The sequence below is a fragment of the Mycobacterium sp. 852002-51152_SCH6134967 genome (assembly GCF_001667105.1).
GTDB classification, from domain to species: domain Bacteria; phylum Actinomycetota; class Actinomycetes; order Mycobacteriales; family Mycobacteriaceae; genus Mycobacterium; species Mycobacterium neumannii_A.
Genome location: NZ_LZIK01000063.1, coordinates 114,859 through 230,201 on the forward strand (window position 1 = coordinate 114,859; position 115,343 = coordinate 230,201).

At 65.9% G+C, this 115,343-nt stretch carries 97 protein-coding genes (1 of these 97 running past the window's edge); 59 read left to right on the plus strand and 38 right to left on the minus strand.

Going from position 1 to position 115,343, the window contains the following annotated elements; translation table 11 throughout:
- Positions 1-34 precede the first annotated feature (34 nt).
- From A5790_RS19505 to A5790_RS19515, 3 genes are all read left to right on the plus strand, one after another.
- Positions 35-667 carry a cysteine hydrolase gene (locus tag A5790_RS19505; protein WP_066847903.1) on the plus strand — a complete coding sequence of 211 codons (633 nt, stop codon included), beginning with the start codon at positions 35-37 and terminating at the stop codon, positions 665-667.
- 89 nt (positions 668-756) lie between these two features.
- Positions 757-1,953, plus strand: a complete 1,197-nt coding sequence (locus A5790_RS19510) for an amidohydrolase family protein (RefSeq protein WP_066847906.1) — start codon at positions 757-759, stop codon at positions 1,951-1,953.
- The gene (locus A5790_RS19515; protein ID WP_066847909.1) at positions 1,950-2,423 is read left to right on the plus strand and encodes a MaoC family dehydratase; all 474 of its coding nucleotides are present in this window, start codon (positions 1,950-1,952) and stop codon (positions 2,421-2,423) included. Before A5790_RS19510 ends, A5790_RS19515 begins: the two co-directional genes overlap by 4 nt.
- A 112-nt stretch (positions 2,424-2,535) precedes the next feature.
- Here the strand turns inward: A5790_RS19515 and A5790_RS19520 are convergent, their stop codons facing one another.
- Positions 2,536-4,902 (minus strand): CaiB/BaiF CoA-transferase family protein, encoded by a 2,367-nt coding sequence (locus A5790_RS19520; RefSeq protein ID WP_066847911.1) that lies wholly within the window; start codon positions 4,900-4,902, stop codon positions 2,536-2,538.
- Complete coding sequence (locus A5790_RS19525) at positions 4,899-6,356, minus strand: aldehyde dehydrogenase family protein (protein WP_066847914.1); 1,458 nt, start codon at positions 6,354-6,356, stop codon at positions 4,899-4,901. The genes A5790_RS19520 and A5790_RS19525 overlap by 4 nt, the downstream gene beginning before the upstream one ends.
- A gap of 279 nt (positions 6,357-6,635) precedes the next feature.
- Between A5790_RS19525 and A5790_RS19530 the strand changes: the two genes are divergently transcribed.
- The 9 genes from A5790_RS19530 (at position 6,636) to A5790_RS19570 (ending at position 14,023) form a co-directional block, all read left to right on the plus strand.
- On the plus strand, positions 6,636-7,808 hold the full coding sequence (locus A5790_RS19530; protein WP_066848345.1) for a cytochrome P450: 1,173 nt from the start codon (positions 6,636-6,638) through the stop codon (positions 7,806-7,808).
- Positions 7,808-8,989, plus strand: a complete 1,182-nt coding sequence (locus A5790_RS19535) for an acyl-CoA dehydrogenase family protein (protein ID WP_066847917.1) — start codon at positions 7,808-7,810, stop codon at positions 8,987-8,989. Before A5790_RS19530 ends, A5790_RS19535 begins: the two co-directional genes overlap by 1 nt.
- Before the next feature lie 15 nt (positions 8,990-9,004).
- Positions 9,005-9,562 carry a MaoC family dehydratase N-terminal domain-containing protein gene (locus A5790_RS19540; protein ID WP_066847920.1) on the plus strand — a complete coding sequence of 186 codons (558 nt, stop codon included), beginning with the start codon at positions 9,005-9,007 and terminating at the stop codon, positions 9,560-9,562.
- Positions 9,563-9,565: 3 nt separating this feature from the next.
- Positions 9,566-9,979, plus strand: a complete 414-nt coding sequence (locus tag A5790_RS19545) for a Zn-ribbon domain-containing OB-fold protein (RefSeq protein WP_066847922.1) — start codon at positions 9,566-9,568, stop codon at positions 9,977-9,979.
- Positions 9,980-9,996: 17 nt separating this feature from the next.
- Positions 9,997-11,109, plus strand: coding sequence for an acyl-CoA dehydrogenase family protein (locus A5790_RS19550; protein WP_066847924.1), 1,113 nt, complete (start codon positions 9,997-9,999; stop codon positions 11,107-11,109).
- Positions 11,106-11,555 carry a MaoC family dehydratase gene (locus A5790_RS19555; protein ID WP_064349368.1) on the plus strand — a complete coding sequence of 150 codons (450 nt, stop codon included), beginning with the start codon at positions 11,106-11,108 and terminating at the stop codon, positions 11,553-11,555. Before A5790_RS19550 ends, A5790_RS19555 begins: the two co-directional genes overlap by 4 nt.
- Positions 11,552-12,721 carry a lipid-transfer protein gene (locus tag A5790_RS19560; RefSeq protein WP_066847926.1) on the plus strand — a complete coding sequence of 390 codons (1,170 nt, stop codon included), beginning with the start codon at positions 11,552-11,554 and terminating at the stop codon, positions 12,719-12,721. The genes A5790_RS19555 and A5790_RS19560 overlap by 4 nt, the downstream gene beginning before the upstream one ends.
- 29 nt (positions 12,722-12,750) lie before the next feature.
- Complete coding sequence (locus A5790_RS19565; protein ID WP_066848347.1) at positions 12,751-13,353, plus strand: TetR/AcrR family transcriptional regulator; 603 nt, start codon at positions 12,751-12,753, stop codon at positions 13,351-13,353.
- A 115-nt stretch (positions 13,354-13,468) separates the two neighbouring features.
- On the plus strand, positions 13,469-14,023 hold the full coding sequence (locus tag A5790_RS19570) for a hypothetical protein (RefSeq protein ID WP_126315909.1): 555 nt from the start codon (positions 13,469-13,471) through the stop codon (positions 14,021-14,023).
- Between the two features lie 9 nt (positions 14,024-14,032).
- Here the strand turns inward: A5790_RS19570 and A5790_RS19575 are convergent, their stop codons facing one another.
- The 3 genes from A5790_RS19575 to A5790_RS19585 form a co-directional block, all read right to left on the minus strand.
- Entirely contained in the window at positions 14,033-15,262 is a 1,230-nt protein-coding gene (locus A5790_RS19575) for a cytochrome P450 (RefSeq protein WP_066847931.1), read from the minus strand.
- Positions 15,259-16,479, minus strand: coding sequence for a CaiB/BaiF CoA-transferase family protein (locus A5790_RS19580; RefSeq protein ID WP_066847934.1), 1,221 nt, complete (start codon positions 16,477-16,479; stop codon positions 15,259-15,261). Before A5790_RS19580 ends, A5790_RS19575 begins: the two co-directional genes overlap by 4 nt.
- A gap of 72 nt (positions 16,480-16,551) precedes the next feature.
- Positions 16,552-17,082, minus strand: coding sequence for a nuclear transport factor 2 family protein (locus A5790_RS19585; protein WP_082961811.1), 531 nt, complete (start codon positions 17,080-17,082; stop codon positions 16,552-16,554).
- A 136-nt stretch (positions 17,083-17,218) separates the two neighbouring features.
- Between A5790_RS19585 and A5790_RS19590 the strand changes: the two genes are divergently transcribed.
- The gene (locus A5790_RS19590) at positions 17,219-18,829 is read left to right on the plus strand and encodes a class I adenylate-forming enzyme family protein (RefSeq protein ID WP_066847940.1); all 1,611 of its coding nucleotides are present in this window, start codon (positions 17,219-17,221) and stop codon (positions 18,827-18,829) included.
- 27 nt (positions 18,830-18,856) lie between these two features.
- Here A5790_RS19590 and A5790_RS19595 read toward each other — a convergent pair whose 3' ends face one another.
- The 3 genes from A5790_RS19595 to A5790_RS19605 form a co-directional block, all read right to left on the minus strand.
- On the minus strand, positions 18,857-19,954 hold the full coding sequence (locus A5790_RS19595) for a dihydrodipicolinate reductase (protein WP_197696839.1): 1,098 nt from the start codon (positions 19,952-19,954) through the stop codon (positions 18,857-18,859).
- A gap of 71 nt (positions 19,955-20,025) precedes the next feature.
- The gene (locus A5790_RS19600; RefSeq protein WP_066847944.1) at positions 20,026-21,090 is read right to left on the minus strand and encodes a spirocyclase AveC family protein; all 1,065 of its coding nucleotides are present in this window, start codon (positions 21,088-21,090) and stop codon (positions 20,026-20,028) included.
- 1 nt (position 21,091) lies between these two features.
- A complete protein-coding gene (locus A5790_RS19605; protein ID WP_066847947.1) occupies positions 21,092-22,288 on the minus strand; it encodes a cytochrome P450 in 1,197 nt (398 codons plus the stop codon).
- Between the two features lie 187 nt (positions 22,289-22,475).
- Between A5790_RS19605 and A5790_RS19610 the strand changes: the two genes are divergently transcribed.
- Genes A5790_RS19610 through A5790_RS19620 form a run of 4 tightly spaced genes read left to right on the plus strand, consistent with a single transcriptional unit; the run spans position 22,476 to position 24,883 of the window.
- Positions 22,476-23,117, plus strand: coding sequence for a hypothetical protein (locus tag A5790_RS19610; RefSeq protein WP_066847951.1), 642 nt, complete (start codon positions 22,476-22,478; stop codon positions 23,115-23,117).
- Positions 23,117-23,311, plus strand: a complete 195-nt coding sequence (locus A5790_RS25560; RefSeq protein WP_082961797.1) for a bacterioferritin-associated ferredoxin — start codon at positions 23,117-23,119, stop codon at positions 23,309-23,311. Before A5790_RS19610 ends, A5790_RS25560 begins: the two co-directional genes overlap by 1 nt.
- On the plus strand, positions 23,308-24,066 hold the full coding sequence (locus A5790_RS19615) for an SDR family oxidoreductase (protein ID WP_066847954.1): 759 nt from the start codon (positions 23,308-23,310) through the stop codon (positions 24,064-24,066). The genes A5790_RS25560 and A5790_RS19615 overlap by 4 nt, the downstream gene beginning before the upstream one ends.
- Positions 24,067-24,079: 13 nt before the next feature.
- The gene (locus A5790_RS19620; protein WP_066847957.1) at positions 24,080-24,883 is read left to right on the plus strand and encodes an SDR family NAD(P)-dependent oxidoreductase; all 804 of its coding nucleotides are present in this window, start codon (positions 24,080-24,082) and stop codon (positions 24,881-24,883) included.
- A gap of 23 nt (positions 24,884-24,906) precedes the next feature.
- Here the strand turns inward: A5790_RS19620 and A5790_RS19625 are convergent, their stop codons facing one another.
- Positions 24,907-25,749: an SDR family oxidoreductase gene (locus A5790_RS19625; RefSeq protein ID WP_066847960.1), complete on the minus strand. Its 843-nt coding sequence runs from the start codon at positions 25,747-25,749 to the stop codon at positions 24,907-24,909.
- A gap of 97 nt (positions 25,750-25,846) precedes the next feature.
- On the opposite strand from A5790_RS19625, the gene A5790_RS19630 reads away from it, so the two are divergent.
- On the plus strand, positions 25,847-26,932 hold the full coding sequence (locus tag A5790_RS19630) for a dihydrodipicolinate reductase (RefSeq protein WP_066847962.1): 1,086 nt from the start codon (positions 25,847-25,849) through the stop codon (positions 26,930-26,932).
- A gap of 14 nt (positions 26,933-26,946) precedes the next feature.
- On the opposite strand, the gene A5790_RS19635 is transcribed toward A5790_RS19630, so the two are convergent.
- On the minus strand, positions 26,947-27,999 hold the full coding sequence (locus A5790_RS19635) for a dihydrodipicolinate reductase (protein WP_066847964.1): 1,053 nt from the start codon (positions 27,997-27,999) through the stop codon (positions 26,947-26,949).
- A gap of 12 nt (positions 28,000-28,011) precedes the next feature.
- Positions 28,012-29,250, minus strand: coding sequence for a cytochrome P450 (locus A5790_RS19640; protein ID WP_066847966.1), 1,239 nt, complete (start codon positions 29,248-29,250; stop codon positions 28,012-28,014).
- Positions 29,251-29,375: 125 nt separating this feature from the next.
- Here A5790_RS19640 and A5790_RS19645 point away from each other — a divergent pair, with 125 nt between their 5' ends.
- Complete coding sequence (locus A5790_RS19645) at positions 29,376-30,464, plus strand: dihydrodipicolinate synthase (RefSeq protein ID WP_066847969.1); 1,089 nt, start codon at positions 29,376-29,378, stop codon at positions 30,462-30,464.
- A 16-nt stretch (positions 30,465-30,480) separates the two neighbouring features.
- Here the strand turns inward: A5790_RS19645 and A5790_RS19650 are convergent, their stop codons facing one another.
- Entirely contained in the window at positions 30,481-31,647 is a 1,167-nt protein-coding gene (locus tag A5790_RS19650; protein WP_066847973.1) for an ABC transporter substrate-binding protein, read from the minus strand.
- A 39-nt stretch (positions 31,648-31,686) separates the two neighbouring features.
- On the opposite strand from A5790_RS19650, the gene A5790_RS19655 reads away from it, so the two are divergent.
- The 17 genes from A5790_RS19655 to A5790_RS19735 all read left to right on the plus strand — a co-directional run bounded on the left by A5790_RS19655 (position 31,687) and on the right by A5790_RS19735 (position 47,993).
- Positions 31,687-32,319: a TetR/AcrR family transcriptional regulator gene (locus tag A5790_RS19655; protein ID WP_066847976.1), complete on the plus strand. Its 633-nt coding sequence runs from the start codon at positions 31,687-31,689 to the stop codon at positions 32,317-32,319.
- A 121-nt stretch (positions 32,320-32,440) separates the two neighbouring features.
- A complete protein-coding gene (locus A5790_RS19660) occupies positions 32,441-33,229 on the plus strand; it encodes an SDR family oxidoreductase (RefSeq protein ID WP_066847977.1) in 789 nt (262 codons plus the stop codon).
- A gap of 27 nt (positions 33,230-33,256) precedes the next feature.
- A complete protein-coding gene (locus A5790_RS19665) occupies positions 33,257-34,711 on the plus strand; it encodes an aldehyde dehydrogenase family protein (RefSeq protein ID WP_066848353.1) in 1,455 nt (484 codons plus the stop codon).
- The gene (locus tag A5790_RS19670; RefSeq protein WP_066847979.1) at positions 34,712-35,872 is read left to right on the plus strand and encodes an NDMA-dependent alcohol dehydrogenase; all 1,161 of its coding nucleotides are present in this window, start codon (positions 34,712-34,714) and stop codon (positions 35,870-35,872) included.
- Positions 35,873-36,041: 169 nt separating this feature from the next.
- Positions 36,042-37,700: a PP2C family protein-serine/threonine phosphatase gene (locus A5790_RS19675; RefSeq protein ID WP_066847981.1), complete on the plus strand. Its 1,659-nt coding sequence runs from the start codon at positions 36,042-36,044 to the stop codon at positions 37,698-37,700.
- Entirely contained in the window at positions 37,697-38,782 is a 1,086-nt protein-coding gene (locus tag A5790_RS19680) for a B12-binding domain-containing protein (RefSeq protein WP_066847983.1), read from the plus strand. Before A5790_RS19675 ends, A5790_RS19680 begins: the two co-directional genes overlap by 4 nt.
- Entirely contained in the window at positions 38,779-39,135 is a 357-nt protein-coding gene (locus tag A5790_RS19685; protein ID WP_066847985.1) for an STAS domain-containing protein, read from the plus strand. The genes A5790_RS19680 and A5790_RS19685 overlap by 4 nt, the downstream gene beginning before the upstream one ends.
- A 5-nt stretch (positions 39,136-39,140) precedes the next feature.
- Entirely contained in the window at positions 39,141-39,947 is an 807-nt protein-coding gene (locus A5790_RS19690) for an MOSC domain-containing protein (RefSeq protein ID WP_066847988.1), read from the plus strand.
- A gap of 80 nt (positions 39,948-40,027) precedes the next feature.
- Positions 40,028-40,837 carry an SDR family oxidoreductase gene (locus A5790_RS19695; RefSeq protein WP_066847989.1) on the plus strand — a complete coding sequence of 270 codons (810 nt, stop codon included), beginning with the start codon at positions 40,028-40,030 and terminating at the stop codon, positions 40,835-40,837.
- A 168-nt stretch (positions 40,838-41,005) separates the two neighbouring features.
- Entirely contained in the window at positions 41,006-42,118 is a 1,113-nt protein-coding gene (locus tag A5790_RS19700) for a YeiH family protein (protein ID WP_066847993.1), read from the plus strand.
- Positions 42,119-42,131: 13 nt separating this feature from the next.
- A complete protein-coding gene (locus tag A5790_RS19705) occupies positions 42,132-43,049 on the plus strand; it encodes an ABC transporter substrate-binding protein (RefSeq protein ID WP_066847995.1) in 918 nt (305 codons plus the stop codon).
- A gap of 12 nt (positions 43,050-43,061) precedes the next feature.
- Complete coding sequence (locus tag A5790_RS19710) at positions 43,062-43,745, plus strand: queuosine precursor transporter (protein ID WP_066847998.1); 684 nt, start codon at positions 43,062-43,064, stop codon at positions 43,743-43,745.
- A 75-nt stretch (positions 43,746-43,820) separates the two neighbouring features.
- Positions 43,821-44,501 (plus strand): allophanate hydrolase subunit 1, encoded by a 681-nt coding sequence (locus A5790_RS19715; RefSeq protein WP_066848001.1) that lies wholly within the window; start codon positions 43,821-43,823, stop codon positions 44,499-44,501.
- Positions 44,498-45,385, plus strand: coding sequence for a 5-oxoprolinase/urea amidolyase family protein (locus A5790_RS19720; RefSeq protein ID WP_066848003.1), 888 nt, complete (start codon positions 44,498-44,500; stop codon positions 45,383-45,385). Before A5790_RS19715 ends, A5790_RS19720 begins: the two co-directional genes overlap by 4 nt.
- A gap of 26 nt (positions 45,386-45,411) precedes the next feature.
- A complete protein-coding gene (locus A5790_RS19725) occupies positions 45,412-45,981 on the plus strand; it encodes a GNAT family N-acetyltransferase (protein WP_066848005.1) in 570 nt (189 codons plus the stop codon).
- 186 nt (positions 45,982-46,167) lie between these two features.
- Positions 46,168-47,316, plus strand: a complete 1,149-nt coding sequence (locus tag A5790_RS19730; RefSeq protein ID WP_066848007.1) for a uroporphyrinogen-III synthase — start codon at positions 46,168-46,170, stop codon at positions 47,314-47,316.
- On the plus strand, positions 47,313-47,993 hold the full coding sequence (locus A5790_RS19735) for a sirohydrochlorin chelatase (RefSeq protein WP_066848010.1): 681 nt from the start codon (positions 47,313-47,315) through the stop codon (positions 47,991-47,993). The genes A5790_RS19730 and A5790_RS19735 overlap by 4 nt, the downstream gene beginning before the upstream one ends.
- A gap of 84 nt (positions 47,994-48,077) precedes the next feature.
- On the opposite strand, the gene nirD is transcribed toward A5790_RS19735, so the two are convergent.
- Positions 48,078-48,425 (minus strand): nitrite reductase small subunit NirD, encoded by a 348-nt coding sequence (nirD, locus tag A5790_RS19740; RefSeq protein WP_066848012.1) that lies wholly within the window; start codon positions 48,423-48,425, stop codon positions 48,078-48,080.
- A complete protein-coding gene (gene nirB / locus A5790_RS19745) occupies positions 48,422-50,977 on the minus strand; it encodes a nitrite reductase large subunit NirB (RefSeq protein ID WP_066848356.1) in 2,556 nt (851 codons plus the stop codon). Before nirB ends, nirD begins: the two co-directional genes overlap by 4 nt.
- A gap of 210 nt (positions 50,978-51,187) precedes the next feature.
- On the opposite strand from nirB, the gene A5790_RS19750 reads away from it, so the two are divergent.
- Complete coding sequence (locus tag A5790_RS19750) at positions 51,188-51,622, plus strand: Hsp20/alpha crystallin family protein (RefSeq protein WP_066848014.1); 435 nt, start codon at positions 51,188-51,190, stop codon at positions 51,620-51,622.
- Between the two features lie 51 nt (positions 51,623-51,673).
- Here A5790_RS19750 and A5790_RS19755 read toward each other — a convergent pair whose 3' ends face one another.
- Entirely contained in the window at positions 51,674-51,967 is a 294-nt protein-coding gene (locus A5790_RS19755) for a hypothetical protein (protein WP_066848017.1), read from the minus strand.
- A gap of 10 nt (positions 51,968-51,977) precedes the next feature.
- Positions 51,978-52,736 carry an isocitrate lyase/phosphoenolpyruvate mutase family protein gene (locus A5790_RS19760; RefSeq protein ID WP_066848020.1) on the minus strand — a complete coding sequence of 253 codons (759 nt, stop codon included), beginning with the start codon at positions 52,734-52,736 and terminating at the stop codon, positions 51,978-51,980.
- A 112-nt stretch (positions 52,737-52,848) separates the two neighbouring features.
- Here A5790_RS19760 and A5790_RS19765 point away from each other — a divergent pair, with 112 nt between their 5' ends.
- The 5 genes from A5790_RS19765 to A5790_RS26040 all read left to right on the plus strand — a co-directional run bounded on the left by A5790_RS19765 (position 52,849) and on the right by A5790_RS26040 (position 57,083).
- Entirely contained in the window at positions 52,849-53,142 is a 294-nt protein-coding gene (locus A5790_RS19765; RefSeq protein ID WP_066848023.1) for a hypothetical protein, read from the plus strand.
- Between the two features lie 45 nt (positions 53,143-53,187).
- Positions 53,188-54,027, plus strand: coding sequence for a hypothetical protein (locus A5790_RS19770; RefSeq protein ID WP_064399957.1), 840 nt, complete (start codon positions 53,188-53,190; stop codon positions 54,025-54,027).
- Between the two features lie 33 nt (positions 54,028-54,060).
- Positions 54,061-55,977: a fumarate reductase/succinate dehydrogenase flavoprotein subunit gene (locus A5790_RS19775; protein WP_066848025.1), complete on the plus strand. Its 1,917-nt coding sequence runs from the start codon at positions 54,061-54,063 to the stop codon at positions 55,975-55,977.
- Positions 55,974-56,726 (plus strand): succinate dehydrogenase/fumarate reductase iron-sulfur subunit, encoded by a 753-nt coding sequence (locus tag A5790_RS19780; protein ID WP_066848028.1) that lies wholly within the window; start codon positions 55,974-55,976, stop codon positions 56,724-56,726. Before A5790_RS19775 ends, A5790_RS19780 begins: the two co-directional genes overlap by 4 nt.
- Before the next feature lie 195 nt (positions 56,727-56,921).
- The gene (locus A5790_RS26040) at positions 56,922-57,083 is read left to right on the plus strand and encodes a hypothetical protein (protein WP_094292676.1); all 162 of its coding nucleotides are present in this window, start codon (positions 56,922-56,924) and stop codon (positions 57,081-57,083) included.
- 53 nt (positions 57,084-57,136) lie between these two features.
- Here A5790_RS26040 and A5790_RS19785 read toward each other — a convergent pair whose 3' ends face one another.
- Entirely contained in the window at positions 57,137-57,625 is a 489-nt protein-coding gene (locus A5790_RS19785) for a flavin reductase family protein (RefSeq protein ID WP_066848030.1), read from the minus strand.
- A gap of 182 nt (positions 57,626-57,807) precedes the next feature.
- Here A5790_RS19785 and A5790_RS19790 point away from each other — a divergent pair, with 182 nt between their 5' ends.
- Positions 57,808-58,482 carry a GAP family protein gene (locus tag A5790_RS19790; protein ID WP_066848032.1) on the plus strand — a complete coding sequence of 225 codons (675 nt, stop codon included), beginning with the start codon at positions 57,808-57,810 and terminating at the stop codon, positions 58,480-58,482.
- A gap of 12 nt (positions 58,483-58,494) precedes the next feature.
- On the opposite strand, the gene pe is transcribed toward A5790_RS19790, so the two are convergent.
- The 4 genes from pe to A5790_RS19810 form a co-directional block, all read right to left on the minus strand.
- A complete protein-coding gene (gene pe, locus A5790_RS19795; RefSeq protein WP_066848033.1) occupies positions 58,495-59,631 on the minus strand; it encodes an acyltransferase PE in 1,137 nt (378 codons plus the stop codon).
- A gap of 68 nt (positions 59,632-59,699) precedes the next feature.
- A complete protein-coding gene (locus tag A5790_RS19800; RefSeq protein WP_082961798.1) occupies positions 59,700-61,439 on the minus strand; it encodes an AMP-binding protein in 1,740 nt (579 codons plus the stop codon).
- Positions 61,440-61,499: 60 nt separating this feature from the next.
- Entirely contained in the window at positions 61,500-64,508 is a 3,009-nt protein-coding gene (locus A5790_RS19805) for an RND family transporter (RefSeq protein ID WP_066848037.1), read from the minus strand.
- Positions 64,509-64,515: 7 nt separating this feature from the next.
- Positions 64,516-65,958: a condensation domain-containing protein gene (locus A5790_RS19810; RefSeq protein WP_066848359.1), complete on the minus strand. Its 1,443-nt coding sequence runs from the start codon at positions 65,956-65,958 to the stop codon at positions 64,516-64,518.
- A 217-nt stretch (positions 65,959-66,175) separates the two neighbouring features.
- Between A5790_RS19810 and A5790_RS19815 the strand changes: the two genes are divergently transcribed.
- Complete coding sequence (locus A5790_RS19815) at positions 66,176-77,287, plus strand: type I polyketide synthase (protein ID WP_082961799.1); 11,112 nt, start codon at positions 66,176-66,178, stop codon at positions 77,285-77,287.
- 73 nt (positions 77,288-77,360) lie between these two features.
- On the opposite strand, the gene A5790_RS19820 is transcribed toward A5790_RS19815, so the two are convergent.
- The gene (locus A5790_RS19820; protein WP_066848039.1) at positions 77,361-78,440 is read right to left on the minus strand and encodes a dihydrodipicolinate reductase; all 1,080 of its coding nucleotides are present in this window, start codon (positions 78,438-78,440) and stop codon (positions 77,361-77,363) included.
- Between the two features lie 237 nt (positions 78,441-78,677).
- Here A5790_RS19820 and A5790_RS19825 point away from each other — a divergent pair, with 237 nt between their 5' ends.
- A complete protein-coding gene (locus tag A5790_RS19825; RefSeq protein ID WP_066848041.1) occupies positions 78,678-80,513 on the plus strand; it encodes an acyl-CoA dehydrogenase in 1,836 nt (611 codons plus the stop codon).
- Positions 80,514-80,749: 236 nt separating this feature from the next.
- Here the strand turns inward: A5790_RS19825 and A5790_RS19830 are convergent, their stop codons facing one another.
- The gene (locus A5790_RS19830; protein ID WP_369829805.1) at positions 80,750-81,652 is read right to left on the minus strand and encodes a TIGR03564 family F420-dependent LLM class oxidoreductase; all 903 of its coding nucleotides are present in this window, start codon (positions 81,650-81,652) and stop codon (positions 80,750-80,752) included.
- A gap of 233 nt (positions 81,653-81,885) precedes the next feature.
- A complete protein-coding gene (locus tag A5790_RS19835; protein ID WP_066848046.1) occupies positions 81,886-83,184 on the minus strand; it encodes an acetyl-CoA C-acetyltransferase in 1,299 nt (432 codons plus the stop codon).
- Positions 83,185-83,230: 46 nt separating this feature from the next.
- Here A5790_RS19835 and A5790_RS19840 point away from each other — a divergent pair, with 46 nt between their 5' ends.
- Together A5790_RS19840 and A5790_RS19845 are read left to right on the plus strand one after the other, a co-directional pair.
- Positions 83,231-84,583: a 3-oxoacyl-ACP reductase gene (locus A5790_RS19840; protein WP_066848048.1), complete on the plus strand. Its 1,353-nt coding sequence runs from the start codon at positions 83,231-83,233 to the stop codon at positions 84,581-84,583.
- A 1-nt stretch (position 84,584) separates the two neighbouring features.
- Positions 84,585-85,427, plus strand: a complete 843-nt coding sequence (locus tag A5790_RS19845; protein ID WP_066848050.1) for a MaoC/PaaZ C-terminal domain-containing protein — start codon at positions 84,585-84,587, stop codon at positions 85,425-85,427.
- A gap of 29 nt (positions 85,428-85,456) precedes the next feature.
- On the opposite strand, the gene A5790_RS19850 is transcribed toward A5790_RS19845, so the two are convergent.
- Positions 85,457-86,101: a TetR/AcrR family transcriptional regulator gene (locus A5790_RS19850; protein WP_066848052.1), complete on the minus strand. Its 645-nt coding sequence runs from the start codon at positions 86,099-86,101 to the stop codon at positions 85,457-85,459.
- A gap of 81 nt (positions 86,102-86,182) precedes the next feature.
- Positions 86,183-87,349 carry a glycoside hydrolase family 3 N-terminal domain-containing protein gene (locus A5790_RS19855; RefSeq protein ID WP_197696840.1) on the minus strand — a complete coding sequence of 389 codons (1,167 nt, stop codon included), beginning with the start codon at positions 87,347-87,349 and terminating at the stop codon, positions 86,183-86,185.
- A gap of 108 nt (positions 87,350-87,457) precedes the next feature.
- Here A5790_RS19855 and A5790_RS19860 point away from each other — a divergent pair, with 108 nt between their 5' ends.
- Together A5790_RS19860 and A5790_RS19865 are read left to right on the plus strand one after the other, a co-directional pair.
- On the plus strand, positions 87,458-87,631 hold the full coding sequence (locus A5790_RS19860) for a DUF2613 domain-containing protein (protein ID WP_066810839.1): 174 nt from the start codon (positions 87,458-87,460) through the stop codon (positions 87,629-87,631).
- Between the two features lie 43 nt (positions 87,632-87,674).
- Positions 87,675-91,862, plus strand: coding sequence for a DUF3367 domain-containing protein (locus A5790_RS19865; RefSeq protein WP_369829803.1), 4,188 nt, complete (start codon positions 87,675-87,677; stop codon positions 91,860-91,862).
- Here A5790_RS19865 and A5790_RS19870 read toward each other — a convergent pair.
- Complete coding sequence (locus tag A5790_RS19870) at positions 91,855-93,450, minus strand: MFS transporter (RefSeq protein WP_066848058.1); 1,596 nt, start codon at positions 93,448-93,450, stop codon at positions 91,855-91,857. The two genes, A5790_RS19865 and A5790_RS19870, sit on opposite strands and share 8 nt — an antisense overlap.
- 75 nt (positions 93,451-93,525) lie before the next feature.
- Here A5790_RS19870 and A5790_RS19875 point away from each other — a divergent pair, with 75 nt between their 5' ends.
- Positions 93,526-94,497: a phosphotriesterase gene (locus A5790_RS19875; RefSeq protein ID WP_066848060.1), complete on the plus strand. Its 972-nt coding sequence runs from the start codon at positions 93,526-93,528 to the stop codon at positions 94,495-94,497.
- A gap of 1 nt (position 94,498) precedes the next feature.
- Positions 94,499-95,968, plus strand: a complete 1,470-nt coding sequence (locus A5790_RS19880) for an AMP-binding protein (RefSeq protein ID WP_066848063.1) — start codon at positions 94,499-94,501, stop codon at positions 95,966-95,968.
- Here the strand turns inward: A5790_RS19880 and A5790_RS19885 are convergent.
- Complete coding sequence (locus tag A5790_RS19885; protein ID WP_066848362.1) at positions 95,937-97,049, minus strand: acyltransferase; 1,113 nt, start codon at positions 97,047-97,049, stop codon at positions 95,937-95,939. The two genes, A5790_RS19880 and A5790_RS19885, sit on opposite strands and share 32 nt — an antisense overlap.
- A gap of 214 nt (positions 97,050-97,263) precedes the next feature.
- On the opposite strand from A5790_RS19885, the gene A5790_RS19890 reads away from it, so the two are divergent.
- From A5790_RS19890 to A5790_RS19900, 3 genes are read left to right on the plus strand one after another with little or no spacing between them, the layout of a single operon-like run.
- On the plus strand, positions 97,264-98,460 hold the full coding sequence (locus A5790_RS19890; RefSeq protein ID WP_066848065.1) for a DUF3068 domain-containing protein: 1,197 nt from the start codon (positions 97,264-97,266) through the stop codon (positions 98,458-98,460).
- A 14-nt stretch (positions 98,461-98,474) separates the two neighbouring features.
- A complete protein-coding gene (locus A5790_RS19895) occupies positions 98,475-100,145 on the plus strand; it encodes a hypothetical protein (RefSeq protein WP_082961800.1) in 1,671 nt (556 codons plus the stop codon).
- Positions 100,146-100,200: 55 nt separating this feature from the next.
- On the plus strand, positions 100,201-101,673 hold the full coding sequence (locus A5790_RS19900; RefSeq protein WP_082961812.1) for a 13E12 repeat family protein: 1,473 nt from the start codon (positions 100,201-100,203) through the stop codon (positions 101,671-101,673).
- A gap of 42 nt (positions 101,674-101,715) precedes the next feature.
- Here the strand turns inward: A5790_RS19900 and A5790_RS19905 are convergent, their stop codons facing one another.
- On the minus strand, positions 101,716-102,876 hold the full coding sequence (locus A5790_RS19905) for a glycosyltransferase family 4 protein (RefSeq protein WP_066848369.1): 1,161 nt from the start codon (positions 102,874-102,876) through the stop codon (positions 101,716-101,718).
- 46 nt (positions 102,877-102,922) lie between these two features.
- Here A5790_RS19905 and A5790_RS19910 point away from each other — a divergent pair, with 46 nt between their 5' ends.
- Positions 102,923-103,684, plus strand: a complete 762-nt coding sequence (locus A5790_RS19910) for a class I SAM-dependent methyltransferase (protein ID WP_066848071.1) — start codon at positions 102,923-102,925, stop codon at positions 103,682-103,684.
- 54 nt (positions 103,685-103,738) lie between these two features.
- A complete protein-coding gene (locus A5790_RS19915; RefSeq protein WP_066848074.1) occupies positions 103,739-105,214 on the plus strand; it encodes an aldehyde dehydrogenase in 1,476 nt (491 codons plus the stop codon).
- Here the strand turns inward: A5790_RS19915 and A5790_RS19920 are convergent.
- Positions 105,211-107,046: an acyl-CoA dehydrogenase gene (locus A5790_RS19920; RefSeq protein WP_066848077.1), complete on the minus strand. Its 1,836-nt coding sequence runs from the start codon at positions 107,044-107,046 to the stop codon at positions 105,211-105,213. The genes A5790_RS19915 and A5790_RS19920 overlap by 4 nt on opposite strands.
- A gap of 255 nt (positions 107,047-107,301) precedes the next feature.
- Between A5790_RS19920 and A5790_RS26415 the strand changes: the two genes are divergently transcribed.
- Both A5790_RS26415 and A5790_RS19925 read left to right on the plus strand, forming a co-directional pair.
- Complete coding sequence (locus tag A5790_RS26415; RefSeq protein ID WP_255361661.1) at positions 107,302-107,433, plus strand: hypothetical protein; 132 nt, start codon at positions 107,302-107,304, stop codon at positions 107,431-107,433.
- Between the two features lie 74 nt (positions 107,434-107,507).
- Entirely contained in the window at positions 107,508-108,080 is a 573-nt protein-coding gene (locus tag A5790_RS19925; RefSeq protein ID WP_066848371.1) for a TetR/AcrR family transcriptional regulator, read from the plus strand.
- On the opposite strand, the gene A5790_RS19930 is transcribed toward A5790_RS19925, so the two are convergent.
- The 8 genes from A5790_RS19930 to A5790_RS19965 all read right to left on the minus strand — a co-directional run bounded on the left by A5790_RS19930 (position 108,056) and on the right by A5790_RS19965 (position 114,700).
- Entirely contained in the window at positions 108,056-108,598 is a 543-nt protein-coding gene (locus tag A5790_RS19930; protein ID WP_066848081.1) for a dihydrofolate reductase family protein, read from the minus strand. The genes A5790_RS19925 and A5790_RS19930 overlap by 25 nt on opposite strands.
- A gap of 1 nt (position 108,599) precedes the next feature.
- On the minus strand, positions 108,600-109,517 hold the full coding sequence (locus tag A5790_RS19935) for a helix-turn-helix domain-containing protein (RefSeq protein WP_066848373.1): 918 nt from the start codon (positions 109,515-109,517) through the stop codon (positions 108,600-108,602).
- Between the two features lie 55 nt (positions 109,518-109,572).
- Positions 109,573-110,418: an arylamine N-acetyltransferase gene (locus A5790_RS19940; RefSeq protein ID WP_066848084.1), complete on the minus strand. Its 846-nt coding sequence runs from the start codon at positions 110,416-110,418 to the stop codon at positions 109,573-109,575.
- Positions 110,419-110,501: 83 nt separating this feature from the next.
- Positions 110,502-110,837 carry a hypothetical protein gene (locus tag A5790_RS19945; RefSeq protein ID WP_066848086.1) on the minus strand — a complete coding sequence of 112 codons (336 nt, stop codon included), beginning with the start codon at positions 110,835-110,837 and terminating at the stop codon, positions 110,502-110,504.
- Between the two features lie 11 nt (positions 110,838-110,848).
- The gene (locus tag A5790_RS19950; RefSeq protein WP_126315911.1) at positions 110,849-111,046 is read right to left on the minus strand and encodes a hypothetical protein; all 198 of its coding nucleotides are present in this window, start codon (positions 111,044-111,046) and stop codon (positions 110,849-110,851) included.
- Between the two features lie 46 nt (positions 111,047-111,092).
- A complete protein-coding gene (locus A5790_RS19955) occupies positions 111,093-111,875 on the minus strand; it encodes a crotonase/enoyl-CoA hydratase family protein (RefSeq protein WP_064399987.1) in 783 nt (260 codons plus the stop codon).
- 21 nt (positions 111,876-111,896) lie between these two features.
- On the minus strand, positions 111,897-113,378 hold the full coding sequence (locus A5790_RS19960; protein ID WP_156656462.1) for a protein kinase family protein: 1,482 nt from the start codon (positions 113,376-113,378) through the stop codon (positions 111,897-111,899).
- Between the two features lie 113 nt (positions 113,379-113,491).
- Positions 113,492-114,700: a protein kinase gene (locus A5790_RS19965; protein ID WP_066848098.1), complete on the minus strand. Its 1,209-nt coding sequence runs from the start codon at positions 114,698-114,700 to the stop codon at positions 113,492-113,494.
- Between the two features lie 108 nt (positions 114,701-114,808).
- On the opposite strand from A5790_RS19965, the gene A5790_RS19970 reads away from it, so the two are divergent.
- Positions 114,809-115,343, plus strand: partial view of a lysophospholipid acyltransferase family protein gene (locus A5790_RS19970; protein ID WP_064399990.1) — the 5' portion only. It continues 275 nt past the right edge of the window; the window shows 535 of its 810 coding nt (coding positions 1-535); the start codon lies at positions 114,809-114,811; its stop codon lies beyond the right edge, outside the window.

A 115,343-nucleotide genomic window follows, 5' to 3' on the forward strand; every position in this document is an offset into this window, starting at 1 on the left:
ACACAGTTGCCGCTGCACGATAACGTGTGTTCTCATGCCGCAACCACGCCTGCAAGACCTCCTCAATCCCGCCACGACCGCGCTGGTCACCCAGGAGTGCCAGGGCGGAGTCATCGGCCCGGAAGCCGGTCTGCCGATGCTCGCAGAAGAGGCACGCCGCGAGGCGATCCCGAACATTGCGAGACTGCTCGATGCGGCCCGCGCGGCCGGGGCGACAGTGGTGCATTGCCTGATTCAGAAACGCCCGGACAACCGCGGTTCCAACACCAACGCCAGGCTGTTCATGGCGGGTAAGTCTTTCGCCGCAGACCTGACCCCCGGAAGCCCGGGCGCCTCCGTGCTGCCCGAACTGGGTCAGGCACCCAGCGACATCGTCCTCACCCGCCTGCATGGCGTCGGGCCCATGACCGGCACGGACCTCGACTCAGTTCTCCGGAACTTGAACATCAAAACTATTGTGGGCGTCGGCGTCTCGGTCAACATAGCCATCCCGAACTTCGTCATGGATGCGGTCAACCGCAGCTACCAGTTCGTGCTGCCCCGCGATGCGGTGAGTGGGTATCCACGCGAGTACGCGGAGTCGGTCATCGACAACACGCTGGCGCTGCTCGCGACGGTGACGACGACGGACGACGTCGTCCAAGCCTGGAAGGAGATCGGCACCTGAGCCGATATGGATGTCGCGATCGCATGGTGATAACGTCATTCTCACTAACCGTAAATGCTCATATTCGCTGCTCCTAGGAGGTCGGCCACATGCCTACTCGGTCCCTGCCGTACCCGGTCTTCGACATTGACAACCACATGTACGAGACCACCGACGCGCTCACCAAGTACCTGCCGAAGGAGCACCGCGGCAAGGTCGGCTACGTCGAGGTCAACGGGCGGCCCAAGTTGGTCGTCAAGGACCACATCAGCCACATGATCCCGAACCCGACGTTCGAGCGGGTGGCCAGGCCGGGCAGTGCAGAGGACTATTTCCTCGGTAACAATCCCGAGGGGCTGAATTTCCGCGAATTCATCGGGGAGCCAATGGATGTCATCCCCGCCTTTCAGGCACCCGCACCCCGGCTGGAGCTGATGGACGAACTCGGCATCGACCAGTGTGTCATGTACCCCACGCTGGCGAGCCTCATCGAGGAACGCACCACCGACGACGTCGTCCTGACCCATGCGATCATCCACGCACTCAACGAGTGGATGCACGAACACTGGACGTTCAATTACCGCGACCGGATCTTCGCCACGCCGGTGATCTGTCTGCCGCTGGTCGACGAGGCCATCAAGGAGTTCCGCTGGTGCCTCGAGCGCGGCATGAAGACCTTCCTCGTGCGGCCTGCGCCGGTGCCGAACCGGTTCGGGGGTTCGCGATCGATGGGCCTGCCGGAGTTCGACCCGTTCTGGCAGGAGGTCGTCGACGCCGGCATTCCCGTGACGTTCCACGCGGCAGACAGCGGCTACCAGAAGCACCTCATGGAATGGGAGGGCGGCGACGAGTACCTGTCGTTCAAGCCCAGCGCGCTGCGCGAGGTGGTGATGGGCTTCCGGGCGATGGAAGACACCCTGGCCGCCCTGATCTGCCACGGTGCGCTCTCGCGCTTTCCCGACCTGAAGGTACTCGTGGTAGAGAACGGCAGCGGCTGGGTGCGAAACCTTCTGCGCCTGTTGGACAAGGCCTACCGGACGATGCCCAAGGAGTTCGACGAGCATCCTGTCGAGGTGTTCAAACGCAACGTCTACATCCACCCGTTCCTTGAGGACGACATCAAGGGAATCATCGAGATCATGGGTGAGGACCACGTGATGTTCGGCTCGGACTTCCCGCATCCGGAGGGCATCGGCGACCCGCTGAGTTTCGTCGACCGCCTCGACGGCATTTCCGAGACGGCCAAGGCAAAGATCATGGGCGGCAACGCCATCGAACAATTGGGCCTCCAAACGGTCCCGGCGTGAATCAGGACACCGCTTCGCCGACGGAGTACGACGGGATCGCCGCCTTCGAAGAGCACGTGGGTGAGCATCTGGGGTACAGCGAATGGCGCCAGGTCACCCAGAAAGAGATCGACCTGTTCGCCGAGGCGACAGGGGACCACCAGTGGATCCACGTGGATGCCGAGAAAGCGGCGAACGGGCCCTACGGCAGTACGATTGCCCACGGCTATCTCACACTGTCGCTGGTGCCCGTTCTCGTCCAACAGATCTATAAGGTGACCGGCTTGTCGATGCAGGTCAATTACGGCGTGGACAAACTGCGGTTCCCGGCACCCGTTCCGGTCGACTCGCGCATCCGCGGAGGCGCCGAGCTGATCAAGGTGGACCGCACCAACAACGGCGCCAGGGCCACGGTGCGGGTCACCGTCGAGGTCGAAGGCTCCGAACGGCCGGCCTGCGTCGTCGACACCATCGCCGCGATGGTCGACTAGGTCGTCATTGCGCGCAGCTGGGCAGCCGCGATTGTGCGGTTTCATACGGCTGGCCCGGCGCGTCGCGTATGAAACCGCACAACCGGCAGAAGCAGTTGCTCGCGCAGGGAAGTCAGGCGTTCAGGATCCGTTCGCCGATGACGCGCCGATCGCGCAGGGACGAGATCTCCTTGCCGGTAAGGCCCAGCGCGCCGAGTACCTCGTCGTTGTGTTGCCCGAGAGTCGGTGACGGGGTGCGGTGGTGGCGCGACGGCCCCGGCGTGATCCGAAAAGGCCATCCGGGGTACCGCTGCCGACCGGCGATCCGATGGTCCAGGTCTTCATAGAACCCGCGCGCGTCGAGTTGGTCGATGTCGTACATCCGGTCGGCCGTCATCAGCCGCTGCGCAGGCACGCCGCGTTGAAGCAAGGCTTCGGCGAAATCGTCGGCCTGCCGTGTGGCCGCGCACTCGGCGATCACCTCGTCGAACTCGTCGTGGTGGTCCAACCGTGCCTCCGCCGACGCGAATCTTGGGTCCTCGCGCAATTCGGGGCGGCCGATCAGGTCGGTCACGGCTGCCCAGTCAGCGTCGTCGCGCACCGAAATTGCGATCCAATCATCCTCTCCCGCAACGGCGTAGACGCCTTGTGTATAACGGCGGTGCCGGTTGCCCTCGCGTTCGCGCACACGCCCCGTCAACGAATACTCGATCACGGGCTCGGCCGTCACCGCCGCGCCGACCTCGATCTGCGCCACCTCGATCAGCTGGCCCTCACCGGTTCGGCGCCGGTGTTCGAGCGCTGCGAGGAGCGCCACCGTGGCATGGACACCGGCGATCGGGTCGGCCGGACCCTGCAGGTTGCACGGGGGACCGTCGGCGTAGCCGGTCACCGCCGACATCCCGGCGAGCTGTTCGATGTTCAGGGCCCAGCCGACGTAGTCCCGCCACGGACCCTCGAGCCCGAATCCGGGCATGCGCACCATGACCACACCCGGGTTGATCTGGACCAGTGAGTCGTAGTCCAACCCGAACTGTTCGACCACCCGCGGCGAGAAGTTCTCGATCACCACGTCGGCATCGGCCGCGAGACGCAATGCCAACTCCCGGCCGGCGTCGGTCCCGAGGTCGAGGGTGATATCGCGCTTGTTGAGGTTCGTGCCCTGCCACAGCGGCCCGATCTCGTACCAGTCGTCGCTGTTGCGCAGTAACGAACCCGAATACCGATGCCCATCGGGCCGCTGAATCGACTCGACCTTGACGACGTCGGCGCCGAACGCGCCGAGATAGCAGGTGAGATACGCACCGGCCCAGAACGTGCTGAGGTCAAAGACTTTCAATCCGGAGAACGGGCTTGTCGCGTCGCCGACATTCGCTGTGTCGCGTTCCCCGCGGGTCTCCCACTGCACGGTGGCCTCCGCGCCGAGGGGCGGCGCGGGCCGCGACGCACCCACTGGCGTCCTCGACAACCGAAACGGCGCCCCTGGCCGTCGAAACCGTGCGTCCTCGGGTCCGCCGTCGACGAAGAAGCCGCGGTCGCGGTACTGCGGGCAGTCCTGGATCGATGAGCCGTCGTTGATGGGGGCGGCCGGAATCCGCATGGCCTGACTCAGCTCGACGAGATCGCCAACCGAGATCGAGTCCAGCCAGGGCTGCGCCTTCGCGAAGAACTCATCGCGCTCGGGCCCGCCCAACATGATCGCGAGCTGGTGTTCGCCGAATTCGGGGAGCCCCATCATCGCGCAGACGTCCAGCCAGTGCTGTCCGGTCAGACAGTTGATGCCGATCCAGCCGTCAGCCGCGCGGACGATGCCCAACATCGGTGCGGCCTTCGAGTTGGTCGGCAGCCCCATGCTTTTCAGCCGCTCGGCCAGCAGCATCGGATAGGGCAGCGTGCACAACAACGACTCGAACGCCGAGACGTCGACCTCCACGAGCCGACCCGGTTCGACGTCCGCGATGCGTAGAGCGGTCAGCGCCGCGAGTGCCGCGTAGCCTCCCGCGATGTATTCGGGTATGCGCGCTCCGGCCTGCACGGGCGGTCGGCCGAACTCCCTGACGTTCACCCACCCCGACGCCGCCTGCAGGGTCAGTGATGTCGACGGGCGGTCACGCCGGGGACCGTCCTGCCCGTAGTCCGAGATCCTCACGACGGCGAGGCCGGGGTTGATCCCTTGCAACGAATCGCGATCCAGCCCCCAGTCGAAACGCTCGGCTGACCCAGCGGCCAGATCCTCGACCAGGAGGTCGGCCTGGGCGATTAGCTCGTGAGCTTGTTCGATACCCGCTGCTGTACTGAAATCCAGTGTCAGACCGTACTTTCCGGCATTGAGGTACTCGAATAGTCCGCCGCCGGGCCCCCAGGCGCGCAGCGGATCACCCGTCGGCGGCTCGATCTTGCACACATCGGCACCGAGATCGGTCAGGAGCTTGGCGCAGTACGGCGCCGCGATGTCGCTGCCCAGTTCGACGACCCGCAGTCCGGCCAGGGCTTCGCTCACGCCGGAACCCCGATCGCCTTGGGCTCCATATACGCACGCAATCCCATGACCCCGCCCTCACGACCGATGCCGCTCTGTTTGAAACCGCCGAACGGAGCGTCGCCGGGGATCGTGCCGTTGATCGAGACCTGGCCCGTCCTGATGCGTCGTGCGATGCCGACGGCGCGTTCGATATCGGCGCCCCACACCGCACCGCCGAGCCCGTACGCCGAGTTGTTCGCCACGGCCACCGCCTCGTCGTCGCCGTCATAGCGCAGAACGGTCAGCACCGGCCCGAACACCTCCTCCTGCGCAATGTACGAATCGGGGCTGGTGTCGGTGAGAATAGTCGGCTCGAAATAGAAGCCCTGCGAGTGGTTTTCGGCGCGCCCTCCGCCCGCCACCACCTTCGCGCCATCGGACTCCGCCCGTCGGACGAAACCCTCCACGCGCTCGAGATGCTCCCTGCTGATCAGTGGCCCCATGTCCACCCCGTCGTCGGCGGGATTGCCGACCGTCACCGCACGCGCCAGATCGGCAAGCCGGGTGACGACGTCGTCGTGCAGTGCGGCGGGCACCACGAGCCGGCTGTTGAGGATGCACGCCTGCCCCGCATGGAGCGTGCACCCTTCGAACAACAGCCGTTCCAGGAGCTCGTCGGTGACCTCGACATCGTCGAGCAGAACCGAGGCCGACTTGCCGCCGCATTCGAGCAGGATCCGTTTCATCGTCCTCGCCGCGCCTGCCATCACGTCGCGGCCGACCGCGGAGCTGCCGGTGAAGCTCACCATGTCTACCCGCGGGTCCAGGGTCAGCGCCTTGCTCGCGTCGATGCCGGTGGGAGTGACGACGTTGACGACACCGGCCGGGATATCGGTCTCGTCGTCGATGAGCCGCGCCAGGGCCAAGCCGGCGACCGGCGTCAGCGGTGACGGTTTCAACACGACAGTGTTGCCCGCGGCCAGCGCCGCACCCACTTTCATCACGTTGAGGGTGTGGGGAAAGTTCCACGGCGTCATGATCGCCACCACGCCGAGAGGTTCGTACCGCAACAGCGTGGTACCCGCCGCCCCCCACGCGTCCATCGGCGCCTCGGCCGGCTCGAGCGCGAGTTCCGCGGAGTGCCCCGCCATGAATGCGGGGCCGTCAACGTGGATCAACCGTTCGTTTGCTGTGCAACCCCACTCAGCCCGCGCGAGCGCGTAGATGTCGTCGCCATGGGCGAGCAGCGCGTCACTCAATTGCTGCAGGCACCGGGACCGCTCCTGCGGTGTGGTCGTCGCCCAGGGTCCGGTGTCGAATGCGGTTCGCGCGGCGGCGATCGCCTGTCCGACCTGCGCAACCCCGGCATCGGGCGCCGACGCGATGACAGCCTCCGTGGCTGGATCGACGACTGCATATCGGCCGCTTTCCGGTTTCACCCAGCTGCCGTTGATGTAGAGGTCATAGTCGTCGACGAGGGTGGATGCGGCCATCAGATCACTGGACCTTCCTGCTTTACGGCTGCGGGCTGTCGGGTCGTCCCCGGGGGTATCGAAATGCCCGACATCTGCGCCTTGTGTGTACACCGGCGAGGCCGGCCGAGTCAACGTCTGGGGCGGTTGTCCTGCGGTGATGTGCATTGACACGGTGATCTTATGTGCTGTAGACACAGTTCGACCAGACATTTGCGTTTGATCTGTCCGATGACCGATGTGTTGAGGAGAGTCTGCGTGCCTACGGAATCGACGCCCCGACCCACCTCCGCTCACCCTCTGCACTCTCCGGACTTCTACGCCGGCGACCCGTACCCGGCCTACCGGGAATTGCGCGAGACGACTCCGGTGGTGTGGAACGACGTCACGAACTTCTGGGCGCTGACCAAATACGAAGACGTGCGCTTCGTCTCCGGCCATCCGATGTTGTTCTCGTCTACGCGCGGCATCACGATTCCGGATCCCAGCCAGCCCGAGCCCGTCCAAGAGGGCAACCTGATCTTCACCGATCCGCCGCGACACCGGCAGCTGCGCAAGCTCATCAACGCGGGGTTCACCCGGCGTCAAGTGTCGTTGCTGGAGCCCACGATCCGCAGCATCGTCGACGGCATAGTCGACGGCATCGACCCCTCCCGCGAGTATGAGTTCGCCGAAGAGATCGCGGCCCCCCTACCCACCCGGATGATCGCCGAAATGCTCGGCGCCGCACCGGAAGACTGGGAGAAGTTCCGCACCTGGTCCGATGCCGCCGTCGGCACCGCCGACCCCGACATCGAGCTGGACCACCTGGTGGCGCTCGGTGAGCTGTACGAATACTTCACCAAACTGATCGAGGCCCGGCGCTCCGGCGAGGTAACCGGACAGGACGATCTGTTGAGCATCCTGGCCGCCGCCGAAGTCGACGGGGAACGCCTCACCGACGCCGATCTGCTCAACTTCGCATTCCTTCTCCTGGTGGCAGGCAACGAGACCACCCGCAACCTGATTGCGCTCGGTACGGCGATGCTGCTGAATCATCCCGATCAGTTCGCACTGCTTCGTTCGGATCCGACACTGCTGACATGCGCGGTCGAGGAGATGCTGCGCTTCACCAGCCCGGTGACCCACATGGCACGCAGAGCCACCGCCGACGTCGAAATCCGAGGACAGAAGATCCGGGCCGGCGACACGGTGGTGATGCTGTACGGCGCGGCCAACCGAGATGAGGAGGTTTTCGGACCCACGAGCGAGGAGTTCGACATCACCCGGAACCCGAACCCGCACATCGCCTTCGGCGCCGGTGAGCATGCGTGTCTCGGCGCTCAACTGGCGAGGCTCGAAGCCAGGATTATGTTCGAGGTGCTCTTCGGTACCTATCCGAGCATCGAGCTCACCGGGGACGTGACCCGCCTGCGCGCCACGATGGTGCCGGGCGTCAAACGCATGCCGGTACGCCTGAAAGCGAGCGTGTGATGGACTTCGACTACACCCCCGAACAAGAACGACTTCGCGCCGAGTTCCGGGAGCGCCTCGAGGCGGTCATGACCCCCGAGCGGCGTGCGGCGGTCTCCGGCCTGATGGAGGGCGGCGCGGCGATGACCGAGTGCAGGGGCGCGCTCGGCGAGGCCGGTCTGCTCGGTGTCGCTTGGCCGGTGGAGTACGGCGGACGAGGGCTGACCGCGCTGGAGCAGTACATCTTCAGCGAGGAGGCGCGCCGCGCGCATGCGCCGTTGCCGATGATCACGCTCAACACCGTCGGCCCCACCCTCATTCAATACGGCACCGAGGAACAGAAGCAGAAGTTCCTTCCCGCGATACTCAAGGGCACCGTTGACTTCGCGATCGGCTACTCCGAGCCAGGGGCGGGAAGCGATCTCGCCTCATTGCGAACCACCGCGGTGCGTGACGGCAATGAGTTCGTCATCAACGGTTCGAAGATGTTCACCAGTGGAGCGGAGTTCGCCGACTACATCTGGCTGGCGGCGCGAACCGATCCAGAAGCCAAGAAGCACAAGGGCATCACCGTGTTCATCGTGCCCACCGACTCGCCGGGGTTCTCGTGGAAACCCCTGCACACCATGCCGGGTGTGTCGACCTACTACACGTTCTACGACGATGTGCGGGTACCCGAGAGCGCGATCGTGCTCGGCGAGAACCAGGGCTGGAAGCTGGTGACCAACCAGCTGAACTTGGAGCGCGCCGCGCTCGGCAACCTCGGCGCGCTGGAACCGTTGTTCGCCAAGACCGTCGAATGGGCCAGGACCACGCCGCTCGACGACGGACGCGTCATCGACCAGCCGTGGGTCCAACAGGCCCTCGCGCGTGTCGAGGCGCAGGTCGCTGCCTACCGATTGTTGAACCTTCGGGTCAACAGCAACATGAGCTCCGGCGCACTCGGTATGGGAGAAGCCTCTGCGGCAAAGGTTTTCGGAACTGAACTCACTCAGCAGGTGGCCCGTGAGCTCCTCGACGTCGTCGGGCAGACCGGAACCCGGAAGGGCCCCGACGCGCCTCTGAAGGGTGAACTCGAAAGCGCTTACCGTCTCGCCGTCATCAACACCTTCGGTGGCGGCGCAAACGAACTGCAACGAGACATCATCGCCATGGCGGGTCTCGGAATGCCACGCGCACCCCGCGACATGCGAGCGTCCTGAGAAAGGAATCCTGCAGTGACCGACACAACGAAAGACGATTTGCGCGAGCGCCTCGACGCGCTCATCGGCAAGCCCACCGACGGTGTCGGCAAGCCGGTACGCGCGCCGGATCCGGTGAACGCCGCGATGATCCGGCACTGGGCGTACGCCCTGGGCGACATGAACCCGGCCTACCTCGACCCCGAGTTCGCGAAGAATTCCCGCTACGGCGACATCGTGTCACCGCCGGTGATGCTGCAGACCTGGACGATGCCGCCACCAAAGCTGCAGGGCATCCACGAGCGCGGCGGTGTGCCGATCGAAATGAAGGGCGAGAATCCCCTGCAGTTTCTCGCCGACGCCGGCTACACCGGCATCATCGCGACGAACTCCGAGTTCGAGATCGAGCGCTATCCGCGAGTCGGCGATGAGATCACCTCCGAGACGGTCTTCGACTCGATCTCCGATGAGAAGAAGACGGCCATGGGCAACGGGTTCTTCGTCACATGGGTGACCACATACCGCGATCAGAACGGCGAAGTCGTCGGTCGCCAATGGTTTCGCACCCTGCGGTTCAAGACGGGCGGCGAGTGATCGATGGCCAGCAGACTCGCTCCCAGCATCAGTCCGGACACGGAGTTCTTCTGGTCAGGACTCAAGGAGCAGGAGCTCCGCATCCAGCGCTGTACCGACTGCAAGACCTTCCGTGTTCCGCCGCGACCGATGTGCGGTAGCTGCCAGTCACTCAACTGGGACTACGTCGTTTCCAGCGGACGGGGCACGGTCTACAGCTTCGTGATGCCGAAATACCCGCCGCTGCCCTTCCTCGAGTATCCCTACGTCGTCGCGCTGATCGAACTCGACGAAGGCGTTCGCATCGTGTCGAACCTGTGCGACATAGAGCCAGAGGCGATCGAGGTCGGAATGCCCGTCGAGGTCTTCTACGAGACCTTCGAGGCACTGCCAAGCGGCGAAGAGCTGGTGTTGCACCAGTTTCGACCGGCGCGCTGAACTAGAGGAAGCCACACATGGATTTCACCTTCACCGAGGAGCAGGAGACCGTCGCCAAGGTCGCCCGACAGCTCTTCGAGCACCGCGCCACACCAGAGCATTTGACCGAGCTCGAAGCGGGCGAGGTGCGGTACGACGCTGCACTGTGGGCCGAGTTGGTGTCGGCCGACCTGCTCGGAATCGCGCTGCCCGAATCCGTCGGCGGTACCGGCGGTGGTTTCCTCGAGTTGGGTGTGCTGCTCAGCGAGGTCGGGTACAGCGTTGCGCCGGTCCCGGTGTACGCGACGCTCGTCCTCGGCGCCGATACCATTGCCCGGCACGGCGATTCGGAGCTTCAACGGCGGTGGCTGTCCAGGGTGGTCGACGGCAGCACCCTGTTGACCGCGGCGCTGGCCGAACCGGGCAGCTCTGATCCGGCCGTACCGCGAACCACCGCACGGGCTGACGGGCAGGGCTGGCGGCTCACCGGCGTCAAAGAGTTGGTGCCCGCGGCGCAGATCGCTTCGGCCATCGTCGTATCGGCCACGACGGACGACGGACCCGGCTTGTTCGTCATCGAAACCGATGGCAGCGGCGTGGATGTGACGCCTGTCTCCACGACCAACGGCGAGCCGTTCGCCGACATCGAGTTGACCGATGCCATCGGGTCGCGGCTGACTGAGAATGCCGATGCCGACATCGTCCGCGCGCTGTACAGCAGAGCCCTGGTGGGTTTGTGCGCGATGCAGGTCGGGGTCACCGAACGAGCACTGAAGCTGGCCGCGTCCTACACCAGTGAGCGTGAGCAGTTCGGCCGCCCGATCGGGTCGTTCCAGGCCGTACAACAACGTCTGGCCGACGCGTTCATCGACACCGAAGCGATCCGCTGGACCGCGTGGCACGCGGCCTGGCTGATCGCCCAAGGCAGGCCCGCCGAGCGCGAAGCGGCCATCGCCAAGTTCTGGGCCGCCGAGGCGGGCGCGCGGGTCGCCGCGTCCGCTCAGCAGGTACACGGCGGCATGGGGATCGACGTCACCTACCCCCTGTCCCGCTATTTCCTGTGGGCCAAGCAGATTGAACTCGCGCTCGGATCGGCGTCACAACAGCTGGCCCGCCTCGGCAATGCATACGCGGAAGGACCAAACCGATGACCTCTACCCTGAATCGCACCACCACGCTCGCGTGGAACGACGTCAACGTCGGCGACCAGGTGACGCCGCTGGACGTTCCCGTCACCACCACGCTGATCGTCGCCGGCGCAATCGCATCGCGTGACTACATGCCGGTGCACCACGACCGTGACTTCGCCAATTCCCAAGGCTCCAAAGACATCTTCCTCAACATCCTGACGACCAACGGGCTGTGCGTGAAGTTCTTGCATGACTGGGCAGGGCCCGAAGCCATGGTCAAGAAGCTGTCCATCCGGCTCGGCGTGCCCGCCTATCCGAACGACCCGCTGCGGTTCGAGGGCAGCGTCACCGACAAGTCGTCGGCGGACGGCGAGGGGCTCATCGAGGTCACCTTCAAGGGCACCAACAGCCTGGGTGATCACGTCAAGGGCACGGCTGTGTTGAGCCTGCTCGAGGGTGTCTCGTGACAGACGGCATCGGCGGCCGGGCTGCGCTCGTCGGCATCGGACAGACCGAGTTCTCCAAGGAGTCCGGCCGGACCGAAATGCAACTGGCCTGCGAAGCGGTCAAGGCGGCCATCGAGGATGCGGGCCTGAGCCCCAAGGACATCGACGGCATGGTGACCTTCACCGTCGACGAGAACGAAGAGATCGAGGTCGCCCGCAACGTCGGCATCGAGAATCTCACCTTCTTCACCCGCGTACCGCACGGAGGGGGCGCCGCGGCGGGCACCGTGATGCAGGCCGCGATGGCGGTCGCGACGGGTGCGGCCGAGGCGGTGGTCTGTTACCGGGCTTTCAACGAGCGCTCCGGGTTTCGGTTCGGCGGCGCCGGACGTCAACCCGGCGTCACCCCGCTGTGGATGGCACCGTATGCCCCGTTCGGATTCATGACGCCGGCGGCCTGGGTGGCCCTACACGCGCAGCGGTACATGACGACGTATGGCGTCACCAACGCCGACTTCGGCAAGATCTCCGTCATCGACCGCAAGCATGCGGCCGAGAACCCCGACGCCTGGTTCTATGAGAAACCGATCACCCTCGAACAGCACCAGGAGTCGCGCTGGATCATCGAGCCGGTGTTGCGTCTGCTCGACTGCTGTCAGGAGAGCGATGGCGGGGTGGCGATGGTCGTGACCAGTGTCGAGCGGGCACGCGATCTCGCCAAGCCGCCAGCCGTGATCACGGCCGCGGCCCAGGGCGCCGCGTACGACGGCGAGGTCATGACAAGTTACTACCGTGACGACATCACCGGCCTCCCTGAGATGGGCGTGGTCGGCGACAAGCTCTGGCGCAACTCCGGATTGAAGCCCGACGACATCTCGACCGCGTTCCTCTACGACCACTTCACCCCGTTCGTGTTCACGCAGCTCGAGGAGCTCGGATTCTGCGGACGCGGTGAGGCCAAGGACTTCGTGTCCGTCGACGAGCTTTCGCTGGGCGGCAGGATGCCCATCAACACCAACGGCGGCCTGCTGGGCGAGGCTTATATCCACGGGATGAACGGCATCACCGAGGGCGTCCGTCAGGTCCGTGGCACCTCCTACAATCAGGTCGACGATGTCGAACATGTGTTGGTGACCTCGGGCACCGGTGTACCGACCAGCGGCCTCATTCTGGCACCGGACCGCTGAGCGGTTAATGTCATGCGGTGGCGTCGGACATGACCCAATCGGTGGAGGTCGACACCCGGGATGTCATCATCTCGGCCGCCTTCTCCTGCTTCCGCACGCGGGGGTTGGCCAAGACGACCATCGTCGACATCGCCCGCACCGCCGACGTGTCGCGCAGCACCTTCTACGAGTACTTCCGGGACAAGGAGACGATCGTCGAAGCGTGCGCCGAAGCGGCGTCGCAACGGTTCTACCGCAACATGGCCAAGGCCATCGACCGGCACGGGGGCAGCACGCTGGAGGGGCGGTTGGTGCGCGCCGCGGTATTCGTCGCCCAGGCGCGTCGGGTGGTCGAACCCGAGGTGTACTTCGACGCAGCGGAAGTCAGCCTCATGATGACCAAGAACGCCGCCACACTCCTGAAGGAATGCGCCGATTTTCTGGCCCCTTACGTGACCGCAGCCAAGCTGACCGGCGAGGTTCGTTCGGACCTTGATGTGGCATCTGCATGTGAGTGGTTCGCCCGAATGTTGTTCTCACTGTTCACGACTCCGTCAGCGGTGATCGACATGCGCAGCGACGATGCCGTGGCCGAATTCGTGCGCGCATACGCCGTGAACGGATTCGTCGACAGCGGTCGACGCCGGCGCTAGCAGGATTCGCTCATGGACAACGGGACAGGTGCGACCTGCTGGAAATCTGTATTCTCAATTCTGAGTATTTCTGCTTCCGCCAGTACGCACCAGGAGGGTCAAGGTGAAACCCACCGTGGCGACCGCAACGCCGATGCCGACCTCGAAACGGACGGGACACCCGCCGGACCGGGACCACGCAGCGCCCTACAGGCTCGTCGTCCTCGCGCCGGATACGGCGGACGCGGTATCGGCGGCAGGCGGACTCATCGTCGACGCCCTACGCGCGGGCTGGCGCGTCGCGATCTACCTCGAGACGCAAACCCATGCACAGGCACTGCAAATCCTCGGTGCCACAGGCCATGCCCTGCCGCCCACCTTCGATATCGAATCGTATCGCCCGGACGCAGTCGTGTTTGCCGCCGCGATGTACCACCAGCATCGCGGAGTGCGCCGCTTCATCGCCGATGCCACGCGGCGGTACGGCGCCGACGTGGCGTCATGGGGCGGAACCTGGCCTGCCGCACCCGCTTCCGCGGCCGACTTCAAACACCGCCTCAGCTCCGCCGCGTACGCCTTCAAGCACCATGCGCTCAAAGCGGTGGGTACAGACGCACCTTCCTCGAACAACGAAGCGTTCAGGGGTCGGCTCAACCGTCTCACCGCAGTCCAACCGGCGCTTCCGGACTGATGGACCGCCTCAGCGCGTCCTGCGCACAGGGACATTCGAATAGCCGCATACGTTTGACATCGCCACCCGCCGGAGACCGTCGCGGTCAACCTCATACTCGGGGAGCAGGTCGAGCAGCGCCTCGAACGCGATCCGGCTTTCCATGCGCGCCAATGCCGCCCCCAGACAGCTGTGTATGCCGTAACCGAAGGCGAGGTTGAAGCCCATCTTGCGTTCGCGGTCGATGTCCACTCGGTCCGGATCGGCGAACATCCGCTCGTCGCGCAGGGCAGACCCCGTCACGAGCAATACGGCTGCATCTCTCGGGATCGTGGTGCCGTAATAGTCGATATCGCGTGTCGCCGTGCGAACCTGGTACTGCGATGGCGCTTCGTAACGCAGTAGTTCCTCGACCGCCGCGGGAATCCTGCTGCGGTCTGTGCGAAGCTTCCACCACTGATCGGGAAAGTCGGCGAATGCGACCATCGCGTTTCCCACCAGCTTGGTGACCGTTTCCGCGCCGGCGCCGCCGAGCATCGTGGCGAATCCCGTGATGTCGACGTCGGTGAGCTTTTCGACCACTCCGTCGCGCTCGATCTCCGTCTCGATGAGACGGCTGATCATGTCGTCCTGTGGCGTTGCCCGACGCTGCTGTACGAGGTCGTAATAGTAGAGCCCGGTGTTCATCGAGGCTTCGTAGCCCTCTCTGGGAACGGCGATCTCACCGGGACGGCGTTCGAGAAGGAGATCCAGCCACCGGCGGATCTGGTCGCGATCTTCCTTCGGCACGCCGAGCATGGTCGTGATGACCTCGTTCGGAAACAGCGCCGAGAAGTCGGCGACGACGTCGAACTGCTCCGGGTCCAGCGCTTCGATGCGTTCGTAAACCTTCTCGCGGACCATGTCTTCCAGCGCGGCGATCGCACGGGGGGTGAAGACGTTGCTGACCAGTCGCCGCATCTTTTGATGCTCCGGTGGATCCATCGAGATGATCACCTTCGGCACCGGGATGGCGTCGTCGTGAGCCTTGACCATGTCGAGAGTGGCGCCCTTGGCCGACGAGAAGGTCTCGTGGTCCTTCGTGGCGGGTGCCACGTCGTCGTAGCGCGTCAGCGCCCAGAAGTCCCACTTCTCGCTGTAGTAGACCGGCGCCTCGTCGCGCAGGCGGCGGTAGGTGCCGTATGCGCCGTCGAAGAAGTCCTGCGAGAACGGGTCGAATTCGACGGGCCGTCCATCGACCTCGCTCGAGGGCGCATTCACAGGATCGCTCCGGATTCCTTGAGTTCTTCGATGGTGTCCCACTCAATTCCGGCGTCCATGAGGATTTCCTCGGTGTGCTGACCGTGCTCGGGCGCGCCACCGGGAGTAACCGAGCGCTCGTTGAACTGAACGGGATTGGTGGGGAGCGCGAACGGCACGCCGTTGACCGTCTGGGTATGGGCCACATATCCGTTGGCTGTGACGGCGGGGTCCTCGCAGAGTTCGCCAGGGGTCTGCACAATGCCCCACGCGCCCGAGAGTGCTGCCAGAGTCTCCCGCCATTGCGCAAGCGTGCGCTCGGCGAACGCCTCGTCGAGCAGGGCGATGAGGCTGACCCGGTTCTCGAACCTTGATGCGGGGTCGGCGAATCGCGGGTCATCGATCAGTTCCGGAAGCCCGATCACGCGCATCGCTTCGGCGTAGAACTTGTCGAGTTGCAGCATCATCAGCTGGACGTAGCGGCCGTCCTTGGTGCGGTACGTCCCCACCAGCGGGTTGGGGGCATCCGCGTGCCCGAACTTGGGAATCGCGCTGCCGCCGTGAATCTGACTCACCGCCACGTCCGGGCTGAGGTTCCAGGCCGCAAGCCCGAGTAGCGATACGTCCACCACCGATCCCTCGCCGGTCGTCACCTTCTTGTACAGCGCAGCGGCGATACCACCGGCTATGGTCATCCCGCCGAGAAGATCGCCGAATGCGGGACGTGAGCGTACGAGCTCATCAGCGTCCTCGGTCAGGACGGTGGCGATGCCACCGCGCGCCCAGTAGGAGACACCGTCGTAACCCGGCTTGTCGGCGTCCGGCCCCTTGGGGCCGTGACCCGATCCCCGCACGTACACGATGCTCGGATTGACGCGCCGGATGTCGTCGACATCGATGCCGAACTTTTGGCGGCGATCCGGCAGATAGCTGGTCAGAAACACATCGCAGGTCTTCGCCAGTGCGTGCACCACATCCCGGCCGCCCGGCGTGCTCAGATCTACAGCGATCGATTTCTTGCCGCGATTCGGGATCTCGATCATGTAGTTGACCGCGCCACCACCTTCGTCGACGATCCCCATGGTGACGAGGCCACGCTGCGGATCACCGCCGTCACGCGGCTCGACCTTGATGACTTCGGCACCCCACTCGGCGAGCACCGCACCTGCCGACGGCACGAATGTCCATGCGGCGACCTCGAGCACCCGAACTCCGCTGAGTACGTTGTCGACGGAAATGTCGTCCTCCTATTAGCGTTAACGGGCATTTTCAGATTTGAGAATCACACTATCGTGGGGCCTCCATGAGCGCTACGGCCGCCGGGACAGGCGCTCGGGAAGCGTCGGGTCACCGCTGTCCCAGAATGCGCGCCAAGTCGGCATCCGGTGTGGCATCTGTGCGCGGAGCAGTACGTCAGCGGGCCACCGGATGAATTCCGGTCCGGGCCGCTCGGTCACGTCGACGGAGTACCAGGGATGTTCGCGCCGCCTGACGAAGTACCAGGCACCGTCGCGACGCTCGTAGACATCGTCGTATCGCATCGTGATCACGTACCAGCCGTCACCGTCCTCGTGCTCGGCCCGACAGTAGGTCGACCCGGTCGCGTGGTCGGCATCAATGAAATCGACCATATGTCCGCAGATCAGGTGGATGCTTCGATAGAACCTGCGCAGCACCTCGTCGTACCACCGTTTCAGGGCCGCCCTGCCGATGCCTTCCGTCCCGGCGGCAACGTCATCGACGAACAACCCCACCAGCGCATCGAGATCTCGCGCATCGAGCGCCATGGCGTAGCGACTGGGCAGTTGGGCGATCTCGATGCTGGACTCGAGCCGATCCACCCGGTCGGACATCGACATGGCTGGAGTCTAATCCCGTGGACTAAACAGCGAGAACCAATATTCTCGTTTTGGGTGAGGATGGCTATCCTGTTGAGGCCAGCCCGTTCGAGCGCAGGATTGCTAAGGACTTCACCTCGTGCCCTTCCCGACACTCACGCCAACGATTCCCGCCCTTGTCAGGTCGTCTGCGGCGCAGTTCGGAGACAAGCCGTTTCTCATCTCGGATGGTCACACGCTGACCTACACCGACCTGGACCAGCAGTCCGCGCGGTTGGCGATGGCGCTGCTCGACGAAGGCTTCGGAAAGGGCGACCACGTAGGCATCCTGATGCCCAACAGCGTCGAGTGGGCGATCGCCTGGTTCGCGACCACCCGTATCGGCGCGGTCGCGGTGCCGCTCAATACGTTCTACAAATCGTCTGAGCTGGCGTGGACCGCCCGTCATGCCGATCTACGCGCGATCCTCGCCCTCTCGAGCTTCCGGCACCACAGTTTCCTCGACCGCCTCGAGGAGGCGCTGCCCGGCCTCGCCGACCAGGGCAGTCCCGGCAGGCTGGCCGTGTCGAACGCGCCGTTTCTACGCACGATCGCGGTGTGGGGACGCTGCGACCGCCCGTGGGCGACGGCGCTACCGGTCAGCACCGCTGGGAGATATGACGACGACTTCCTAGCCGAGGTCGAGTCGTGCGTGACGCCGGCCGACGACGCGATGATCATCTACACCTCGGGCAGCACCGGAGATCCGAAAGGCCCTGTGCACACGCACGGCACGTTGGTGCGCCACACCTACAACCTGACCTTTCACTACGGGGTCACCAACGACACGGTGATGTTCACCGCGATGCCGTTCTTCTGGGTCGGCGGCCTGATCACCGGCATCCACGCGGTGATCCACCACGGCGCGACCCTTGTCACCCAACCGGCGTTCGACGCCGCTGACGCGCTGGAGTTGATCGAGCGTCATCGCGCGACCATCACGCTGGGTTGGCCGCAGCAAGGGAAATCGCTGGCCGAACACCCTGACTTCGTGCGGCGCGACCTCAGCTCGGTGCAGCGGACCAGCATGCCCGCCATGGTGCCCCCCGAACGACGCCCTGAGGGCCCAAATGCGCTGGGGATGACCGAACTGTGCGGTAACCACATCGGCGTCGACCCGTATCCACCGCAGCCAGCCGATCGCTCGGTGACGGGCGGATACTCGATCGAAGGGTTGACGCATGTTCTCGTCGATCCCGCGACGGGAGAGCCCGTGCCCCCGGGTCGTGATGGTGAAATCTGGGTACGCGGTTACTCATTGATGCAGCGGCTGTACAAGCGTGAGCGCGAGGACGTGTTCACTCCGGACGGCTACTACCGCACGGGTGACTGTGGAGTCCAGTACGACGACGGCTGGATCAAGTTCACCGGGCGGTTGGGCGACCTGATCAAAACGAGCGGCGGAACCAACGTCACTCCGGGAGAAGTGGAATCGGCCCTGTCCGATTGTGACGGCGTTCTCGAGGCATACGTCGTCGGCGCCGAGGATGGCCACAACGGAACGATCGTGGCCGCGGCGGTGGTTCCGCGCGGCGACGCGCAGCTGGATGCCGAGGCTTTGCGGGCAGACATCCGCAGTCGCCTTTCGGCATATAAAGTTCCGAAGTTCATTTGGGTGACAGACAAAGAGTCGCTGCCGTTCACTGCCACGGGAAAGGTCAAGAAGTCGGACCTCGCAAAGCGGCTCAGTGATCGCTTGTCAGGAAGGTGAGCGCGGCAGGCGTCAGCGGTCAAGCAGCTAAGCGCTGGACTGCCGGGTGACGACCGACGGCCCAGACAGGGGGCTGGTGATCACGCCAGGTGGCGCTTTGACCACGCTCGGGATGGCGTTCACCGCCGCGAACGCCGTGGCCGCGACGCCGGGATTCACCCGGTCGTCGTGCGACTGCTCCAGGTGCAGTTCGAGGTTCATGTTGGGATTGCCGTTGACGCGGAAGACCATTCCACCTTGGCCTTCACGCGCCGGTTTGGGCCAACGATCGGGCCACGGCGTGCTACTGACCGTCGCGAAATACTGAACCGCGACGGCGGGGCGACCGCCCACGATGCCGGCGAGCTGCCACCGATGCGCACAGATCGTCCCCTCGGGGATGGCACCGAGTGCGGTCGGGAGGTCGGCCGGCGCGAGCAGCGTCTCCCAATCCAGTTCTATTCCATCGAGTTCGAATCCGAGGATGTCGGCGATGTAGGTCACCACCGTGCCCCAGTCCTTGTTGACCTTCCCCGACGCGATCCTCACCGGCACATGGCCGTCGGGCTTACCGAATCCCATCGACTCATGCAGGACGTCCCATATCGGGTATGACTTGTCGAGGTCGACCGCGTACTCGTCCATCCGGTACGAGTCGACCCGACCCGCTCCGGCCAGCAGCGCTGTGGGGATGTTCAGGCTGATGAACCCCGGCTCGCTGCCGGTGGCATAGAACGTTGAATTACCCTGAGCGGCCGCCTTTTCCAGGGCTTCCCGCCATGGCGCGGGAGCGGCTCGGGGATAGATCATCGGGATCAGCGAGAACGTGACCACATTGACCCCGGCGTTGAGGTACGTGGCGATGTCGGAAATCGCCTCTTCTTCGCGTCGAACGGCGGTCGCGCAATAGGTCACGCAGTCGGGTTGCAGCGCGAGAACGGCCGAGAGGTCATCGGTCGCACGTACTCCGACCGACGGCGCCCCGCACAGTTCGCCTGCGTCCATCCCGGCCTTTTCCGGTGTCGACACCTTCACCCCGACGAGATCGAGCGAGGGGTCCCCGATGACGGCGCGCAACGCCTCCCTACCGGTCAACCCGGTGCCGACGTGGACAACTCGATAGCGACGGCCGGAGAAGTCGGTCATGGTTGTCTCCCTCCTCACCCCTGCGGGGCAACAGTTCTCGTTATCGTGGGACTGACCTGGGATGGACCATGTCAGCGGTAGAACGGTCCCGGCTTGCCGGCTTCCTCGAGATGACCGTATGGGTCGTACAGGTTCACATCCGGATACGGGTTCTGATCGAAGGAGGGTCGCGACAGACCTGCCTCCCTCAGCCCGGACAACACGGCCAGCGGCACAGCGAACGACACCAGGCCCACAGTCACAGATATCAACAACTGCCGAGTCAGCGTCACCTTTGGGCGTCCCCGCCTCGCGGGCAACCAGCGCGCGAGTCGATTGATCAACACCAGTTCGCCACTCTCGTCCCGCACGCACATCACGGCGACCATGGCGAAGATCGGGGCGTCGTACACCGCCATGATCACGGGAAAGTGGATATGTCCGATGTGCAGCACCGGCCCGACGGCCTCTGTGTAGTAGAAGATTCCGGCTCTCATCCAGGTGAACTGGATGAGCCCATTGATCGGGACGGCGATGATCGTCGCACCGATGAACACCCGAAGCAGCCTGCGGGGCGCCAACCAGCCGGCGCGACGCATCAGCGGATCCAAGAGGCTGTCGTGCAGCTTCAAGAAGCCCAAACCGTTCAGCAGGTAGTAAGCGGCGTAGCCCCCCAGGAACGCCAGCGCCGGTTCAAGGTTCGGTGAGATGTTCACGTACGGCCAGGACAGCGGGAAGTGCAACATGCGCGGATCGAATATCGCGAACGTCGCCCAGTTCGCCAATGGATCCAACGCCCCGGTGATCAGGCCGGCGAACGCAATGATCACCGCCCAGTGCACCTTCCGTTGCCGCCACGACAACCACGTCAGGACGGCGATCAGGCCGATCGCCAACGGGATCGAGCTGATGGATACGGCCAGCGGCCAGTTGTCGAAGCCGAGAAACGGCGGATACGGATCGGGGCCGGGATTCGGGTTCGCTCTCTTCGGGTCCCCCTGCAGACCTGTCTGAATGTTCGCGACCGTCACGATGGCGAAGGTGAGGTAGGTGATGAAGAACAGCGACCACCCGATCCTGGCAGGCCACGGCGAGATATGGGCCTCGGCCGGTTCTCCGTGAGCGGAGTTCGGCGTGCGGTCAACGGTATTGGTCACCTCAGACCACCACCGGAAGCGTGGCCCACCCTCTGACGCTGGTGGTGTGAGCGCGTTTGGCCGCCGCGTAGTCGACTTCCCAGTCCGGCCATCGGTTCAGAACCTCCTCGAGCGCGACGCGCGCTTGCATCCGCGCGAGCGCGGCGCCAAGGCAGAAGTGGATTCCGCGGCCGAATGACAAATGAGTGGCCCGCCGGTGGATGTCGAAACCGTCTGCGTCCGGGTACTGCCGCTCGTCCCGATTCGCCGATCCGTTGATCAGCAGCATCACCGAGCCCTCGGCGACCGTCTGGCCATAGAATTCAACATCATGAGCTACGTGTCGCGCCTGTACAGGCGACGGTGCCTCGTAGCGCAGCACCTCCTCGATCGCCGCGGGGATGAGACTGAAATCCGCCGCCAGTTCGCGGCGTTGGTCCGGATGATCCGAGAGCAGTTGTCCGGCAAAGCCGATCAGCCGCGTTGTCGTTTCGTTTCCCGCGCCGACGAGGGTGCCGGTATAGGTCAACACCTCTCCGCGGGTCAATCGCCTGCGGCTACCGTCGCGTTCCTCGATCTCGGCGTTGACCAGTTCGGTCATCAGATCATCTGATGGGTGGTCGTAACGCCAATCGATGAACTCCTCGAGCATCGAACCTTGTCGCGTCAGCATGTCGTCGGCCACATCGACCAGTTCGCCGTCTTTGAGTTCGAGAAGCCGGTCGGTGTTCTGGCGGATGGCGATCTGCCTGTCCTCCGGTATGCCCAACAGGTATCCGATGGTTCGCATCGGCATCCATGCTCCGAGGTCGGCGATGAAGTCGAAGGTCTCGGCGTTCTCCAGTGGTTCCAATGCGTGCCGGCAGAACTCTCGCGCCAGCGGTTCGATGGCAGCCATGCGCCGTGGCGTGAACACACCCGACAACAGACGACGGTGGAAGTCGTGGATCGGGGGGTCCTCGAACAGAATGATGCCCGGCGGTACCTCGACGCCGTTGAGAATGATGTCGATGGTGGTGCCCTTACCCGAGCGGTAAACCTCCCAGTTGGCCAGCTCGCGGGCGACGTCGGTGTGCCTGCTCAGCGCGTAGAAACCGTACTTGTCGTTGCGGTAGAGCGGCGCTTCGTTGCGCAGCCTCCTCCACACGGGGTAAGGATCGTCGTCGATGTCGAAGTCGAACGGGTCGTAGTACGGCTCAACCTTCACCCTGTAGGTCACACCGCGAGAATAGGCGTTATCGAAGGCCGCCACGGCGGATTTCTCACCGGCCGCCCTCCAGATACGTGCCCAGGTTCACCAGTGTCACCGCCGTCTACCGCGACCAACTCACGTATGAGAATATGAATTCTCGCATCGCAGAAAGGTCGGGTGCACCTAGGTAGAAACGGAATCGAAGGAGGCGGGAATGGCTCCAGCCGCCGTTCGCAGCTTCATCTTCGCCGTCGAGTTCCGCATCGCCGAATCCGAGCGCGTGGGACCGGTACTCGCGCAGCACGAGGAAAGTCTTCGCGATCTCGGTGCCCGATATGCGTTCGTGTACGAGTCGGTGGTCGATCCTGGGAAGGTCCTGGTCGTCATCGGCATCCGAACCGAACGGCCGCTGCTCGACCTCCTCCGTTCGCCGTATTTCTTTGACTGGTTCGACGCGGTCGGCATCGAAGATCTTCCCGCCGTCTTCGCAGGCGAAGTCGTCGAGCGCTTCGACCTCGGCGAACCACCCGCGCCGGGTACCGAGGTGGTGGTCGCCGCCGTCACCCGGATCCAGAACGTCGAGGTCTTCATGGCTCGTGTGCGCGAATCACTCGCCGACTTCGCCCGCTCAGGAATTCGCCGGACACTCGTGTACCGCGCCTTCGACACCCCTCGCGAAGTGCTCTTTCTCCATCAGCTTGCGACGGCTCGTACCGCGCTGCAGTGGGTCGCGAATTCCGACATCGCCTCGGAGTGGCTGACATCCGCCGGCGTCGGCGCGTATCCGCCCGTCTTCGTCGGGCGGTTCGTCCACGCGATGCGACTGGCCGAGACGGCCGGGACGGATCTGCACTGATGTACGTCTGCCTGTGTCTCGGCATAACGATCGAGGTGGTCTCAGAAGCCGTCGCCTCAGGCGCCAAGACGTCGCGGCAGGTGTCCGACGCGTGCGGCGCCGGATCGGACTGCGGTAGGTGCCGACGAACGATCCGCTCGATCATCAAATCCGCGGAAGCGGGCACGGAATCAGGTAGGAGAAGCACGGCATGAGCGATCGACACTCCAATATCGAGGGCGCGCGGATGCTCGTGATCGGCGCATCGTCGGGCATCGGCCACGCACTCGCGCGCGCGGCTCACACCAGGGGAGCCCGAGTCGCGCTCGCGGCCAGACGGGTCGAGCCCCTGTCCGGACTCGCGGAGCAACTCGACGGTTCCGCACACGAGCTCGACGTCTCCGATCCACGCGCCATCGAGCGGGTCGTCGACGAGGTGGCCATGATGTTCGGTCAGCTCGATGCGGTGGTATTCACCAGCGCTGTAGTGCCATTCGCCTTGATCGAGGAGACCGACGTCACGACGTGGCTACACGCCTACGCCGTCAACGCGGTAGGCGCGTCGCATGCGCTGCGTGCGGCCCTCCCCCACCTCGCCGACGACGCGGTTGTGCTGGTCGCGTCGAGCCATGATGTCGGTAGGCCACGCGCGGGCGTCGCGGCCTACCACGCAAGCAAGGCCGCTCTGGACGAAATCCTGCGGTCATGGCGGGCCGAGCATCCGGAACTGGCCGTCATCCGTGTTAGCGTCGGCCCGACGGAGGGCACTGAGATCCTCCGCGGGGCGGACCGCGACTTACTGGCCGATCTGTACCGGGCCTGGGCACAGGAGGGTCAGATTCCGGCGAAAATGTCCGCCGTCAACGACGTGGCCAACGCCATGCTGTCGTTGATCGCCATGTCTCGCGCCAACCCCACGGTCGTGAGCGACATCGTGCATCTGGCCCCCCGCCTGAGCACAGGCCGATAGAAGGACTCCGTCAATGGATTTGGGCTTCGAAGGGGCGACCGCAGTCGTCACCGGCGGCAGTAAGGGGATGGGACTGGCGATCGCCGAAACGCTGGGCGCCGAAGGAGCGTCGGTGGCGATCATGGCGCGCGGACGACAGGGCCTCGACGCGGCGACCGAGCGGATCCGCAACGCCGGGGCGCCTGAGGTGCTCGCACTGAGCGTCGACATGGCCGACGCCGAGTCAATCACGGCCGGGTACGCCGCAGTCAGCGAAGCCTGGGGCCGGCTCAATGCGTTGGTTCACACGGTCGGGCCGGGTGCCGGCACCTTCGACGAACTCGATGACGACGACTGGTATGCCGCCTTCGGCCTGGGCACAATGGCGGCAGTCCGGTCGGTACGCATGGCGCTCCCACTGCTGCGCGCCGCCGAGTGGGCACGCATCGTCACCTTGTCCGCACACTCGATCCAGCGTCAGAGCCCGCGGCTCGTCGCCTATACCGCGACGAAGGCGGCACTGTCGAGCTTCACCAAGAATTTATCGAAGAGCCTTGGGCCCGAGGGCATCCTCGTCAACTGCGTATGCCCGGGCACCATCGTGACCGCGAGCTTCACCGAGATCCTCAAGGACGTGCTGGCCGCCGAAGGACTGGACTCCGCGGATCCGCACGATGTGATGACGTGGGTGGAGCGGACCTACGGGCACCCCTGTGATCTCGGCCGGGCTGGGCTACCGGAGGAAATCGCCTCGACAGCAGCTTATCTGGCGTCGCGCCGTAACGGCTATGTCACCGGTGCCACCGTCAACGTCGACGGCGGCTCGGACTTCATCTGAATGCGAGCGTCTTTCCGGGGCGCTCAGCTGTTCTTCGACATCTCTGCGGCGGCCGTGTCGGCCCACTGCGCTTGGTGCCGGCCCATCGTCATAGCACCGTTCCAACCGCCGTCGGTCCACAGCACCTCACCGCCGACATAACTGAACCGCGGGCTGCCGAGGCAGACCAGCGGCCAGGCTTGCTCCTCGGCAGTCGAATACCGTCCGACCGGTCCGACCGCCTGATCGACGGTGTCCTTGCCCATCAGGTCCTGGAATGCCGGCATCATCGCCGTCTCGGTGGGGCCTGGGTTGATGCAATTGATGCGGATGCCGCGGCGTCCGAGTTCGGGGTACCACCAGCCCACCCACGCATCGATGATGTACTTCGAGTAGGCGTAGCCGCTCCACGACCACAACTTTTCGTTGGCGGTCAGCCATTCGACGGCTGCCTCGAACCCCTTGGTCTCGAGTAGCCCGGTGATGACCTTGATGTGGTCCTGCCAGCCGATCGCGGCCGACGACGAAATCACGCTGATGGCCGACCCTTCGGGCATCTTCGGCACGAGCTGCTCGGCCAGGTGACGCGCTCCGACGAAGTTGACCAGAATCGTGTCCCATTCGCTGAACGGCGGACCGGGCAGCCCCGCACAACTGAAGAGCCCGTCGACGGGGCCGTCGATGGACGCCGCGACCTCATCGATGCTCTTCGGGTCGCGAAGATCGATCTGTAGCGCGCGGGCGACCGGCGCGGTCGTGGGTTTGATGTCCAGGGCGGTGACCGTCGCACCGAGCTCGACGAGGATTTGCGCGGTCGCCTGGCCCATGCCCGACGCCGCACCCGTTACGACCACCGACTTGCCCCGGTACCTCAGCACATCGTCCACGGCACGCTCCTGTCGAGAACTTCATTTACCGATTGTGAGAACCTACGTTATCACCGGTGTACTGTCGCACCGTGACGGTTTCGAACGGGGCCGCCCCATGACCGCCGGTGCTCGCCCATTGCGCATCATTCAGTGGGCGACCGGCTCCGTCGGCTCCGAGATGATCACCACCATCCTCGATCACCGCCCCGACCTCGAGTTGGTCGGAGCCCGCGTGTATTCCGACGCCAAGAACGGGGTCGACATCGGGACGCTCGTCAACAGAGCTCCCATCGGCGTCACCGCCACCACCGATGTCGCCGCCATCCTCGCGCTGGAAGCCGACCTCGTGTTGTACGCGCCGTCTTTCACCGATCTCGACGATGTCTGTGCTCTGCTCGAGAGCGGCAAGAATGTGGCAACGCCGTCATTTCTGTTCCATCCTCGGCGCATTCCCGAGGCCGACAGGGACAAGCTTCTGGCGGCGTGTGAGAAGGGCAACAGCACCATCCACGGCAGTGGCCTCAACCCGGGCAATCTGTCCGGTGTGCTGCCGCTGGCGCTGTCGGGCATGAGCCGCACAATCGAGCGCCTGACCCTGCAGGAGAGAGCTGATTGGACGCTGTGGGAGAGCACCGAAATCACTTTCGATGGAATGTGGTTCGGCCGACCGGTTGATGACGTCACCCCCACCGCCAATGGTTACCTGAGTTTTCTGACGAAGCTGTTCGTCGAGCAGACCTGGTTCATCTCCGACAGCTTGAATGCCGACATCGACGGCGTCTCGGTGTCCCTGGAAACGGCGCAGGCGACCAAGGACCTCCAGGTCTTCGATCACGTGGTGCGGCAGGGCAGCACGGCCGGACAGCGCTGGAATTTCATCGGCCATCGCCGCGGTGAGCCGCTGATCGAATTCGAAACGCTCTGGACCGTCGGCGGCGAATATCCCGACCACTGGCCGCAACCGCTCGATGGCTGGACACTGACCATCGAGGGTGACCCGTCCATGCGTACGCACTTCTTTCCACTGGCCAGCTTCTCGCGCGAGGCATCGATCTCAGAGCACGTCCGCGCCGGTCTCATAACGGTGGCGATGCAGGTCGTCAACGCCATCCCGGCGGTCTGCGCGGCCCCCGCAGGGTTCGCGACGATGGCGGACCTGCCCCTCATCCGTAGCTACACAGGATTCGGAAACAAGCCCTGACGTCGCTGGCCCAGCTAGCCCCTGCGGTTCGTCCAATGCGCGACGAACGGCGCGATGTCCGACAGGTCATAAAGCCCCGGCTCAGCCGCGACGACCGTGGGTATGGCGTTGATCGCATGCATCGCGGTGGCCAAGCACCCCTGTTCGGCGTGGTCTTCTCCGGGAGAACCGATTTCGAGGTGTATTCGCATGTTCGGCTCGCCTTCGAAGGCGAGATCGTATCCGGTCTCGTTCGGCCAGTGCGGCGCCAGATCATCAGCCATGCGGGTGAGATGCTCGACCGATAGCGTGGTCTCGCCGCAGTCGACGACCACGCCGAACCGCATCGCACCGACGGTGCCCGAGGGGATCTCGCCCGCGGCGACGGTCAACGCCCGCGGCGTCGTCACGACCTCACGGAAGCCATCGACCGCGCGGATTCGCAGTCCGAGCGCCTGAGCAAGAACCGTCGCACTACCGATCCACGCGCTCGCCGCATACTCGGTGTTGGCGAGCAGTGGGGTGGTGTCGTCGGGTGCGTGCCCGAAACCCATGGCATTGAAGATCAAGTCGTGACTGGCGTAGGTGGAGTAGTTGAGCACCTCGCGGACGCTGATCCGGTTCGTCTGCTGTGTGAGCCGCGACAGTAGAGGCGCGATCGACTCGCCGAAGAAGCCCGGGTACAGGCCCACCCCGAGGAATGATGATCGGCCTGTTTCACAGGCAGTTTCGATGTCGTCGGCCAGCGATTCGTGCAGTGAGCGGAGATGGACGAACCTGCTACCCGTGGCGACAACATTCTTACCCGAAGCGAGCAGGTCACAGACATCGGCGAAGCATCCCGGGGTGTCGGTCTCGACCTTGCCCATGTAGAGCACGACGTCGGCATCGGTGGCGATGATGGCGTCGCGGTCGTCGCTGGTGACCACTCCGGCCTCACCGGCACCGCACAACGTGCCCGCGTCGACAGCGGCTTTCGCCGGATCGTAGACCCGAACACCGACGACAGAGAGATCCGGCCGGCCGAGGATGTGGCGAAGCGCCATCATTCCCGTTACGCCGGTCGCCCACTGAATCACTCGCGTCATACGGGTGCTCCCTCAATTCCACACGACGTCGAGGCGAGGGGGCGACCGGAACATCGTTCCGGTAATGTAGGGCGCCGGCGCGTCCGGATCGAGCCGGAGTCCGGGCAATTCGTCGAACAAGGCGTTGAAGATCTTCGTGGTCTCGAGCCGAGCCAGATGCATGCCCAGGCAGACATGGGCGCCGTGCGCGAACCCGATGTGCGGCTTGCGTTCCCGGAAAATGTCGAACTCCTCCGGTTCATTCCACCGCCTTTCGTCGTGGTTCGCGCTGCCGAGACTGAGCATCATCGTCGCACCCTCGGGTACGTGAACCCCGCCGATCTCGGTGTCGCGGGTGACCTCGCGCATGAAATTGAGCAGCGGGGTTTCCCAGCGAATGCCTTCCTCGATCGCCTGCGGCAGCAGGCTGCGGTCGGCGCGCACCGCGTCGAGCTGATCAGGATGGGTGAGCAATGCGTAGGCCAGGCTGGCAGTCGAGCGGGACGTGGTCTCGGCGCCCGCGGGCAGTAGGTTGCGCATGAAACCGTAGATCTGTTCGTCGGACATCTTGACGCCGTTGATCTCCGCACCCGCGAGGATCGACACCATGTCATCCCTGGGCGCTTTCCGCTTCTCGGCCAGAATCCCGACGAAGTACTCCTTCATCGTCGCCGACGCCCGCATCGCGCGGTCCATGTCGGCGCGGAAGCCCAGCAGGTCGATCGCGAGTCGGTGGAAATGCAACACATCGGAATCGGGCAAACCCAACAGGGCAGCGATCACACGTACCGGAATCGGCATGAACACCGCGTCGACCAGGTCGGCCCGCTTGGCAGCCTTGATCTTCGCGATGGTCTGGTCCACCAGCGGGCCGACGAGTTCGGTATCCCAACGCTTCATCGATGAGCGAGCGAAGGCGAACTCGTGCAGCTTGCGGTAAATCGCGTGTTCGGGGTCCTGCATCTCGAGGATGGTGGGGCCCTGAAGTGGCCGTACTACGTCCTCGTAACACCGGGTGCTGAAGGTGATGTTGTCGGTGAAGATCGCCTTGACGGTGTCGAACGTGTACGCCGTGAAGGTTGGCGGGCCGTCTCCCGAATTACCGATCATGCCCATCTCCGGCCACCCAGCATGCACCGGCGCCTGTGCCCGCAGCTCCTTGAGGAAGGGATAGGGGGTGGCGTCACCGTCCGCGCCCATCCCTGCATTGAATTTGTCCTGAGCGTCTCGAATGCTCTGCTCGAGATCCTCGACGCTCGCCGGCTCGAACATGCGACGACTCCTCACTGCGGATCGGCCGCTATCAACATACACCCTGGTGGTTGCCGACCTCCATCATGTACGTTTGGCCGAAGCCAAGCCATAGCCTCAGCGAAAAGCACACCGGGAGCGTTCGATTGGTAACTCGGGTCGTCCAATGGGCCACAGGCGCCGTCGGTCGCGCTGCACTGGCCGAACTGATCGAGAACCCTGATTTTCAATTGGTCGGCGTCCTCGTGTACGACCCGGCCAAGGAGGGGCTGGATGCCGGCGCACTGTGTGGTCTCCCGCCGACCACGGGCGTGCTCGCCACCACCGACAAAGACGAGATCTTCGGACTAGGGGCTGACGTCGTCATTCATACCGCCAGCAAGGCCCATGCCGTTGACACCAACGCCGACGACATCTGCGGACTGCTCGCGGCGGGCACCGACGTCATCACGACGACGTCCTACAACCACCTGCCCACCTACGGCAGCGAGACCGAGGAGGCGTTCGTCAAAGCATGTCGCGCTGGACAGTCCCGCTTCCACGCCGCGGGAGAGAATCCGGGGTTCATGTTCGAACGCCTGGTGGCGACGGTGACGGGACTGAGCAAGTCGATCGACCGCATCGACCTCTACGAAGCGACCGACGTGTCGGCCGTCGACAGCAGACCCATGCTCGTCGACCTCATGGGCATGGGTCGACCGCCCGAAGACGTCAGTGTCGACTCGCCGATCATCCAGAAGCTCGACATGGCGTACCGTCAGGCGCTCAACGCTACCGCCGACGTCCTCGGCGTCACACTGTCGCACGTCGAGGTCTCCGTTGATGCCACGACGCTTCCTCACGACCTCGAGGTGCCCGCAGGCACTATCGAGGCGGGAACGGTCGTCGGCCAACGGTTCTCATGGGTCGGACACTGGTCAGGCCGCCCGCTGCTGGCCATCCACGAGGAATGGGTCCTCACGCGGGATCTGCCCCAGTGGGGGCTCACGCCGCTTGCCCCGGGAGAGAAGGCGCCGCTGATCCGCGCCGTCATCAAGGGCGAACCGAGTTTCGAGCTCGCGCTCGACGTCGGCTGGGACGGCAAGGTGCCCAACGGGCAGCACGCGCAACCGGGGCATCTGATGATCGCGATGGGCGCAGTCCGGGCGATCCCTTACGTGAGGGCCCAGCCGCCGGGGATCGTCACGGCACCGGTGTTCGGTGCGATCCAGCTGGGGAGCCGGCGCCGAAACTGAGGATCTGCACGGAAATTCACGTCACTTCGTGCGCAAGCTCAGTCTCGTGAAAATTCACCGCGCGTGCGATGTTGTCGCTCGGCGCCGCGTGGAATACGTGTCCGCTTCCGTCCGGTAGCACTCGGCGCGCGATCAGGTAATCGGAGCCCAGCCAACCCTGCCTGATGTAACGGCCGAACCGGAGGAACGTCCCCGGGGCTCCGCTCGCCGACGGCACGAGCTTCACCTGCTCGATTCCGTGCTTGACACCTTCGCCGGTCAGCGGCCTCGCAGCCGCTAAGCCGCGGGCGATCACGGTCGCGACGTCGTGGCACAGGCCCGGCATCGAGTGCGCCGGTCGGCGGCCGTAGCGCGACTCGAACCGGTCGAGGAAGGCCTGACCGATGCGGTTTCGCTCGTCGTAGCTGTCAAGACCGATCCAGCCGCGCAGGTGATGCATCCACTCGGCGTTGATGTGCGCCATCTCGAACGCCGTCGTGGTGTAGCGCGGCGGATCCCAGCCGGCACTCTCCAAGGCGTCCGAGAAGCCCCACAACCCGTGGCCGAAACCGACGTGCACCAGCGCATCGGGACCGGCCGCCCGCAGTTGGGCGACCACCGCCTCCTTGTCCGCTTCGACCTGAGGGATGGCCGCCGTGGCCACGACCTTCAATCCCGCTGCGGAATAAGCCTTCTCGGCGAACGCCAGATACTCCTTGCCGATGAGAGAGGCCTCATAAGCGATGGCGATGCGCGACCTTGCGTCGCCGAGCATCACCGCGGCCAGCATGACCGGCTCCTCGGGCATCGATCCGTTGTTGAGCGCGAACGTCCACTCCCCCAGCGCCTCCTCCGATCCCGACAGGATGAGATTCGGAACCTTGGCCACGCGGTCGGCGTGCGCGGACAGCGGCACCGCGTTATCGGAGACGTACGGGCCGAAGATGACCAGGCAGCCTTCGGCGACCAGCTCGTCGTAACCGCGTTCGACGGCATGGTAGGTGCCATTGGGCAGGCCGATGACGTCGCGCCGCACCACTTCGATCGGCCGGTCGACAAGCCCGGCGGAGCCCGCTTCCTCGAACACCAGCCGCAACGTGTCCAGCGTATCGTCCTCGGTGCTGGACCTGGTCGGATAGTCGTTGAGCAGACCGACTTTCAGCGGGGCCACTGAACCGTATGCGCGGGCCTGTTCCTCTGCCATCCCCGCAACATACACAATGAATGTCGCTAGGATGCCCCTATGGCCATGCGTGGTGGCACGGACTCCGAGCGACGCGCTCGCGGCGACCAAACTCGGCGTCATCTCATCGATGCCGGACGCATCCTGTTCGTGGAGAAGGGCTACTTCAACACCAGCATCGGCGACTTGGTCACGACCTCGGGCGTCGGCACCCGCGGCGCCTTCTATCACCACTTCAAGGACAAGGCCGAACTCTTCCGAGCGGTGTTCGAGGAGGTCGAGCGGGACCTCACCTTGCGTTCGCTGTCCTCCCCGCCGCGCGGCGCGGACTCGTGGGAGCGACTCTGCGCAGGTCTTCACGGCTTCCTCGAGTCTGCACTCGAACCCGAGGTGCAGCGCATCATGTTGGTCGACGGGCCTGTCGTGTTGGGCTGGCGGACACTGCGCGCGATCCAGGAGGACAACAGCATCGCGTTGATCAACGAGATGGTGCGCAATGCCATCGCCGAAGGCAGCATCGACGATCTGCCCGTTGCCGAGCTCACGCATATGCTCGTCGCATCGCTCGAGGAGGGCGCGCTCCTGGTGGCACACGCGAAAAGCCCCGGCCGCGCGCGCGGTCGGGCGGCACGCATTCTCGACCGGCTTCTGCTCAGCTTCGCTACGGAGCCGCGCAAGGTGGTCAGGCGGTAGTAGTGGTTGATTCGCGACCCGGGATGATGGCCTACCGTATGGAAATGAGCGTTTCCATTTTTGATTATTGTTCTTCTACCGGACTGATAATGTTTCTTCGCCCTCGTCTCAAGGAGATCTGATGTCAGACGCGCCACCACTGCGAGTCGCCGTAGTCGGTGCGTCCGCGGGTCTCGGCCGCTGCATCGGTGTCGGGCTCGCAAAGGAGGGTGCCCGGGTCGCGTTCCTCGCGCGTCGTCGTGACCGCCTCGAGAACGCCGCCGAGGAGGCGGGCAGCGGTGCGGTGGCCGTCGCGTGTGACGTCACGGACGCGGATGCCTGTCGACGCGCCATGACAGCCGTCGTCGAAGAATTCGGCGGTCTCGACGCGCTGGTCTACACGACCGGCGTCGGTGTTCTCGCCCCGCTGACCGAGGTGACGGCCGAGCAATGGGCAAATCTCTTCGCCACCAACGTCACCGGCGCATCACTCATCACCGCGGCCGCTGCACCTCACCTGGCCGCCAACGCCGGTTCGGCGGTGTACCTCTCGTCGCTCAGCGCTTCCTACTCCGCCCCATGGCCCCTGCTGGGTGCCTACGCGGTATCAAAGGCAGCGTTGGACAAACTGGTCGAGGCCTGGCGGATCGAACACCCCAACATCGGCTTCACCCGCCTGGCGGTCGGCGACTGCTTCGGCGGTGAAGGAGACTCCCAGACCGAGTTCAACAAGACCTGGGATCCGCAGGCGCTCGAGAACGCCATCCGATTCTGGATGGACAACGGCTATATGCAGGGCGGTCTGGTGGAAGCCGATCACCTCGTTGACGTCGTGCACAACGTACTTCGTTGCGGAAACAGCAGTTTCATCCCATACCTGACATTGGCTCCCAGACCGTCGGGCGCGGTGGCCGAACTTCGACAGTGGTGAAGGACACTCGTGACACACGAATCGCGCATGCTCATCGACGGCAAGCTCGTCGAATCAGAAACAGGCCGGCAGTTCGACAACGTCAACCCCGCGACCGAGGAGGTCCTCGGCGGCGCCGCCGACGGCACCCGCGCCGACATGGAACGGGCGGTGGCGGCCGCCCGCCACGCGTTCGACCACACCGACTGGTCGCGAGACGGACAGGCCCGTGCCGCCGGACTGCGTCAACTGCAGGCGGCGCTCGAGGCCGAACGCGAGGAGATCCGCAGCGAGCTCATCGCGGAGGCCGGCTGCCCGCTGCTGAGCACGTTCGGACCACAGCTCGACGTGCCGCTCAAGGAAGCCCTTGGGTGGCCGGCCGATATGATCAGCCAGTTCCCTTGGAAGCGAACACTTCCCGACAAGGATGCGTTCGGCATGGGCACCCTCGCCGCCCGTGAGGTGTGGAAGGAACCCGTCGGAGTCGTCGGCGTCGTCACGCCGTGGAACTTTCCATTCGAGATCATCCTCAACAAGATCGGGCCGATTCTCGCCATGGGCAACACGATGGTGCTCAAGCCCGCTCCCGATACGCCGTGGAACGCCACCCGCATCGGCCGGATCATCGCCGAGCAGACCGACATTCCGCCTGGGGTGATCAACATCGTCACCTCGTCGGATCATCTGGTCGGCGAGGTGCTCTCGACCTCTCCCCTCGTCGACATGGTGGCCTTCACCGGGTCGACGGCGACCGGCCGGCGCATCATGAAGGCCGCCGCCGACACCGTCAAACCGACGTTCCTCGAACTCGGCGGCAAGTCGGTGTATCTGATACTCGACGACGACGGCGACATCAGTGCGTCGGTGGGCGGCAGCGCGTTCATATCCATGCATGCCGGACAAGGCTGCGCCATGCCGACCCGGTTGCTGGTGCCCAACAGTCGCTACGCCGAGGCGGTCGAGATCGTCAAGGTCGCCATGGAGAAGAACAAGTACGGTGACCCCACCGACCCCTCCGTGTTGCAAGGCCCTCAGGTTTCCAAGCGCCAGCAGGACCGGGTGATGGGCTATATCGAGAAGGGTAAGCAGGAAGGGGCAAGGGTCGTCACCGGCGGCAACGTTCCTTCGCACCTCGAGAAGGGTTTCTTCGTCGAGCCAACGGTTTTCGCCGACGTCGACAACCGGATGACGATCGCCCAGGAGGAGATCTTCGGCCCGGTGCTGTCGGTCATCGGATTCGACGACGACGACGATGCGGTGCGCATCGCCAACGACTCCATCTACGGCTTGTCGGGTGTGGTGTTCGCCAACGATCTGGACCGAGCCAAGTCGGTCGCGAGCCGGATCCGCACGGGAACCCTCGGAATCAACGGCGGCCTCTGGTATGGCGCAGACGCCCCTTTCGGCGGCTACAAGCAATCCGGCATCGGACGGCAGTGCGGCATCGAAGGCCTCGAAATCTTCACTGAAACCAAGACTGTCGGCTGGCCGAAGGAGGCGTAGATGAAATCACGTGCGGCCGTGTTGCGCGGCGTGGGCATCGATTGGGAAGTCACCGACATCGAACTGGACCCGCCCCGCGCCGGTGAGGTTCTGGTCAAGATGGCCTACGCCGGGATCTGCCATTCCGACGAACACTTCTACACCGGCGACAGCGTGCCCAGTCCAGAGATGGAAGAGCTGATGCGGGCCTCCGGCGTGCCGGTGCCGGAGTGGTTCCCGATGCTCGGCGGGCACGAGGGAGCCGGCATCGTCGAAGACGTCGGCCCTGAGGTGAAGATGCTCAAACCCGGTGACCACGTGGCGGTCTCGTTTTTCCCCGCGTGTGGCTCCTGCCGCTGGTGCGTGACCGGACACACCTATCTGTGCGATGTCGGCGCCGACATCTACAGCAAGGCCATGACCACCGACGGCACGTGCAGGCGCCACGTCGGCGACGAGGACCTGATGGCGATGATGCAGGTCGGCACCTTCTCCGAGTACGTGGTGGCGTCCGAACGCTCGCTGGTCAAGATCAACGACTGGGTACCGTTGGAAGCGGCCTCTCTCGTATCCTGCGGTGTCACAACCGGTTTCGGTTCCGGCTCGGTGGCGGCAGGAACCGAACCCGGCGACACCGTCGTGGTGGTGGGTGTGGGCGGCATCGGTATGAACGCCGTGCAGGGTGCGAAGGTCGCCGGCGCCAAGCACATCGTCGCCGTCGACCCCAACGAGTTCAAACGCGAGATCGCTCCCACCTTCGGCGCCACTCACACCGCCGTCGACGCCGGTTCCGCTCTGGAACTGGTCAAGGAGATCACCTGGGGCGTCATGGCCGACCGCGTCGTACTGACGCCGGGAGTTGTGCCGGCCGACCTCGTGATGGTGGCGCTGATGCTGTTGCGCAAGGGCGGCACCTGCGTCCTCACCGGCATGGCGAAAGTCAGCGACTTGATGGTCCCGCTGAGCCTGCCCGACATGGTGAGTTCCTGTAAGACCCTCAAAGGGGTCCTCTACGGCGAGATGAACCCCCGCGAAGCCATGCCGAGACTGCTGTCGATGTACGAGGCGGGCACCCTCAAGCTCGACGAACTGATAACGCAGAAGTACAAGCTGGACGACATCAACGAGGCAATGAAGGATCTGAGATCCGGAAGCAACATCCGTGGGGTCATCGCTTTTTAGTAAGTAGCGCCTTTTAGCACGCGAGCCGCGACGGCGTTTCGAAACGACTCGCAGCCGTGCAGGGTAGAGTCGGTTTCATTCAGGGGCTGAGCCCACGCCTCACAGTGAATGTGCGTGAGTGCAGGGGTGTGATGGTTTCCATTTCCGACGTGGCTTTCCACGGTGACCGATGACCAGCGACAGGACCGTGAGAACTGAGGCGCCCGGCGAAGCAGCCGGCTGGCAGTCCGTTCCTCACCCCGTGGTCATGGTCGACCGCGACGGTGTCATACGGGGACTGAGCGACTCCGCGCGCTCCCTCTTGCCGGACGCCGAGGTCGGGGCCGGGTTCGCCGACACGGCGCCGCCGTGGTTGACGTGCGCCCATGACCGATTTCTGCGAGACACGTCGGCCGACGCCGCGCAGGCGTCGGCCATCGGCGAGCTCACAGGGCGCGATTTCGAGGCACGCCCCTCGGCGCTGCCCGGCGGCGAGGTCGCGTGGTGGCTGGTCGAAGACACCCACCGGACTCTGCAGGACGCGCACGAGGAGCTCGCCAGGGAACGCGGGCGCGCCGCGCTTCTCGACGACGTCTCTGCGGTGCTGATGGCATCGCTGAACTTCGAACGCTGCATGGAGGCGACCGCGCAGATGGCGGAGCGTCATCTGGCGGACGCCGCGGTGGTCGTCGCACCTGTCAGGGGTGAGCGGATGCCTGTCGTCTGCAGCGGAGCCGACGGTGCCGCCGAACACCGCAGCGTGGAAGCCGACCCCGCCGAGGTGTCGGGCCTGCGCGAGGCGCTTCGCGGGTTCCCGCCGGTCCCGTCGCGTTGGATCGACCCCGCGTCGGTGCCCGACTGGTTGATTCCATCGCACTTCGTCGGGCAGGTCGGGTCGGTCCTGATCACACCGCTGCCCGGCCACGGTGTTCCGGCAGGCGCACTCGTGTTGTTGCGCCGCGACTCGCACACGGCATTCAGCGAGAACGAGGAACGGTTCGCGCGGCTGTTCGCGTCACGTGCGGGTGCGGCGCTCTCCGCGGCGCGGTTGTATGCCGAACAGTCGGCGATCACCCGCACCCTGATGCGCGAACTGCTGCCCCCTCCGTTGACACCGAACGGGGACTTCGAGCTCGCAGGCGGCTACCGCGCGTCGGCAGACCACGAGCTGGTCGGCGGCGACTTCTACGACGTTCATCCCGCCGTGGACGCCGACGGCGAAACCCTTGTCGTTCTCGGTGACGTCTGCGGCAAGGGCCTGGAGGCCGCTGTACTCAGCGGCAAGATCCGCAACACGCTGCAAGCGCTCGCGCCACTGGCCGATCAGCACGAAGCGGTGCTCAAACTCCTCAACAGTGCGCTGTTGACCCCCGACAACAGCCGTTTCGCCACGGTGGTGCTCGCCTCCGTCGCGCACCGCGACGGTCAGTTGAAGTTACGGCTGACCTGCGCCGGGCACCCACCCCCGCTGATCGTGCGGAACGACGGGACGGTGGAGCAGACGGACACCCGCGGCATGTTGGTCGGCGCGCTGCCGCAGTTCAAAGCGCGCTCGACCGAGGTCTCGCTCGCCCCCGGCGAGACGTGCCTGCTCTACACCGACGGCCTGTCCGAAGCCCGGGGCGGCCCACTCGGCCAGGAGGCCTTCGGCGAAGAACGTCTGATCGGTGCGTTGGCGCAATGCGCGGCGCTGCCCGCCGAAGCGGTTGTCGAGCGGATGATGATGCTTGCCTCGCAGTGGGTAACCGATCGGGAACACGACGACATGGCCGTCGTGGCCATCACGGCGCCGCGCCGGACACATCTCAGTGCGGTCGACGGCCACACTGCAGGCAGGTATATAGCGTGAGCAGACCGGACATCGGCGCGGGAACAGCCGCGACCGATCCCGCAGCGGTGCGCGAGCGACTGTGGAAAGCGGCGCTCGACGGTGACGAACAGGCCGCGGTTGCAGTCCTCTTCGCGGCGGTGGACGCAGGACTGACGCCCGAGGATGCGCTACTCGAGGTGATCGCGCCCGTCCAACGCAGGGTCGGCGCGGAATGGGCGGCCAACCGGATCACCGTCGCCCAGGAGCACGCGGCCACCGCGATCAACGACCGCGTCATCGCGGCTCTGTCGCAGCACCCCTCCGGCGAATCCACCGACGAGGCCGGGCGGGTCACCGTGGCCTGCGTGGACGGGGAATGGCACGCGCTTCCCGCCCGGCTGCTCGCGGAAGTTCTGCGCCTGCGCGGCTGGCGGGTGGACTTTCTCGGCGCCCAGGTGCCGACTCCGCACCTGATCGCGCATCTGCATCAGCACGCACCCGACGCGGTCGCGCTGTCGTGCTCGATCCCCACTCGCCTGCCCACCGCGCACGCCGCGATCACGGCGTGCCAGGCCGCGGGCGTCTCGGTGCTCGTCGGCGGCGCCGCGTTCGGCCCCGACGGCCGCTACGCACGGCTTCTCGGTGCCGACGCGTGGGCACCGGATGCCCGGGCCGCCGCGCAGTGCCTGCGCGCCGACATCGGTCGACTACGCCTCACCCCGAACCGGCAGGCGGCGGACCAGCTACCGCACCTGGCCGACCAGGAGTACTCGATGATCAGCACCGCCAAACCGCAACTGGTCAAGTCCACCGTCGCCGAGTTGGAGAACCGCTTCCCCGCGATGCGGGACTACAGCGAGGCGCAACGCGAACACACCACCGAGGACATCGCGCACATCGTCGACTTCCTCGCGACCGCGCTCTATATCGACGACCACGAGTTGTTCACCGGGTTCATCGTGTGGACGGCCGAGGTGCTCAGTTCCCGTGACGTACCGGCGGCCTCGCTGATCCCCGCACTGGAGCTGCTGTCCGCTCAGCTGCAAGACTTTCCCCGAGCTCAGCGCCACCTGGCCGCTGCGCGCACCGCCCTGGCCTCCGACACCACATCGATCGCATGAAGCTCACCTTGAAGTCTGACGTCACGATTCCCTCGGCACGCATCCACGTCGCGGGCGACCTCGACTACGGACACACCGCGTCCCTGGTGGATGCCGTCTCCGAAATGCTCGCCACCAACACCGGCGTGAAAGACCTGCACCTCGACTTCACCGAGCTGGCGTTCCTCGATTCCACCGGGCTGTCGGCGCTGCTGGTGATCCACCGGGAGGTGACACGCTCCGGTGTCGTGCTGCACCTCGACAATCGGCCACGACAGCTCGACCGCGTCCTCGAGATCACCGGCCTGCTCGAACATCTGACCTCTGGTGAGGCCACCGCTTCCCCACGTCCCGACGAAATCGAGATCGGTTGAGCGACATGGCCGGACGGGTGTCCGCACTGCAGCGCTACCCCGTGAAATCGATGCTCGGAGAAGTACGCGACCGGGTCCGGATCGGGCCGCTGGGCATCGACGGCGACCGCCGGTACGCCCTAATCGACGAGGAGACCGGACGAGTCGCCACCGCCAAGCACCCGCGGCGATGGAGCACCCTGTTGCAGTGCGCGTCGACGACCGGCGAGGACGGAAGCGTCACGGTTACCCTGCCCGACGGGCGAAGTATGCCGGTCACCGAGGCGGCCGAGCCGCTGTCCGAAGTGCTCGGGCGCACAGTGCATGTCGCCGACGAGCGGGCTGCCGGCGTGGTTCTCGAGCGCTCCGATCCGATGGAGGTGCTCGCACACGGCATCGACGCCGAGTTCGAACCGGTGCTGCTCGAACTCGGGCAGGGTGCACCCGGCGGCGCGTTCGTCGACCACTCGCCGGTGCATCTGATCACCACTGCCACGCTCGACGCGATCGGCGTGGGCGCGGCTGAGGCGCTGCGGTACCGACCCAACGTCGTCATCGACGTCGGGTCCGAGCCCTTCGTCGAGAACGAATGGGTGGGAGCCCAAATCGAGCTCGGTAAGGCCACGCTACGCGTCACCCTGCCCACCCCACGCTGCGCCGTTCCGACACTGCGACATGGTGCGACCGAACGACTTCCGAACGCCGTGCGCTACCTGCTGGAACACAATCGCGTCGAGGTGCCGGGCTTCGGTAAGGCGCCGTGTGCGGGGGTCTACGCCGAGGTGGTCGCGGTCGGCACCGTCAGTATCGGCGACAAGGTGCGCGTCGGATAGCCCCCCATGCGGCGATCGCTCACCTTGGCTTGTCACCACCGTCCTGATGTCAGGGTCGCGGAAGCGGGTATGAAGAGGTGATGACGAAACCCTCCCCCTCAGGTAAGACCGTTTTCATCACTGGGGCCGCCGCCGGTATCGGGCGAGCCACGGCGCTGACGTTCGCCCGCAACGGATTCGTCGTCGGCGGCTACGACATCGACGAAGTCGGGCTCAAGTCGCTGGCCGACGACATCGAGCAGCTGGGCGGTGTCGTGCACACCGGCCACCTCGACGTCACCGACCCCGACGAGATGGCCGCGCGGGTGCGGGAGTTCGCCGAGGCCGCCGGTGACCGGCTCGACGTGATGATCAACAACGCGGGGATCCTGCGCGCCGGTCGCTTCGAGGAAATGGACATCGCCGGCCACCACAAGGAGATCGACATCAACGCCAAGGGTGTGGTCAACGGTCTTTATGCGGCGTTCCCCTTCCTGCGTAAGACCCCGAACTCGGTCGTGGTGAACCTGTCCTCCGCGTCGGCGATCTACGGTCAGGCCGAGTTGGCCAACTACAGCGCCACGAAGTTCTTCGTCCGCGGGATCACCGAGGCGCTCGACATTGAGTGGAACCGCTACGGCATCCGGGTCATCGCGATGTGGCCCCTATATGTGCAGACGGCGATGACCCAGGACGTCAAGACCGGAACGACGGACTCGCTCGGCATCCGGCTGACCGCACAGGACATCGCAGACGCGATCCTCGAGGCCATCGAACCGTCGCGGCTGCGGCGCGCCATCCACCAGGTGCACTTCCCCGTCGGAAAACAGACCAAGGTGATGACCATCGCCTCCCGGTTCTCGCCGGGCTGGCTGACCCGTTACGCGAACAAAAAGCTGTCACGATCCTGACGCCCACCGGCATCTGTTGAGGTTCAAATCGGGCTGATCGCAACGGATGTCCCCTACGCGGCGGCCGACATACGGTCCGCGCATGAACGAGGACTGGCTCGCGGTCATTGTCGGCCTTTCGCTGCTCGCGCTCATCCTGGTGGGTGCGATTCCGGGAAGCGCGATCCCGTGACCGAACAGACGACCACGACGAAGCCGCAGACCTCACCCTCGGGGGTCGGCTACGCCGTCGCCGGGGTTCTCGTGGTGCTCGCGCTGGGTGCCGTCACGCGCTACCTGGAAACGCACGTGCCGCAGTGGGCCGACGGCACCGCGTTCGAGCGTGTCGCGAAATCCATCGAATTCCCGTTCTACGCCATCGCTTTGGGCCTACTGGGCAACGTCGTGCTGTCACGCTTGGCCCTTCGCGACGCGCTGTCGGGTGGTTTCCGTACCGAGTTCTTCATCAAGACGGGCCTGGTGCTCCTCGGCGCGTCGATCAACCTCAAGGTGCTTGTCACCGCGGCCGGCCCGGCGATCGTCCAGGCGCTGCTGTTGATCTCGATCGTGTTCGGCTTCACCTGGTGGCTGGGCGGAGTGCTGCGGCTCGAGGACAAACTGCGTGCGCTGCTCGCATCGGCGGTGTCGATCTGCGGGGTGAGCGCGGCCATCGCGGCAGCAGGCGCCGTGCAGGCCAAACGCGAGCAACTCGCCTACGCGGCGTCCCTGGTCATCGCGTTCGCGCTGCCGTCGATCTTCCTGTTGCCTTGGCTGGCGGACGTTTTCAACCTCTCCGATGCGGTGGCCGGCGCCTGGATCGGTGGCAACATCGACACCACGGCCGCCGTCGCCGCTTCCGGGGCCATCGCCGGGGAGGACGCGCTGCAGATCGCGACGATCGTCAAGACCACCCAGAACGCGCTGATCGGGGTCGTCGCAATCGCGCTGACCGCCTACTTCGCGCTGAAGGTGGAGCGCAAATCGGGCGCCGAGGCGCGGCCGTCGATCGGGCAGTTCTGGGAGCGCTTCCCCAAGTTCGTGCTCGGCTTCGTCGCTGCGTCGATGGTGGGCACGCTGTATCTGGCGTGGGGCGGGGACAAGTCGGCGATCAGCACGGTCAACGACCTGCGGACGTGGTTCCTGATCTTCGCGTTCGTCGCGATCGGTCTCGAGTTCTCTCTGAGGGGACTCAGGGAGGCCGGTTGGCGACCGGTCGCGTTGTTCGCCTCGGCAACCGTGGTGAACATCGTCGTGGCACTGGGTCTGGCCGTCGTGTTGTTCGGGAACTTCCAGGTCGGTTAGCTACGCTCGCCGGGTGGCCACGGGGCTGAATCGACGAGGCTTCCTGACGATGACCGCCGGCGCGGCGCTCGTCACCGCGGGATTCACGGCCGGCTGCGGTTCGGACAAACCCGGCGCCGTGGCCAAGGACGGCTCGGTCACCGTCAAGCACGCCTTCGGCGAGACCAAAATCCCCGCGCCGCCCAAGCGGGTGGTCAGCGCCGGTTTGACCGAGCAGGACGACCTGCTCGCGCTCGGCGTCGTACCGGTCGCGGTGACCGACTGGTTCGGAGGCGAACCGTTCGCGGTATGGCCCTGGGCGCGAGCCAAACTCGGCTCTGCACAACCAGCCGTGCTCAGCCTCGCCGAGGGCATTCAGGTCGACCAGATCGCAGGGCTGAACCCCGACCTCATCGTCGCCACCAACGCCGGACTCGATTCGGACACCTACTCGAGGCTGTCGGAGATCGCGCCGACCGTCGCGCAGTCCGGCGCCGAGGCGTTCTTCGAGCCGTGGAAACACCAGGCCACCACCATCGGGCATGCGGTGTTCAAACACGACGAAATGCAGGCGCTGCTCGTCGCCGTCGGCGACAAGTTCATCGCGGTCGCCGAAAGCAATCCCGGTTTCGCGGGCAAGACGGCGGCGCTGTTGCACGGCCGCCTGGACAATGGGGAACCGCAAGCCCTGACGCCCGCATGGCGCACCGAGTTCCTCACCGCCATGGGCCTGAACGTCACCGACGGACTCGGCGCCGACGTGCTGATCTGGGCCACCGAGTCCGACGAGGAACAGTCCGCGCTGCTGGCCGCGCCGAGGGTCGCCGAGCGCGGCAAGGCGAACGTCTTCACGGGCAAGGAACTCGCGGGCGCGATCGCCTTCGCCTCACCGCTGTCCTATCCCTTGGTGGCCGACCAACTGCCGGCGCGCATCGCCCAGGCCCTCGCCTGAGAAGATTGCGCGGTGACCGCCGACATTGAGGCCGAACACCGCGGGTTCGCGACCACGGGATCGGCCTACTATCCGACGCTGGTCGCGGTCTTCACCGGCCTGGTGCTGATCTCCAATATCGCCGCCACTAAAGGCGTCGCGTTCGGCCCGCTGCTCACCGACGGTGGATTCCTCGTCTTCCCGCTCACCTACGTCATCGGTGATGTGTTGAGCGAGGTATACGGGTTCAAAGCCGCCCGGCGCGCCGTGATCATCGGCTTTTGCATGCAGGCGTTGGCGGTACTCGTGTTGTGGGCGACCGTGCACCTCCCTGCTGCGCCCGACTACACCAACCAGGAGGCGCTTGCCAGCACCGTCGCGTCCATCACTGGGTTGGCGGCCGCCGGACTGGCCGGCTTCCTGGTGGGACAGTTGGTCAACGCCTGGGTGGTGGTGCGTATCAAGGCACGCACCAAAGAGAAGCACCTGTGGGCCAGATTGCTTGGCTCGACAGTCGTCGGCCAGTTCGCGGACACGTTGGTGTTCTGTGCCATCGCCGCACCGATCATCGGATTCGGCGACATGCGCTCGTTCGTGGTGTACGCCGCGTTGGGATGGGTCTACAAGACCGCGGTGGAAGTGGTCGTGCTGCCCGTGACGTACCGGGTGATCGCCTTCATCAAGCGCCGCGAGCCGACGTATCGGCCCGCCGCTTGAGGCATCGCTAAAACTCCTCTGGCAAGGCTCATAGAGCAGGCGTATTGCAAGCTACTCGCGGGTAATTTCGCAGGTATGACCGTGACAGCCGAAATGGAACGTGACGTGCCGGGCGCCGGCGCGATGCCGATCCGCGACTACGGGGATCGGGCGCTGTTGCTCGAGTTCGGCACCACCGCCGAGGTGCTGGCGTGGAACGAGGCGATCCGACGGGCCGACCTGCCCGGCGTCCTCGACATCGTGCCCGCCGCGCGAACCGTGTTGGTCAAGCTAGCCGAGCCCGGGTATCAGGCGCCGACGCGACAGCGTCTCGGCGGGTTGCGCATCGACGCCGATCCGGAGGCCGAGCTGACACCGCCCGCCGGCGGCCACGCCGACCTCACGATCGACGTCGTCTACGACGGACCCGATCTCGACGAGGTGGCCCGACTGACGGGGCTGACCCGTGACGACGTCGTCGCCGCACACACCGGCAGCATGTGGCGGGTCGCGTTCGGCGGGTTCGCACCGGGCTTCGCCTATCTCGTCGGCGGTGACCGCAGGCTCGAGGTGCCGCGGAGATCCGAGCCGAGGACCAAGGTGCCTGCCGGCGCTGTGGGTCTGGCGGGCGAGTTCAGCGGTGTCTATCCGCGCGAGTCGCCCGGCGGCTGGCAGCTGATCGGCCGCACCTCCGCGGTGCTGTGGGACATCAACCGAGACAACCCGGCGCTGCTGACATCGGGCATGTGGGTCCAGTTCCGGGCGGTCAAGTCATGACGACGACGCTGGAGATCCTGCGCTCCGGCCCGTTGGCTCTGGTCGAGGACCTGGGCCGGCCCGGGTTGGCGCATATGGGCGTGGGCCGCTCCGGTGCCGCCGACCGCAGCTCGCACACACTGGCCAACCGGCTGGTGGCCAACCCCGGCGATCGGGCCACCATCGAGGTGACGTTCGGCGGGCTGGCGGCGCGGGTGCACGGTGACGATATCGCGATCGCGGTCACCGGCGCCGACACCGATCCCTCCGTCGACGGAGTGTTGTTCGGCACCAACAGCATTCACTACGCCCGCGACGGTGAGGTGATCTCGCTCGGCGCGCCGCGCGCCGGCCTTCGGACATATCTGGCGGTGCGCGGCGGCATCGACGTCGAACCGGTGCTGGGCTCGCGGTCGTATGACGTGATGTCGGCGATCGGTCCGCAGCCGCTGCGGGCGGGCGATGTGCTGCCCGTCGGCGAGCACACCGAGGACTTCCCCGAGCTCGACCAGGCTCCCGTCGCGGCCATCGAGGACGACGTGCTCGAGTTGACGGTGGTGCCCGGCCCGCGCGACGACTGGTTCGTCGATCCGGATGTATTGATTCGCACGAACTGGCAGGCGACCAACAAGAGCGACCGCGTGGGCATGCGGTTGGTCGGCGGGCCACTCGAGTACCGCTGGCCGGACCGGCAACTGTCGAGCGAGGGTGCCACGAGGGGCGCAATTCAGGTGCCGCCGAACGGTTTTCCCGTCATTCTCGGGCCGGATCACCCGGTCACGGGCGGGTACCCGGTGATCGGTGTGGTCGCCGACGAGGACATCGACAAGGTTGCTCAGGTGCGACCCGGGCAAACGGTGCGGATGCATTGGTCGCGGCCGCGCCGACCGTTCGGGGACCGTTAGTCTCACCGCGCTGGTAGAAAAGCAGTGTGCATGTTCAGGATCCGTACGCTCCCGTCGTGCGCATCCACAGCGCACGGCTGATCCATACCTCCGACCTCGACCCGGAGACGCGCTCGGACGCCAAGCGCATGGTGATCGACGCCTTCGAAGGCTCGTTCACCGACGTCGACTGGGAGCACTCGCTCGGCGGCATGCACGCGATGATCTTCGACCACGGTGCGCTGATCGCGCATGCGGCAGTGGTGCAGCGGCGGCTGCTGTACCGCAATACCGCGCTGCGGTGCGGTTACGTCGAAGCGGTCGCGGTCCGTGAGGACTGGCGTGGGCAGGGCCTGGCTCGCGCGGTGATGGACGCCGCAGAGCAGGTGATCCGCGGGGCGTATCAGCTCGGGGCCCTCAGCGCGACGGAAGCCGGCAGGCCGATTTACACCGCCCGCGGTTGGCTGCCGTGGCAGGGACCGACGTCGGTGTTGGCACCGGCCGGGTTGACTCGCACTCCCGACGACGACAACGCACTGTTCGTGCTGCCGGTCAGTGTGGAACTCGACACCAGCGCCGAGATCACCTGCGACTGGCGCGACGGCGACGTCTGGTGAGACTCACACCCACACCGGGTGTGGGGTGAGGGGAATTTCACGGCGGGGTCACCGCGCGGCACGTTGAGGCAATAACGCCTCGTTAACGTCGGGTTTCATGACGTTCTGCAGGCTGCGGGCGGTGCCGACACGCCTCGGAAATGGCCAAGTAATCACTTGGAAACATGCGCTGCTTACACAGGTTCCATGACTGAGCCGGACTGGGCGCCGCTGACCGGATTCCGGGTGGCCGTCACTTCCGCTCGGCGCGCCGACGAGCTGAGTGCACTGCTGCGCCGCCGCGGTGCGACGGTGACGAGCGCGGCGGCGATCCAGATGGTGCCGTTGCCCGACGACGACGAACTGCGTGCCCACACCGAGGGCCTGATCGACGTCCCGCCCGACATCGTGATCGCCACCACCGGCATCGGGTTCCGCGGCTGGGTCGCCGCGGCCGACGGCTGGGGGCTGGCCAACGATCTGACCGCCGCGCTCGCGAAGGCGCGCGTCGTGTCGCGCGGCCCCAAGGCGACCGGTGCGCTGCGCGCCGCCGGGCTGCCCGAGGAGTGGTCCCCCGACTCGGAGTCGTCACGCGAATTGCTGCACTACCTCGTCGAGGGCGGTATCGCCGGGCAGCGGATCGCGGTGCAGTTGCACGGAGCCACCGATGACTGGGACCCGTTTCCCGAGTTCCTCGACGAGTTGCGCGCCGCGGGTGCCGAGGTCGTGCCGATCCGGGTGTACCGGTGGCATCCGGCGCCACACAACGGTGACTTCGACCAACTGGTGGCCGGCATCGCCGACGAGAAGTTCGATGCGGTCAGCTTCACGTCGGCGCCCGCTGTCGCGTCGGTGTTGCTGCGGGCCAAGGAGATGGGCCTGGAGAACCAGGTGATCGCCGCCTTCCGCCGGGACGTGCACGCCATGTGCGTCGGCCCCGTGACCGCCCGCCCGCTGGTTCGGTTGGGTGTACCGACGTCGGCTCCGGAGCGAATGCGATTGGGGGCGTTGGCCCGTCACATCACCGATGAACTGCCGCTGTTGTGCACGCGCACCATTCGGGTGGCCGGGCACCTGCTCGAGATCCGCGGCACGTGCGTCCTGGTCGACGGTGTCGTCAAGCCGGTGTCGCCGGCGGGCATGGCGACGATCCGCGCGCTCGCCCACCGGCCGGGAGCGGTGGTGTCGCGCGCGGACCTGCTGCGGGCTCTGCCCGGCACCGGCACCGACACCCACGCCGTCGAAACCGCCGTCTTGCGGCTGCGAACGGCGTTGGGCGACAAGAACATCGTGTCGACCGTCGTCAAGCGCGGCTACCGCCTGGCCGTCGAGGACAACCTGGTGAGTGCGCCGTGAGCTATCTGCTGGTAGCGCACGGCACGCGTAAACAGAGCGGTGTCGCGCTGATCGGAAACCTCGCCGACCGGGTGTCGACGGTGCTCGGCACCCCGATCCACGTCGCGTTCGTCGACGTTCTCGGCCCGACACCGAGCGAAGTGCTGCAGACGTTGTCCGATCGGACGATCCTCGTGCCGGCATTCCTGGCGCGCGGATATCACGTCAACGTCGACATCCCCGCACACGTCGCGGCCAGTGGGCATCCCGACGTGACCGTGTCCGAGGCGCTCGGACCCAGCCCTGCGTTGACGCGGGTACTCATGGATCGCTTGATCGAGTGCGGCTGGCGGCCGGGCGATTCGGTGGTGCTGGCGGCGGCGGGCACGTCCGATCCCGGTGCACTATCTGATTTGCGCCAGACGTCGGCGTTGTTGTCGGCGGTGATCGGCGAGCGGGTCGAACTGGCGTACGCCGCGACCGGTGAGCCGCGCGTCGCCGACGCGGTGGCACGGCTGCGTCGCGCTGGTGCGCGGCGGGCGGTCGTGGCCTCTTACCTGTTGGCCGAGGGCCTGTTTCAGGACCGGCTGCGGGCCAGCGGTGCCGACGCGGTCGCCGACCCGTTGGGCACCCATCCCGCGATGGTGCGGCTGATCGCCAACCGGTTCCGCCGCGCCCGCGTTCCGCTGGCAGCCTGACTCACCGCCGCGAAATGGCATTCCAGCAGGTGTTCACTCGAACTTTCGCTGCTGGAATGCAATTTCGCGCAAGACGGGTAAGGGTCAGCCGCGGACCTCGACGTGGCCGTCGGCGGTGAGGCGCGTCGGGTAGACCGGCAGCGAGAACTCGGGATCGTCGAGGCACACGCCGTCATCGAGCGCGAAGGCCTGCTTCTTGATCGGTGACTGCACGGTCGGTCGGCCGCCGCGATCGCCGACGAGGCCGCGCGACATCACCGCCGCGCCTGAGAACGGATCAATGTTGCCGACCGCATGCAGCGACCCGTCGTCCAGCCGGAACAGCGCCGCCTGGCTGCCGTCGGCGAGTAACACGCCGACCCCGCGGTTCGGGATCAGGAAGTCGTAGCGGCAGGCTGTCGTCCAGACCTGGATATCGTTGAGAGTTGTCATCTTTGGGGCACCTTCGGCATTCCGATGGGGACGGGCACCTTGCGGCCGGACCGCTCGGTGAACTCGACTGTGGGGTCAGCGACGTCCGGGGCGTTGACGAACGACACGAAGCGCGACAGCTTGTTCGGGTCGTCGAGTACGCCCTTCCATTCGCATGCGTAGCCCTCGACGTGGCGGGCCATCGCGGCCTCGAATTCGGCTGCCAAGCCCAGGGAGTCGTTGCAGACGACATCGCGGAGATGGTCCAGTCCCCCGTCCATCGCCTCCAGCCACGGCGCAGTGCGCTGCAACCGGTCGGCGGTGCGGATGTAGAACATCAGGAACCTGTCGATGTACCGGATCAACGTCTCGTCGTCGAGGTCGCCAGCCAGCAGCTGCGCGTGTCGGGGCGACATGCCGCCGTTGCCGCAGACGTAAAGATTCCAACCTTGTTCGGTGGCGATGACGCCGACGTCTTTGCTCTGCGCCTCCGCGCATTCGCGCGCGCATCCCGACACCGCCATCTTGATCTTGTGTGGTGCGCGAAGCCCGCGGTAGCGCTTCTCGATTTCGACGGCCATGTCGACGGAATCCTGCTGGCCGTAGCGACACCATGTGGAGCCGACACAGCTCTTGACGGTGCGCAACGACTTACCGTAGGCGTGCCCGGACTCCATGCCGCCGTCGACGAGGCGGCGCCAGATCTCGGGAAGCTGGTCGACGCGGGCGCCGAACATGTCGATGCGCTGTCCGCCGGTGATCTTGGTGTACAGGCCGAAGTCCCTGGCGATCTCGCCGATCAGGATCAGCTGCTCCGGTGTGATCTCACCGCCCGGTGACCGTGGCACCACCGAGTAGCTGCCGTTGCGCTGGATGTTGGCCAGGAAGTGGTCGTTGGAGTCCTGCAGCGAGGCCTGCTCCCCGTCGAGGATGTGCTCGCTGCTCGTCGAGGCCAGGATCGACGCAACCACCGGTTTGCAGATGTCGCAACCCTTTCCGGTGCCGAACCTCTCGATCAACCCGGAGAACGTGCGGATCTCGGTGGCGCTGATGATCTCGAACAACTCGGCGCGCGACTGCGAGAAGTGTTCGCACAGCGCCTTGGACTGTTCGACGCCCTCGGCTTCCAGCAGCTGCTTGAGCAGCGGCACGCACGAACCGCAGGAGGTGCCCGCGAGCGTGCACTTCTTCAGGCCGGGCACGTCGGCGCATCCGCCGCTGATGGCCTCCTTCAGGTCACCCTTGGTGACGTTGTTGCAGGAGCAGATCTGCGCGATGTCGGGCAGCGCGCCGACGCCCAAAGCCGGTGCGTCGCCGTCGGAGGCGGGTGCGATCAGCGACAGCGGGTCACCGGGCAGCTCGCTGGCGACCATCGGACGCAGCACACCGTAGGCCGACGCGTCACCGACGAGGATCCCGCCCAACAGGGTCTTGGCGTCATCGGAGAGCACCAGCTTCGCGTAGGTCTGCTTGACCGGGTCGTTGACCACGACGTTCAAGCAGTTGGGCGTATGGCCCTGGGCATCGCCGAAGCTGGCCACGTCGACGCCGAGCAGTTTGAGCTTGGTCGACATGTCGGCTTCCGGGAACTCGGCGGCGCCACCGAGCAGGCGATCGGCCACCACCTCCGCGCTCGTGTAGCCGGGGCCGACGAGCCCGTAGCAGCGGCCCTCGATCGCGGCCACCTCGCCGATGGCGTAGATGTCGGGATCGCTTGTGGCGCAGGATAGGTCGGTCAGCACACCACCGCGCTGGGCGATGTCCAGGCCCGCTTCGCGAGCGAGTTCGTCGCGCGGGCGCACGCCGGCGGCGAACACGATCAGACCGGTGTCGAGATGGCTTCCGTCGTTGAGGGACAACCGCACTGAGTCGTCCTGGTCGGATTTGCGCAGCGGCCGGTTGCGCTGTGCCGGCGCGATGGTTTCGGTGCCCACACCGGTGTGCACCTCGATGCCCAGGCTCTTGACCATCCTGCTCAGCAGTGCGCCGCCTGCCTCGTCGAGCTGTGCGGCCATCAGATGGGGCGCCATCTCGACGACGTGGGTCTTCAACCCGAACGCGCGCAGCGCATTCGCCGCTTCCAGGCCGAGCAGGCCACCGCCGATCACCACACCGACGGGCGCCTTCGACGCGAGTGCCGTTTCGGCGCCTGCCCGGATCGCGTCGAGGTCGTCGAGGGTCCGATAGACGTGGCAGGCCGGCAGGTCGCGGCCCGGCACCGGCGGCACGAACGCATACGAGCCGGTCGCCAACACCAAGGCGTCGTACGGAATGCGGGAACCCTCAGCGGTCAGCACCGCCTTGTCCGTCCGGTCGATCCCGGTGACCCGCGTGCCCAGCCGCAGCTCGACCAGCTCGTCATCCGGGTAGTCGTTGCCCGCGAGCGCCAACCGGCTGCGGTCCCAGTGTTCGGTGTACCCGGTGAGCCCGACCCGGTCGTAGGCGGCGTCGGCCTCCTCGGCGAGGATCGTCACCCGCCACTGGCCGTCGGCGTCACGGGACCGCAGCGCCTCGACGAATCGGTGACCGACCATGCCGTGGCCGACCACGACCACGTTTCTTGTTGACCGCATGCCGCCGACGCTAAGCAGCCGATATTGCCGCAATGTCGCCTCGTGTGAAGCAGCGATCACGGTGTGCTCACATCAACCCGCGGCCGCTGTGAGCCCGATGCTGCGGCTTCGCTCGCGGCGAACGACCTAGCGGAATATGAGTGTGGGTGACTCAAGTTTTACTGATTGAGAAACCGGCACAGTGCCGGTTCGACAGCGAGGAGGGCAGACATGAGCACTTTGGCATTACGCACTCGTCCCACGTGGGATCTGGACCGTTGGGTACGCGACTTCTTCGGTCCCGCGACCGCTGAAAGCTGGGCCGCGGGGGCGTTCACCCCCGCCGCGGAAATCGTCAGGGAGGGCGACGACGCGCTCGTCCGCGTCGAGCTTCCGGGCCTCGACGTCGAGAAGGATGTGAACGTCGAGGTCGACCGGGGCTACCTCGTGATCCACGGCGAACGTCGCGACGAGCGGTCCGAAGAGACTGATGGCCGCACGCTTCGCGAGGTGCGGTACGGGTCGTTCCGTCGATCGTTCAAGCTCCCCGAGCACGTCACCGGCCAGGACATCAAGGCCGAGTACGACACCGGTGTGCTGACGGTGCGGATCCCCGACGCCCACAAGGGCCGCCAGACGCAGCGCATCGCGATCGAAAACAAGTAAGCACCTCGATACGGCAGCCGGTGGAACTTCGGTTCCACCGGCTTCGTCGTCTCAACGCTCGGTCGTCGTGGGGGCCGCGGCGGTGGTGGTCGGCGGTGGCTCCGGTGCCCTGATCTCGGTCGTCTCCACGCTCGGCATCGTGTAGCTGGGGGTGGTTGTCGTCGTGGTGGTGTACGACAGCGGAATCGACGTCGCCGCCGGCGGCGGCACCGAAGCGGGCACCCTGGCCGCGTCCGAGGTGCGGACCACCGCGTAGATCAGGATCGCCACCAGGACCGCCGCGACCACGCCCGCAGCCATCACCAGCGACTGGTCGTCCTGCCAGTTCAAATCGTCGTCGGGCACGTCTTTCGTCCTAGACCCAGCGCTGCAACAGTTCCTTGGCCTGTGCCGACAGCGCGCGCTGCAGGAACGGTCCGAAGCTGACTCGCGCCACACCGAGCGGCCCGAACGACGCGGGGTCGTCCTGGTCGGGCAGCCCGATCGCGTTCACCGGCAGAGGTAACTCGGATGTCAAGCGCCGCAACGTGTCCGGATCATGCCGGCCGACGGGGTAGAGCACGTCGGCTCCTGCGGCGGCGGCTTCGGTCAACCGCGCGATCGCGCGATCGACCCGGTCGGACTCGTCGCCGTCCTGGCGCAGGAACAAGTCCGTGCGCGCGTTGATCACCACGTGCACGCCGGTCGCGTCCGCCGCCTCACGCAGCGCGCCGACGAGTTCCGCGTGCTCGGTCGCCGAGCGCAACCGGCCATCCTCGCTGTGCACGGTGTCTTCGATGTTGAACCCGACCCCGCCCGCCTCCAGCAGGCCGTCGATGAGCCGCGCGGGCGGCTGGGCATAGCCGGACTCGAGGTCGACCGAGACCGGCACGTCGACGGCAGCGGTGATCTGCTTGACGCGGGCGATCACGTCGTCGAACGACATGCCCTCCTGGTCCGGTTTACCGACGGAATCGGCCAGCGGATGGCTTCCGACGGTGAGCGCAGCAAATCCTTCGTCGACCGCCAGCCGGGCCGACCAGGCGTCCCAGACGGTTGGCAGGATCACCGGGTTCCCCGGTACGTGTAAGGCCAGCAGGGCCTCGGCCCGCTCTTGCAGGACTTGGTCGGGCATCGGGCCGTCTCCTTTTAGTTTGACGTGATCTGTCTCACGGTGCACTGCATGATGGAGCTAGCATCGGGTGTCGTACTGTGATGCCTGACACCCTTCAGCCCAAGGAGGTCAATTGTCCAGCACTACCGAACTTGCCGAGCTGCACGAGCTAATCGGAAGCCTGCGGCGGTGCGTGACATCGTTGGCGTCGAGGTACGGGGACACCCCCGCGACGCGTCGGATCGTCAACGACGCCGAACGCATCCTCAACGACATCGACCGTCTCGACATTGACGCCGAAGAGCTGGAGCTGACCCGAGGCGTGGTGCACCACCACGCCGGAGACCGCATCCCGATCCCGGACACCCAGTACGACACCGATTTCTGGCGCGGCGTCGATGACGAAGGGCTCGGCGGCGTCCGCTGACGCGGACCCCCGGGCACCGGGACAACTCAACACCGAAAGGCAACAGTGAGCGCACCCACCGCCGACCGCAAGGCGACCGGCGTCTTTTCGCCGAGCCGTGCCGAGATTCCGCAACGCACGCTGCGCACCGACCGGTGGTGGCAGTCACCGCTGATCGTGAACCTGGGCTTCGCGGCCTTCCTGATCTACGCCACGGTGCGGGCGTTCATGCAGAAGTGGTACTACGTAGCCGACTACCACTACTTGACGCCGTTCTACTCGCCGTGTCTGGCGAAGTGGAACGCCGCCGAGCAGTCCGGGTGTATCCCGGAGTCCAGCCACTTCGGCCAGTTCCTGCCCGATGTGTGGTGGCTGCCTTACGCGGCGGTGTCGCTGCCGTTCCTGCTGCTGTTCCGCTTGACCTGCTACTACTACCGCGGCGCCTACTACCGGTCGGTGTGGCAGTCGCCGACGGCTTGTGCGGTGCCGGAACCTCGGGCGCACTACACGGGCGAGACGCGGCTGCCGCTGATCATCCAGAACACCCACCGCTACTTCTTCTACATCGCCGTGCTCATCTCGCTGATCAACACCTACGACGCGATCGCGGCGTTCCACTCGCCCTCGGGTTTCGGATTCGGCTTGGGCAACGTGATTCTCGTCGGCAACGTGATCCTGCTGTGGACGTACACGGTGTCGTGCCACTCCTGCCGTCACGTCGCCGGCGGCCGCCTCAAGCACTTCTCCAAACATCCTGTGCGGTACTGGATGTGGACCCAGATCAGCAGGCTCAACGTGCGCCACAAGCAGTATGCGTGGATCACCCTCGGCACGCTGATGCTGACCGACTTCTACATCATGTTGGTGGCCAGCGGTGCCATCTCCGACCTGAGATTCATTGGCTGAGCGCCTAATTCAATCGGTAGTGAGGTTTTCTTAATGGCGGAACTGGAACGGCACTCCTACGACGTCGTCGTGATCGGCGCCGGCGGTGCGGGTTTACGCGCGGTCATCGAGGCGCGCGAACGCGGCCTGAAGGTCGCGGTGATCACGAAGTCGTTGTTCGGCAAGGCCCATACGGTGATGGCCGAGGGCGGCTGCGCCGCGGCGATGGGCAACGCGAACCCGAAGGACAACTGGCAGGTCCACTTCAAGGACACCATGCGCGGCGGGAAGTTCCTCAACAACTGGCGCATGGCCGAGTTGCACGCCAAGGAAGCCCCGGATCGGGTGTGGGAGCTGGAGACCTACGGCGCGCTCTTCGACCGCACCAAGGACGGAAAGATCAGCCAGCGCAACTTCGGTGGGCACACCTATCCGCGGCTGGCGCACGTCGGTGACCGCACCGGCCTGGAGATCATCCGCACCCTGCAGCAGAAGATCGTTTCGTTGCAGCAGGAAGACAAAGAGGAGTTCGGCGACTACGAGGCGCGCATTCGGGTCTTCCACGAGTGCACGGTCACCGACCTCATCAAGGACGGCGATCGGATCGCGGGCGCGTTCGGCTACTACCGCGAAGGCGGCAACTTCGTCCTGTTCGAGACGCCGGCCGTGGTGTTGGCGACCGGTGGAATCGGCAAGTCCTACAAGGTGACGTCGAACTCATGGGAGTACACCGGCGACGGCCACGCGCTGGCACTGCGGGCGGGCGCGACTCTGATCAACATGGAGTTCGTCCAGTTCCACCCCACCGGCATGGTCTGGCCGCCCAGCGTCAAGGGCATCCTCGTCACCGAGGGTGTGCGCGGCGACGGCGGAGTGCTGAAGAACTCCGATGGCAAGCGCTTCATGTTCGACTACATCCCGGCGGTGTTCAAAGGCCAGTACGCCGAGAGCATGGAGGAAGCCGACCAGTGGCTCAAGGACAACGACTCCGCGCGGCGCACCCCTGACCTGCTGCCCCGCGACGAGGTGGCCCGTGCGATCAACTCCGAGGTGAAGGCCGAGCGCGGCACCCCGCACGGCGGCGTCTACCTCGACATCGCGTCGCGGCTGCCGGCCGAGGAGATCAAGCGGCGGCTGCCGTCGATGTACCACCAGTTCATGGAGCTGGCCGAGGTCGACATCACCAAAGAGCCCATGGAAGTCGGGCCGACGTGCCACTACGTCATGGGCGGCATCGAGGTCGACCCGGACACGGGTGCGGCCAAGACGCCGGGACTGTTCGCCGCGGGTGAGTGTTCGGGCGGCATGCACGGCTCGAACCGGCTGGGTGGCAACTCGCTGTCGGACCTGTTGGTGTTCGGCAGGCGCGCCGGCATGGGCGCGGCCGACTACGTGCGCGCGCTCGGTGAGCGCCCGACGGTATCCGACGCGGCGGTCGAGGAATCGACCAAGTTGGCGCTGCATCCGTTCGAGGGCCCGTCCAACGGCGACAACGCCGAGAACCCGTACACTCTGCAGCTGGACCTGCAGGACACGATGAACAGCCTGGTCGGCATCATCCGTAAATCCGACGAGATCACCGAGGCCATCGACAAGCTCAAGGAGCTGCGCGAGCGGTACAAGCGGGTTCGGGTCGAGGGTGGCCGACATTTCAACCCGGGTTGGCACCTGGCCATCGACCTGCGCAACATGATCCTGGTCAGCGAGTGCATCGCCAAGGCCGCGCTGGAGCGCACCGAAAGCCGCGGCGGGCACACCCGCGACGACTATCCGTCGATGGAATCCGAGTGGCGCAAGACGCTGCTGGTGTGCCGCGCCGAAGGTGAGACCGTGGTTCCCGACATCGACATCACCAGGCAGGACCAGGTGCCGATGCGCGACGACCTGCTGGAGCTGATCGACATCGAAGAGTTGGAGAAGTACTTCACCCCCGAAGAACTCGCCAACCACTCGTCTAGGAGAGACGCATGAGCTACCAGGCAAAGATGCGAGTGTGGCGTGGCGACGACAACGCCGGCGCGCTGCAGGACTACTCGGTTGAGGTCAACGAGGGTGAGGTGGTGCTCGACATCATCCACCGGCTGCAGCAGACCCAGACCGGCGACCTGGCCGTGCGCTGGAACTGCAAGGCAGGCAAGTGCGGATCCTGCTCGGCGGAGATCAACGGCAGGCCCCGTCTGCTGTGTATGACGCGGATGTCGACCTTCGCCGAAAACGAGGTCATCACCGTGACTCCCCTGCGCACCTTTCCGGTGATCCGCGATCTGGTGACCGACGTGTCGTTCAACTATCAGAAGGCCAGGGAGATCCCGGCGTTCACGCCGCCGAAGGACCTGCAGCCCGGCGAATACCGAATGGCGCAGGAGGACGTCAACCGGTCACAGGAGTTCCGCAAGTGCATCGAGTGCTTCCTGTGCCAGAACGTCTGCCACGTGATCCGCGATCATGAGGAGAACAAAGAGGCGTTCGCCGGCCCGCGGTACCTGATGCGTCAGGCCGAACTCGACATGCATCCGCTCGACGTGCACGAGCGGCGCGCCGAGGATGCGCAGGAAGTGCACGGTCTGGGCTATTGCAACATCACCAAGTGCTGCACCGAGGTCTGCCCCGAACACATCAAGATCACCGACAATGCGCTGATCCCGATGAAGGAGCGGGCCGCCGACCGCAAGTACGACCCGGTGGTGTGGCTCGGCGACAAGCTTTTCCGGCGACGGTAGGAGCCGGAACAAACAGCTTGAGCCGGCGACGGTAGAGCCGGGAACTTCACTGACGGGTTGATCGCATGCACGAGTTACTTGCGATCAACCCGTTAAGGCTCTCCGCCGTGCAGCGGGGCGACGGCAGGCCGTTGACGGGCACGATTCCGCAGGTACCCTGCGGGTAGCGGCCAATCAACGACGAAAGGTTGCATCGTGGCACTTCGACACCCGCATAGCATCAACGACATTCGCACCGCGATCCGCGAGCTCAGCACCCGCGCGGTCCTCGCCCGCAAGGAAGGCCGAGCCGCCGACGCGGACGAGCTGGAGCGACGGGTGGCCGGGTATCGCGAGGAGCTCAGCGCGCGGCCCTGATCCGACGGCTTTGGTGCATCACCGATCGCTGAGCGACCGGTAGCGCACCCAGATCAGCCGTTGCCGAGGCGGCGGAACGTACTGCGGTGGAACACGATCGGCGCGACGTCGGCATGCACGGTGATGTCGCAGACCCGAAGAATCACGATCGTGTGATCGCCGGCGGGGACGAGTTGCTCGATCACGCTTTCCAGCCATACCGCGGTGCCGTCGATGAAGACCGCGCCGGATTCTCGCGACACGGTGTGCAGGCCGGCGAAACGATCACCGGTCTTGGCGGCCAGCATCCGCGCGGCTTCGTCGTGTGCTTCGCCGAGCACACTGATCCCCAGTGACGGGACTTCCTTGAGCCTGGGCCACGTCTCGGAGGTGTTCTGGACGCAGAACGACACCAGCGGCGGGTCGAGCGAGACCGGAACGAAGGTGCTCGCGGCCAGTCCGATACGGGTGCCTTCCATCTCCGCGGCGATCGCGATGACACCGGACGGGAAGTGCCCGAACGCTTCGCGAAGTGTCGCCGGGCTCAGATCAGTTGCGCTCATATCCCGTCCATCTTCACACGCGACCGCACGCGGCGGCCACGTCCGGCCCGCTGACCGGACCGCGATACGTCGTGGACGCGGCACCTGGTGACGGTCGGAATCGGCGTGACGGCAACCGGTAACGTGACGCCCATGCTCGAGCCGCCAGCGGATGACCGGTAGGTCGGGGAATCGACGAACATATGTGGATACCGCTCCTCTTGATGGCACTTGCGGTCAGTCTGGAGCCGTTCCGCGTCGGCATGACGGTCGTGATGCTCAATCGCCCACGGCCTGCACTCCACTTACTCGCGTTTATCATCGGCGGTTTCGTCATGGGCATCTCAGTCGGCGCCATCGTGCTGTTCGTGCTGCGCCCACCGCTTGCCTCCGGAAATTCGACGCTTCCGTGGGTGCAGATCGTTGTGGGCGCGGTCGTTCTGATCAACGCTGCGTTGGTGTACACGGGGATCGTTGGACGTTCCGGTGGCATCGCGTCCCCCGGCCCCCTGACTCGGATGTCGGCGCACCTTGCGGCACGGGCTCGACGACTGCTGGACAGCCGGTCGCTGTGGACAGCGGGCGTCGCGGGCCTCGGCATCGCCCTGCCGTCGGTCGATTACCTGGCAGCGCTGGCACTTATCGTCGCCTCCGGAACTGCGGCGACAATCCAGTTCGGTGCACTAATCCTGTTCAACGTGGTGGCATTCGCGCTCGTAGAGATTCCGCTGCTGTGCTACCTGGTGGCCCCGGACCGCACGCGCGCGACACTGTCCGCGCTCTACGACTGGGTGCGGGAGCAAGGCCGACGCGGAGTCTCTCTGCTGTTGGTGGCCGTGGGAGGCGTGCTGCTTGCTGTAGGCTTCGCCGGCCTGTAACGGGGGCAGCGGCTAAGGGGCGTTCTTCAAGACGTATTGCATCCCGGCCAGCATCTGCGAGAGCGGATCAGCGGCGCCGCCAAAGGCGGCCTGGGTCGCAGGCGCCGTGACGGCCGCAGGGTCGTAACCGTTACCCGGAGCCACGGTGATGGGCGCGGTCAGCGGATTGTCGGCTCGCGAGTATCCCGCATCCACGTAAGGCTGCAGCACCGCATCGAGCTTGAGCAGCGTCTCTTCGGGGACCCCGACGTATTTGAACGGCAGAACCAACGGAAGGTGCTCCTCGGGGATGAAGTAGGTGGTTGTCTTCGCGCCCCGTGAGTTGACAGTCGTTCGGATGTTCTGCGGCGGCACCATGCTCGGTTTGGTGAACGCCACCGAGGTGTGACCGGACGCGAGGCCAGCAAGCGCATTGATGATTGACATCCAGTTGTCCGGCCGGTCCGGCCAGTCGGCGATGCTGTCATACGCGGTGACGAACTGATAGGTGTCGTACTGGCTCTCCACGGGCGGCGGGACCCGATAGTCGAGGAACGGCGTCAGGGTTCCCACCGGGAACGAACGCGTCAGAAAGCTCTCACCGAACGCGTGCCGCGCCACCGGGTCGCCGTACATCGCGAAGCTCAACTGATCCGGGGGCGGGGCGGCAGGGTCGTACGCGAGTCGCGCCTGGACCTCATTGAGCACCATTGCGCCCTCGGATAACCCAAGGACTGTGCCGGGCCCGCCCTCCCGGATCGCATTGATGACGTTCGGCGCTCCTACGTCGACCGATTCCGCGACGCTGGGGCCGTCGAGACCCGCTCCGGGCATGATTTCGTCGTCAAGTCGACCGATGCCCGGGAACAGTCGTTCCAGGGTGTGACCCTGCACCTGTCCGGAGGGATAGTCGACGATCTGACGGTCCAGTCCCGGAAACCAGTCCGCGCCGGTACGCATGATGTATTCGTCATAGGGGATGCCCAGTACGCGGGCGCCGCCAAGGGCGTAACCCTTCCCTGGGGTTCCCTTAGGCAGGGGAACGTTCGCCGGGTTGTCAGGTGTAGGCGGTACGAACGGCGGTTCGTCGGCTATAGCGATGCCGATTCCGAAACAACCTGTCGTGCCGATCGTGGCGAGCGTGACGCCGAGTGCGAGAAGTCGTTTCATGGCTTTCTGATACGCCTCCGCCCTATTCGGCTTCAGTGCGATGCACCTTACTCCAGTCATCGGCTTCCTCAGGCGTCCAATCGATGGAATTCATTGCGTCGATACTGCTCGGCGCACGCAGAGCGACGGATCTTGCCGCTCGTCGTCGTAGGAATGTCCCCGGGAGCCACCAAGACGAGGTCTGCCACGCTGAGACCGTGCGTATTCGATATTGCGGCAGTGACATCGCTCTTGACGGCGTTCAGCGAGCGCTTCGCCGTATCGTCGAGCTCACCCGGGGTCTTGACCTCGACGACGGTGACGAGTTTTTCGGTACTGCCCAAGGGAACCGATATCGCCGCGGCGCGACCGCGAGTGATCTCTTGAATTGTCGCTTCAATATCCTCGGGGTAATAGTTGCGACCACGGATGATTAGCAGATCCTTGATGCGGCCGACGATGAACAACTCGCCCTCGTAGGCGAAGCCGAGGTCTCCAGTGCGCAGCCATGGTCCGTCCGGCGTGCCAGGTGATGGGTCGACAAGGGTTGCGCCGAAGCAGCTCTGCTCCCCAACCGATTTGCGCCAGTAGCCCTCGGCGACGTTTTCTCCGTGAACCCAGATCTCCCCGACCACGTCCGCCGCACACTCCTGGTGCGTCTGGACGTCGACGATCCGTATCGACGGGGATTGGGGCGTCCGATACTTCACCAGCCCCGTCCCTTCCCCGGATCCGCAGGGTTGAACGCGGCCAACACCCAGCGCCTCCGCGTCGAAGTGAGCCGCGGGCGACGATTCACTCCACGTGCCCGTCGCGACGAAGACCGTCGCCTCGGCCAACCCGTACGCAGGGCGCATCATGTGGTCGCGGAAATTGAAATGCGCGAATCGATCGACGAAGCGATGCAAGGTCGCCGGTTCCACCCGTTCCGCGCCGCTGATGATGCCCACCACCCCGCCGAGGTCGAGTCCATTCAAATCTTCGTCAGACGTCTTGCGCGCGGCTAGGTCGAAGGCGAAGTTGGGTGCCGATGACCACGCGTGCGGGTTTTCGGCCAGCGCACGCATCCATCGGGCCGGTCTTTCCAGGAACGCAACGGGGCTCATCAGCGCAGCGCGACGACCGCACAAAATCGGGGCACAGACTCCCAACACCAGACCCATGTCGTGGTAGAACGGCAGCCACGACACGAGCGTGGCGTCCTGTGGGAGTGGAGAGTCCGCAAAAAAGCTCTTCATCAGCTGCTCGAAATTCACGGTGAGATTGCGATGCGAAACCATGACTCCCGTCGGTAGCCGGGTCGAGCCCGAGCTGTACTGCAAATACGCAACGGAGGGCCACTCGTCCGGCGCAACACTTACGTCGTTCTCGGCTTCGATGTTCAGTGCATCGATCTCGATGATCTGCGGTGCGGCCTTCTCGCGAGCCACATTCACGAAATCGCGGACGTGGTCTCCAGCCGCTGACGTCGTGAGGACGACCGACGGCTCAGTGTCGGCAAGTACCGCTCTAACTCTCTCGTGACCGGAACCGGGGTGCGGCAAGGGGAGCGGCACCGCCATCAGTCCAGCCTGCATGGACCCCAGGAATGCCAGGATGTACTCGAGACTCTGCGGGGCCAGGATCACGGCCCTGTCGCCGGGCGAGCCATGGCGCCGAATTTCGTGTGCCACGTTCGTTGTTCGTCGTGCCAGTTGCGACCAAGTGACACTCTGGGCAACCGCCGAGGCGTCGATGTAATCAGTGAACGTGAATGCGATTTCATCGGGTCGCAGGCTGGCTCGTCCGTGCAGCATCGACAGAATCGATGACTGGGTCGTGGTAGTCACAATCCTGGCTGCTCCGTTTGTTGTTTCAATATCTGACCTGTGGCGCTGGGCCAGCGTCTGCTAGGTGACCTCGGCCGGCATCCGCGTGTTCGACGATGACGGCCGAATCCGTGAGGGCCACCAGTTCGCCTTCCCAATCAGCGCGGCGACGGCAGGAACCGTGATAGTGCGAACCACGAAGGTGTCTAGCAAGATCCCCACGCCGATCACGAAACCACCCTGGACCACGGTGCCGATACTGGAAAACAGAAGCCCGGCCATTGAGGCGGCGAAAATCAGGCCCGCCGCGGTGATTACACCACCAGTCGAGCTCAAGGTGCGAATGACGCCAAAACGCACGCTGTGGGGCGATTCGTCCCGCAGACGCGACACGAAGAGCATGTTGTAATCGGCGCCCACTGCGACCAGCACCACGAACGCCAGCGGAGGCACGCTCCAATGCAACTCCTCGTCGAGAATCACTTGGAACGTCAAGACGCCGAGACCGATAGCTGCGAAGTAGGAGACCACGACCGAAGCGACGAGATAAAGCGGAGCGACGATCGAACGCAAGAGCACGATTAACGTCAGCATGACGACGATGAGTGCCATGACGATGATGAATCGGATGTCGTTCTGGTAGTAGTCGCGCGTGTCCCGCAGAGCGGTGGGAAATCCGCCCATCGATATCGACGCGTCTGCGAGGGCAGTGTTGGGCTGAGCCCCGCGGGCGATGTCATTGATCGTCTTGACCTGATCCATCGCCTCAGAACTGAACGGGTTGAGTTTGGTCTGCACCAAATACCTCACCGAGCGGCCGTCTGGCGAGACGAAAGCCTCGGCGGCTTTCCTGAACTCCACTGAGTCCAGCACCTGGGGCGGGATATTGAACCCTGCCATCGACGAGTCTGCCGCGTCGTGCCGCATCGTCATCAAGAAATCCGATGCCTGGTCGAGGCCTGTAGCCACCAGCTTGACCTGCTTGACAAGTTCGTCGACTCCGTCGGCCACTTGCTGGCTTCCCCCGGCCAGGCGGGCGGCACCCTTCTGCAGATCGGACAGACCTTCTTCAATACCACCCGGTTTGTCCAGCCCCATTTCACTGACCGCCTCGCCGACGGCGGTGAGCGCGCCGTTGAGCTTGTTCATCGTGGCCTTGAAGGCCTGCTCGTTCTCGACGCTCTGCAATTCGCCCGCGAGCTGATTGATCTCATTCCGGCTTCCGTCGTTATTTTCATCTACCACGCGCTGGAACTGGGCACGGGTGGCTCTGCAAGACGGATCGGCATCGCAGACCGCGTTGCCATCGAGCGCAAACAGGACGGGACCCATCCAGGCGAACATGTCCTCGACGGCGGCGAATCTCATGCCCGAGGCGGTTCCGAGCTTGTTGAGGCTGTCGATGAGCTGCGCTGCGATTTCGACGTACCGCACTAAGGTGTCGCCGCTGTACTGAGTTTTCACCGACGAGACCGTTTCCAGCAGACTCTTGATACTCGGCGCGATTGAATCGATCTGTGCACGAACGTCGACCAGGGAGTCGGCCAGCGTGTTGGCGCCGGTTGCCAGTTCGTCCAAGTCGTCTGTGCGCTGCCCGATCTGGGCGGAGCCCGCGGACAACCGGTCACCGACGAGTCCCGCCTGGAATGTCGCCCGGAACTCCCTGGGTACCTCTCCCAGCGGTCGTGTGACACCGCTGACCACAGAGACATCGGGCAGTTGCGCGATGCGCGACGCCATTTGCTCCAAGTCCGCGAGGGCACGTGGTGTGCGTAGATCGTGCGGGGACTGAATGAGTATGTATTGCGGGATTGATTGGCTGATCGGGAAATGACGTTCCAGTGCCGCGTATCCGACCGAGCTCGCCGCTGACGCCGCCACGGCTTCGCGATCGTCATAGTTGAACCGCGCGGACATTGCGAAGCTGGCCAGAAGAATCAAGACGAGCAGACTCACAACAAGGTGCGGCACGGGTCGGCGCACTATCCGTATACCCGAGCGTCGCCAAAACTGCGCCGTCAGTTCGCGCCTCGGTCTAACCCACCCACGAGGTCCGGCGATCATCAAGATTGCCGGCAGCAGGGTTATTGCGGCTAGGAAAGCGATGCCGATCCCTATCGCCGACGAGACCCCTATCGTCTTGAACACGCCCATTTGAGTGAAGCTCATCAGCAGAAAGGTGATGCCTACAGTGGCGGCAGATGCGGTGATCACCTTGCCGATCGAGACCAGCGCGGCTGTGACCGCTCGCTCGATATCGACACCTGTCCGGAGATAGTCGTGGAAGCGGCTGATGAGGAATACTGCGTAATCGGTTCCGGCACCCGCCATGATCGCGCTGAGGAAGACGATGGACTGGTTCGAGACACCCGAACCTGTCAGCTCGGAAAAACCGGCTACGACGGCCTGCGCGATAAGTATCGACGAGCCAATGGTGACCAATGGCAGCAACATGGTGACCAAGCTGCGGTACACCAACAACAACACGGTAAGGACCAGGACAGCGATCGCGATCTCGATCGGCAGGCGATCGTGCTGGCCGGCGACGGTGAGGTCGGCGACTGTAGCTGCGGGACCGGTGACGTAGACGGTGAGGGCTCCGGTCACGTCCTTTCCGCCGACGTTATGCCTGATGACGTCGGACACCCGATTGAATGACTCGAAGCCCCGCGGTGTCCCCAGCTCGCCCTCCAGGCTGACTGGCAGTACCCAGGTCGTCTTGTCTTCGCTCGTCAGAAAAGGGCGCAGCTGTGGCGTGCTCAGGAAATCCTGCACCGATACGACGTCGGTGACGTCGTCGCGCAGCGCATCCACCACCTTGCGGTAGGTGGTTTCGTTGGCAGGCACCAGCCCGGCTTCGTTGATGAATGCGATCACTAAGAGGTTGTCCGAGCCCGACTCGTCGAAAGCCTCTGCCATCCGTTTGGCGGTGACGCTCGACGGTGCATCGTCGGGCAAGATGACGAGCGGGTGTTTCTCGGCCATCTCATCGAGGGATGGGAGTGCCAGCGGCAGCGCCAACGCCATCGCGAGCCAGACCCCGATCACCACCCAGGGCCACCGCACGACGAGATGGGCTAACCGCCGCATATCTCTCTCACCCCCCGCCGCTCCACGCTATGCGACACCCCCCCCAATTCCCGCTGTCAGCGACCATTTCCGACACCGTCTTCATCGTGTTCATATAGCGGGCGACCGATTTCCTTGCGACCAAATTATCGGGGTGCAGGACCGCCATCGCCGTGCCCTCGCCGTAGCGGAAGATGTAGATAGTGAGTTGATACGAGAAACGACCATCCGGATATATTCCGATATTGTTGGCGAGACCCATGTCGGCGGCTGCCAGAACAGCGTTGAGCGGAGCGGCGCCACCATGAAAGAAATTCGAGACCGGAAAATTCGGCTGGGGCCAATTCAGCCCCGGCGCCAATTCCAGAACGCGGTAATAGGGTACCTTCGCCATATTCAGGCTCGAGTCGAAAGCCGCCTGCGCTGACCAAGCGGCGTCAGCGAAGGACGCAGCGCCAATCGGCACGGTGATCGGAATCAGGCCGGTGAACCATCCCTGCGTCATGAAATTGTCCGTCGCGCTTCGCGAATCCCGAGGAGTGAGCCCGTAATAGGTGAGGGCACCGGTCAGCTCGTGTTCGACCTGGGCAAGGCAGGCGAACAAGCCGCCGATGAAGCGCGCGCCGGCGGTTGTGCAAGCTGATTCAAAGCGCTCCGTCTGAGCTGGGTCCATGAGGACTTCCGACATCATGTCACTGCTGCTCGACTTGAGCGGATCACCTAGCGGGAGCGGAAATTCTGGGAAGCCGCCGTTGTTGGCTTCGGCGAAATCGATCCAAGCCCGAACCTCAGGCGAATCCACGGTCAAAGCTGACGTGCGCTCACGCTCGCGGACACAGAAATCGTCGAAACTACCGGCATCCGGAAGTGTGAGCGCAGTTCCACGCTCGTTGAACGACGAATACATGCCATTTGCTTCCAACATGGTCGTGCCGATCAATGTCGCGTCTCCGTGGACGTGATCCGCGGCAGCGAAGAAAGTGAAGTAGTCCTCGTTCTGGATGATCCCGAAAGTGAAGCATGCCCATTCCAGTGGGCTCGGTATGCCCACCACATGGGCGTGTATCTCATCAACAGTCAGGAAGCCGTGATTGACGGGCATGAACTCGATGTCGGAGGGATCCGCGAGGGCATGCCGAATGAACTCCCCCTCGTCGGTGGTTGCAAACCAACTGCGGAAGGTGTCGTGTCGGCGCAGATAGGCGTTGACGGCGTGATCCATCGCCGTGATGTCGCACTCACCGACCACGTCGCAGCTCGCGATGATTTGTCGAGAGAAGTTCAGTCCCGCGGCTGTCCGTTCGCAGAAATTGCGGAGATGCTGGCGCTGCATGTAACTGATCGGCACCGCACTGACCGGCGCGTGCCGCGCCTTTTCCCGAGCGGCGTCTGTCGGATGCCACGACGTGACATTTCCCGGCTTCAGCGACCATTCGTCAAGTGCGCCAACCGTGATCTTGCCGATGCGCAAATCGCCGTCCTTCCGCTCGGCTGCGGACCCACGCCAGCCGTGCGGCTCAACATACCTCCGCATCGAACGCGGCCGCTCGACGTTTGTCGAACATCGGAAGACCAACACACCCATATGGCGCGCGGAGATGCCATAGTGTCCCCTGCGGACATGCATTTTTCGGCGTGAGAGATGCCTCAGCGGCCACCTTCTTCGCCGACGCAAGGGAGGACCACGCATGGCATCCGCATCCGCCGCACAGCCGACCGAGCCGGCTCCGCATCTTGCAGTCATCGGATACGCAGCGCGCTTCCCGGGCGCCAGAGACGTCGACGAGTTCTGGGAGGTGCTGCGCGACGGCCGCGACGCGGTGTCGGAGGTGCCGGCGGATCGTTGGGACGTCGATGAATTCTTCGACCAGGATCCGGACGCGCCCGGCAAGATCGTGACCCGTCGTGCCGGTTTTATTGACAATGCAACGGGTTTCGACGCACCGTTCTTCGCCGTCTCCCCACGCGAGGCCAGGTTGATGGACCCGCAACATAGGTTGTTGCTGGAGACGGCCTGGCACGCAGTGGAGCATTCGGGAACTGCGCCAACGGCTTTAGCCGGCACAACAACCGGGGTCTTCGTGGGCATGTCGACTCACGACTACCTCGGAATGGCGTCCGACGAGCTGACCTATCCGGAAATCGAGGCCTACATGGCCATCGGGACGTCGCACGCTGCGGCGGCGGGTCGGATCAGCTACAGGCTGGGAATACAGGGACCTGCGGTCGCGGTCGACACAGCGTGTAGTTCGTCGCTTGTTGCTATCCATCAGGCGTGCCAAGCGCTGCGTCTGGGCGAATGTGATCTCGCCCTTGCCGGCGGAGTGAACCTTCTGCTCACTCCCGCCACCATGATCACCTTCTCCAGCGCACACATGCTCGCGCCCGACGGTCGCTGCAAGACGTTCGACGCGGCCGCCGACGGCTATGTTCGGGGCGAGGGTTGCGGCGTCATCGTCATCAAGCGACTTGAGGACGCAGTTCGGGATGGTGACCGGATTCGAGCCGTGATCCGCGGCAGCGCAATCAACCAAGACGGTGCGTCGGGCGGATTGACCGTACCCAATGGCGTTGCCCAGCAACGCGTTATCACTGATGCGTTGAAGCAAGCTGGCGTCGAACCCGGTGCGGTCGGCTACCTGGAGGCGCACGGTACCGGGACTTCGCTGGGCGACCCGATCGAGACACAGGCGGCAGGTGCGGTGCTCGGCGAGGGACGCGACGTGAACCACCCGCTGCTGCTTGGGTCGGTAAAGACGAACATCGGCCACTTGGAGGCAGCAGCAGGTATCGCGGGTGTCATCAAGGTCATCCTGGCGCTCGAGAACGAGTTACTGCCGCAGCACCTTCACTTCCAACATCCCTCACCCCACATTCCGTGGGACCGGCTCCCGGTCGAGGTAGTCAAGGACCCCACTGCGTGGAAACGCAACGGCGTGCCACGTATCGCCGGAGTCAGCTCATTCGGATTCGCAGGCACAAATGCTCACGTCATCGTCGAAGAAGCTCCGATGGAGACAACGCGGTCCGTCAAGGGTCCGGTCGTCCATGTAGCGGACCGGCAGTTCGATCTTCTCCCGCTCTCTGCGCGAACACCGTCCGCGTTGGCACAGGTCGCCGCGCGATACCGCGATTGGTTGAGCGCACACCCGGAGGCCGGCCTCGCGGACGTGTGTTACACCGCTGGGGCGGGTCGAGCGCCCCTCACACACCGGGCCGCAATCGTTGCCAACTCAAGAGAATCCGCCATTGAGCTGCTCGGTGCTCTCGCAGAGTCCCGGCCAGCGCCGGGTCTGGTGCGCGGAGAATCCTCGGAGGCGCCGAAGACGGCGTGGCTGTTCACCGGCCAGGGCAGCCAATACCCCGGGATGGCGCGCGGGTTGTTCGATACCGAGCCGGTGTTCGCCGAAACGCTACAACGGTGTGCAGCTGCTGCGGACCGTATCCTCGAAAAGCCCTTGCTCGAGGTCATTTTCGACCAGGACACTCCCGCCAGCGCAGACACGCTGAGGCAGACCTCCTATGCACAGCCTGCGATATTCGCGGTGGAGATGGGCTTGGCCGCTCTCTGGCAGTCCTGGGGGTTGGAACCAGACGTCGTCGTCGGTCACAGCGTCGGCCAATATGCGGCGGCTTGTTTCGCGGGTGTTTTCAGCCTCGACGACGGCGCCCTGTTGATGGCCGAGCGCGGACGCATATTCGCCAGCTTGCCCTCCGGCGGCCGAATGGCCGCAGTGTTCGCCGACGCCGATCTTGTCGAGACTCAGACCGATGAGTTCCCCAGCTTGTCGGTAGCCGCGTACAACGGCACGAACACCGTATTGTCTGGTCCCGCAGAGGATCTGCAGAAGGCAGTGGCTGGCCTAGTCGCTGACGGTGTCCGATGCGACTGGCTCGAAACCAGCCATGCGTTCCACTCGGCGCTGCTTGAGCCGATCCTGGATGACTTTGAGGCGACAGCGCAGCGGATCCAATTCAACTCACCCCAACGAATCCTCATCGACAACAGAACCGGCGCTGCGCTTGGCAGAAGCGTGAAACTCGATGGCACTTACTGGCGCCGTCACGCGCGTCAACCCGTGGAGTTCGCCAAGAGCGTCCGGACCCTTGCCGACCAGAACTGCAAGGTGCTGCTCGAAATCGGCCCCCGACCCGTACTCGCAGCCGCGGCTCTGGGGGCATGGCCGGATCCGTCCACCACGCCACGGGTGATCGCGTCCCTGCGAGAGAACACTCCCGACCAACGCCAGATCATTGAAGCGGTTGCCGAGGCTTATGTGTTGGGCCACCTGCCCAACTTCAGCGCAATGAGGCATGCCCGAGCACGGAAGGTCGACCTACCCCTCTATCCGTTCGAGCATCGCGAATATTGGTATCGAGACAACCGGGAGCGTCCTCACCAACAGCAGAACCTCGAAGGGCCCCGTACCGACACCGTCCGCCTTCTCGAGGACGGCCGGATCGAAGAACTTGCATCCCTACTCGACGGGCCGGACAACGACCACCGGACCATCGATGTGCTGACCAAGCTCGCGTCGCAACACAACCGACAACGGGCGAGTCACTCCATCGCTGACGACCGCTACGAGGTGTGTTGGGAGAAAGCCGGCACTTTCACTTCCAGCGCTGCCGCTGCGACGGGCACCTGGATTCTGATCACCGAGTCTGCCGATACGGTACGACCTCTGATTGAGGCGTTGACGACGAGAGGTCATCGGCACCGGATCGTCGGATTGCCCTTGTCCGACTCTGACGAGGAACATCTCGCCGACGAATTACGCGTTGCGGCCGCGGACGATTCGATGGTCCGAATCCTGCATGTTCCCACCGTCGGCTCCGAGACCACACCGTCGTTGCAATCTCTCCTGCAGATGCAACACCGATTCTTGAGCGCAACACGACGGCTCTTTCGCGCAGCGAGCGCGAGTGGTGTGCGCATCCCGATATGGCTGGTGACCAAGGGTGCCCAGCGAGTCGTGGACGGGGATGTCGTAGCACCGGATCAAAGCTGTCTGTGGGGCTTTGGTCGCGCCGCGGCGCTGGAGCTACCACAGGTCTGGGGCGGTTTGGCAGACTTACCGCAAGGCAAGGAGATCCGAGCCGACGAGTGGTCTCGGTTGCTCCAACGGGTCGAGTCCTCAACCGAGTCCGCACTCAGAGACGATCAATTTGCCCTTCGCGACGACGAAGCTTACGTCCCGCGACTGGTACGGCGCGCCGGTCAGCCGAGCGGTACACCGCTGATACTCCGCGATGATGCGACCTACTTGGTGACTGGAGGACTCGGTGCGATAGGACTGGAGATCGCCGACTTCCTCGCGACACAGGGTGCCAAGCAGGTGGTGCTGACCAGTCGCCGCGCTCCCGCCGATTCTGTCCGACAACGCATTGAAGCATTGAGCGAACGCCATGGCTGCGAAATCCATGTCATGACCGCCGACGTCGCCGACGCGGACGCAATCGGGGACCTGTTGAGCACAATGCAAATTGAGTTGCCGCCGCTGGCCGGTATCGTCCACGCAGCGGGGGAGGTGGGAACCACTCCGCTCACCGGGGACTCCGAGTCACAGCAAGCCGAAATGGATCGGGTATTTGCGGGGAAGGCTCTGGGCGCCTGGCATTTAAGTGAAGCAGCTGCCACGCTCCACCTAGACTTCTTTATTAGCACCTCGTCGATCGCGTCGGTATGGGGCGGATACGGTCAAACGGCCTACGGCGCAGCGAACGCCTTTCTCGACGGGTTGGCCTGGCGTATGCGCGAGCGAGGTGTCCCTGGATTCAGCGTCAATTTCGGTCCTTGGGCATCCGGCATGGCGGACGCGGAGTCCCGCGCACGGTTGGATCAACGGGGTGTCAAGACGTTATCCCCTGCCGACGCACTTGCGGGGTTCGCTGATGTGATCGCAGCTTCTTCCGTGCAAGCAGTGGTGGCCCGGATCGACTGGAATCGTTTCCTGCCGCTCTACGATCAATCAGGCAGGCGGGCATTTTTGCAGCAGCTGGCCGCAGAGGCGCCTACCGACCAGCCGGCAACGCCTGTGCTGCCATCGGGTAACACTGAGTTGGTCGAGCGGCTGGTCAAAGCCCCGGTGCAGCAACGCAAGAAGCTCTTGACCGATTACTTGCGCAACGCGGTAGCAGATGTGACGCGGGTAGATACCGGCCAAGTCCGCGAAGACACAGGATTCTTCGACCTCGGCATGGATTCTCTGATGGCCGTCGAATTGCGGCGGCGCCTCGAACAGGGAGTGGGCCGTGAGATTCCTGTCACGCTGGTGATGGATCATCCCCGCCTGTCCGATGTAACCGAGTACCTGCTCGACGACGTACTGGGCCTCGGCGAGCAAGCTGCTCCCACCCCGCAGGCCTCGTCATTGGGGACGCGTACAGACGAGCCCATCGCGGTTATCGCGGTGTCGTGCCGCTTTCCCTGCGCGCCAGACCCAGAAGCTTTTTGGGACTTACTTTCTGACGGTGTCGACGCGATCCGCGAAGTCCCTGAGGATCGCTATGACATCGACGAGTTCTACGACCCCGATCCCGAGACACCGGGCAAGATCTACACGCGATGCGGCGGTTTCCTCGATGGCATCGACGGATTCGACCCCGAATTCTTCGGTATCTCTCCGCGCGAAGCCGTCTGGATCGAGCCACAGCAGCGGCTGACGCTCGAAACGGTTTGGGAGGGTCTCGAACGGGCTGGGTATGCGCCAGCCGCATTGCGCGGCAGCCGAACCGGCATCTTCATGGGAGTCGCGGCCAACGAGTACGCACACCTGCTGTCCTCCGAGTCGGTCGACAAAATCGAGCCGTACTTCATCACCGGCAACGCGCTCAATGCGGTATCCGGCCGCGTTGCGTTCGCCCTTGGCCTCGAGGGGCCGGCGGTCGCGGTTGATACCGCATGTAGCTCGGCGTTGGTGGCGGTCCATCAAGCCTGCCAGGCATTGCACACCGGCGATTGCGATATGGCCCTGGCCGGTGGCGTGAACGTTCTGCTGAGCCCGGTGACGGTGATCGCCGCATCGCGCGCCAGGATGCTTTCTCCTGTGGGTCGCTGCAAGACTTTCGACGCATCAGCTGACGGTTATGTGCGCAGTGAAGGCTGCGGCGTTCTGGTGCTCAAGCGGTTGAGCGACGCGCTCCGCGACGGTGACCGTGTCCAGGCGGTGATCTCTGGCAGCGGAGTCAACCAGGATGGCGCTTCCAGTGGCTTGACAGTGCCCAATGGCGGCGCGCAGCAACGGCTTATCGCTTCTGTGCTAGCCCGCGCGGGTGTAACGGGCAACGATGTCGATTATCTCGAGGCGCACGGGACCGGCACGCCGTTGGGCGATCCGATCGAGGTGCAAGCGGCCGCAGCGGTCTACGGCGCCTCACGCGATCAGAACCGACCCTTGCTGATGGGATCGGTCAAAACCAACGTCGGTCACCTCGAATCCGCCTCCGGAGCAGCTGGCTTGATCAAAGTCGTATTGTCTTTGCAGAACGGATTGTTGCCACGGAGCCTGCATTTCGACAACCCCTCGCCGCATATCCCGTGGGATTCGCTGCCGGTGCGAGTCGTCGATGAGGCAATTCCGTGGCAGACCAACGGGAGGCCGCGCCGTGCCGGCGTGAGTTCTTTTGGTTTCACCGGCACCAATGCTCATGTGCTGATTGAGGAAGCACCGCCGCTTGAGGTCGCTGAAGGCGCAGCAGGAGCGCCGACCGAAACGTCCTCGGCGTCCTCAGAAAATGAGCAACCGGTCAACGTATTGCCGCTTTCCGCGCGGTCTCCCGAAGCTCTGATCGCCTTGGCCCGGCGGTACAGGGTCTGGTTCGATAAATATCCGAACGTCGACCTCACTGATGTGTGCCTTACCGCGGGAACGGGCCGTTCCCATTTCGAGCATCGGGCTGCGTTGGTCGTCGATTCGCTCCAGAGCGCCCGTGAGGGCGTGACCGAGTTGGCCGAGAACCGGCAACGCCCAGGTGTCCTGCGTGGCGAGTGCGCCGATCGACCGACGACCGCGTGGTTGTTCACGGGACAGGGAAGTCAGTATCCGGGCATGGCTCGCGAGTTGTACGGTGCCGAACCGGTTTTCGCTGAAACGGTACGACGTTGCGCGGACGCGGTTGACGGTATGCTTCCGCGCCCACTGCTCGATGTCCTCTTTTCTACAAACCGTGACGATGCAGAAGTGTTACAGCACACGTCATTTGCGCAACCTGCACTTTTTGCGGTCGAGATGGGCCTGGCTCGGCTGTGGCAGTCGTGGGGCGTTGAACCCGACGTCGTCCTCGGTCATAGCGTCGGACAGTACGCGGCGGCCTGTGTGGCCGAGGTATTGAGCCTAGAAGACGGGGCACGGCTGATGGCCGAGCGCGGCCGGTTGTTCGGTAGCCTGCCCGAAGGCGGTCGCATGGTAGCGATCTTCACCGACGCGAAGCATGTCGAGGATATCGCCGGTGAGTTCACACGAGTGTCGATCGGCGCTTACAACGGGCCGAACACAGTCCTCTCCGGTCCCGGCGAGGATCTGGAGCAGATAGTCGCGAAATTCAGTGATGAAGGCATCCGTTGCACCTGGCTGGATACCAGCCACGCCTTCCACTCTGAGCTGTTGGAACCGGTGCTCGACGAATTCGAGTCGTACGCAGAGCAATTGCAGTTCGCCGCACCGACGCTCCCCTTGGTATGTAATCGCACCGGTGCTGTGCTCGCCACCCAAACGCCGCTGAATGCACAATACTGGCGGCGACACTCCCGCCAGCCGGTGCAATTCGCCGAAAGTGTGCGCTCCGCAGCCGCGCTCGGATGTTCGGTGTTGATGGAGATCGGTCCGCAACCGGTGCTAACCGGCGCCGCGGTGCAGATCTGGCCGGAGCACATGCCTGCACCGCGGGCAGTGGTCTCACTGCGGAAAGGCGTTGATGACCGCCGTCAGATCGCGGAGGCGGTGGCCGCGGCGTACGTGGGCGGTCACCGCCTCGATTTCGCTGCGCTCAACCGCCAGCGCCGTCCCAAAGTCGAATTGCCAACATATCCGTTCCAACGCCGCCGCTTCTGGCCCAAGACGTCAGGCATCACGGTGGATGGACCCGCGACATCCGGATTACTCGGGAGCGCGAAGGATCTCGCCTCCGGCGACTCCGTTTACACCACAAGGCTGTCCGTCAAGACACAGCCTTGGCTGTCCGACCATGTCATCTACGGAACGGTCGTTGTTCCGGGTGCCACGTACGTGGCCATGGTCTTAGCCGCCGCCGGAGCGCCGGCCCGGGCCAGAGACATCTTCTTCTATGAACCGATTATCCTGCCTGAGAAGGCTTCTCGCGAAGTACAGCTGACGCTGCATCCGCTCGAGGACGGCGGAGATGTGAGCTTCAAACTGCATAGTCGACCGTACGGAGTTCGTGATGCCGAATGGTCGTTGAACGCCGACGGCACCGTCCTGAGCGCCGATTCCGCTGTGAGCGATGAACCGGTAGCGCAGAGCACTGAACCAATCAGTGAAGTGGTGGAGCGGCTGGGGCGCATGCGCACCCAAGAGTTGTTCGAAACCTTCGCTGACGCGGAATTGGTTTGGGGGCCGGTCTGGTCCAGTTCCCTGAAGTCACTGTGGGTCGGTGAGGGCGAGGCGATTGGCGACATTCTCGTCGGCGAAATGCTGGCCGAGCACCTCGGCACCGAGCCGATGCACCCGGTGCTGATGGATCTGTGCACCGGTGTCACCTTCCCGGCATTTCCGTCGCATCTCGCTCTCGAACGAGGCGTCAACGACATGTTCTTACCGTTGCGGTACGGACAAGTGTGGTTGCAGGAGAGGATTCCACGCAGGTTCTACTGCCGGGCGAAGTGGCACGCCAGCGGCGTCGACAATGAGACTCAAGTCTTCGATCTGGACTTCGTCGATCGAGACGGTCGGCTCCTCGGAGGAATTCGCGAGTTCACAGTCAAGCGGGCGCCACGTGAGGCGCTACTTCGGGGCCTAGGTGGGGACGCCACCCGGCTGCTCTATACCCTTGGCTGGCACGAGGTGCCGCTAGCGCCGCTCGATGATTCCGCCGTCCCGGCGAATGGGACGTGGCTGATCGCCGGATTCGATGAACTTGCCAGCACTGTCCCCGGCTGCACTTCATTCGACCGGACCACTGATTCGGCGACGTTGGGGACGTTGTTGGTAGACGCGTACGACCGCGGTGTCGGGTTCTCCGGTGTCGTTTGGCGCGCGTCCGTGCCTCAGACGGAGGAGTCGAGCGCTGAAGCCGTCGCGCGGCTCGAAGCCGAGATCGTCAACCTCCTCAGCGCTGTGCACACCGTTCAAGCGAATTCGGGAAGCGGCGGTGTAAAGCTTCCCGGTGGTGTCTGGGTCGTCACCGAGCGGGCCGTGGCCACTGAGTCGGGCGAACCGGTTGATCCCTTACAGGCCGCTTTGTGGGGCCTCGGGCGCACCACTATCAATGAGGAACCGGCTCTGCGCTGCAGATTGGTCGATAGCGACGGATCACCGGATGCGGTGCGCATACTCGCCAACCTGTTGACGGCGGCGATCGACGAACCCGAGCTGGCTATCCGGCAGGGAAAGCTCTTGGCCTCGAGATTATTGCCCTGGGCGCGCAGCGGCCATCTCACCGTTCCCCGCTCGGGGGACTACGTCCTCGCGCCGACCGAACGCGGCGCGATCGACAATCTGCGTCTGACTGAAACCGAGTTGTCACCACCGGGCGATGGTTACGTGCAGGTTCAGGTGGAGGCTGCGGGCCTTAATTTCCGAGATGTGCTCAACGTACTCGGCCTGTACCCGGGTGATCCTGGGCCTATCGGCGGGGATTTCGCCGGTATTGTCACGCAGCTGGGGAACGGCGTCACAGGCGTTGAAGTGGGCCAACGTGTATACGGATTCATGCAGGGCGCATTCTGCAGCCGATTCAATGTCCCGCTCCAGCTGGTGGCGCCATTGCCGAAGGGACTAAGCGCGGTTGCGGCAGCGACCATCCCCGCTGCGGCGCTGACGGTAAGGCTCGCGTTTGACTGGGCGCAGTTGAAAGCCGGTGACCGCGTGCTCATTCACGCCGCCAGCGGCGGTGTCGGCCTATACGCGGTTCAAATGGCGCAGCAACACGGAGCCATCGTCTTTGCGACCGCCAGTAAGTACAAGCGTGCGACGCTGCGCAAAATGGGCGTCAAGTTCGTCTACGACTCGCGCACTACGGATTTCGCGGACCAGATTTTGGCGGACACCGATGGTTCAGGCGTCGATGTCGTCCTCAATAGCCTGACCAACGAGGGATTCGTCGAAGCCACCGTGCGGGCCACCGCGCTCAACGGTCGCTTTGCCGAAATCGCCAAGCGCGACATTTGGACACCTGAGCAGATGGCGGCGGCCCGACCCGATATTGCTTACGAGATCGTCGCATTGGACCTCACCGCCTTGCAAAACCCTGACCATGTCAAGCGCTTGTTGACTGAGGTGTCGGATGGGATGGCAAGCCGCGAGTGGACGCCACTGCCCGCTGAGATCTATCCAATTACGGAGGCAAGGGCAGCGTTTCGCCGCATGCAGCAAGCCCGGCACATCGGGAAGATCGTTATGCAGATACCGAACCCGCTGCAGGCAAGGTCCGATAGAAGCTATCTGATCACCGGCGGGCTCGGGGCGATCGGTCTGCACACCACCGCCTATCTGGCGCAATTGGGCGCTGGTGACATCGTGCTGACCAGCCGCCGCGAGCCCGATGCGAACGCGCGGCGCACGGTCGACGAGATCACCGAGCGCTACAAGTGCCGTATCCACACCTTTGCGGCCGATGTCGGCGACGAGTCCGAGGTTGCTCAGCTCTTGCAACGGATCCGCGAGGACTTGCCCCCACTCGCCGGCGTGGTGCATCTTGCCGGCGTGCTCGACGACGCATTGCTTCCTCAACAGAGCCTCGACCGCTTCCGGACAACACTGCGGCCCAAAGCTTTTGGCGCGTTACACTTGGACCGGTTCACGCGAGCTGATGATCTCGACTTCTTCATCGTCTCCTCGTCGGTTTCCAGCGTGTTTGGATCACCCGGACAGGCCAACTACGCGGCAGCCAATGCACTGCTCGACGGGCTGGTCGCGTGTCGTCGCGCACAGGGCTTACCCGCCACATCGGTCAACTTCGGCCCGTGGGCCGAAGGTGGCATGGCATCGTCGGAAGCCGTGCGCAACAACCTCAACGCACAGGGCCTGGCACCGCTGGAACCGTCGGCGGCACTGAGCGCATTGGCCGAAGTTGTCACCAACGGCACCAGCCAGGCGACCGTCGTGAAGGCCAACTGGCAGCGGGCCGCAAAGATATTGGGGGCTGCCCGTCCACCGATCCTGGACCTCGTGCTGCCTCGCCCCGAAGGTGAAACGACCGGTGACAGTGAGTTGCTGCGCCAGTTGCAGGAGATCCCGGTACCTCAACGCGCCGCCTTCGTCACCGAGTTCTTGCAACGCGAGGTGCAGAACTTCCTGCGGTTGGCACAGCCACCCGCGGCGACCAGCCGCTTCCTGGATCTCGGGACGGACTCGCTGATGGCGATCGAATTGCGCAACCGGTTGCACAGCCAGTTCGGCGGCGCGTTCACGATCAATGCGACCGCGGTGTTCGACTATCCGACGATCGGCGGGTTAGCCGAGTACCTCGTTGGCCAACTGCCTGACGCCGAGCAAACGGAAACTTCGGAGACGGAAGCGATTTCGGAGACGGTAACTCTGCAAACCCAGATGATTTCGGAAATAGAAGCTCTGGAACCGCAGATGAATTCGGAGTCGCAAGCGATTCCGGACGCCACCTGATGCCGCCGAGCGCACAGTTGTGTTCGTCCTCTCATCAGAAGAGCGCTGGTCAAAGGAGAGGTACGCCAGAGTGCTATGCCCAGCGCTGCGCCTGCACCTCGGGAGGCAGCGTCGTCTGCAGCGGCGCGTCGAGCCCGTCGTAGATGCCCGGCTTCTGCTCGACGAGCCAGGCAAGCGCGCCGAGCAGCCGATTGGCGGCGGTGGTGTTGCCGCCGTCGGCGCGGGTCCCGCCGGGCACGTCGGCGCGCGTCGTAATGGTCAATCGCGGATCGCCGTCGATGATCACACGGTGGTCGCCGACGCCCTCGTCGGGATACGGCCAATCCGGCGCACACGATGAGTGGATGCGGGTGATGTGGTCGATGACGATTCGTTCGCGTCCGCCCGACTTTCCGATCACTTTCAACCAGAACGCGCCCTGGGTGCCCTTCTCGAACCGGCCCATCACCGTATCGACGGGCTCCTCCAGCGGGCGTCGTTCGACCTCCTCGGCGATCTCGTCGATCTCCATTCCGAGGGTGCGGCCCACCAGCCGAATGTTGCCGCCCCACACCATCGTCGGGATCGACGGAAGCAACATCATCGGCGTCTCGTCCATGGACCCCCCGAAACCACACGACACCTTCACCGCGAACGGCTGGTTGTAGGTGGAGTAGTCGAAGATCTCCTGGCAGTGGATGCTGTTGATCCTGGTGCACAGACCGGCGGCAATCACCGCGAGCGCGTCGTTGCCCCAGCCCGGGTCGACGCCGCTGACGAGCAGCGTGGAGTTGCCCTCCTCGGCGGCGCGGGTGAGCCGGTCGACCCATTCAGGTGGCGCCGAACGCGGGTCGTAGAGCGAGTACAGCGACGGCGTCACCACGTGCCTGCCCGTCCGCAGGCAGCGTTCGATGTCAGAGACGGCGTCGTCCGGTCGAATGTCGCCGGAAGCCATGTAGGCGACGGCATCACAGTCGGCGAGCGCCGCGTCGACGTCGGTGGTGGCGGTGACGCCGGTCGACCCGTCGAGTCCGGCGAACGCGGCGCCGTCCTTGCCCGCTTTGTCCGGCGATGACGTGATGACGCCGGCCAGTGTCAAGCCCGGAAAGGCCGCCGCTGAGCGGATGGCCGCCGCCCCCATGTTGCCCGTCCCCCAGACCGCGATACGAAGCATCGCAACACCCTATCCGGACCCGCGTGACGATTCTCACAATGGGCATCAACGCCTGGCCAGACACCTGTCAACTGCGGATTTGGTTCCCCGACCAACTGGGGGGTTAGTTAGGTCCCGGAAATTGTTTCGAGGTGGTTTGAGTTGAAGTTACTGATGGGTATAGTTCGGGCAGTTACTGGTGGGTAACTTAAGCAAGAAGTACCCAACCAACAGTGGCCGTCTCACCGAGGAGGAACCGTGAGCCACTATAAGAGCAACGTTCGTGACCAGGTATTCAACCTTTTCGAGGTCTTCGGCGTTGACAAGGCGCTTGGCGAGGGTGACTACGCCGAACTGGACGTGGACACCGCCCGCGAGATGCTCGGCGAGATCGCCCGGTTGGCTGAGGGCCCGATCGGCGAGTCGTTTGCCGACGCCGACCGCAATCCCCCGGTCTTTGACCCCAACTCGCACACGGTGACCCTTCCGGAGTCATTCAAGAAGTCGGTGCGGGCGCTGGTCGACGGCGGCTGGGACAAGATCGGCGTCCTGGAGGAACTCGGCGGTATGCCGATGCCTCGGGCCCTGCAGTGGGCTTTGGTCGAGCACGTGCTGGGCGCCAACCCGGCGGTCTACATGTATGCGATGGGCGCCGGCTTCGCGCAAATTTTCTACAACCAGGCCACCGACGAGCAGAAGAAGTGGGCCGTGCTGGCCGCGGAGCGTGGCTGGACCTCGACGATGGTCCTCACCGAGCCCGACGCCGGCTCGGACGTCGGCGCCGGCCGCACCAAGGCCGTGCAGCAACCCGACGGCACCTGGCACATCGACGGGGTGAAGCGCTTCATCACCTCCGGTGACGCCGACGATCTCGGCGAGAACATCATGCACCTGGTGCTGGCTCGCCCCGAGGGCGCCGGACCCGGCACGAAGGGCTTGTCATTGTTCTTCGTGCCGAAGTTCCACTTCGACCCCGAGACTGGTGAACCCGGCGAGCGCAACGGTGTGTTCGTCACCAACGTCGAGCACAAGATGGGCCTCAAGGTCTCCGCGACTTGCGAGCTTTCGTTCGGGCAGCACGGGGTTCCCGCTGTGGGCTGGCTCGTCGGCGAAGTGCACAACGGCATCGCGCAAATGTTCGAGGTCATCGAGCAGGCTCGAATGATGGTGGGCACCAAGGCAATCGCCACGCTGTCGACCGGCTACCTCAACGCGCTCGAGTACGCCAAGGAGCGTGTGCAGGGTGCCGACATGACGCAGATGACCGATAAGACGGCTCCGCGCGTGACCATCACGCACCACCCCGACGTGCGTCGTTCGCTGATGACCCAGAAGGCCTACGCCGAGGGTCTGCGCGCGCTGTACCTCTACACGGCGACCTACCAGGACGCCGCGGTCGCCAAGGCCGTGCACGAGGTGGACGCCGAGTTGGCGGCGCGGGTCAACGACCTGCTGCTGCCGATCGTGAAGGGTGTCGGCTCGGAGCAGGCCTACGCCAAGCTGACCGAGAGCCTGCAGACGCTCGGCGGATCCGGCTTCCTGCAGGACTACCCGATCGAGCAGTACATCCGTGACGCCAAGATCGACTCGCTCTACGAGGGCACCACGGCCATCCAGGCGCAGGACTTCTTCTTCCGCAAGATCGTCCGCGACAAGGGTGTGGCGCTGGCTCACGTGGCCGGCCAGATCGAGCAGTTCGTCCAAAACGAGTCGGGCAACGGCCGGCTCAAGGCCGAGCGTGCGCTGCTGGCGACCGCGCTGGAGGACGTCCAGGCGATGGCGGCCTCGCTCACCGGCTATCTGATGGCGGCGCAGGAGAACTCGACCGAGCTGTACAAGGTCGGCCTGGGTTCGGTGCGCTTCCTGATGAGCGTCGGCGACCTGGTCATCGGCTGGCTCCTGCAGCAGCACGCCGCGGTGGCTGTCGACAAGCTCGACGCGGGTGTGTCCGGTGACGACCGCGCCTTCTACGAGGGCAAGGTCGCGGTGGCGTCGTTCTTCGCGAAGAACTTCCTGCCGATGCTCACCAGCACGCGTCAGATCATCGAGAACCTCGACAACGAGGTGATGGAACTCGACGAGGCGGCCTTCTAAGAGAGCCTTCAGTCGCTTCGCTGAAACAAAACGCCCCCGGTCTCTTCCCGGGGGCGTTTTGCATCGGAATCAAGTTCACATAAGGGCGGGTTCGGGAGGACACCAGGTGCGTCACATCAGTCTCGCGCGGTCGGCTTTCAACCCTTGCCGACTCTTCGGAAAAGTCACTCCCGAACCCGTCGTGCGACCGATCGTACGCCCGTGATCTCGATCACACCAGTGCGAATTTTCTTCGGTCAGGCGTCCCTGGACCGCAACAGCGCCCGGGTGCGCGCACGCGCCTCGGGGTCTGAGTCGAAGACGCTGGCGACGAACTCGTCGACGCCGGCGGCGCCCAGTTCGTCGAGCCGCTGTGACACCGTTTCCTCGTCGCCAATGATCGCCGCGTCCGCGGGTTCTGCGTAGCCCTCGCGGTCGAGCATGGCGCGGTACGACGGCAACTGTCCGTAGATGGCGAACTCCTCCGCGGCGTTGGCCCGGGCGGCGTCGATGTCGTCGGTGACGCTGATAGGCAACGACGCCACCACCCGAACCGAGGTCTCGTCGCGGCCCGCCTCCACCGCGGCCGTGCGCAGGGTCGGGACGACGTGGTCGGCCAGCGTCCTGGGACCCGTCATCCACGTCATCGTCCCGGCACTGCGACGACCGGCCAGGCGCAGCATCTGCGGGCCGAGTGCTGCGAGGTAGACGTCGGGCCGCGGAGCGCCGGGGACCTTCAGCGAGCCCCGGGTCGTCCAGATATCTCCGGAGGCGTCGGCGGGCTCGCCGGCCAGCAGGGGCAGCAGCGCGTCGAGGTACTCGCGCATCTGCCGCACCGGTTTGTCGTACGAGATGCCCCACACCCCTTCGGTCACCATGCGATGGCTCAACCCGATGCCCAGGGTGAAGCGGCCGCCGGCGATGGCGTTCAGCGTCAGCGCGCGCTGCGCCAGTTGGGTGGGGTGCTGCACCTGGATGGGGATCACCCCCGAGGCCACCTCGATGGTGTCGATCTCACGGAACGCGACGGCCAGGATCGTCAACAGGTCGGGGTCGTAAGGCAGCTGTGCCATCCACACCCGGCGGAACCCTTCGTCGCGTAACGACGTCAGCTTCGCCAGCACGCCTTCAAGCGGCGAGCGGCCGTAGGCATCGCTGATGAGCCCGGTGAGGGCGACGCTGGTCTGCACCCCACCATCGAAGCACGACCGGCGGCGAGCCTTCACGCTTGCTGGAACACGGCCCGGGCCTGAGGCCCGAAAAGTTAAGAGCCCCGTGCTGTCGTCGGGTCGGGGGGTCAGACGGCAGCACGGAGCTATCCGGTGTATCGGCGCGCTTTCGGGGGGCGTTACACGCTGCCGTAAATATATTTGATGCGGTCCTGCCGGGCTGGTCAGGCCTCCAGAACAGCCGCGACGCCCTGCCCGCCGGCGGCGCAGATCGAAATCAGCCCGCGCACCGATTGACCGGTCTCTTTCTTCTTCTGGGCCAGCTGCTTGGCCAACTGCGACACGATCCGCCCGCCGGTCGCGGCGAACGGATGGCCCGCGGCCAACGACGACCCGTTGACGTTGAGCTTCGACCGGTCGATCGACCCGAGCGCGGCATCCAAGCCGAGGCGTTCCTTGCAGTACTCCTCGGACTCCCACGCCTGCAGGTGCGCGAGCACCACCGACGCGAACGCCTCGTGGATTTCGTAGAAGTCGAAGTCCTGCAGGGTCAGGCCGTTGCGGGCCAGCAGCCGCGGCACCGCATAGGTCGGCGCCATCAGCAATCCGTCCTTGCCGTTGACGTAGTCCACTGCGGCGGTCTCTGCGTCCACGAAGTAGGCGAGCGGTTCGATGCCATGCGCCGAGGCCCACTCGTCGGTCGCCAGCAAGGACACCGAGGCGCCGTCGGTCAGCGGCGTGGAGTTGCCCGCCGTCATCGTCGCGTCGCCGTTGCGGACACCGAAGACGGGCTTGAGCTTGGCCAGCTTCTCGGCCGAGGAGTCGGGACGCAGGTTGTTGTCGCGGTACACGCCGAGGAACGGCGTGACCAGGTCGTCGAAGAAGCCGCGGTCGTAGGCGGCGGTCATGTTGCGGTGACTGGCGGCGGCCAACTCGTCCTGGTCGACGCGCTTGATGCCCATTTCCTTGGCGGTGACGGCGGCGTGCTCGCCCATCGACATGCCGGTGCGGGGCTCGCTGTTGACCGGGATCTGGATGCCCACCGAGGCGGGTAGCTTGCCCACCAGCTTGAGCCGGTCGACGTTCGACTTCGCACGGCGCAGCCCGAGTAGCGTGCGGCGAAGGTCGTCGCCGAGCGCGATCGGCGCATCCGAAGCGGTGTCGACGCCGCCGGCCGCCGCGACCTCATAGCGACCCGCGGCGATGCCGTCGGCCGCGGAGATGGCCGCCTGCAGACCCGTCCCGCAGGCCTGCTGGATGTCGAAAGCGGGCGTGTAGGACGAGAGCGCGCTGCCGAGCACGCATTCGCGGATCAGGTTGAAGTCGCGGCTGTGCTTGAGCACGGCACCGCCGATCACGGCGCCGAGCGTCTCCCCGTCGAGGTTGAAGCGCTCGATCAGGCCGCCCAGGGCGGCGGTGAACATGTCCTGGTTCGACGCATTGGCGTACGCGCCATCGGAGCGGGCGAAAGGAATTCTGTTGCCACCGAGGATGGCGACGCGTCGGCGGGTATCACTAGGCATGCACCCATAGTACCCACCCTTCTTACTCTGGAGTAAGTTCGTCCTCATGGCATCGGATCTGTACTCGCAAATCGTCCACTCGACGCCCGGATCGTTCCTCGCCAAGCAACTGGGCATCCCCCAGCCCGAGACGCTGCGCCGCTACAAGCCGGGTGATCCGCCTCTGGCCGGCACGCTGCTTATCGGCGGCGAGGGCCGACTCGTCGAACCGCTGCGCACCGCGCTGGCCGACGACTACGACGTCGTCTCCGACAACCTGGGCGGTCGTTGGGCCGACTCGTTCGGCGCGCTGGTGTACGACGCAACGGGCATCACCGAACCGAGCGGCCTCAAGGGGCTCTACGAGTTCTTCACCCCACTGTTGCGCAACCTCGGACCGTCCGGCCGCGTCGTCGTCATCGGCACCACCCCCGAGGAGGCGGGCAGTGAACATGAGCGCATCGCGCAGCGCGCGCTCGAGGGCTTCACCCGCTCGCTCGGCAAGGAGATGCGCCGCGGCGCGACGGTGAACCTCGTTTACGTCTCCCCCGACTCCAAGCCCGCCGCGACGGGCCTGGAGTCGACGATGCGGTTCCTGTTGTCGGGCAAGTCGGCCTACGTCGACGGGCAGGTGTTCCGGATCGGTGCGGACGACGCTTCTCCGCCCGCGGACTGGGACCGGCCGCTGGACGGGAAGGTCGCGATCGTCACCGGTGCCGCGCGCGGCATCGGCGCGACGATCGCCGAGGTGTTCTCCCGCGACGGGGCGAAGGTGATCTGCATCGACGTCGACGGTGCGCAGGAAGCGCTCGGCGTGACCGCCACAAAGGTCGGGGGGACCGCGCTGGCCCTGGACGTGACCGCCGACGACGCGGTCGACCGCATCACCGAGCACGTGCGCGACCACTACGACGGTCGCGTCGACATCCTGGTCAACAACGCGGGCATCACCCGCGACAAGCTGCTGGCCAACATGGACGAGGGTCGCTGGGACTCCGTCGTCGCGGTGAATCTCGTTGCGCCGCTTGCCCTCGCCGAAGGGCTGGTGAGCAACGGTGTGCTGGGCGAGGGCGGCCGGATCGTCGGCTTGTCGTCGATGGCCGGCATCGCGGGCAACCGCGGGCAGACCAACTACGCCGCGACCAAAGCCGGCATGATCGGGCTGACCGACAGCCTGTCGGAGGCCTACGCCGACAAGGGCGTCACGGTCAACGCGGTGGCCCCGGGCTTCATCGAGACCAAGATGACCGAGGCGATTCCGCTGGCCACCCGCGAGGTGGGCCGTCGGCTCAACTCGCTGTACCAGGGCGGTCAACCGGTCGACGTCGCCGAGACCATCGCCTACTTCGCCAGCCCCGCGTCCAACGCCGTCACCGGTAACACGGTGCGGGTGTGCGGCCAGGCGTGGCTGGGGGCGTGACATGAGCCAACCGTCGGGCCTGATGAACCTGGCGCGCGCGGCGGCGGGCGCCCTGCCGTTCGTGCCGCGTGGCGAGACACTGCCCGATCGCACGCTGACCGTCGAGGATTTGCGCATCGATCCCGAGAACGTGGCGGCCTACGCGTCGGTGACGGGATTGCAGTTCGGAGACACGGTCCCGCTGACGTATCCGTTCGCGCTGACCTTCCCGACGTTGATGTCGTTGGTGACCGGGTTCGACTTCCCTTTCGCGGCAATGGGTTCGGTGCACATCGAGAACCACATCACCCAGTACCGGCCGATCGCGGTCACCGACTCCGTCTCGGTGAAGGTGCACGCGGAGAATCTGCGTGAGCATCGGCGTGGTCTGCTGGTCGACATCGTGACCGACGTCAACGTCGGCAACGAGCAGGCGTGGCACCAGGTGACGACGTTCCTGCACCAGCAGCGGACGAGTTTGTCCGACGAGCCGAAGCCGCCGCCGCAGAAGCCGCCGAAACTCGGCCCGCCGAACGCGATGCTGCGCATCACCCCCGGGCAGATCCGGCACTACGCCTCCGTGGGCGGTGACCACAACCCGATCCACACGAACTCGGTCGCGGCCAAGCTGTTCGGCTTCCCGACGGTCATCGCGCACGGGATGTTCAGCGCGGCAGCGGTTCTGGCGAACATCGAGGGTCAGCTGCCGGATGCGGTCAAGTATTCGGTGAAGTTCGCCAAGCCGGTCGTGCTGCCAGCGAACGCCGGCCTGTACGTCGACCGCGTGTCCGACGGCTGGGATCTGACGTTGCGCGACATGAAGAAGCGCGAGCCGCATCTGTTCGGGACGGTGCGCTCGCTGTAGTCGGGCTGACTCTGCGCCAAGGACGTCGCCTACTCCGACAATTGCGCCGCAGCCGCAGAGTGAACCGATGAGTCCGAATGGTCCGACGGGGTGCCCTTCAGGCCGCGCCAGAACAGGTTGATCATCAGCTCGGCGGCCTCGTCCACGCCGGCATCGCCGGTGCTGACCCGCGACGCCACTGCCTCACCGGCACCCACGAGCGCGACGGCCATCATGTCGAAGTCGGTGTCGGGCTCGGGATTTCGGGTGCCCGAGCGCAGCAGTCTGCCCACCAGGTCGATGATGCGCTCGCGGCCTTCGCGCACGGTGTGGGCGAATGCCTGCGAACTGGTCGCCTGGCTGTAGAGCACCATCCACGAGGCCCGGTTCGCGTCGATGTAGTTCAGGAACGCCAGGACCGCGTTGCGCAACAGGTCTTTCGGGCTCTGCTTGAAATCGATCTGGCTGCGCACCTCGTCGACGAACCGCGCCAGCTCACGGTCCAGGCATGCCGCGAACAACTCTTCCTTGGAGCCGTAGTACAGGTACAGCATCGGTTTGGAGATTTGCGCCTCGGCGGCGATCGCGTCCATCGACGTCTCGTGGTAGCCGTTCACCGAGAAGATCTGCACGGCGGCGTCCAGCATCTGCTGCTCGCGCACCGCGCGCGGCAACCGCTTGGTACCTCCGGCCATTCCACCAGGGTAAGCAATGCGCGGCACCAGGGCGTCAGCAGCGGGCGGCGGGTGAAAACTAGCAGTGGGCGTGGGCGGGAATCAGCAGCGCGGGTTGGGCCCCTTCATTCCTGCCAGCCGCAGCACGGAGGCGTCGACGCTGGACATCGACAGCTCCCCGGCATCCAACGCCTTCTCCAGCCGGTCGAGCACGGCGGGCACCTCACCGGTACTCAGCCATAGCGCGACGTCGGCGCCCGCTTGCAGACTCCGCAGCGCCGCCTCGGCGACCCCGAACCGGTCGGTGATGGCCCGCATACCGGACAGATCGTCGGTGAACACCGGGCCGTTGAACGGCTGGCCGCCGTAGTTGCCCGACCGCAGCAGCGCGTAGGCCGCCGGGCTCAGGCTGGCTGGATCGCTGCCGGTCAGCCCGGGCACCTGCAGGTGACCGACCATCACTCCGACCGGCGCCTGGCTGGTCAGCGTCCGGTAGGGCACCAGATCGGTTGTCTGCAGGTCGCTGATCGGTGGCGTCGTGACGCCGCCCGTGTGCGAGTCGCCCGAGGCGCGCCCATGGCCGGGGAAGTGTTTGAGCACCGGCATCACGCCGCCGTCGCGCAGACCACGGGCATACGCGCCGGCGAAGTCGGTGACGACGGCCGGATCGGAGCCGAACGACCGGTCGCCGATGGCACCGCCCCCATCGACGTCGACGACCGGCGCGAAGTCGACGGTGATACCAAGCCCGCGCATGGCCTGGCCCCGCTTCAGAGCGATGTTGTACACCTCGTCGGGCGTGCTGCTGGCCGCCAGCGAGGCGGGCGACGGTTGGCTGCCGATCAGCCCGGCCAGCCGCGACACCTGGCCGCCCTCCTCGTCGACGCTCACAGCGAGCGGCAGCGGGGTCGCCGATCCAGCGATGGCTGCCAGCGAGCCGTCGGACAGCATCGACAGGTCGGTCCAACTGCCGACGAAGATGCCGCCGACGTGGTGGTTGTCGACGACCGCGCGTGCGTCGCCCGCATTGGAGACGCCCACCATCAGCAGTTGGGCGAGCTTGTCGCGCGTCGACATCGACGACAGCAGCGATTCACCGGCTCCGCACGCGGGGGCCGCCGGCGCGGCCGGGGCCGCGGGCACGGCGGTGGCCGCCTTGGTGATGGGCGCTGACGTCGGTGACGGCGCGGCTTCCTGCGCGGCAGGCGAGCACGCCACCAGCAATACGGGAGCGGCAACAAGGGCACACAATGCGCGGGGCAAGGCCATGGGCCTCGACACTAACGGCTGTGGTGGCTCAGTTCTATCTCGTGGTCGGCGTGTGCGGCCAGAACATGGGCTCAGCTGGGCACATGGGCCGCATGCTAGTTTTGCCGCATGGATCGGTTCCTCGTGCCCGCCGCCGCCAGCATCGTGGTCGGTCTGCTGTTGGGTGCGGCGGCTGTTTTCGGTGTGACGCTGATGGTGCAGCAGGACAACAAGCCTCCTCTGCAAGCGGGCGATCCGGCGTCTTCGGTGCTCAACAGGGTCGAGTACGGCGACCGCAGCTGAATCCCGGGCCGCCACTGAGACGGCCCCGCTCTCCCGGCGCTGGTTGTGGGTGGCCGCTGCGGCGGCGTTGGTCCTTACGTTCGCCCAGTCACCCGGACAGATCTCACCCGACACCAAGCTCGACCTGACCGCCAACCCGTTGCGGTTCCTCGCGCGCGCGTTCAACCTGTGGAACAGCGAGCTGCCCTTCGGCCAGGCCCAGAACCAGGCCTACGGGTATCTGTTCCCGCACGGCACCTTCTTTTTGATCGGCGACATCGTCGGGCTGCCCGGCTGGGTCACCCAGCGGCTGTGGTGGGCGTTGCTGCTGGTCGTCGGGTTCTGGGGTGTGCTGCGGGTGGCCGAGGCGCTCGGCATCGGCAGCCCGACGTCGCGGGTGATCGCCGCGGTCGCCTACGCGCTGTCGCCGCGGGCGCTGACCACACTCGGCGCGATCTCGTCGGAGACGCTCCCGATGATGCTGGCGCCGTGGGTGCTGTTGCCGGTGATCTTGGTATTGAAGGGCGGGTCCGGAGGGGCGGGAGAAACAGGGGCCGATCCGCGCGTACGGGTACTGGCGATGCGCTCGGCGGTGGCGATCGCGTTGATGGGTGCGGTCAACGCGGTGGCCACGCTCACCGGCTGCCTGTGCGCGGCCATCTGGCTGGCGTGTCATCGGCCCACCAAGCTGTGGTGGCGGTTCACGGCTTGGTGGGCGCTCGGCATCACGCTGGCGGTGCTGTGGTGGGCGGTCGCGCTGGTGATGCTGGGCCGGGTCAGTCCACCGTTCCTCGACTTCATCGAATCCTCAGGCGTCACCACGCGGTGGATGTCGCTGACCGAGATGCTGCGCGGCACCGACGCCTGGACCCCGTTCGTCGCCCCCAACGCGACGGCAGGCGCGTCCCTGGTGACCGGTTCGGTCGCCGTGCTGGCCACCACGCTGGTCGCCGCCGCGGGCCTGGCGGGGCTGGCGATGAAGACGATGCCCGCCCGCGGTCGTCTGATCGCCATCCTGCTGACCGGCGTCACGCTGCTCGCCGTCGGCTACTCCGGCGGGTTGGGCTCGCCTGTCGCACTGCAGGTTCAGGCGTTCCTCGACGCGTCGGGCACCCCGCTGCGCAACCTGCACAAGCTCGAACCCCTGCTGCGACTGCCCTTGGCGCTGGGGTTGGCACATCTGCTCGGCCGCATCCCGCTGCCGGGCAGCGCGCCGCGAGCGAAGTGGACGACCGCGCTGGCGCATCCCGAACGCGACAAGCGTGTCGCCGTGGGAATGGTGGTCCTGGTCGCACTGGTGGCGGGCACGTCGCTGGCATGGACCGGACGGCTTACTCCGCCAGGCGCATTCGACGCCATCCCGCAGTACTGGCACGACACTGCCGACTGGCTTGATGAGAACAACACCGGCGGCCGCGTCCTGGTGGCGCCCGGCGCTCCGTTCGCCACCCAGGTCTGGGGCAACAGCCACGACGAACCGCTGCAGGTGCTCGGCGAAAGCGCCTGGGGGGTCCGCGATTCGATCCCGCTGACCCCACCGCAGACCATCCGCGCGCTCGACTCCGTGCAGCGGTTGTTCGCCGCAGGCCGCCCATCCGCGGGTCTCGCTGACACCCTTGCCCGCCAAGGTATTTCGTACGTCGTGGTGCGCAACGACCTGGACCCGGAGTCATCCCGGTCGGCCCGGCCGTTGCTTGTGCACCGCGCGATCGACGGCTCACCGGGTCTGGAGAAGGTCGCCGAGTTCGGCGATCCGGTCGGCGCGGGCACCCTGGCCGGATTCGTCTCCGACAGCGGTCTGCGCCCGCGCTACCCCGCCGTCGAGATCTACCGGGTCGATGCCGAAACCCCGGTGACGCCTTACCTCGTCGACACCGACCGCATGGCGCGCGTCGACGGCGCACCCGAGGCGCTGCTACGGCTCGACGAGCGCCGCCGACTGCTCGACCGCCCGCCGCTGGGCCCGATGCTCTTGACCGCCGACGCCGAACGCGCGGGCGTGCCGACCCCGCTGGTCACCGTCACTGACACCCCGCTTGCCCGGGAAACCGACTACGGCCGCGTCGACGACCACTCGTCGGCGATCCGCACCCCCGACGATCCGCGGCACACCCACAACCGGGTCATCGACTACCCCTCTCCCGGAACCGATCTCGTCCACGGGCAGTGGAACGGTGGCCGCGTCTCGGTGTCGAGCTCGGCGGCCGATTCCACCGCGCTCCCCAACGTTGCGCCGGCGGCAGGTCCGGCCGCCGCAGTCGATGCCGACCCGTCGACCAGTTGGGTCTCCAACTCGCTGCAGTCGGCGATCGGCCAGTGGATGCAGGTGGACTTCGACCACCCCGTCACGAACGCGACCATCACGGTCACACCCAGCGCCACCGCCGTCGGCGCACAGATCCGCCGCATCGAGATCTCGACGGTGAACGGCACCAGCACCCTGCGGTTCGATGAGGCAGGCAAGCCGCTCACCGCGGCACTGCCGTACGGCGAGTCGCCGTGGGTGCGGCTCACGGCGGTAGCCACCGACGACGGCTCGCCCGGCGTGCAGTTCGGAATCACCGACCTCGCGGTCACCCAGTACGACGCGAACGGCTTCGCCCACCCCGTGAGCCTGCGCCACACCGTCGTCGTACCGGGTCCGCCCCCGGATTCGACTGTCGCGCAATGGGATCTGGGTTCGGAGTTGCTGGGACGCGCGGGCTGCGCGCAGAGTCCGACCGGCTACCGGTGCGCCGCGTTGATGGCGCTGTCGGCCGAGGAGCCGGTGAACCTCAGCCGGACACTGACGGTTCCGACGCCGATCGCGGTGACGCCGACGGTGTGGGTGCGCGCCCGACAGGGTCCCCAGTTGGCCGACCTCATCAGCGCACCCGGTACCGCCCGCGCGGTGGGCGAAGCCGATCCGATCGACGTGCTCGGCTCGGCATACGCCGCGGCAGACGGTGATGCGGGCACCGCCTGGACCGCCCCGCAGCGGGTCGTGCAGCAGGGGACGCCGCCGACACTGACGCTGAAACTGCCGAAGCGGACTGAAGTTGCCGGCCTGCGGGTGACGCCGAGTTCGTCGGAGTTGCCCGCACGTCCGACGCTGCTGGCCGTCGACCTCGGCGACGGTCCGCAAATCCGTCCGGTCGCCGGCGATGCCGGCGCCCAGACCCTGGATCTCAAACCGAGAGCCACCGACACCGTGACGATCTCCCTTCTCGACTGGGACGATGTCATCGACCGCACGGCGCTCGGTTTCGACCAACTCAAACCTCCCGGCCTGGCCGAGGTGACCGCGCTCGACATCCGCGGCGAACCGATCGCGGCGGCCGACGCCGCGGCCAACCGGAACCGCACCATCGACATGCCGTGCGGCAAGGGCCCGGTCATCGGCGTCGCCGGCGAGTTCGTGCAAACCTCACTCAGTACGACCGTCGGCGCGCTCCTCGACGGTGAGCCCGTGACGGCACGCCCGTGCCGGGCCGAGCCGATCCTGCTGCCCGAGGGCCAACAGGAACTGGTCATCAGCCCCGGCGCGGCGTTCATCGTCGACGGCGCTCAGCTCGCCGGGCCGCGCGCCGGTGAAATACGCGAGGCGTCAACCATTCCCGCGCAGACCGGACAATGGAGCGCAGACCACCGCGTGGTGACCGTCGCACCGTCGTCGGCGTCCCGGGTCCTCGTGGTCCCCGAGAGCATCAACCCCGGCTGGGTCGCCCACGACAGCGCCGGGTCACAGCTGACGCCGATCACGGTGAACGGCTGGCAGCAGGGCTGGGTGCTGCCGCCGGGTACGGCGGGCCCGGTCACGCTGAGCTTCCCGACGAACGCGCCCTACCGCGCCGGCCTGATCGGCGGGCTCGCGCTGCTGCCGGTGCTCGCACTGCTCGCTTTCCTGCCGATGCGCAGGCGGCCCGCGCCGGTTGAGCCGGTGCCGGTGTGGCGACCGCGCCCCGTCGCCGTCGGCGCCGCGGCGCTGGCCGTCGGTGCGGCGATCTCGGGGGTGGCGGGCGTGGCGGTGGTCGGTCTGGCGGTCGGCGTCCGTTGGCTGCTGCGCCACCGCGAAAAGCTCTGCGAACCAGTCACGGTCGGCACCGCGGCCGGTGGGTTGATCCTGGCCGGTGCGGTGTTGAGTCAGTATCCGTGGCGCTCGGTCGACGGCTACATCGGGCATTCGTGGGGCGTGCAGCTACTGGCGTTGGTCTCGGTGGCCGCGGTCGCGGCGTCGACCGTGCCGATTCGGACGGAGAAACGGCTCAGCTGACCGCGATCAGATGCTCGAGCTTGGGTTCGCCGACGACGTACTTGTCGACCTCCTGCTCGGCGATCAGGTCCTGGCCCGTCTGCCGGATGACGTGCTGGTGCAGGTGCTCGTACCACGACCGCACGACGAACGCCTCGACGAATGTGTTGGGGAATTCGCCGCTGCGGAACAACCGCCATTGCACGGCCCCGGTACGCTGCCGCGAACGCTTCACCCGGTCCATCGCCGCGACGAACGCCGCCTCGTTCTCCGACGCGACCCGGTAGGTCTTGAGCACGAGGACCGGGCCGTCGGGCGGGGCGGGTTCGAACACGAGCGCCGGTTCAGGCCAGTGCCCCGACGGTTCGACGTCGAGGTTGCCGGTGCCCGGATGCAGCGGCCACCACAGCAGCGATACCGCGCACGCGGCGAGCAACCCGGCCGCGATCAGCAGCGCGGTAACGCTGTTGGTCGCGCCGGCCACCAGCCCCCAGACCAGCGAGCCGATCGCCTGTCCACCCATGAACACCAGCTGGTAGACCGACAGTCCGCGCGCCCGCACCCAGGCCGGAAGGCTCAGCTGCATGGACGCATTCAGGGTCGACAGGGTCAGCAACCACGACAGTCCGCCGACGATCATCGCGACGATCACCACCGCGAGCACCGGAACCAGCGCCAGCACCGCGGTGGCGAGCGCGAAACCGACCGCGCCCACCGTCAACAATGCGTTGCGCCCGAACCGGACCTGCAGCCGGGACAGCACCATCGCCCCGCACACCGCGCCGACACCCAGCGCGCCCAGCAGCACGCCGTAGCCCGCCGACGACAGGTGCAGTTGTCGATCGGCGATGACCGCGAGCAGCCCCCACAGCGCACTGCCGGGAGCGATGAACAGCAGCGCCCGAAGCAGGATGCGCCGCACCACCGGCGAGCTGCGGATGTACCGTCCGCCCGCGCTCAGCGCCGACAACGGCCGCTCGGTCGGCAGCAACCGTTCCTCAACCGGCCGGCGCCAGGTGAACAGCACCACGACGATGCCTACGAACGACACCGCGTTCAGCGCGAACACCGTCGTCGGCCCGGACAAGGCCACGAGCAGGCCGGCGATCGCGGGCCCGATCGCCCTCGCGCTGTTCAGGGCCAGGCTGGTCAGCGCCGCCGCAGCGGGGATCTCTTCGCGCGGAACGAGTTCGGGCTGGATAGCCTGCCACGCCGGAGCCGTCAGCGCCTGTCCGCATCCGATCAGGAACAGCAGGATCAGCAGAACCGCCGGCGTCGTCAACCCGACACCGGTCAAGATCGCCAGGATCGAGACGCCGGCCGCCATCGCCGACTGCGTGGCGATCAGCAGGCGTCGCCGGTCGACCAGATCGGCGACCACACCGGAGGGCAGCGCCAGCAGCATCACCGGCAGCGTCGTCGCGGTCTGTACCAGAGGCACCAGCACGGCGGCGTCGGGATCGGCCACCAGCATCCACTGGGCGCCGACCGTCTGCATCCAGGTCCCGAGGTTCGACACGAGCTGCGCGATCCACAGCGCCCGGTACATCGGCGACCGCAGCGGCGCCCACGCCGACGGCGCGGTGCGGACGCTCGACGATGTCGCCATTCGGTTCTGGCCTTTCGCTATGAATCGAGTTTCAAGTACCCGATTGGTCGACCGCTATCTCGTAGCATCGGCCGCGTGCCGGAACTGAACACCGCCCGAGGACCGATCGACACCACCGACCTGGGCGTCACGCTCATGCACGAACACGTCTTCATCCAGTCCCTCGACATCTCGACCAACTATCCGGAGGTCTGGGGCGACGAGGCCCAACGGGAGGCCGACGCCGTCGTCCGCCTCAACGAGCTCAAATCGCGCGGGGTCGACAGCATCGTCGATCTCACGGTGATCGGAATGGGGCGCTACATTCCGCGCATCGAGCGTATCGCCGCGCAATCCGACATCAACATCATCGTCGCCACCGGCGTCTACACCTACAACGACGTCCCGATGTTCTTCCACTTCAGCGGGCCGGAGACCCCGCTCGGCGAGCCGATGGTCGACATGTTCGTCCGCGACATCACCACCGGAATCGCGGGCACCGGGGTCAGAGCGGCGGTCCTCAAGTGCGCGACCGACGAACCCGGCCTGACACCCGGCGTCGAGCGGGTGCTGCGCGCGGTGGCCCAGGCGCACCGGGAAACCGGCGTCCCGATCTCGACGCACACGCACGCCGCGACCAAGCGAGGCCTGGATCAGCAGCGCGTGTTCAGCGAGGAGGGCGTGGACCTCTCGCGCGTCGTCATCGGGCATTCCGGCGACAGCACCGATCTGGACTACCTGGAACGGTTGATCGACAACGGGTCTTACATCGGAATGGACCGGTTCGGGGTCGACGTGTTCCTCGGTTTCAAGGAGCGGGTGGACACCGTCGCGCGGATGTGCGAGCGCGGCCACGCCGACAAGATGGTGCTGTCGCACGACGCGTCCTGTTTCATTGACTGGCTTCCGGAAGGACTCGTCCCGCAGACCATGCCCAACTGGCACTACCTGCATATCCACAACGACGTGATCCCGGCTCTCAAGAAGCGGGGCGTCTCCGACGAGCAGCTCACGACGATGCTCGTCGACAACCCGCGCCGGATCTTCGAGACCCGGGGCGCTTACTGACATGCCCGAACAGACTCCACCGATCAGCGCGCAGGTCTCACGGCTGGCCGAGACCGAACCCAACGCGCCCGCGATCACCTGCGAAGGCGTCACCCTGACCCGAGGTGAGCTCGACGCGTCGACCAACCGGCTGGCCCGCGCCTACGCTGAACTCGGTGTGCGAGAAGGCGATTACGTCACCGTGGTGTTGCCGAACTCCATCGAGTGGGTGCAGGCGGTGCTCGCGACGTGGAAGCTGGGTGCGATCCCCCAACCACTCTCTCCGAGGCTTCCTGATGCCGAACTGACCGGGCTGCTCAAACTGCGGCCCCGCGCCCTGGTCGTCGGCCGCGCCGACCCCACCGGCCGAATAGCAAGCGTGCCAGCGGGTTACGTGCCCGATGAAAACCTCTCGGATGCAGCATTACCCGAGAAGGTGTCGCCGGTGTTCAAGGCGATGGCATCGGGCGGCAGCACCGGCAGGCCCAAGCTGATCGAGGCGGGCAACGACAGCCGGTACCCGCCGATGGTGGGTTATCCCCTTGGGGCGCAAGAGGGTGACGTCAACCTGATCTCGGTGCCGATGAGCCACAACACCGGCTTCACGACCTTCGCGATCGGGCTTGTGCAGGGCCATCACCTGGTGATCATGCCGCGGTTCGAACCGCACGAGTTCCTCCGGCTCGTGACCGAACACCACGTGACGTTCCTGACGACGGTGCCGACGATCATGCAGCGCCTGATTCCGGTCTACCGGGCCGACCCCGATGCCTACGACCTGTCCTCGATCCGGCGGTTCTGGCATGTCGGGGCGCCGTGTCCACCCGCGGTCAAGCGCGCCTGGATCGAGATTCTTGAACCGGATGTGCTGTGGGAACTGTACGGCGGCACCGAATTACAGGCGTTGACGTTCATCTCGGGAAGTCAATGGTTGGCCCACCCGGGGTCGGTCGGTGTCGTCGTCGCCGGCGAGATGAAGGTGCTCGACGATGACGGCAACGAGTGCCCGCCCGGGGTGGTCGGCGAGGTCTACATGCGGCCGTCGCCGGGCAGCAGACCCACCTACCGCTACGTCGGCGCGACGGCGAAATCACGCGACGGCTGGGATTCGTTGGGCGATCTCGGGTACTTCGATGCCGACGGCTTCCTCTACCTCAGCGACCGGCGGGTGGACATGTTCACCGTCGGCGGCCGCAACGTCTATCCCGCCGAGATCGAGTCGGCGCTGTCCGAGCATCCCGCGGTGCTGTCGTGTCTGGTGGTCGGCATCCCCGACGACGACCTCGGTCAGGTGCCGCATGCGCTGGTGCATGCCGAAGGTGGGCTCGACGCGGCGGCCGTCGTCGCGTTCCTGTCCGAGCGACTCGAGCGCTACAAGGTGCCCCGCACGGTCGAGTTCACCGATGAGCCGCTGCGCGACGACGCGGGTAAGGCCAGGCGTTCGGCGGTCCGCGACGAGGTCATCTCGCGACGGGCTCAGGCACGCTGCTGACCGACGAGTCCAACGGCGGCACCGGACGGGCGTATCGATACTCCCAGCGCCGCAACGCCGTTCGGCAAGGTGACTCCACCAGCGCGTAGCTGACCGCGGCGATCGCGAACCCGAACACGACCGTCAGCACCAGCACCACCGGCATGTGGCCGTTGAACGCGAACTCGCCGATAACCGGGAACACCATCGCGAGCGCGGCGAGGTGCCAGATGAACAGTCCGTAGGACCATCGCCCCAACGTCACCATCGTCGTGCTGCCCAGCACCCGGTGGGAGGTGTCGGGGCGGTCGAGCACGAGCGGCGCGAGCAGCGCACCGGCGACCACGGCGCCCAACGCGATCTTGACGACGAACTGGCTGACGGTGCCCGGTGTGAGGCCCTCGGGCCCGGCGATCGGCGAGGCGGCGACCAGGAACGCCGCGACCGCGATGACCGCCATCAGGACGCGCCGCCGGGCCAGTCGGTGCGGCCATCCGACCGGCGTGACGGTCAACTCGGCGAGCAGCATGCCCGCGGCAAACCAGGAGAAGAAGGCCGGCGGCCAGTTCAGGTGGTTGACGCCGGCCGATGTCGCGATCGGCAGCACCGCCCACCCGAGGCTGACGAGCGCCGCGGCGGCGATGACGGGAATGCGCGCCCGCACCGGGACGCGTCGCACCAGGAGCGCGAGAAGCGGCAACGCCATGTAGAACGCGACCTCGACCGACAGGCTCCACATCTGCGTCAGCCCCGCGGTGAGTGTCAGCGGCACATAGATCTGGGTCAGGGTGAGGTTGGCCAACCACACGGTGAGGTCCGCTTTGGCCTCCGGCAGCAGCGACAGGATCACCACGACCGCCACGAGGTATCCGGGCATGATGCGCACGATCCGGGAGCGCAGGTAGTGGCCGGTCGGCGGGGTCGGCCGCAGCCCGCGCGCTGCCGAGGCGTGCCCGCGCCACAGCAGAAAACCCGAGAGGGCGAAGAAGAGCGCCACCGCGAGATCGAACCGGCCGAACAGTCGTCCGCTGACCCCGCCGGTGTGCCCGGTCTGGAACGCCACGTGGGTGACGACGACGCCGACGGCGGCGCAGGCGCGCATGCCCTCCACCGCAGGCAGGAACCCGCGGGTTCCGCCCACCTGCTCCTCGCGCGTCTCGCCGGCCACCGCAACTGCCACAAAATCAGTGTGCCCGGTGAAGCCGAAGACGGTGACCACGGGTCGGCGGATGCGTCTGGAGCGACGACGACCTTAAATTGTGCTGTTAGGGTCAAACGGGTTTCTGCGGGCATACCGCAGGTGAAGGAGGCACGGTTTGAACCGCGCAGTGGCGCTGCGGATTGCGGCTTGCGGGATCTTGGGGCTGGGTGCCGCCCTGTTGATCGCCGCGCTGTTGCTGTCCACCTACACCCACAGCAAGATCGCCAAGATTCCGCTGGACATCGATGCGACGCTGATCAGCGACGGCAGCGGCACAGCCTTCGACCCGGCATCGCTGAACAGCGAACGGTTCGTCGTCGACCGCGACGTGCCGATGGTTCAGCAGGAGCAGCTCACCGTCGAGTCCCCGTCGAACGCCGACGTGGTGACGCTTCAGGTGGGCTCCACGCTGCGCCGCACCGACAAGCAGCAGGAGGCCGGCCTGCTGTTGGCGCTTGTCGACACGGTGACCGTCAACCGCAGTACCGCCGAGGCGGTGTCCAGCGAGAGCAATCCGGGCGGTGCGGTGCAGAAACCGCGCGCCATGGAGGACGACAAGCCGCCGACCAACATCGCGCTGCCGCACGAGGGACTGGCCTACCGGTTCCCCTTCGACACCGAGAAGAAGACCTACTCCGTCTTCGACCCGATCGCGCAGAAGGCGTTCGACGCCAACTACGACGGCGAAGAAGACGTCAACGGGCTGACCACCTACCGGTTCACCCAGAACGTCGGCTACGACTCCGACGGCAAGCTCGTCGAGCCGGTGAAGTACGCGTCGCTCTACGAAGACGACGCCGACAGCGAGGTCACCGCCCGCGCGGCGATGTGGGGTGTGCCCGGTGAGCCCGACGAGCCGATCACGATGTCGCGGTACTACGCCGCGCAGCGCACCTTCTGGGTCGACCCGGTGTCGGGGACGATCGTCAAGAGGGACGAGCACGGCTACCACTACTACGCCCGCGAGCCGCTCAAGCCCGAGGTCACGTTCGTCGACTACAAGGTCGCGTTCAACGAGGAGACCGTCGAGTCCCAGGTCGCCAGCGCGGGCAACGAGCGCGACCGGGTCGCGCTGTGGGGCCGCATCCTGCCGATCACCTTCACCGCGATGGGGCTGGTGCTGCTGGTCGGCGGCGCGCTGCTCGGCTCGTTCAGCCTGCGCGCGGAGTCCGCGCTGATCGACCCCGGTCTCGACGAGGCCGACCACGGATTCTTCGACACCCAGGGCATCAAGGTCCCGGGCGCCGAAGCCAAGACTGAGAAGATCCCGACATCTCGACCGACCGACCTGCCCCCGGACAGACCGGTCTGATCGGGCGGTCGGTCGTGGGACCGGCCTACGCGTTGGTGCTCGCCCTCGTGGTGACGGCGCCGTTGCTCGCACCCGGGTATCTGCTGTTGCGCGACGCGGTGTCCACGCCGCGCTCGTATCTGTCCGATGCCGCGCTCGGGCTGTCCGAGGCGGCACCGCGGGCCCTTCCGCAGGACTTCTTCATGGCCGTCGTGTCCTCGGTGGTCGACGGGGGCGTGGTGGCCAAGGCACTGCTCGTCGCGGGACTGTGGCTGGCGGGCTGGGGCGCGGCGCGGTTGGCCGCCGCGGTGGTTCCCGAGTCGGGGCTCGCCGGTCAGTGCGTGGCGGTGACGGTCGCGGTATGGAACCCGTATGTCGCCGAGCGGCTGCTGCAAGGACACTGGAGCCTGCTCGTCGGCTACGGGTGCCTACCGTGGGTCGCCACGACGGTGCTGCAGATGCGGGAGTCGGCGCGGTGGACCCCGTTGTGGGCGTTGGCTTTCTGGTTGGCACTGGCCGGGTTGACGCCCACCGGGCTGATGCTGGCGGCGACCGTCGCGCTCGTGTGCGTCGCCGCGCCCGGCGAAGGGTGGGGCCGGTGGCGGTGTGCGGGCGTGACGATGGCCATGACGGTCGTCGCGGCGCTGCCGTGGCTGGTCGCGGCGACGGTGTCGCGGGCGTTGGAGTCGTCGCAGGCTGACGGCGTCCTCGCGTTCGCCGCGCGCGCCGAACCGGGCCTCGGAACACTGCTCAGCCTGGCCGGGCTGGGCGGCATCTGGAACGCAGAGGCCGTACCACCCTCTCGCACAACACTTTTCGCGATCGTGGGCACGGCGGTGTTGCTCGGCGTGGTCGCCCTCGGCTTACCAGTCGTGCTGCGCCGACCGGCGGCCGTACCGCTGATGGTCCTGGCCGGGTTCGCCGTCGTGGTGCCCGCGCTCATGGCCACCGGACCCGGGCTCGTCCTCGTCGAGGCGGCCGTCCGCGCCGTGCCCGGCCTGGGGGTGGTCCGCGACGCGCAGAAGTGGGTGGCGTTGGCGATGCCGGGCTATGTGGTTGCCGGCGCGGCGGGGGTGATCTTCGCCCGACGCTGGTTGCCGGCGGCGGCGACCGCGGCACTCTGCTGCGTCGCGCTGATCGCGACGTTGCCGGATTTGGCGTGGGGCGCGGGTGGCCGCGTCACCGCCGTGCAGTACCCGCCGGGATGGGCGAAGGTGTCCGCGATCATCAACGCCGACCCGCGGACGGTCGCGGTGATGCCGATGGGCAGCATGCGCCGTTTCGAGTGGGCAGGTGAGGCTCCCGTGCTCGACCCGCTGCCCCGGTGGGTGCGTGCCGATGTGTTGACCACCGGCGATCTGCACATCGGCGAGCGGACGGTGTACGGGGAGGGGCAGCGCGCACGCGACGTGCAGGAGATCCTCGTCGAGAGCGCGGACCAGAACCTGCTCGCCGATGCCGGGGTCGGATGGGTGGTGGTCGAATCCGGCGCTCCGACAGAGCGTTTGCCGTTGCCCGTCGCCTACACCGACGAAGACCTCACCCTGTACCGGGTGAGCGGATCGTCGCCGCAGGCCGACGGTCGGAGCCTGGTGCTGGCCGCACACTGGGCCTGGCTGGCGATGCTGCTCGGCGGTGCGGGCGCCCTGATGGCGCGACGGTTGAGCAAGTCGCCGCCGCGAGTCAAAGCACCTCACCGTCGATGACCTCGGCGTCGCCGGCGGAACAGAAATGTCGGTGGGCGATGGCATACTCGCACACATGTTCGATACGACAAGCGACGCAGGGTTGGTCGACCTGATGGGCCAGGCGCAGCGCGCCAGCCGGGTCGAGATCGCGCGTCAGCTGTTGGCAATCGGGCACTTCAGCCTGCGCCGCGTTCCCGAATGTGACGGCGAGAACGACGACAAGGTGGTCGACGACTGGGAGGTCGTGGCTGCCGAGATCGGTGCCGAACTCGGCATCAGCCGCGGACGGGCCTCGTCCATGATGAGCTCGGGCCAGGCCCTGATCAAACGGCTTCCCAAGGTGGCAAAGGTGTTCGCTGCCGGTGAGATCGAGTGGCAGGTGGTCAACATGCTGATCTACCGCACCGACCTGATGGTCAGCGAGGACGCCTGCGCACTGATCGACGCGATCTTCGCCGACCGGGCCGCCCAGTGGAACCACCTGTCGTACAACAAGCTCGTCGAGGTCGTCGACTGGCTGGTCCTTCAGATCGACCCGGACGCGGTGCGCCGAGCCAAATCCCGTGACGACGACCGCCATTTCGATGTCATACCTGGCCAGTACGGAATGACCGACATCGTCGCCTGCCTACGCGGCGTCGACGGGGTGGCTTTGAGTCAGCGACTCGACGCGCTGGCCGCCACGGTCTGCCGGGAGGATCCACGAACGCATCGCCAGCGCCGGGCGGACGCGATCGCGGCGGTGCTTGCCCACGAGGACGCGATGGCGTGCCTATGCGAACGACCTGACTGTCCCGCCGCTGGCAGGACGGCAACTACCATTTTGGTCCATATGCTCGCCGAGCGGGACACCGTCGAAGGCACCGGCACGACACCGGGGTACGTATCCGGATTGGGTCCGGTTCCGGCGTCGACCGTCGCCGACGTGGCGCGCCACGCCAAGCGGCGCCCCATTGAGATCCCCGACGACGCAGCACCCGAACCGCAGTACCGTCCCTCGACCGCGCTTGCCGATTTCGTTCGCTCCCGCGACCTGACCTGCCGGTGGATGAATTGCGACCGTCCCGCCTGGCGATCCGACATCGACCACGCCGCGCCCTGGCCCTACGGGCCCACCCATCCGTCCAACAACGCCTGTTTCTGCCGGCTGCACCACCTGATGAAGACGTTCTACTGCGGACCCGGCGGCTGGATCGTGCGCCAAAAACCCGACGGCGCCGTCATATTCACCAGCCCGACCGGGCGCATACACACCACTACTCCGTTCGGAGCGATGCTGTTTCCACAACTCGGCGCTTCCACCGGCACGCTTCACCTGCCCGAGGTGCCTGCACCGACACCGGGACGCGGGATCTGCATGCCCACCCGCCGACGCTCCCGCCGCCAGAACCGCGAGCGGCGCATCCAACGCGAACGCGCCCTCAACGCCACGATCCGAGCGGAAAACACCACGCCGGCCACCCAGACTTTCGGCAGCTTCTACCCGCTGGGCACCGGTCCGCCGACCGATCCGAGAGTTCTGCTGGACGATCCGCCGCCGTTCTAGCACCCGAGGGGGACGGTTCGATGACGGGGAGCGTCGCGAAGGCTAGACCACGCCGCTGACGTACTGGCCGCGGTGCACCGCTTCCAGCACAGTGCGCATCGCCTCGGCACTCTGCTGCCAGGAGAACTCACCGCAGCGGACATGTGCCTTGGCTCCGAGTTGCTCGCGCAGCACGTGATCGGACAACAGTTCAGCCAGACCGTCGACCAGACCGTCGAAGTCGTCGACCAACACGCCGGTCACGCCGTCGACGATGGAGTCTGTCAGTCCACCGGACGACCGGTAGCCGATCGTGGGCACCGAATGCTGGCCGGCCTCGATGACCGCCAGCGCCCAGCCCTCCTTGCGCGAGGGCAGCACGTGTACCCACGCCTCTTGCAGCACACGGTGTTTGGCCTCGTCGTCGATGTGGCCGTGAAACGTCACCGCATCGGAGATGCCGAGCAGGGCTGCATGTTCGACCAGCCGCTGCTCCCACCAGCCACCACCCACGACGTCGAGCGTCAGCCCTGGCAAGCGCGGCCGCAGCACAGCGACGGCCTCCAGCGCGTCCTCGATCTGCTTGTGCGGCACCAGACGTGACAACACCACGACCCGCGGTGCCGGCGCGCGCCTGGGGGCCATCGTCGAGGCCGGCGCCTCGTCGAGCCCGTTGCGCACCACCGCGATCTGCCCGGGACGCACGCCCAACGCGGCCAAATCACGCGACGACGGCAGCGACACCGTGACGTACTGGTTACGCCGGTGCGCCCGCGGCGAGAGCCTCGACTCGACGAACCAGCCGATTCGGCCCTTCACCGGCCCGGCGACCGGCCACTGCTCGCGGTGGCAGTGGTGCACGAGCACAGCGACGCGCCGCCCGTAGGCCAGTCGCGCCATGAACGGGATGCCGTTCTGCGTGTCGATTACGACGTCGGGTCGCGCGCGCCGCAGGGGCCCGAGCCCGAAGCGGGCCAACACCATCGCCAGCCCCGCCCAGATGTAAACGGTGTGGCGCCCCCCGCCGCGGCTGACGCGGACCCCGTCGACGACCTCGCGACGCGCGGCTCCCGGATAGCGCGCTGTGCGCAGCGTGACCTCGATACCCGACGCGGCCAACTGCGCGCCGATGCGCTGCAGGTAGGCCTCGCTGCCGCCACCCTGGGGGTGGCCGGTGTCGCGCCAGCACAGCAGCAACACCGATCGGAGCGGACGGGCAGACATCGGCAACAGCGTAGTCGGATCGCGGCGCTGCGTAGTCTTCGGTTCCATGCCAGTCACCGACCGGTTCGCCGAGCGGGCGACACTGTCGCGGTCGCTGCGCCTGCTCGCGCAGTTCCGCTTCGAGCAGAGCGACCCGGCACGGTTCTACGGCGCTCTCGGCGAGGACACCGCCGACATGGTCGCCGACCTGTGGCTGGCCACGGATGGATCGACGCCGGCCGGGCGCACGGTGCTCGACGTCGGCGGCGGGCCCGGTTACTTCTCGGAAGCGTTCGTCGACAAGGGTTTTCGCTATATCGGGGTCGAACCGGATCCGGCCGAGATGCACGCCGCTCCGGGGATGGTGACCGCGAGCACCTACGTGCGGGCATCCGGGACGGCTTTGCCGTTCGCCGACGACAGCGTCGACATCTGCCTGTCCTCGAACGTGGCCGAGCACGTGCGGCGGCCGTGGCGGATGGGCGCCGAGATGCTTCGGGTGACCCGGCCCGGCGGGCTGGTGGTGCTGTCGTACACGGTGTGGCTGGGTCCGTTCGGCGGGCACGAGACCGGGCTGTGGCACTACCTCGGCGGCGCCCGTGCCGCACGCCGGTACACCCGCAGGCAGGGCCATCCGCCGAAGAACAACTACGGTTCGTCACTGTTTGCGGTGTCGGCGGCCGACGGCCTGCAGTGGGCGGCGAGCACCGGTGCGTTGGTCGCCGCTTTCCCCCGCTACCACCCGAGATGGGCGTGGTCGCTGACGAAGGTACCGGTTGTGAGGGAGTTCCTGGTGAGCAACCTGGTGCTGGTTCTGCGGGCGCCGTAAGCGGCCGACTGCAACAGGTTCTACTTCGGCGGCTTCCTAGGTAGTGTGACGGTCATGACACAGAGCACCGCGTATCGCACCGAATGGGACCAGCTGTTCATCGGCGGCAAGTGGGTCGAGCCGGCCACCTCCGATGTGATCGAGGTGCACTCGCCCGCCACCGGCGAGTTGGTGGGCAAGGTGCCGCTGGCGTCGGCCGCCGATGTCGACGCGGCATGCGCCGCCGCCCGCAAGGCGTTCGACGAGGGCCCGTGGCCGCACAAGACGCCGCAGGAGCGGGCCGCGGTGCTGGCGGCGGCGGTCAAGCTGATGGAGGAGCGCGGCGACGAGCTGAAGTTCCTGCTGGCCGCCGAGACCGGCCAGCCGCAGACCATCGTCGACATGATGCAGTACGGCGCGGCGATGTCGTCGTTCCAGTACTATGCGGGCGCGGCCGACAAGTTCCCGTGGAAGGAGATCCGCGACGGCATCTACGGCCAGACCATGGTCGTGCGCGAACCGATCGGCGTGGTCGGCGCCGTCACCGCGTGGAACGTGCCGTTCTTCCTGGCCGCCAACAAGCTCGGCCCCGCACTGCTGGCCGGCTGCACCGTCGTGCTCAAGCCGGCCGCCGAGACACCGCTGTCGGTGTTCGCGATGGCCGAGATGTTCGCCGAGGCCGGTCTGCCCGAAGGGGTACTGTCGATCGTCCCCGGTGGCCCCGAGACCGGTCGCGCGCTGACCGCCAACGACCAGATCGACAAGTACACGTTCACCGGCAGCTCCGCGGTCGGCAAGGAGATCGCGAAGATCGCCGCCGAGAAGCTCAAGCCGTGCACGCTGGAGCTGGGTGGTAAGTCCGCCGCGATCATCCTCGAGGACGCCGACCTGGATTCCACCCTGCCGATGCTCGGGTTCTCGGGCGTGATGAACAGCGGGCAGGCCTGCGTCGCGCAGACGCGCATCCTCGCGCCCCGGTCGCGCTACGACGAGGTTGTGGAGAAGATCGCCAACTTCATCGGCGCGATGCCCGTCGGCCTGCCCGACGACCCGAACGCCGCGATCGGCCCGCTGATCTCCGAGAAGCAGCGCGACCGCGTCGAGTCCTACATCAAGAAGGGCGTCGACGAGGGAGCGCGCCTCGTCACCGGCGGTGGCCGCCCGGAGGGTTTGGACAACGGCTGGTTCGTGGAGCCGACCGTGTTCGCCGACGTCGACAACTCGATGACGATCGCCCAGGAGGAGATCTTCGGACCCGTGCTGGCGGTCATCCCCTACGAGACCGAAGAGGATGCGATCCGCATCGCCAACGATTCGGTGTACGGGCTCGCCGGCTCGGTGTGGACCACCGACAACAAGAAGGCGCTCGAGGTCGCGTCGAAGATCCGCACCGGCACCTACGCGGTCAACATGTACGCGTTCGATCCCGGCGCCCCGTTCGGCGGCTACAAGAACTCCGGCATCGGCCGCGAAAACGGTCCGGAGGGCATCGAGGCCTACGTCGAGCACAAGAGCGTGCTGCTGCCGTTCGGCTACACCCCCGAGGACTAGAACGCGTCTTCGGGCACGTCCATCGCGTCGAGGCCGATGGTCTCGATGATGCCGCGCGCAGAGGTCAACAGCGGCAGCATGTGCTCGGCGAAGAAGTTCGCCGCGGCGACCTTGCCGGTATAGAACGCCCGGTCGCCCGCGGAGACGTCGCCGTCCAGCGCGGCCAGCGCGATCTCGGCCTGGTGCAACAACAACCAGCCGATCACCAGGTCGCCGACCGCGAGCAGGAAGGGCACCGAGGCCAGGCCGATGCGGTACAGCTCGCGCGGGTTCTCCTGCGCCGAGACCAGGTATCCGGTCAGGGCCGCGACCATCGCCTGCACGTCCTGCAGCGCGGTGGCCAGCCGGGCGCGACCGTCGGCGAGCTCTGCACGCGCGAGGTCACTGCGGACGAACTCCTCGATCTGACCGGACAGGTGCGCCAGCGCGGCACCTTGATCGCGGGCGATCTTGCGGAAGAAGAAGTCCTGCGCCTGGATGGCGGTGGTGCCCTCGTACAGGGAGTCGATCTTGGCGTCGCGGATGTACTGCTCGATCGGATAGTCCTGCAGGAAACCCGAACCGCCGAACGTCTGTAGGGATTCGGTCAGGCACTGGTATGCCCGTTCCGACCCCACACCTTTGACGATCGGCAGCAGCAGATCGTTGACGCGGCCTGCCATCTCGGCGTCGGCTCCGGAGACGATCTGCGCGACGGGGGGATCCTGGTGGGCGGCGGTGTAGAGGTAGAGCGCGCGCAGCCCTTCGGCGTAGGACTTCTGCGTCAGCAGCGCCCGGCGCACATCCGGGTGGTGCAGGATCGTCACCCGCGGCGCGGTCTTGTCGGTCATTTGGGTCATGTCCGCGCCCTGCACCCGGGTCTTGGCATAGTCCAGCGCATTGAGGTAACCCGTCGACAACGTGGCGATCGCCTTGGTGCCCACCATCATTCGGGCGTACTCGATGACCTTGAACATCTGGGCGATGCCGTTGTGGGAGTCGTTGACCAGCCAGCCCACGGCGGGCACCCCGTGTTGACCGAAGGTCAGCTCGCACGTCGCCGACACCTTCAACCCCATCTTGTGCTCGACGTTGGTGACGAAGACGCCGTTGCGCTCGCCGAGTTCACCGGTCTCGGGGTCGAAGTGGAACTTCGGCACGATGAACAGGCTCAGACCCTTGGTGCCCGGTCCCGCGCCCTCGGGGCGGGCCAGCACGAGATGCACGATGTTCTCGAAGAGGTCGCCGGCGTCGCCGTTGGTGATGAACCTCTTCACCCCGTCGAGATGCCATGTGCCATCGGGCTGTTGGACGGCCTTGGTGCGGCCGGCGCCGACGTCGGAACCGGCGTCGGGTTCGGTGAGGACCATCGTCGCGCACCAGTCGCGCTCCACCATCAGCCCGGCCCAGTGTCGCTGCTGTTCGTTGCCGATGCCATAGAGGATGTCCGCCATCTTCGACCCGGCCTGATAGATGAACACCGCCGGATTGCCGCCGAGGACGAACTCGTTGATCGCCCACTCCACGGCGGCCGGTGCCGCCACCCCGCCGATGTCCTCGGCCATCCCGACGCGAAACCACTCGCCATGCTGCCAGGCCTTGAACGACTTCTTGAACGGCTCGGGCAGCGTCACCTCATGGGTGGCGGTATCGAATGTGGGAGGGTGCCGATCGGATTCGGCGAACGACTCGGCGAGCGGACCCTCGGCCTGCCGGGCGGCTTCGTCGAGCATCTGGCGCACCGAATCGCCGTCGAGCTCGCCGAACTCGCCGGTCGCCAGCGCCTTGTCGAGACCCAGCACCTCGAACAGGTTGAACTCGAGATCCCGCACGTTGCTTCTGTAGTGGCCCATCACGAGCGCCTTTCGTTCGCGTGGAGCCGAGCGTAGCCGCCCGAAGGCGCCGCGACCTGCACTTCAGCTCAGGTGCCTGACCACGATCGGATTATGGTATTTCCCATAATGTGGTCTGCGGCTCGGCAGGGTTGACGACGCTAGACAAGCCCGTCTAGCTGGGCCGATCCAAGCCAAAGCTGTGATGTGGAATACATTGATTGCTCCTTTGTGTTGACGGTTTTATGCTGTTCGTCATAGCCAGGGAGGCACCCGATGTGGGTCATTGAAGTCAACGTCGCCGGATACCGGTTCACCCATCGCGTGCACGACCGCCGGGTCTTCCGCTTCAGCCCCCGTACGTTCGGTTGGCGTCCGGCGCACCTGCGTCGCACGCCCGCAGCCTGATCGCCCCATTGGAGGTTGACCTGTCTTCCATCGGGACGAAGACCGCCAACAAGCGCGGTTCGACGCGCACCAAGATGCTGATCGCCGCGGTCGAGGTGTTACGGGAGCGCGGCGCGGCAGGCGTCACGATCGACGAAGTGCTCGCCCGGAGCGGCGCGCCACGCGGATCGGTTTACTACCACTTCCCGGCGGGCCGCAACCAGATCCTGCGCGAGGCGCTGAGCTACGCCGGTGACGCGATCACCAAGGAGATCGACGAGGCGGCTGCCAAGGGCGGAATGCACCTGGTCCGCAACTTCGTGGCGTTCTGGGAGGAACTGCTCGTCGAGAGCGACTTCGTGGCCGGCTGCCCGGTGGTGGCGGCGGCGATCGGATCGGCTGCCGAGGAACCGCAGTTGACCAGCGTGGCGGGCAGCATCTTCGGCCACTGGCGTGACGCGCTGACCCGTGCCTTCGTCTCCGACGGCTTCGACGAGTCCGACGCGGCCTCCCTTGCGATCACCTGCATCGCGGCGCTGGAGGGCGCAGTGGTGCTGTGCCGGTCGACCCGCTCGGCCAACCCGCTCCACGATGTCGCGCAGCAGGTCGAATTCCTGATCAGGTCAAGGGATTTCATCCGCCGCTACGGCGTGCCCGACCGCAACTGAGCCGAGCGCCATCGCGCGCAGACGAAGTCTCTGTTCACCGCCGCCTCGACCAGTTCCCATTCCGAACGGATCGGCAGCACCGGCGAACCCGCGCCGAGCGAGCACGGCGCGTAGCTGACGATCATCTCGTCGATGAGATCCGCCTCGACGAACTGTCGCGCGGCATCGCCGCCACCGACCACCCACACGTCCTTGTCCGCCGCGGCGGCGAGCAGTTCGGGATGCAGATCGGCGACGTCGCCGGCGAACGTTTGCACATCGTGTCCGCGCTCGACGATGTGCGGTCGCCGCGTCAACACCCAGGACGGTTGCTCGTACATCCAGTCACCGGGCTGGTTGCGCACGATCCATTCGTAGGTCGCCGAACCCATCACCACGGCGCCGATCGTGGCGATGAACTCGTCGTAGTGGAACGGTCCGTCCCGGTCGATGTCGCGCGATGTCAGCCAGTCCAGGCTGTCGTGTTCGTCGACGATGAAACCGTCCAAGCTGGCCGCCGTGTAGTAGACCGTCGCCAAGTCAGTTGCTCCTCATCCACTCCAACGGATCGCCCATGCGGACGTCGATCCCGTGGTGGGCCAGCATTCCTCGGGCCAGTCCGCGCCGGTGGGCTGCGTACTCCAACACGTGGGCGACGATGCCGTACAGCTGAAACGATTCGGGCGGATCGCACAGCGCGTCGATGACGGTGTCCCCCATCCGACCGTCGGCGGCGTACTCGGAAACCATTGCCGTCCAGCGCTTTGCGATATCGTCGTGATGTCGGGCCAGCTGCGCGGCGGTGGTCGTTTCTCCTCGGGTGGCCGAGCGGTCAGGAAAGTCGCGTCCTTCGATCGTGGCCAGCCACACCTGCTTGGTCCAGACGATCGCACCGAGCACCGCTCCGACGCTGGGTTCGGGACCGTCCCAGTCGAGGACCACCTGCCCAGGCGAAATCTCCTCTTGCCACTGCTCTTTCGTCAGGTTGCGCGCGCAGTCGATCAGATACGCGGTGTCGGCGACGTCGTGCGCCACCATCAGTTGGGAGATGTCGGGCTCCTTCGCGTCCCCGGCGTTGTCGAGCCACAGCGAGTGCGGCGGGTGGAAGTGAAGGCCGTTGGGCGCGGTCACCCGGAACTCGACGTCAGCGGCCCTCGACGGCGGCACACCGAAGGTGCGTCGGAAGGCGCGCGAGAACACCTCGACCGACGACCAGCCTTCGTCGGCCGCGACGGCAGTCACGCGCTCACCCTGCTGCAGTCGCCACGCTGCGCGTTCGAGCATGATGCGGCGGCGCATCGCCGCGGGCGACTCGCCGGTCAGGCGGCGCACTTCCCGCGAGAAGTGGAATTCGGAGGCGTGCGTGCTGCGGGCCATGCGGTCCACCCCGCTGTTGTCGGCAGCGACGACCGCGTCGAGCAGTTCGCGCAGGCGGTCGCGGCGCGCTTCGGTGGTCACGATCACCGAGTATGGTCGCGCCGCGGGCGTAAGAACATGACGATTCCTGCTGCGTTCAGCTGTCCAGCACCTCGTGCACCCGGGCTTCGATGTCGCGGTGGTCACCGAGGTCGGTCAGGTCGATCCCGAAGCGGCCGGTCAGTTCGGCGAGGACGTCGGCGGCGGTGTCGAGGCGCACTCGTTCGGTGTCTCCCCCGCTGTGGATGGCCAGGTTACGGCCGCGCAGGTTCCACCGCGCGTCGTCGGTGACCAGCGCCACCGACAGACCGGTGACAAATCCCGACTCGGGAAACGTTGACACGTACCAACTTCCGACTTGCAGATCGATCTGCGGCCGCGGGCGGGTGTCGAACATGTACAGCGGCTGCCACTCCCCGCGGATCTCGGCCTCCAGCAGGTAACCCTCGTCGTGGTCGCGCAGCCGGTATGGCTCGTGGCGCGTCGCCTGCACTAGACCGGCGTGGAGTCGGATTGGTGAGGACAGCGTCTGTCCACCGAACCCGACGTCGACCAACCACGGTCCGTCTTCTGCCGGGATGTGCACCGACAGCACCTGATGCGTCTGCGCGGGCAGCGCACCCGACTGGTTCATCCACACGACCCGGCCCGCGAGCCGTTGCACACCGTAGCCCAGCGCCTCGAGCACGTACCCCATCAAGCCGTTGTGCTCGTAGCAGTATCCGCCGCGGCGACGGCGCACGAGCTTGCGGGCCAGCGCGCCCGCGCTGAGATCGACGACCGGGATACCCAGGAGCGGATCGAGGTTCTCGAACGGGATCGACCGGTTGTGCGCCGCCACCAGGGCGCGCAGTGTGGACAGCGTCGGCTCCGTCGAGCCGGTGTAGCCGATCCGGTCCAGATAGGCCGCCACGTCGAGCGCGGCCGTCACGTCGGTTGCCATGCCCACATCTTGCGACCTCAACGGCCGTTCAGGTCAACCGTTGCCGCGCGGCGGCGAGACTCCGCGCGGCAGCGCGGCCGAACCTACGGCTTGCCGCGGGCCGGCGTCTGATTCGCGACGCCGTGCCGAAGCGGGGTGTTGGCCTGCGCGGCCGTCGACTCCTGCACGGGCGAACCGCCCGCCGTACCGCTCACCTCGGGCGCGTTGCTCGGGTCACCGGACGACGGCTCGGCGCCATGGGTCAACTCCTTGAGCCGCGCGTGCAGCACCTCGAGCACCGGGATGCGGTTGCCGTGCGCGGTCTCGTGGTCGAACACCGCCCGCAGCGCGGGCTCGTCGAGCGCGCGGATGCGGTGCCGCAGCTCGGTCAACGGCAGCTGGTCGTAGTCGGTGATCGGCAGGTCGTCGCTCTGCGCCATGCGCTGTCTCCTTACAGGTGAGGTAGGCCGTCGGCCGGCGAGGGGATCGCTGTCCCCGACCCGTCGGCGCGTCCGCGATAACGGGCGATCACCGCGGCGACCGCTCCGATACCGGCGAGCGCCAGCGTCGGCCACATCGCGGCCTGCACCAACCACACTCGTCGCTGCACCTTGAAGATGCGCTTCTGCGCGTTCCGCGCTCGGGACAACGTTTCCACGTCTAACGGTTGCCCCGGGCGGCGGTTATGAAACCCGTTACGTTCCCGTCCACTTCGGCGCCCGCTTCTCGGCGAACGCGATCGCGCCTTCCTTGGCGTCGTTGGACATGAAGACCGGTCCGAAGATCTCGACCTGCTTCTTCCACATCTCCTGGGAGTTCCAGTCGCGCGACTCGACGATGATCCGCTTGGTCGCGGCCACCGCGAGCGGACCATTGGCGGTGATCTTCTCGGCGAAGGCGATCGCCGCCTCCAACGCCTGACCCGGTTCGGCGAGGACGTTGACCATGCCGAGGTCGTGGGCGCGCTGCGCGGACAGGCTCTCACCGGTCAACGCCAGTTCCATCGCGAGGCCGTAGGGAAGCCGCTGCGGCAACCGCAGCAGTCCGCCGCCGCCGGCGACCAGCCCGCGCTTGACCTCGGGAATGCCGAACGCGGATTCCTTCGACGCCACGATCAGGTCGGTGGCCAGCGCGAGCTCGCAGCCACCGGCGAGACAGTAGCCCTCCACCGCGGCGATGAGCGGCTTGGCGGGCGGGCGCTCGGTGAAGCCCAGGCCGCGGCCCTCGATGGCCACGTTCTCGCCGCGCGCGAACGCCTTGAGGTCCATGCCCGCGCTGAACGAGCCGCCGGCTCCGGTCAGGATGCCCACCGACAGGCCGGCGTCGCCGTCGAGTCGGTCCATGGCGTCGGCAAGGCCGCGGCTGACGTCGGCGTTCACCGCGTTGCGGGCCTGCGGGCGGTTGATGGTGATGATCAGGATGCGGTCGCGCTGTTCGACAAGGACGACGGGTTCAGTGTTGTCACTCACGCGGCTGATCGTAACGGTCCGCGGATGAGATCATGCGGGCGCAGCGGGCGCGTGCACGCCGACCTCGGCGATCGCCGCGCGGTTCTGACCGTCGGCGGCGCCCAACTTCGTAATCCACACCACCACCCGCGCGACGGGCCGCGGATCCGTCACGGGAATCCTCGTCACGCCGGGCTCCACGGGTGTGGCGGGCGTGAGCTCGAAGGTGTCGGTCAGCGCCTTCGGGTCCTCGGGCTTGTCGGTGCCCCGTACCTGGATCAGCGAGCCCGCGCTGTTCTGGTCGATTGTGACCGCGGTGATCGGCGTGGGTTCGCGCAACGAGATGAGCAGGCCCACGCCGGGTTTGAATTTCGGAAACGGATCGGCGTCGTAGTAGCGGTCGGTCGACCAGGACGTCTCGGGCTTGGCGTCGATCGCCAATCCGGCATCGCCGGGGCTGTCCGGAGATCCGTCGGGGGAGAAGACGGTCGCCGCCTCCAACGGGATGCGGTCGCCGGGAGCCAGTCCGCGCACGGTCTTGGTCTGCTCGGGCGGTGGGGGCGCCGCGGTCGTCGTCGGCACCAGCCCGAGCTTGTCCGCGTCCATCGCGACGTTGTCGTCGTTGGTCTCCAGCAGACCGTTGAGCGAGGACCCCAGCGCCAGCATCCCCACCGCAACGATGGCCGCGGCGGCACCGAGGCCCGTGCGCAGGATGGCGCGGCGGGCCGCCTCCTTCTGTTCCTGGGGTCCGAAGTTGCGGAATTCGGCATAGCGTCCGGACTTGACAGCCGGCAGGGGCGGCATCACTCGGTGAGTCGACTCCATGTCAGACGCCGCAGCCTGCTCCAGCAATGTGAGAAGCGTTGCGGCGCTGTTAATTCCACCATTGTCCCGCAGGAGCGCCGAGGTTGTCGTGGAGATCAGGAAGGGGATCCGGGGATCGACTTCGGCCGGCTCCTCGGGTTGGGCCACACCGTCCGGCCACTGGCCGAGCAGCAGCGTGCACAGGACGCAGCCGATCCCTCGGAGATCGGTCTGCGCGGTGGCCTCGGGAAGGATGGCGGGAAATGCCAGCGCCACGTGTCCGTCGGCACCCACCCGCAACCGCGCGGGATCGTCGACCGACAGCACGAGGCCCGCACGGTGTGCCGCCTCGGCGGCCGCGGCCAACGCTCGCGTCATGGCGGCGACGGACTCCGGCGCCTGCCCCTCGTCTGCGACCTCACGGAGGCTCTGCCCGGGAAGCCAGTCGGACGCCACGACACCGAAGGCTCCCGTATGCATCACCTCGAGCACCGGCGCGATACCCGCTGTGTCGAGGCCACGAAGCCGGATGGTGCGCGCGAGGATCTCGTGGACGAACTCGTCGGGCAATTCGTGCGCAACATCGACGACGGTCAGCGCGACATGCTGGCCCGAGGCGATGTCGAGCGCCTGCCAGAATTCCAGCAGCGGGTGGCTGCCGTGTGCGGCGAGCAGCCGATAACGGCCCCCGATCGCCATGCCGGGGATCAGTCGTTGACTTGTCGCCATCGCTCCGAACTTGCTCAACGGTCGCGGTCCGCCCGTCCGCTGCGGTGCGGAGGGGACCCGAGCCGACCCGATTGTCGACGGTGGATAGCCGCGGGGTGCGATGCCTAAACGCGTCAGTCGCCCTTCTTGCCGTTCCCGTTGCCCCGTCCGTTGCCATTGCCCGGGCCGCCCTTCTTCGGCGGCTTGGGCGGTTCGGGCTGCTCGAAGACGGGCGCCGGTGGCGGCAGCGGCGCGGCGCTGGTGGTCGGCGGGGGCGGTGGCGGCTGCGCCGGGGTGCTGGTGCTGACCTGTTGCGGCGGCTGCGTGGTCGACGACGGGTCGAGCGCCAAGGCGAGGCCGGCGACGACCAACGCGACGAACCCCGCGGCCGCGATCAGAAGCTTGCGCTCACGGCTCATCGGCCGCCGCCGCGGTGCGGGAGCGACGAAGTAGTTGGCGGAGGGCGCCAGCGGTTCGGCGAGGATCTTCGTGGCGGGTCGTGGCGCCGCTGCGGGTGCCGGTCCCATCATCGAGGGCGCGCCCATCAGCGCGGCGCGCATGTGCTCGGCGCTGGTGAACCGCTGGCTCGCGTCTCGGGCCATCGCCCGGTCGATCGTCGCGGCCAGCGCCGGGTCGATGTCGGGACGCACCACGCTGATCGGAGGCGGCGGTGCATCGAGGATGGCGTGCAGCAGGGCAGCGGGATTCTCCTGCGGGAACGGCCGCCGCCCGGTCAACGCCTCATAACCCATCACGCCAACGGCGTAGAGGTCGTCGGCGACCGAGGCCGGTGCGCCGGCGACCCGCTCCGGGCTCATGTAGGCCATCGTGCCGACGATCTGGCCGGTCGCGGTGAGCGCGGAGCCCGCCGTCTTGGCGATGCCGAAGTCGGCGACCTTCATCGCACCGCTGTTCGGCGCGATCAGCACGTTGCCCGGCTTGATGTCACGGTGGACGATGCCCGCCGCATGCGCGCAGCCCAGCGCGCCGAGCACGTCGTGCAGCATCGAGCGGACACGCGGTGGCGGCATCGGCCCCGTCTCGATCTCGTCCTGCAGCGTCCGTCCCGGCAGGCGCTCCATGACGATGAATGGGCTGCCGTCATGCTCGCCGCTGTCGTGCACCGACACGATGTTGGGGTGGTTCAGCCCCGCGGCGGCGCGGGCCTCCTCCTCGAACCGTCGCCGCATATCGGTGTCGGCGGTGAACGCCGGATAGAGCAGCTTGATCGCCACCGGCCGGTGCAGCCGGGTGTCCCAGCCGTCGTGGACCTCGGCCATCCCGCCGCGACCGAGTACACCTCGTAGTTCGTAGCGGTCCGCAAGTAGGTCGCGGCCGTCCATGCGGATAAGGTAGCCGCACCCCCTTGAGCGCAAACGCTCGCCGTTTGTCCTGCACAGGGGCGCTCCGCTAAACTAGAACACGTTTCAGTTCCGATCAGAGGGGGTGCGGTGGCCACCGGAGACGCCGAGCCGTCGCAGCTCACAAAATGGGACCCGGGCCTGACCGAGCGCTTCTTCGCCGTCACCCGCCCGCTCCTCAAGCGCTACTTCCGCTCCGAGGTGCGCGGACTCGAGAACATCCCCGCGGGCGGTGCGCTGTTGGTGTCAAACCACTCCGGCGGCATGCTGCCGATGGACGTGCCGATCCTGGCGGCGGACTTCTACGAGCATCACGGCTACGACCGGCCGATCTACACGCTCAGCCACGACATGCTGATGGTCGGACCGACCGGTGAGTTCTTCCGCAAGATCGGCTACATCAGCGCCAACCACGAGAATGCCGACCGGGCACTGCGCTCCGGCGGTCTGGTCGTGGTGTTCCCCGGCGGTGACTACGACGTGTACCGGCCAACGTTTTCGGAGAACGTCATCGACTTCGGCGGGCGAACCGGCTACATCAAGGCCGCCCTCAACGCGGGTGTCCCGATCGTCCCGACCGTCGGTATCGGCGGCCAGGAGACCCAGATCTTCCTGTCGCGCGGCA

Bases quoted from the DNA above. Each gene is read 5' to 3' on its own strand.
- A5790_RS19505 (WP_066847903.1), top strand. From the start codon at position 35: ATGCCGCAACCACGCCTGCAAGACCTCCTCAATCCCGCCACGACCGCG.
- A5790_RS19510 (WP_066847906.1), top strand. From the start codon at position 757: ATGCCTACTCGGTCCCTGCCGTACCCGGTCTTCGACATTGACAACCAC.
- A5790_RS19525 (WP_066847914.1), bottom strand. From the start codon at position 6,356: ATGGCCGCATCCACCCTCGTCGACGACTATGACCTCTACATCAACGGC.
- A5790_RS19535 (WP_066847917.1), top strand. From the start codon at position 7,808: ATGGACTTCGACTACACCCCCGAACAAGAACGACTTCGCGCCGAGTTC.
- A5790_RS19545 (WP_066847922.1), top strand. From the start codon at position 9,566: ATGGCCAGCAGACTCGCTCCCAGCATCAGTCCGGACACGGAGTTCTTC.
- A5790_RS19550 (WP_066847924.1), top strand. From the start codon at position 9,997: ATGGATTTCACCTTCACCGAGGAGCAGGAGACCGTCGCCAAGGTCGCC.
- A5790_RS19555 (WP_064349368.1), top strand. From the start codon at position 11,106: ATGACCTCTACCCTGAATCGCACCACCACGCTCGCGTGGAACGACGTC.
- A5790_RS19565 (WP_066848347.1), top strand. From the start codon at position 12,751: ATGACCCAATCGGTGGAGGTCGACACCCGGGATGTCATCATCTCGGCC.
- A5790_RS19595 (WP_197696839.1), bottom strand. From the start codon at position 19,954: ATGACCGACTTCTCCGGCCGTCGCTATCGAGTTGTCCACGTCGGCACC.
- A5790_RS19610 (WP_066847951.1), top strand. From the start codon at position 22,476: ATGGCTCCAGCCGCCGTTCGCAGCTTCATCTTCGCCGTCGAGTTCCGC.
- A5790_RS25560 (WP_082961797.1), top strand. From the start codon at position 23,117: ATGTACGTCTGCCTGTGTCTCGGCATAACGATCGAGGTGGTCTCAGAA.
- A5790_RS19615 (WP_066847954.1), top strand. From the start codon at position 23,308: ATGAGCGATCGACACTCCAATATCGAGGGCGCGCGGATGCTCGTGATC.
- A5790_RS19620 (WP_066847957.1), top strand. From the start codon at position 24,080: ATGGATTTGGGCTTCGAAGGGGCGACCGCAGTCGTCACCGGCGGCAGT.
- A5790_RS19630 (WP_066847962.1), top strand. From the start codon at position 25,847: ATGACCGCCGGTGCTCGCCCATTGCGCATCATTCAGTGGGCGACCGGC.
- A5790_RS19635 (WP_066847964.1), bottom strand. From the start codon at position 27,999: ATGACGCGAGTGATTCAGTGGGCGACCGGCGTAACGGGAATGATGGCG.
- A5790_RS19640 (WP_066847966.1), bottom strand. From the start codon at position 29,250: ATGTTCGAGCCGGCGAGCGTCGAGGATCTCGAGCAGAGCATTCGAGAC.
- A5790_RS19650 (WP_066847973.1), bottom strand. From the start codon at position 31,647: ATGGCAGAGGAACAGGCCCGCGCATACGGTTCAGTGGCCCCGCTGAAA.
- A5790_RS19655 (WP_066847976.1), top strand. From the start codon at position 31,687: ATGGCCATGCGTGGTGGCACGGACTCCGAGCGACGCGCTCGCGGCGAC.
- A5790_RS19660 (WP_066847977.1), top strand. From the start codon at position 32,441: ATGTCAGACGCGCCACCACTGCGAGTCGCCGTAGTCGGTGCGTCCGCG.
- A5790_RS19665 (WP_066848353.1), top strand. From the start codon at position 33,257: ATGCTCATCGACGGCAAGCTCGTCGAATCAGAAACAGGCCGGCAGTTC.
- A5790_RS19670 (WP_066847979.1), top strand. From the start codon at position 34,712: ATGAAATCACGTGCGGCCGTGTTGCGCGGCGTGGGCATCGATTGGGAA.
- A5790_RS19675 (WP_066847981.1), top strand. From the start codon at position 36,042: ATGACCAGCGACAGGACCGTGAGAACTGAGGCGCCCGGCGAAGCAGCC.
- A5790_RS19685 (WP_066847985.1), top strand. From the start codon at position 38,779: ATGAAGCTCACCTTGAAGTCTGACGTCACGATTCCCTCGGCACGCATC.
- A5790_RS19690 (WP_066847988.1), top strand. From the start codon at position 39,141: ATGGCCGGACGGGTGTCCGCACTGCAGCGCTACCCCGTGAAATCGATG.
- A5790_RS19695 (WP_066847989.1), top strand. From the start codon at position 40,028: ATGACGAAACCCTCCCCCTCAGGTAAGACCGTTTTCATCACTGGGGCC.
- A5790_RS19715 (WP_066848001.1), top strand. From the start codon at position 43,821: ATGACCGTGACAGCCGAAATGGAACGTGACGTGCCGGGCGCCGGCGCG.
- A5790_RS19720 (WP_066848003.1), top strand. From the start codon at position 44,498: ATGACGACGACGCTGGAGATCCTGCGCTCCGGCCCGTTGGCTCTGGTC.
- A5790_RS19730 (WP_066848007.1), top strand. From the start codon at position 46,168: ATGACTGAGCCGGACTGGGCGCCGCTGACCGGATTCCGGGTGGCCGTC.
- nirD (WP_066848012.1), bottom strand. From the start codon at position 48,425: ATGACAACTCTCAACGATATCCAGGTCTGGACGACAGCCTGCCGCTAC.
- nirB (WP_066848356.1), bottom strand. From the start codon at position 50,977: ATGCGGTCAACAAGAAACGTGGTCGTGGTCGGCCACGGCATGGTCGGT.
- A5790_RS19750 (WP_066848014.1), top strand. From the start codon at position 51,188: ATGAGCACTTTGGCATTACGCACTCGTCCCACGTGGGATCTGGACCGT.
- A5790_RS19760 (WP_066848020.1), bottom strand. From the start codon at position 52,736: ATGCCCGACCAAGTCCTGCAAGAGCGGGCCGAGGCCCTGCTGGCCTTA.
- A5790_RS19775 (WP_066848025.1), top strand. From the start codon at position 54,061: ATGGCGGAACTGGAACGGCACTCCTACGACGTCGTCGTGATCGGCGCC.
- A5790_RS19780 (WP_066848028.1), top strand. From the start codon at position 55,974: ATGAGCTACCAGGCAAAGATGCGAGTGTGGCGTGGCGACGACAACGCC.
- A5790_RS19785 (WP_066848030.1), bottom strand. From the start codon at position 57,625: ATGAGCGCAACTGATCTGAGCCCGGCGACACTTCGCGAAGCGTTCGGG.
- A5790_RS19790 (WP_066848032.1), top strand. From the start codon at position 57,808: ATGTGGATACCGCTCCTCTTGATGGCACTTGCGGTCAGTCTGGAGCCG.
- pe (WP_066848033.1), bottom strand. From the start codon at position 59,631: ATGAAACGACTTCTCGCACTCGGCGTCACGCTCGCCACGATCGGCACG.
- A5790_RS19805 (WP_066848037.1), bottom strand. From the start codon at position 64,508: ATGCGGCGGTTAGCCCATCTCGTCGTGCGGTGGCCCTGGGTGGTGATC.
- A5790_RS19815 (WP_082961799.1), top strand. From the start codon at position 66,176: ATGGCATCCGCATCCGCCGCACAGCCGACCGAGCCGGCTCCGCATCTT.
- A5790_RS19820 (WP_066848039.1), bottom strand. From the start codon at position 78,440: ATGCTTCGTATCGCGGTCTGGGGGACGGGCAACATGGGGGCGGCGGCC.
- A5790_RS19835 (WP_066848046.1), bottom strand. From the start codon at position 83,184: ATGCCTAGTGATACCCGCCGACGCGTCGCCATCCTCGGTGGCAACAGA.
- A5790_RS19840 (WP_066848048.1), top strand. From the start codon at position 83,231: ATGGCATCGGATCTGTACTCGCAAATCGTCCACTCGACGCCCGGATCG.
- A5790_RS19845 (WP_066848050.1), top strand. From the start codon at position 84,585: ATGAGCCAACCGTCGGGCCTGATGAACCTGGCGCGCGCGGCGGCGGGC.
- A5790_RS19850 (WP_066848052.1), bottom strand. From the start codon at position 86,101: ATGGCCGGAGGTACCAAGCGGTTGCCGCGCGCGGTGCGCGAGCAGCAG.
- A5790_RS19855 (WP_197696840.1), bottom strand. From the start codon at position 87,349: ATGGCCTTGCCCCGCGCATTGTGTGCCCTTGTTGCCGCTCCCGTATTG.
- A5790_RS19860 (WP_066810839.1), top strand. From the start codon at position 87,458: ATGGATCGGTTCCTCGTGCCCGCCGCCGCCAGCATCGTGGTCGGTCTG.
- A5790_RS19870 (WP_066848058.1), bottom strand. From the start codon at position 93,450: ATGGCGACATCGTCGAGCGTCCGCACCGCGCCGTCGGCGTGGGCGCCG.
- A5790_RS19880 (WP_066848063.1), top strand. From the start codon at position 94,499: ATGCCCGAACAGACTCCACCGATCAGCGCGCAGGTCTCACGGCTGGCC.
- A5790_RS19885 (WP_066848362.1), bottom strand. From the start codon at position 97,049: ATGCGCGCCTGCGCCGCCGTCGGCGTCGTCGTCACCCACGTGGCGTTC.
- A5790_RS19900 (WP_082961812.1), top strand. From the start codon at position 100,201: ATGTTCGATACGACAAGCGACGCAGGGTTGGTCGACCTGATGGGCCAG.
- A5790_RS19905 (WP_066848369.1), bottom strand. From the start codon at position 102,876: ATGTCTGCCCGTCCGCTCCGATCGGTGTTGCTGCTGTGCTGGCGCGAC.
- A5790_RS19910 (WP_066848071.1), top strand. From the start codon at position 102,923: ATGCCAGTCACCGACCGGTTCGCCGAGCGGGCGACACTGTCGCGGTCG.
- A5790_RS19915 (WP_066848074.1), top strand. From the start codon at position 103,739: ATGACACAGAGCACCGCGTATCGCACCGAATGGGACCAGCTGTTCATC.
- A5790_RS19920 (WP_066848077.1), bottom strand. From the start codon at position 107,046: ATGGGCCACTACAGAAGCAACGTGCGGGATCTCGAGTTCAACCTGTTC.
- A5790_RS26415 (WP_255361661.1), top strand. From the start codon at position 107,302: ATGTGGGTCATTGAAGTCAACGTCGCCGGATACCGGTTCACCCATCGC.
- A5790_RS19925 (WP_066848371.1), top strand. From the start codon at position 107,508: ATGCTGATCGCCGCGGTCGAGGTGTTACGGGAGCGCGGCGCGGCAGGC.
- A5790_RS19940 (WP_066848084.1), bottom strand. From the start codon at position 110,418: ATGGCAACCGACGTGACGGCCGCGCTCGACGTGGCGGCCTATCTGGAC.
- A5790_RS19945 (WP_066848086.1), bottom strand. From the start codon at position 110,837: ATGGCGCAGAGCGACGACCTGCCGATCACCGACTACGACCAGCTGCCG.
- A5790_RS19960 (WP_156656462.1), bottom strand. From the start codon at position 113,378: ATGGCGACAAGTCAACGACTGATCCCCGGCATGGCGATCGGGGGCCGT.
- A5790_RS19965 (WP_066848098.1), bottom strand. From the start codon at position 114,700: ATGGACGGCCGCGACCTACTTGCGGACCGCTACGAACTACGAGGTGTA.